The following is a 112,835-nucleotide window of genomic DNA, read 5'->3' as shown; positions in this document are numbered from 1 at the left end:
ATTTTCCACATAGTCCATGCGCGACTGGCCCATCGCCTCGGCGCGGATGACCCGGCAGAAGCGCGTCCAGTCGATGACCGCAATGGCGATGATGACGGAACTCAAGCCCGTGCCGAGCACTGCGACCAGCAATATCGCGAACAGCACCGGCGGGAATGCCATCCAGATATCGACGATGCGCGAGATGATCCGGTCGGCCCAGCCGCCGAAATAGCCGGCGATCAGCCCAAGCGTCGAGCCGACCAGGCACGCGGCGATCGCGGCGGCGAAGGCGACGATGAAGGCGATGCGGCCACCAAAAATCAGGCGGGAGAGCAGGTCGCGCCCGAGGCTGTCTGTGCCTAGCCAATAGCCTGGCTCGGCGCCGTTCATCCAGAACGGCGGCAGCCGCTCCAGCATCAGGTCCTGCGCCAGCGGGTCCTGCGGCGCGACCAGCGGCGCGAAGATCGCGGCCAGCAGCGCCAGCAGCAGCCAGCCGCCGGCGAGCCACAGCTTTGTACTGGAGCCATGTCTTGAGATGCGGCCGTCATCCATGGCGCAGCCTCGGATTGAGCAGCGCGTACATCATGTCGACGGCAAGGTTGATCAGCACGAACAGCAGCGCGAAGACCAGCACGATGCCCTGGATCAGCGGCAGGTCGCGGTTGATGACGGCGTCGATCGCCATGTTGCCGAGGCCTTCATAGGAAAACAGCCGTTCGACGATGACCGTGCCGCCGATGAGGAAGGTGAACTGCACGCCGACCAGGGTCAGCGTCGGCAGCGCGGCGTTCTTCAGTGCCTCACGCAGGATGACCTGCGTTTCCGAAAACCCTTTAACCCGCGCCAGCACGACATAGTCGAGGTCGAGCACTTCCTTCAGCGACTGTTTCAACAACTGCGAGATGATCGCGGCCAGCGGCAGGGCCAGGGCGACCGCCGGCATCAGCATGTGTTTCAGGAGGTCCCAGGTCAGGTCGAAGCGCAGCCGAAGCAAGCTCTCGAACAGATAGAACTGCGTGGCGAAGGGCAGGTCGAGTTGCGGCGAGACCCGGCCGGAAATGTCGAAGATAGGCACCAGCACGCCGAACAGAAGGATCAGCACAAGGCCCCACAGGAAATCGGGAATGGACAGCGCCGTTCCGCTGGCGATGTCGATGCCGGCCTCGATCGCCGTGCCGCGCTCGCGCGCACCGATGATCGCCGTCGTGCCACCGATCGCCACCGCCATCACAAGGGCGACGATGGCAAGTTCCAGCGTCGCCGGTAGCCGGTTAAAGACCAATCCAAGCACATCCTGCCGCAACGAGATCGAGGTGCCGAAATCGCCCCGGACGACGCCGGAAAGCCAGATGAAGAATTGCTGCACGATGGTCTTGTCGAGCCCGTAGAGCGCGCGCAGCCGGGCAATGTCGGCATCGGTCGCGCCGGGCGGCAGCATCATCGCGATGGGATCACCGGGCGCGACGCGGATCACGACGAAGACAACGACGGCCACGCCGAACAGCGTGATCAGCATCGTCAGAAGACGGATCAGAAATCTCTGCAGGAGCATGCCGGCGTAAGCCTAATGCGTTTCAATAACTGATGGAACGAACAGCCCCCTCATCCGGCCGCTTCGCGGCCACCTTCTCCCCGAGGGGAGAAGAGGTCGCGGACGGTTGAGCCCGTCTCTTCTCCCCATCTGGGGAGAAGGTGGCCCGAAGGGCCGGATGAGGGGGCCTGCGTAAGTTGAACAAGACACGCCGTCTCTTGCGACTGCGTGTCTTTCGTCAGTCTCAGGCCGGGGTCATCAGTGCCGGCAGCAGCGCGCCGGAAATATGCTGGACAACCTTGACGCCCTTGGCATGTACGATCGGCTGCGCGAACTGCATCAGCGGCAGCACATAGGCCTGCTCGGCAATGTATTTGTCGACTGCTTTCCAGCCGGCGATACGCTTGGCCTCGTCCTTCTCGCCCCAGAGCGGGCCGATCTTGGCGTCGAGATCGTCGGTCTTCCATGACGAATGCGGCGACGGCCCGAACATGGCGAAGCCGGTCGACGTGGTCGGATCACCGATGGCGTTGCCCCAGTTGTAGAAGGCCGCCGGGGCCAGCTTGTGCGCCGCGCGCAGTTCATAGTGCTTGGCGATCTCGTAGACCTCGATCGTCGCCTCGATGCCGACCTTGCGCCACATGCCGACGATCGCCTGCACCATCTCGTAGTCCTTGGGCTTGAAGCCCTTGGTGGTCTGGATGGTGATCTTGGCCGGCTTCTCCGGCGAGTAGCCGGACGCAGCCAGCAATTCCTTGGCCTTCTCGGGATTGTGCTCGACCTTGATCGACGGATCATAGGCCGCGTATTCCGGCGTTTCCAGCGTATCGATGGGCTGCCCATAGCCGCGCAGCAGTCTCTTGACCAGGAGCTGCTTGTCCACCGCCATGACGGCCGCCTGGCGGACATTCTTGTCCAGCATGGCGTCCTTGTTGTTGAAGAAGATCATGCCGATGTCCGACACGTTCTTGCATGTGCCGGCGAGCCCGTCCTTGGCGATCAGCCGGTCATATTCCTCGTAGGGGATTTCGAGCGTTACCTGCGAGGAACCGGACTCGATCTCCGCGACGCGGCTCGCCGCATCGGTGACGAACTTGATCGTCACATTCTCGAAGGCCGGCTTGCCGCCCCAATAGTGCGGATTGGCCTTCAGCCGCAGGAAGGCGTTGCGCTCGAACTTTTCGACCATATACGGCCCAGTGCCGATCGGCGCTTTCTCGAAACCTTCGGGCCCGACCTTCTCGTAATAGGCCTTCGGCATGACATAGCCGGTCAGGAAGGACATCCACTTGAAATAGACCGGGTCGAACTGCACGACATCGCCGGTGATCTTGTTGCCGTCGATCTTGAAGTTGTTGACGTTTTTCCAGACGAACTGGATCGGGTTGCCGGTCTTTTCGTCGCCCGCCCGCTGCAGCGACCAGACCACGTCCTCGGGCGTGAACGGCGAACCGTCATGCCAGGTCACGCCTTCGCGCACCGTCATCGTGATCTTGGTGCGGTCTTCGTTCCAGCCCCATTCGGTTAGCAGGCCCGGCGCGAAGGACAGGTCCGGCTTTTGCGGGATGAACTGGTCGAATACCGACTGGTAGAGACCCTGGATCGTCGGGTTGACAGCCGACGGCCCGGTGGTCGGGTCCCAGGACGGCAGGTTGACGTTGTAGGCGATGGTCAGTTCGCCTGCCGCCGCCTTGGCGATCCGCGGCAGGCCGATGGCTGTGGCACCAAGTGCCGCGGCACTGTATCCGAGCAATTCGCGTCTGTTGATTGTCATGGTCGTTCCCCTTTTTGGTTTCTGTTTTCTGCGCGCGGCGTCGTTGTCTGATCAGTGGGTTCAGGCTGCTTGGGCAACCGCACCTTGCCCTGCCTTCACCCCAAATGCGTCTTCAGCTCCTACTTCCCGCCAAGCTGTTGCGCGAGCATGAAGCCAGAGGCGGCACCGGTGCCGGCGCCCGGCCATGTCGCGGCTCCCGTGAGATGCAGATTGCCGACCGGCGTGTTCCAGCCGGCAAAGCCGCGCGCCGGGCGAAACAGGAAATTCTGCGCCAGGTGATGGCTGCCGCAAACCTGGTCGCCGCCGACGAGGTTCGGGTTCTCGCGCTCCAGGTCGACGGGAGAGAATACCGATCGGCCCAGGATCTTCTGCCGAAGACCGGGTGCATAGGTCTCGATGATGTCGAGCACTCTTTCGGCGTAGCGCTCCTTGACCTGATCCCAATGGCCCTGCGCGATCTTGCCTGCGGCATCGCCGATGATCTCCGCCGGCAGCATGCGCACCTGCACCCACAGCACATGCTTGCCCTGAGGCGCGCGCGACGGGTCGACCGCCGTCGGCTGGCCGACGACCAGCACCGGTTCGTCCGGCAGCATGCCGGCCATGGCCTGCTGATAGGTGCGCGACATGGCGTCGAGTGAGGGCGCCAGATGCACGTAGGCGAACTGCCGAAGCTCTGCCCCGGCGCTCCAGTCCGGCAGATCGTCCAGTGCCAGATGGATCATCATCGTGCCCGGCGCATGGCGGAATTTCTGCATCGCCGTGTCGAAGCCGGCGTCGCCGGAACCATTGGGCAGGAGCTTTCCCGGCAGCGCCCCGGGCGCGACGCCCGCGATCACCGCCTTGGTTGCGGTATGCGTCTCACCGGAGGCAAGCCGCACGCCGGTCGCCTTGCCGCCGGAAACCGTGATCTCCGCCACTTCCGCTCCGGTGACGATCCTGCCGCCGGCAGCCGTGACCATGCCAGACAGGGCGCGAATGATGGTGTCCGCCCCGCCCTTGCCAAGCACCATGCCAAAGCTCTGGTTGGCCATCGATTCCAGATAGGGGAACACGGCGCCGCCGGCGATGTCGGGCGCGAAGTCGAGATGCATGCCCCATGTGGCAAGCGTCGCCCGCACATGCGGCGACTCGAAGTTTTCTTCCAGCCACGCGCGGGGTGAGGACAGCAGCAAGCGGCCGGTGTCGAGCGCGCCGGACATGCCTTTCTTGCGCCACAGGTTCCACGCCGTGCCGGCAAGCGCGCGGGCGCTCATCGGCGAGCCCAGCAGCCGGAACAGATGCTCGGCCTCCGCCTGGAAGGCGGCAACCAGCTTACGCCATGTCGCGGCATCGGCAGCGGAGAAAGCGGCCATGCGGCTCGCGGTCTTTTCCAGATCGTTGCTGACGCCGAACCAGCGCCCGTCCGGAAAGGCGCTGGCGAAACAATCGGCCACCGGCGCGAACTCCAAGCCCTGCGCTTTCAATTCATTTGCATATTTCCGGTGGAAGGCCGAGCCGGCAAACAGGCTCAGATTCATCGCGCCAAAATCGTGGCGGAAGCCGGGAAGGGTGAATTCTCGGGTCTGGACGGCACCGCCGATTGTTGCACTGCGCTCGAAAATCCCGGTTTTCCAGCCTTTGAGCGCCAGATGCGCGGCGCACGCCAGAGTATTATGGCCGGCCCCGACAAAGATGGCGTCGAACTCGCTCACGCCTTGTTCCCATTTCCTTTATGCTTAAAGATAATTGCAGATGCATATGTTTTCGTCTAGTAGGATATTAAGGGCCGCAACGAGCCATCAGCATCAGCAAGAAAGAGGGAACAGAGACCATGGACACGCAAAAACTCCTCGGCGAGGTCGCCGGCCAGCTTCTTTCAGGCGCCATCAAGGTGGTCGACCTGACGGCATCGCTCGGTCCCGATACGCCGCTGATCAAGCTGCCGCCGGAACTCGCTGTCGACACGCCGAAGGTCGAAATCCACACCATCTCCGCCTATGACAAGAACGGCCCGTGGTGGGCATGGAACTGGCTGAAGCTCGGCGAGCATTCCGGCACGCATTTCGACGCGCCCAAGCACTGGATCACCGGCAAGGATTATCCGGACGGCGCCACCGACACCATTCCGGCGCAGAATTTCGTCGGCCCGGTCAATGTCATCGACTGCTCGAAGGAAGCAGCCGCCGACCACGATTTCCTGCTTACCGTCGATCACATCAAGGCATGGGAAGCCAAGCATGGCGCGATCAATGCCGGCGAATGGGTGGTGATGCGCACCGACTGGTACAAGCGCAACGGCTCGGAAGCCGAGTTCCTCAACGCCAACGAGACCGGCCCGCATACGCCCGGCCCGACGGCTGAAGCCATCCAGTACCTGATCAGCAAGGACATCAAGGGCTGGGGCAGCGAGACGATCGGCACGGATGCCGGCAAGGCAGGAGGCATGGAGCCGCCATTCCCGGCGCACAGCCTGATGCACAAGGCCAACCGCTACGGTCTCGCCAGCCTCTGCAACCTCGACCAGCTGCCGCCAAAGGGCGCGATCCTGATCGCGGCACCGCTCAAGATCGAACACGGAACCGGCAGCCCGATCCGCGCGCTGGCGCTGGTGTCCGGAAAATAAAGCGAAGTGGGTCTTCGGGAGAAGATCATGCGCGCAAGCAATGTCGTGATGATGGGTGAGGGATGGCAGCCTAATAGCGCCAGCGCTCTACGGCGCCCTCCTCTGTCCTGCCGGACATCTACCCCCCCAGGGGGGAGATCGGCAGCTTTGGCGCCCCACTCATTCCTGCAACGTCGTAGATTGGCGAAAGCGGTTATAACGGCCAATCTCCCCCGTCGTGGGGGAGGTGTCCGGCAGGGCAGAGGGGGGCGCCGTAGAGGGCTGACCTCGCAAGCCTACCCGCTGCCCGCAGGAAACCGCCAATGACCGCCCCCGATCACATCATCGTCGGCAGCGGCATCAATGCGCTGGTCTGCGCGGCGATGCTCGGCGGCAAGGGGGCGAAGGTGCTCGTGCTGGAGCGCAACGACCGCATCGGCGGCTGCATGCGCACCGAGGAGATCACCGCGCCCGGCTTTGTCCACGACGTGATGGCGACGACCTTCGTGCTGTTCATCACCTCGCCGGCCTTTGCCGCACTGGGCGCCGACCTCGCCCGGCATGGGTTGGAGTTCTGCCATACCGGCACGCCGACCGGCGTGCTGCGCCCAGACGGCAGCCATGCCGTACTGCGCACCGACCGTGCAGCCAACATTGCCGCGCTCAATGCTATCGCCGCAGGCGACGGCGATAGCCACGCAAGCGATGTCGGCAGCATCGAGCGCAATGCCGGCCTGCTGTTCGGTCTGCTCGGCGGCAGCCTGTGGTCCTATCCGACGGCAAAGCTGCTGGCCGGCGATGCCTGGCGGCGCGGCCCGCGTGGCCTTGCCGCCTTTCTCGGCGAAGCGCTGGTGCCGGCGCGCGGCTGGCTGGAAAGCACCTACCAGTCCGAAACCGTCCGCGCGCTCTGGGCGCCCTGGGTACTGCATGCCGGGCTTGGTTCGGAAGATGCGTTCTCCGGCCAGATCGCCAAGGTGATCGCTTACGCGCTGGAGGCGGCTGGGGCGCCAATCGTCAAGGGCGGGGCGAAGAACCTGCTGGCAGCCTTCGAGGCGTTGATCATCGAGCGCGGCGGCGTCATCTCCACCGAAGCCGATGTTGCTTCCATCATCCAGACAGGAGGCCGTGCCACCGGTGTGCGGCTGGCCTCGGGCGAAACGGTCCATGCGAAGAAGAGCGTCATCTGCTCGGTCACGCCGACACAGCTTTATGGCCGGCTGCTGGGCAGCGATGCTCCCAAGGACGATGTCGAGGCGACGCGGAAATACCGCTACGGCAAGGGCAATTTCCAGATCCACTATGCCCTGGACAAGCCACCGGCATGGCGCGGCGAAGGCCTCGACAAGGTTGCGCTGCTGCATCTGACGCCGGGCCTTGATGGCGTCTCGAAAGCCTGCAACGAGGCGGTGCGTGGCATGCTGCCGGAGGTGCCGACCATCTGTGTCGGCCAGCCGCACGCGCTTGACCCGTCGCGCTGCCCGGAGGGCAAGGCCATCCTGTGGCTGCAACTGCCCGAGGCGCCCCGCCACATCAAGGGCGATGCCGCCGGCAAGCTGCAGGCGCCGGCTGACGGGCAATGGACGGACGCGCTGCGCGAAGCCTATGCCGATCGTGCCGAGGCCATCCTCGCCAGCCATATCGACGGTTTCAAGGGCAGCGTGATCGCGCGCCGCGCCTATTCGCCGGCTGATCTCGAAGCGATGAACATCAATCTGGTCGGCGGCGACCCTTATGGCGGCTCCTCGACCATCGACCAGTCGTTCCTGTGGCGCCCGTTCAAGACCAGCCGCAACCACCAGACCGGGATCAAGGGCCTCTACCATATCGGCGCCTCGACCCATCCGGGTGCGGGTCTCGGCGGCGGCTCCGGCTTTCTTCTGGCGGGGAGGCTGTGATGGAACAGAAGGTTCCGGAAAAGCGCCAGCGCATCTCGACCTTGGGGCAGATCGGCCTGCAGCAATTCGCGCCCTACCTGATGAACCGCATCATGGGCCGCTACAACGCCACCTTGCGCGACGATTTCCGCAAGCAGGGCCTGACCATTCCGCAGGTGCGCACGCTTGCCGTGCTGTCGGTCACCGATGGCGTCACCGTCAACGATCTCTCGGTCTATACGGTGATCGAGCAGTCGACCTTGAGCCGCACGCTCGACACGCTGGAGGGCCAGGGCCTTGTGCGGCGCGAACAGGGCGTCACCGACAGCCGCATCCGCCACGTGTTCCTGACCGACGATGGCCGCGCCGAGTTCACCCGCGCCTGGCCCGCCATGCATGATGCGTTCGAGGCCATGTTCGACGATGTCGACGATGCCGAATATGCGGCGTTGATCGCCACGCTTTTGAAGATGCTGAAGAACATTCGCAAGCACGACATCTAGATGTACGCGCCGCCGGCTGTCCGGCGGCAACGGAAGGAGGCCGCCATGGCCGAACGGTCTTTTGCCAAGGAAGTCGAAAAGCTGAGGCTCGGCGCCGGCGAGGAATTTGCCGGCGAGGGCATCCTCGCCATCACCAAGGCGCTGCTGCAATGCGGCGTCGGCTATGTCGGCGGCTATCAGGGCGCGCCGATCAGCCATCTGATGGACGTGCTGGCCGATGCACAGGACATCCTGGGCGAACTCGGCGTGCATTTCGAGGCCAGCGCCTCGGAAGCCACTGCCACCGCCATGCTGGCCGCGTCAGTGCACTACCCGATCCGTGGCGCGGCAACCTTCAAGTCGACGGTCGGCACCAACGTTGCCTCCGATGCGCTCGCCAATCTCGCTTCCGGCGGCGTCACCGGCGGCGCGCTGATCATCGTCGGCGAGGACTATGGCGAGGGCTCCTCGATCATGCAGGAGCGCAGTCACGCCTTCGCGATGAAGAGCCAGGTCTGGCTGCTCGACCCGCGCCCCAATCTGCCGTCGATCGTCAAGGCGGTGGAGGACGGCTTCGAGCTGTCCGAGATTTCCAACACGCCGGTGATGCTGCAGGTGCGCATCCGCTGCTGCCATGTCCATGGCCATTTCATCGCCAAGGACAACAAGCGGCCGCCGATGACCGTGGCCGATGCTCTCGACGCGCCGCGCCGCGACACCGGCCGCATCGTGCTGCCGCCCGCTTCCTTCCTGCATGAGAAGGAAAAGGTGCAGAAGCGCTGGCCGGCGGCGGTCGATTTCATCCGCCAGAACAAGATCAACGAATTCTTCGGGTCGGACCATGGCTCGGTCGGCATCGTCATGCAGGGCGGCATGTACAATTCGGTCATCCGCGCGCTGCAGCGCCTCGGCCTTGCCGACACCTATGGCGACACCGATGTGCCGCTCTACGTGCTCAACGCCGTCTATCCGCTGATCGACGACGAATTCCTGTCCTTCTGCGAGGGCAAGCAGTCCGTGCTCGTCGTCGAGGAAGGCCAGCCCAATTACATCGAACAGGCCTTTGCCTCGATGCTGCACAAGGCGGGGCGCGGAACCAGGCTGGTCGGCAAGGAGCATCTGCCGATGGCCGGCGAATACACTGGCCAGGTCATGCTTGACGGCATCGGCGCCTTCCTGCGTGCCGAGGCGCCGCATCTGCTGCCGGGCGAGGTGCGCGCGCCCAACAAGGTCGGCGACGGCGTCGACACCGCCGACTTGATCAATGTCGTGCCGGGCCGCCCGCCGGGTTTCTGCATCGGCTGCCCGGAACGGCCGATCTTTGCCGCCACAAAACTGATCGAGCAGGAACTCGGCAAGCACCAGATCGCCTCCGACATCGGCTGCCATCTGTTCTCGATCATGCCGCCCTTCGAACTCGGCGCCACCACCATGGGCTACGGTCTGGGGCCGGCCTCGGCCTCGGCGTTCAATTCGCCCGATGCCAAGCGCCGCTCGATCTCCTTCGTCGGCGATGGTGGCTTCTGGCACAACGGCCTGACCTCCTCGATCGGCAATGCGGTGTTCAACAAGAATGACGGCGTCATCGTCATCGTCGACAATTTCTACTCGGCCGCCACTGGTGGGCAGGACATCCTGTCATCGCGCGCGGGCAACAAGACCAAGTCGACGAAACATCCGATCACCGAAGCGGTGAAGGGCATGGGCGTCAAATGGCTGCGCCATGTCGACCGCACCTATGACGTCACCAAGATGCAGGACACGCTGCGCGAGGCGCTGACGACCGAGGAGAAAGGGCCGAAGGTCATCGTCGCCTCGTCCGAATGCATGCTCAACCGGCAGCGCCGCGAAAAGCCGCTCGTCGACAAGGCGATCAAGGGCGGCGAGCGGGTGGTAAAACCGAAATTCGGCGTCGACGAGGACATCTGCACCGGCGACCATGCCTGCATGCGGCTGTCCGGCTGCCCGTCGCTGTCGGTGAAGTCGCTCGACGATCCCTTGCGCGACGATCCGGTGGCCCACATCGACCAGAGCTGCGTCGGCTGCGGCAATTGCGGCGAGGTCGCCGATGCGGCGGTGCTGTGCCCGTCCTTCTACCGCGCCGATGTCGTGCACAATCCAAGTGGCTGGGACCGCTTCCTGGAATCCGCGCGCCGCGCCACCATCAGCCTGTTGCAGCGCCGCCGCGAAAGCCGGCGCCTGACCTTCGCCAATGCTTGACGCTGTCCCCCCATTTCGCCCCCGTGCCGGGGCTCAGGACGACGAGCGCGTCATCAAGCTTGCCGTGCTGGCGGTCGGCGGCCAGGGCGGCGGCGTGCTGGCCGACTGGATCACCGACGTCGCCGAGCGCAATGGCTATGTCGCGCAATCGACTTCGGTAGCCGGCGTCGCCCAGCGCACCGGCGCCACCATCTATTATGTCGAGATGGCCCGAGACACGGGCCGCTTGCCGGTGTTCGCGCTGTCGCCATCGCAGGGCGACGTCGACATATTGATCGCTGCCGAGTTGATGGAAGCCGGCCGCGCCATCATCCGTGGCTTCGTCACGCCCGAGCGCACCACGCTGATCGCCTCGTCGCACCGCATCGCCGCCGTGTCGGAAAAGATCGAGCCGGGCGACGGACGGGCCTCGTCGTCCAAGGTGCATGCGACGGCGCAAGCCGCATCGAAGCGCTTCATTGCCTTCGACATGGAGAAGATCGCCGCCGACAATGGCTCGATGATCTCGGCCAGCCTGCTTGGCGCGCTGGCGGGTTCCGACGCCTTGCCATTCACCCGCGAAAGCTACGAGCAGGCGGTCAGCGCCGGCGGCCGGGGCGTCAAGGCAAGCCTTGCCGCCTTCGGTGCCGCCTATGATCGCGCACGAGGTACGACGGTGCCGGCGCCAAGGGTGGCAGAGCCAACGATTGGCGATTCCGCCCCGGGGTCGAACGTCAGTGGACCGCAAAACCTGATGCAGCGCTGGCAGGCCCTGGCCGCCCACATCGACGTCATGCCTGTGGCCGTGCGCGACATGGCGCTCAGGGGCCTGAGGAAGGTCGTCGACTATCAGGACATCGCCTACGGGCGCGAATATCTCGACCGTCTGGACAAGGCCGTCGCGCTGGACCACGCCGACCACGCCTATGCGTTGTCCATCGCCGCCGCGAAGCATCTGGCCAACGCCATGTGCTATGACGACATGATCCGCGTCGCAGATCTGAAGACGCGCTCGACGCGTGACAAGCGGGTGCGCCGCGAGGTCGGCGTCAAGGACGGCTCGATCCTGCAGGTGACCGAGTATTTCCATCCGCGCATCGAGGAATTCTGCGGCACGCTGCCGGCGGGGCTCGGCAGCTACATCGAGAGCCGGCCGAAGCTCGCCGCTTTCCTCGACCGCCGCATCAACCATGGCCGCCGCATCCGCACCGACAGTTTCGCCGGCTTCGCAGCACTTTGGTTCATCGGCGGTTTGCGCCGCTGGCGCCGCGGCCTGCTGCGCCACAAGGTCGAGGTCGCACATCTGGAGCGTTGGTATGCGCTGGCGCTTGGCTATGTTGGGCAAGACTATGCGCTCGCCGTCGAAATCCTCAACTGCCGCCGGCTGATCAAGGGCTACAGCGACACCCACGTCCGGGCACAGTCGAAATTCGACCGGGTGCTGTCCGCGCTCGATCTGCTCAAGGGCCGCCCCGACGCCGCCGACTGGATCCGACGCCTGCGCGAGGCGGCGCTGAAGGACGAGAAGGGCGACATGCTCGACGGCGCCTTGAAGACCGTGGCCACGCTCGGCGAGAGCGCTGCCCGCTGACGAATATGTGATCGTACCATTCACCCGGCATCCAGCCGGCTGGGTGGTATATTGTTCTCCGGGATGTGAACCATGGAGGACACGATCATGCTCACCAGATACATTCTACCCATTGCTACCGCCGCTGGCACATTGATGCTGTCGAGCGTCGGCTCGCAGGCGCTGCCCATGGCAAAGCCCAGCGCCGCCCCGTTGCCGATCGAAAGCGTCGGCTGGAGATGCGGCCCTGGCTGGCACGTGAACCGGTGGGGGAATTGTGTGCCCAACCACCGCGTGATAGTCCGGCCGTATCGTTACTACCATCCCGGATACCGGCACTACCACTACCACCGCTGGCACCACCGCTACTAGAGCTCGGCATCCGCTCCGAAGCTATCTCAGCGCTTCCGCCAAAGACGGCGTCCCCGTGACGCCGCCAGCCTTCTTCACGTGATGAGATCGCGCATCGGATTGACCGATCCGGACTCCGGAAACACCTTGTCGCCAAGCACGGCGGCGGAAAGACCGAACTGGTCGGCGAGCAGGCCTTTCAGCACCGCCCGGACATCGCTTGTCGGCGCGAGGTCGCGTTGCTCGTAGAGCTGGGCCGGCTTCAGGCCCGGCCAGTCGGCGATGACGCGGCCGCCCTTGATCGCGCCGCCCGCCAGCAACGCCACGGTGCCGGTTCCATGATCCGTACCGACCGTGCCGTTGATGCGGGCCGTGCGGCCGAACTCGGTGATGGCGACGATCGCCGTATCCTTCCAGCGCTCGCCCAGGCCTTTTTCGAACTCCTCGAAAGCGCCGTCGAGGCCGCCGAGCAGGCTGGCGAGCCGCCCCGTGGCACCGCCTTCGTTGACATGCGTGTCCCAGCCATCGAAGGCGAGCGCGGCAACCCGTGGTCCATCATCGGCCGCGATCAGCTTGGCCGCGCCCTGTGCGGCCTGTCGCATGCCGGCGGCGCTGTCGAGGCCGCCCTTGGGCTTCATGGAATCCATCTTGTCGCCCAGCGCCATCTTGTCGGCATCGAGTCCCCTTTTGAGGGCCACGGCGAGCACCGGGTCGCGATGGCTGTAGAGATCAAGCACGCGCGCCGCCAGAGTGTCGGAGGGCGCCGGCAGGTATTGCGGCGCCCAGCCGAGCACGGGTGCGGAACCGCGTATCACCAGCGGCGTCGATGGCCCGACGGCGAGGCCGCCGAGCGTTGCGACGCGGTCGCCTGAGGGCAGGCTTTCGAGCGCCCGGTTGAGCCAGCCGGTGGCGACATGGCCGGGACCGGCAAAGCCGCTTTCCAGCACGTCCTGTCCGTCGAAATGCGAGCGTTCGCGGTAGCCGGTCGCCGCCGCGTGCACGACAGCGGCCTGCTTGGCCTTGAACAGGCGCGCGAATACCGGCATCGCCGGATTGACAGCGAAGAACCCGTCCAGCGGCAACGCCGCATGCGGGCCGCTCAGCGACAGGGCGATGTCGCCGTGCAGGCCGGCATAGTCGGGATCGCCGACAGGGCCAACCGTCGAGAGGCCATCGAGCGCGCCGCGCAGCACGATGACGATCAGGCGTGGATCGCGATTGTTGGCGGCGCGGGCAAAGCGCGGCATGTAGGCCCAGGCAAACAGCGCGCCACCTGTCATCAGCACAGCGCGGCGGGAGGGATTGGGGATTTCGCACAACAGGCTCATCGCATCATCTCCGCTGGGACCATCTTCCTTGGAATTCATCTTCTCTGGAATTCGGGCGCCATCAGCAGCATCGCCAGCCCTTGCTGCTTGGATTCGGCCTGCGCGATCGCCAGCCTCGTCTCGGGTGAGGCCGAGGGGCCGATGACGGCGTTGAGCGTATCGTCGGGATTGCCGATGTTCTTGACCTGGCGGGCCGCCTGCCAGGCAATGTCGAGACGGATCTTCATGCCTTCCGCCGAGGCCCAGGCGTCCGCCTCGTCGGCAAAGCCGTTCGGTCCCGGTGGCTGCCAGAGCGGCTCGCCGAGCGCGTTGAGCCAGCCGAGCGACTGGTTGGGGTTGTTCGCCGGGTCGGGGCCGGCCGCCCTTCGGATGGCGACAATGAAGTCGAATGGCGAGCGCATCTTGGCCAGTGGCGTCGACCAGGCCTCCGGCATGTCGATCAGCGTGGCCGCCATCGCCCGCAAATCGCCATCACTTTTGACAAAGACCTTGGCAAGGCGGGTGACCGCCGCCGGCGGGGGATTGTCGGCGATGAAATGGCGGGCAATCTGGGTGGCGATATGCTGCGCCGTCGCCGGGTGGCGGGCGATGTCGTTGAGTGCTGCCTCGGCCTGCCCCTGGCCGCCGGCGGGATAGGTCTTGCCCAGCAGGACTTCATCGCTCGGCTCGTGCGCGTTGGCGTTGAAAGCGAAATTGCCGGGTTCGCCCAGGTGCCCGTCGCGCCCGCCGATCATCCAGCCGGTCAGGATGCGGGCAAAGCTGGTGACATCGGCCTGGCTGTAGCCGCCGCCAACGCCCAGCGTGTGCAATTCGAGGATTTCGCGGGCGAGGTTTTCGTTGAGGCCGCGCTTGCCATTGTTCCCCGCGCGCGACTTCGGACCCACCGATTGCTGGTTGTCGAGATAGAACAGCATGGCCGGGTGATGCTCCACCGCCAAGAGCATGTCGGCGAAGCGGCCGAGCACGAAGGGGCGGATCGCCTCGCGCTCAAAGGCGCCGGCGCTGGCCCGGATGATATTGTCCTTTGCCACCGAAACACAAAAATGGTTCGACCAGAAGTAGACGAGGCGCTCGACGAACCCGACATCGGCCTTCAGCGCCTTGTCGAAGCGCGCCTGGGCTTCCGCCTGGAACAATCGTGCCTCGATCGGGGGAGGGGCCGGGGGCGCGGCAGGCGGCTGGGCAACTGGCTTGGTGGCCCCGGCCGCGAGTGTGGTCGGCTTGGCCAGCATTTCCGCGACCGCAGCGGGTTTGGCCGACGCTACGGCCGGCATGGTAGGCGCTACAGGGGGCGGCACCGCCGCGACATTCGTCATGGTTGCTTGCCGCGTTCCGGCTTGCATGTCGAGCTTGCGCTGGAAGCTCGCCGCCATGCTGGCCTGGATGGCAGCCGTGCTCCCCAGCAAGCCGGCATAGGCCGGATCGTCGTAGGGGATCATGGCAATGTCGGGCTGCCGGAGTTCCGCCTTCAGATAAGCGCGCGGATCGCCTCTGAGATCGCCCTTGAGTTTGTCCAGGTCGCCGGGCCGTGCTCCGAGCCCGAAACGGTTGAACACCACAAGAGCCGAATCCGGCCGGGTGGGTGAAGCAGGGGCAGCCAAATCCGGTCTCCATCGTCTGGATCCTCAGGCTTGAGGTCCAACAGGCCGTTCTGGTTCAGCAGACAGGAGGTCCGGGTGCCGGCACTCGACCGGCACCCATTATCCTTTCGATCCTACCAACGGTGCCAGCGATGCCACCGGTGGACGGGGTGCCAGTAGTAAGGGCCATGGTAGTAGCGGGGATAGACCACCACCCTGCGATAGGGCACGCAGCGCCCCCAGGGGTTGGGGTGCCATCCCGGGCCGCAGCCATAGGCCACGTGCTCCACCAGGCCCGCGGTTGGGCCAACCTGCACCATCGGCATCGCCGAAGAAGCCGCGACGGCTGTAAACGTCCCCCCCAGGACAAGGGCGGCGGCTGTGGCGTATTTTGTCAAGCTATTCATGGGGATACTCCGAAATGGTTGCCGAGTTAAAATAACAACCTGTCCGGACCATTTGGCCGGGCATGTCTGTCCCTTCTTCCCATTAAACGGTGGCGCCGGATCTTTCCGTCGCCCGCTGCGATGATTTTATCAAATTGCCGGAAGATGGCGGTTCACAACCGCGTTAAGGCCTGATGGCAGGGGCAGGCTGCTCCGAAGCGAGTGCAGCTATAAGCGTTGGTGGACATGGGGAAATGGTGCCGCTTGCGTGACTCGAACACGCGACCCCCGCATTACGAATGCGGTGCTAGCCAATTCCATGGATTTTCATGCTCAACCGCTAATCGCATGTTGATCCCAACAAAACCCTTTGACTGCGGGCCTTTTTGCTTCAATGATCGTTCAACTGCGTTCAAGCCCTGCCGGATCATTTTGTGGCCTAGAACGTGTCCTGATGGAAATTGAGCCACATGGCAGAAGCCCTGACGCAAAAGAAGATCGACGCGCTCATAAAGAAGCGGCCGTCGGAGAAACTGGAAATCCCCGACGGAGGCCAGTCCGGGCTATATCTGGTCGTCGGCCCCCGGACGATGAAGTGGGTCGTCCGCTACAGAACGTCCGGGCAGAGTGTGAAGCTAGCGATCGGTCTCTACGGGCAACAGAGGCCGGCGCTCGGGCTCCACGATGCGCGTAAGGCCGCTCAGGCCAAGCTGCAGGACGTGGCCGAAGGGCGTGATCCGAGAGCGGCAGACGATGGAAGCCGACGGCGAAACCTCTCGGTCGAGGAAGCCTTCGCAGATTTTATAGCGCGCTATTCTAAAGCGCGAAATAAGCCGAGGACGATTCTCGACAACGAGGCAATTATCAAAAGAGAGATCCTGCCCAAATGGGGCGCTCGACGACTGCAAAGCATTACGCGCCAGGACATCATTAGCCTAACCGACGGTATAGCAGACGGTAAGCGGGACTCCGAAGGTAAGATAGTTTTAAAGGGCCGTCCGCAATCGGCAGTGCGTGTACGCGCACTAATTTCTAAGGCCTTTTCTTGGTTTGCCGCGAAGTCGATTATCGGGGAGAACCCCTTTCGTGACATTGAAGTGCCCGCCTCTCCAGTCGCGCGCGAGCGTGTGCTTTCAGATGATGAAGTCCGCTATTTCTGGGCGGCCGCCGGCGATGTTGGGTGGCCATTCGGCGATCTGGCGCGCCTCTTACTTTTGACAGGTCAGCGGCGTGCCGAAGTGTCGGCCGCTACATGGTCAGAGTTCGTTCTCGATACAGACGATCCGCTCTGGTCCATCCCGCCGGATCGCACAAAGAATGGGCGTCGCCAAAGTCTACCTCTCACTCCGCAAGTGGTTCGGATCCTAGGTTCATTGCCACGTGTGCTTGACAAAGATGGGAAAGAGACCGCGTTCATTCTCTCAACCAATGGGGAGACCGCGATCAGCGGCTACAGCAGAGCGAAGCGCAAAATCGATAAAGCAATGCTGGCGGTCGCGCGCAAGGCGACGGGCGATCCTGCATGGTCGATGCGACCTTGGACTCTACATGATCTCCGTCGAACCGCAGCTTCTGGCATGGCAGGACTTGGAGTGGCAGTGCATGTCGTTGAGGCGGTACTCAATCACAAATCCGGAAAAATCTCGGGGGTAGCGGCGATTTACAATCGTCACGATTATGCGCGCGAGAAGCGCGATGCTCTCACTGCCTGGGCGAACCTCGTCGACACAATCGCCGGCTGTGAAAGGGCCGAAAACGTCATATCACTGAGGCGATCGCAATGAATGGCGGCAAAGGTCTCCCGAGACGAATCAAAGCTGTAGTAGGGATCGTAAGATTAGAGATGTCCGCAGGGATGTAACCGACTCGGTTACAGGTTGCACCGGAGCGGTGACGGTAGGATGAGGATGGCAGTTTAATCTGTCAGTATCTGTCGTTGTTTGTCGCTGATCGTCGTCCCGTGGTGCCAAATTGGTTGCATTTATTAGTTGGACGGTGATGACTGCCCTTGGAATTGACAACCAAGGAGCTGGCCGTGGAAGCGAGAAATCGATGGCTCAGGGCCAAACGGGTCCGTGAGCGATATGACGACATCGGAGAGGTGACCCTATGGCGATGGGTCAATGACCCGAAGTCCGACTTTCCCAAACCGGTCAAACGGAATGGCGTTCGGTATTGGGATGAGCGAGAGCTCGACCTCTACGATCAGCGCCTGCTGGCTGGCGCAGCATGACTGGCCTCGACCACGAGAGCAGCGCTGTCATCGATGAGGCAGCACACTGGTACGCTGCCAACCATGGTTCGCGCGAGCGACCGGCTATCCTTGCTCTGCGCAGTCGTTTCGGGGTCAATGGTCTCGATGCGTGCCGCGTCCTGGCGCAAGCTAATCGATTGCTCCGGGCGCGCAGCATGGAGGCCTTGCCACGGCGATGAGCGCAGCTCCTTACCTGCCGTTGTTCATCGACGCCTACGTCGCCGATACCACTCATCTGTCGACGCAGGAGCATGGAGCGTACCTGCTTCTACTGATGTCAATGTGGCGCCACAACGGCTCGGTGCCCAACGACGACCGAGATCTGGCCAGGATCACCCGTCTTTCGACGCAGCGATGGCGAAAGGTCAAAGCGCGTCTGATGCCTCTGCTGCTCATCGACGGTCAGTCCCTCTCGCAGAAACGTCTCAAAAAAGAATGGGACTATGTCTCGAGTATTCGCGAGAAAAATGCAGCGAACGGTGCCAAAGGTGGTCGACCAAAAAGACAGGAAATCAATGGGTTAGAGAAAGCAACCGGTTCCTTTTCGGTTATCCCAAACGAAAGCCCCCATACCCAAACCCAAACCCAGTCGGGTTTTCAAATAGAAAACCCTCCTCCTGAGGAGGTGGCGGTTTTTTCGATCCTGTGGAAAGAATGGCCAGACGCCGAACGTCCTGACGCCGGTCCCTATGCCGAGAAGCTCTTCTACAAGCTGCCGGACAATGAGCAGCGGCAGGCCGTTAAAGCCGCTCCGGCGTTCGTTCGATGTATGCAGGCTCGTAAGAAGCCTCTGCTGCTGATCCCGTTCCTAAAGCAGCGCCTTTTCGTCGAGTTTTACGGCGCGCCAGATGTGGATGAGAAGGGCCGTTTCGTCATCACGCCAACGCGGCCCGAATGGGACGCATGGCTTAACGATACGCGCCGTCAGCTTGGCGACGACATCGCCCAATCAATGTTGAACCAGCGAGTACTGCGCACCGAGCAGCGGTGGCCAGAAGGATGGGCCAAGATCACGGATGAAGCCGCGGAAAGAGCAGCATGATGAGGAACGATTTGACTGGATTGCCCCTGTTCGATTGGCGCCCAACCGGGACGGTCCTGCCGTTCCCTGCTGCCCGCCAGGTGACGCGGGTGCGCGAGACTGCAGCCCGCCTCCTCGTGCTGTCTCGAGAGCCTGCACTCATCCCCACACGCGAAGATCTTGGTATCGCTACGCTTGAGTTCGAGCTGACCGTTGTCGGGATCGATCGAGCTGCTATCGGCCGCGAGCTGCTGGCTTTCCACTGCGCGGTGAATATCGAGCTTGCTCGGCTTGCAGGATGGGATCCATTGAGGGGGCAACGCCGGTGAACAAGGCCGAATAGATGCTCCGGGGCACAGAGCCTCGCGCACGCGCGCGAGTGTCCGAAATGTCCGACATGGCCCGTCGAAATAGACGGCCGAGGCAAATCGAAATAGACGCCCCGTAGGAGCGTTTTTGAGCCCCAGCCCTTCTCTGCTCCTGTCAGGCGTACCTGCTTCTGCTCATGTCAATGTGGCGGCCGCATGCAGCGTTGGAATAGCCTCTATCTCGGCGCTCAGCGCCTTCTGCGCCCGTTCCAGGTCATAGTTGCGCTGGAGGTTGAGCCAGAGCACCGGGCCGTTGCCGACCAGCTTGCCGAGGCGCAGCGCCATGGCAACGGTGACGGGCTGCTTCTCGTCAAGGATATCGTAGAGCGAGCGCCGCGAAATGCCGAGCAGTTTGGCGATCTCCGTCTTCGACTTGTCGAGCGCCGGGATGATGTCTTCGCGGAGAAGTTCTCCGGGGTGCATTGCGGGCAAACCGCGCTTGATAGGTGCCGTGTTCATCCGTGGTAATCCTCTAGTTCGAGAGCATCTTCGCCGTCCCATCCAAAAGTCATGCGCCAATTGCCGGTCACTCGGATAGAATAGCGGCCCTTGTCCTGACCGACGAGGCCATGGAAATGATAGCTGGGCAGGTCCATGTCAGCGGGCCTCGCCGCCGCTTCCAGAGCCCGAAGGACACGAGCGACTCGCTTGTCTCATGACAGCGCGGACGCGGTCTATCGCACCACGCTCACCTCGCTCGGCGTCGACATCGAGGGCGTTGAAACCGTTCCCAAAGTAGAACGGTTTTTAGAATCACCAGAAATCACCAAATTGGTTACAGTTTTGACATGTCAAAATTTCGAAATACTGAGTATTTGTAACCGGATCGGTGCGCGTCCCACGTGAAATTTTAGCCGATTTGATGCATTTCCATTTCCAACCCGAAATGGCTGTGCATTTCTAAACGAACATACTTGTGTTTTATCACACGAAATGTTCCCACATGTCGGTGCCGACTGAGGTCGCCGATTGGCAGGCGAACCGGATTTCAGCGTCTCGCAGCGAGACGTCGAAAGCAGCTTGACCCCGATGCGATCATCAATGGGCACCAGCCATCCTCCTAGACCGCGCGCGAGTGTTCGGAATGTAGTGATGTCCAAAGAGAAGAGACTCGAAAAACTTGATGGCCGCACCGATTTCGATCCCGATGCTCGCGGATCGCCTTCGACGGTCTACCTTTTTGTAGACCAGGTGCCCGCAAAGAAATCGGATTGTTTCTCATGGTGACGTTCACCTATGGCGAGGTCCTGACGCCCGGCCAGTGGCAAAATCTGTTCGACGGAAAGCAGGATGCGCTCGGGTACATTCCCGTCAACCGAGCCGGCGACTCGATGCAGGGCGAGCTGATCACCACCCCTTCGACGTCGGTCAGCGCCGGCTTTAGCATTCCGCCTGGAGTCCCCCCGGCAAGTCCCGTCGATGGCTGGCTCTGGTCGACGATCAGTGGCCTATTTTTCCGTATAGGTGGAACGACGATTGGCCCCCTCGGGGGCGGTAATGTGGTGGGGCCACTCGCTTCCGTAGTGGGCCACATAGCTACTTTTTCGACGACGGGCGGCACGGCCCTGGCGGACAGCGGAATCTCGCTGGGTTCGCAAGCAGCCAATCTCGTCCTCGCGACCCCTGCCTCTGGAGCCGGAACGCCTGCATTCCGAGGGCTGGTGGGAGCTGATCTTCCCGCGCCGCAAGCCTCTACTTTGGGTGGGGTGATGTCAGGGAGCGCGGCTATCCACCAGTTCGCCATTGGCATCAACACGAGCGGCGCCATGACATTCGGGCAACCGGCGATTGGGGACATCTCCGGATTTGCCACGAACATGGCGGCGTTCCTCGTCGGTGGCACAAGCGCGCAATTAGCAGCGGCGATGACCGATGCGACGGGGACCGGGCCGCTGGTCTTCGCGAACGGCCCGGCTATTGCGCTCGGTGCCACTTCGACTGCCGTCACTCAGTCGCCCGGCGACAATACGACCAAACCGGCGACGACAGCCTATGTGGTGGCCGCAGTCAGCGCTGCCGCGGCTGTGACAGTTTTCGTCGGAGGCACTTCCACCGGCACCGCGAACGCCCAGGTCCTTGCGACGACGACACCGAACACCTTCGCGCTGGCGGTCGGCAATCGTGTTGTATTTCCCCCAGGCTTCACGAACACCGGCCCGCTGACGTTGGCCGTCAATGGCCTGGGGGCAAAGAACGTATACACGCCGTCCGCATCCGGTCCCGTATCGCTAGTCGGAGGCGAGGTCCGCGCCGGCCAGATAACCGAGGCAATCTATGACGGCACGCAATTCGTGCTGCTCTCCGCCAATCCGAATGCTTCGTTCGGAACCCTGACAAATCTCGCCTCTACTTCGACGACGGATCTCGGCACGGTCCCTTCGCACAACGTCAACATTACCGGCACGACTGCCATCACGTCCTTTGGGTCGAGCGCGAGCGTCGTCTTGCCGGTCTACATGCTGACCTTTGCGGCAGCGCTGACGCTGACATACAACGCAACTTCGATGATCCTGCCCGGCGGTGGCAACATCATCACCGCTGCCGGCGATACCGCCATGGCGCTCTATCTCGGGTCTGGAAACTGGCAGATCATCGACTACCAGGCGAGTCTCTACGCGCCCGGCGTTGCTCCGGCATGGGGAAGCTACAAGAACCTCAAAGTTCAAGTCGCTTCGGACACGACCGTCAACGTCACCGCTGATGAATTGATCCTCGAGGACACCTCCGGCCGCACATACCGCGCGCGGACGGTCAGCCTCACGGACACGATTTCAACTTCCGGTGCGAACGGCCTCGATACCGGGTCGGCGGCGGCGTCGAACTGGTATTCCGTCTGGGTCATCTACAACCAGCTTACCAACACAGTTGCGGCCCTTGTCTCACTGTCTGCCACGGCACCGACGATGCCAGCTGGCTATACTTTCAAGATGCGCGTCGGTTGGATTCGGTACGACGCCCAGCCCAAGCTTTGGCGCACGCTGCAATATGGGCGTTCGGTGCAAATCGTCCTGGGTATAAACCCACTAGTCACACCGATCATCACCAGCGGAGCCCAGGGGGCTTACGGCGCTGGCTCGTCACCGACGCTGGTGAGCGTCTCATTGGCGAATTTTGTCCCGTCAACCGCTGCCAAAGCCTATCTGGGGGTTACCGATAATTGGAAGGGGCAGGCACAAGCGAATATTCTGTTGGCGCCCAGTACCGCTTACGGCGGCACCAATAATGGCCCGCAGGGATCAAATGGGCAGATGTACCCCGTCTGGTGTGGGGCTGCCTTCTCGCAGCGTGCTGAACTGGTTCTGGAAGCGCTGTCCTTTGGATTTGCGAGTGACGCGGCCGGTGGCGCCGTTGGGGACGGCGGATGGGAGGACAATCTCTGATGTTTTGCTATTCGAACAATGGCGCTTCGATGCGCGCGGTCGATCCCGATTACGTCGCACAGCCGGGCGAAGTGCTGTTCGCGAACTATGCCACAGAGGCAGATCTGGTGGAGGCGTTCTCTGGCTATGCGCCCGCCGCGCCGCCGCCGGTCACGGTCCTGAAATCAACCGTCATGGCGCGGCTTACAGATGCGCAGATGGCTTCTGCCTATGCGATCCTGACGGGGGAACCGAAGTTATTCGGGAAGTGGTTCGCGCCGGACAGGCCCGTCGTCAACTGCAACGATCCTGACGCGATTTCGTTCGTCAATGCGCTTGGGCTCGATCCTGCAGTGATCCTGGCACCATGAGGCTTGAGGATATAGCCGTGTCCGGTCTGTTCGCGCGGCCGCCACAGGCCGAGGCAACTCCAAGAAGAAGGCAAACCGCCGAGAAGGGAGCACATGATGCCAACGGTCATTGACAGCCTGATCGTTACGCTCGGTCTCGATCCCAGCAATTTCGAAAAGAGCCAGAAGAAGCAGACCGAGGCCTGGCTCAAGTCGCGCGATGAATTCCGCAAGGGCGGCAAGGACATTGAGGACAGCTCGAAAAGGGCTGCCGAGACGGTCAACCTGATCACCCGGCGCGTGCTGGAGCTATTCGCGGTCGTCACCGGCTCGCAGGCACTCAGCGAGTTCGTGCGCAAGCTGACCAATGCCGACGCCTCGCTTGGCCGCTTCGCCTCGAGCCTCGGTGAGTCGCCGCAGCGCCTGGCGGCTTGGGAGAACGCCGCAGAGCGCTTCGGCGGGTCCGCCGACCAGACGGCGTCGACCCTGGAGCGCGTCAACAAGCAGCTATACAACCTCAACAAGAACGGCGAGGCGCTGCCCCGCGAGTTCTCGCAACTGCAAGCCTGGACCGGCATGCGGATCGATCCCAACCATGGGCTCGATCGCTACCTTTCCGATGTCGCCGCGGCACTGCAGCGGTTGCATCAGATCGATGCTGGCGCGGCCCACAACGTCGCCCAGACGCTTGGCATCGACCCGGCGACCGAACAGCTCATGTACAAGATGGGCAGCGGCATCGACGTATATCTGGGCAAGCTGGAAAAAAGCCTGTCGCCCAGCAATGCCGCAATCGACGCGGCGCAAAAGCTGCAGACCAGCTGGGCTGAACTGCTCCAGCAGATCATCGAGCTCGCCAATGCCGTCTATGACAGGCTGGCTCCGGTCCTGATCGATGCAGCCGCCAGGATGACGGCTTGGATTGAGAAGAACCAGGACTGGATCAGGACCGGCATCGTCGATGCGGTGAAGCAGTTCATCGACTTTCTCAGCAAGATCGATTGGAATGCCGTCGGCACCGGCATGCAGAATTTCGCATCGGGCGCGAAGGACGTCGTCGACGAACTCGGCGGCATCATCAAAACCACCGAGATCCTGTTCGGCCTATGGGCCGGGGCAAAGTTCCTCCGCGTTCTCGGCAACATGCGCATGCTGGCCGGTGGTGGCGCGGCGGCCGGTGCGGCTGAAGGTGCGGGCGCTGGCTTGATGGGCTTCTTCGGCAAACTGTCGCCCTGGCTTGCCATGCTGACGCTGTCGGGCGACACCCCGAAAAGGGGAGGCGGTTACAATCCACCCGATTTCGAGCTCGACCAGATCACGGCACTCAAGAAATGGGACCGTAGTGGCCCGCAGGCGCGAAATCACGCGCGCCCGGCCGGCGAGACGACTGTGGACGGCCATCCTGTTTCCAAGAGCAACCCGTTGCCCGTCACCATCACCGACCAGAAAAGCGATGGTGGAGGTTTCTGGAGCAGCCTGGTCAACAGTGTGAGCGGCCTATTCGCGGCCGGCGAGCGGAACGCATTTGGCACCGGTGCCGCCGGCGACCTACCGAGTGGGCCGCAGAACTCGCGCGGCAAGCATGGCTGGTGGACGCCGGAACGACAGGCGCATGCCTATCAGCGTCTGCGTGATGAAGCAGGCTTCACCGATGCAGGCGCACGAGCCGCGGTGTCGCGGTGGGCCAATGTCGAAGCATCTGGCGGCCCCAGTTCCTCGAACAACCAGGGCGGTGGCCACTACGGTATCGCTCAATGGAGTCGGTCACGCGGCAGAGGCGTTTGGGGGAACCCTGATTTCGACGCCCAGCTATCGCTCGCGATCAAAGAATTCAACACGAATGAGAAGGCAGCGGGAGACGTTCTTCGCAAGGCGGCAACCGATTCCCAGGCCGCAGTTGGCATGTCGAGATATGAGCGTGGCGAAGGCTACAACGCCTGGAACGGCATGGACAGTTGGACCGGCAAGACCTACCGGGGCATGAAGGGGATCAGCACCGGAGCCAAATCGGCCGCGCTGTCGAACATCTCGAGCACGCACACCGCCTCGACGTCGAACAGCTCGGTCGAGGCTCATATCGGCAAGGTCGAGGTAAACACCCAGGCGACCGACGCCAACGGCATCGCGGCCGACATCAATAGTGCGCTCAGCCGGCGGCTTTTCACGGCTCAGGCTAATTCTGGATTGGCGTGATGGCTGCGCCGATCGTTCCACTTGACCCGGGTTCGGCAGTTCTCACCATTCGAGAGGCTGCAGAAAAATTCGGCAGCCAGGATCTCTGGCGATGGGCGAACGTCATCGAGACGGATCTTGCCGATTTCTTTCGCGAGCCGCCGCTAATTTCGGCAACTGAACTCATCATTGACTGCACCGACGCTGCGCGGTGCTGGGCCCGCGTTACGGGTGAGCCGATCGGCATTCAGATAACCGTCGAGGAAGCTGAGCGCATGCGCAGAATCGTGCTGGATATGCATCGCCCCGTTGACACCACTTGGTCGAATTGATTGACGCGGCGAGCTCGCAAACGAGCAAGACGAGATCGCCGCCGACTTTGCCGAGGGGATCCGTAATGCGCTCAGATGAGGCCATCGCTCGATCGGGAGCTGGAAATCGTCCAGCATCGGGAACATTTGCTGTCCAGCATACCATGCCGCGCAACCTGGTGGAGCGCCGCAAGAGCGCAGGCTATGCCGCGGTCTGCGCTGTGGGCTTTGAAGCCGATCCGAGCGTGTTTCGGCTTGCGACGGCCGAGAATGTCGCGGCGCACCTTCCGCTACTCCAGCCGGGCACTTGGCAGCAGCTCCATTTCGTGAGGTTGACCTGGACGCCAGGCCTGACCGTGGCCCGCACCATCGTCGTCGGGCCGAGCGTTTCCTGACCGATACAGGCCATGCGCTCGGTCAGCACTGGTTCCGCACCGGCCTCGATGTGCTGGATGACCTGATCGTCGCCGAGGCCACTCGCCTCAAATCCCCGACCTGGTCGCATGCCGAGCTGATCGCACGCCTCAAAGGTCAGGCGAACCGGGAAGCCGATCGCTTTGCCGAGGGAGTGTTCTGATTTGGACATGACCAAATTCTTCACGTGGCACATCGCCGGCTCCGGGCCGAAAGCGTTCCCTGCGAGGAACGCTTTCGGCCATTCTAGCGGCGAATTGCAATAGAGCCCTGTGGGAGCGAACGCGAGACAATGCAGCCAAATTAGTCTATCAAGAGCTCATGAGAAATGCTGCCATACTTCCACCTCTGATCACCCGAGCGCGCCGGGATGGCGCACTCCGAGATCGGAGATACAAATGGAAGCGAAACGAGATCGTCGCAGGCGTGACAAGTGGAGAATGAAGCAGAAGGCGTTGCGATTCTATCCGCATGATCAACGCGCCATCACTGCTGATTATCTGGCAGTCTGTTCCTGCTTCACGTGCGGCAACCCACGCCGAAACCTATGGGAGAGCAAAGAAAACCGGTTAACGATGCAGGAGCGTCGTTTCCTCGCCGATCCCAGTTGAACTACCACTTGTCGAAATAGAGCACCCATACAAGCGTTTTGTGCACCCCGGCCTTCCTCGTTACCCGCGACGACCTCCGCACGCGTCCTGGGCTAGTCCACGCCACGAACTGAAGTGGTTTCGAGGATTGTCGACCCATCCCGGGAATAACGCCAGTGAGCTTGAGTTTTACGCTGGCTGGAAGAGACGCAGAGATGGCGAGGGCCATCGGCGAGACGATCACACGCCAAGTGATCCGTTATGGCGCGACCCAAGCTGAACGCTGGCTACCGTATTTCGACGCCTTCTATCGGGATGTACCATCCGCACGCGTTCAGCAACGCTTTCTCTTGGGCACCGGTAAACTTGTCGGCTCGGGGTGCGGCGCCCCAAACTTCGCAGTGGTAGGGATTACCTTCGATAGGATCATAGCCGACCCTCAGAGATGCAGCCCGGGCCGCCTGCGCTTGGAATTGGACAGCCGCGACATAGACCGGCGTTCGAACGAATGCGACAGGATCCTTACCTTCTTCTAAGATCGTCCGTTCATGGTCGACAGACATGCCGCCGCCCTGTGGTTTCATAAGCTTTGATGACAAACGCCTGCAATTCCTGTTGTCATCCGGAACTACGTGGTGAATCGGATTGATCCGGCGAATGAGAGTGTCGCCGGGCAAGATCTCGGCATGATCATGCGGGATCGCGTTGCCGTCGTCATCACGCGGCGGCGGGGACAGCATCAGCAGCTCGCTTTGCCATTTCGTCGATCCATATCCTCACGATCTTGAAATCGACAGTGAGCTTCGCTTCTTCCTCGCCGCCCTTATCAAGGTCGGTCATGACGCAATCGACCTTGTTGACGCCCAAGATATCCAGTTCGATATCAAGGCCGCAGCTGTGCCATTCAATCTGCAAGGTGCCGTCCGAACCAGGCACCAAGCTGGGGCAAGGGGCACCGGGCACATAGATCGCCTGCAACAAATTTGCTGCGAAATATGCGATGCTGAAGTCGACGGATTTGCCTGAGTAGCCATCCCAGCCCTTCGGCAGTTGCATCAATTCGTCGAGCTTGCCCATCACCGTCTCAGACCAAGCGTAGTCGGGGTTCTGAACGATAAGGCGATGGACAGCCCAGTCGCTCTCCCTGCCGCGCCGTTGAGGCTGGATCGAGTAAACTGAGGCCGACGAATTTGTCATTGCTTTCGTTGCCATGCCTTTTGCGCCTGCTCGGTGGTTAGATCGCAGAACCGATTGATGATTTTCATCCGACCCGCCGCAAAGAAATCTTTGACCCCAGAGACATCCTGCTGACTGGGTGCTCCTCGGTAAGTGATCCCAAGACGAATCGCCCGTTTCACCTCACGCGTACTATGAAGGCTGACCTCATAGTGCATCCTAGCGATTGGATCCTTTCCATCAGGTGAAAAGACCACTTCCGAGAAATTGGCGTTGAGCTGTTCGATATTCAAGCCTGTAGGTCGGACGATGCTAAGCCAGTCGGACAGTAGGGTACCGTCGATCATAGGTATGGCGTTTATATACGATATCTCTGCCTGATTGATCACGAACGGCGACCGATCACTGTCGAACTTGGCCTCAAGCCGGGCGAGGAAGCCGTCGAACATGGCTGAAATAGCTTCAAAGCGGGGATAAGCCCGGCTGGCGCGCCTCCTCCAATTGAGGAGGAAACGGTCGTCCTGGAACTGCAAAAGATGGCTGTCGTCCTCGGCGATAAACCAATATCGTTTGCTCGGTTCGGTGGTCTGGAACGATATCTGGAAGTTCGCCATGGTTTCCGCGCCGCCGAAGACCTCAAAGCGTGGATCGAGCCGCGGCACCTCGGCGTAGTTTGGAAACTCCGACTTGAATTCTTCGCGGACGCGCCATGCGAACAGGTCAGTGTAGCCCGGATGCCGAGCAAACTGGACGCCCAACACCACTTCGTCCAGTGGCGGATTGCCGAAATCAGGAAGGCCCTCAGGCCTAGTCATGGCTGCACGCCGAATGTAAATGCAAGCGAAGCACCCTCCCTATTTGGCCGGACACTGCCTTAGAGTAACCCTGAATACAAGCGGTATAGTACGCCTAGGCTGTGCAGTATTTATGGCGTCGAAGGTGCAGCGTCGGTATCGCCTCGATCTCGGCGCTGAGTGCCTTTCCTGCCCGTTCGAGATCATAGGTGCGTTGAAGGTTGAGCCAGAACACCGGGCCGTTGCAGATCAGCTTACCAAGGCGCAGCGCCATGGCGACGCTGACAGGCTGCTTCTCATCCAGGATGTTGTAGAGCGTGCGCCGGGAAATGCCGAGCAGCTTGGCAATTTCGGTCTTGGGTTTTTCGAGCGCCGGGATGAGATCTTCGCGGAGAAGTTCTCCGGGGTGCATCGCGGGCAAGCCGCGCTTGATGGGTGCCATGTTCATCGGTGGTAGTCCTCCGAGCCAGGTTCGACTCCTGGTGTTCGCTCCACTCAGCCCAGCTTGATCATCTTCAACGCGCCGAGCAGCGCTGCGATAGGCCAGCTGAATCGCCAGGCGACGAGCCTGACGACCTGAAAATACCAGATCGCTTTGGCGCGCCAGGGAGACGATGAAATCGTTCACCTCGACAGTTCGGGCACGTTGGATTGTAAGCCCCTGTCCGTCGCTGCTAGAGTGGGTCAGCTCGGATAGGAGGGCATTGGGGATGCGTCGCAGCTTCCAAGCACAGGCTATCGCTTTGGCGTTGGCCATTGCTGCCTGGTTCCAGTCACCAGCGACTGCCGCTGAGACCGTGCAAGATCTCCTAAAATACTGCAGCGCAAAAGACGGTTCGGTGCAAGCGATCTACTGTGTTGGTCGTATAACTGGGATCGCTGACGCGTTATTTGTTTTTGCTCAGGGAAGTTTTTGCCCGAAGACATCGACGACCGGCGGGGCAGAGGTTCAGTTGTTCAAAAACTATGCCACTACACATCCTGAAGTCTGGACCCAGTCGGATTATAATGGGGTCCTTTACGCGCTCAACCAGAAGTGGCCGTGCATATAGGGAGGAGGAGATGCAACTGGTCTTCAAGACACAAGCTGTCGCTCTGGCTTCAATGGCACTCGCCCTTTGGTTCTCGGCCTTCGCTCACTGCCCGCGAAGGCCTGGCGCGTCCTGGCCCCGTCTACGCCTCGAACTGATAGCGTTGCGAGGTTTCTCTACTGTCACTGGCGACGTCGCCAGTGACAACCGGTGACCGTGCGTGATCTAGACAGAGCCATCGCCGAAGAGCTTGAGAGCGCCGCCGAGCGCATCGCCGACATGTCGCGCGCGGATCTGCAAATTATCCTTCGGCGCGCGGCGCTGATGCTTCGGAACGTCGCCGACGTGCCGCTGGAACCGGCGACAGAAGTGCGCTGAACTCGATCGCCGCCGAGATGAAAATCGGCCGGTCGGACCTCATTCAGATCGTATTGCGCGAGTGGCTGGAGACCAACGCCTACCTGCCAGTTCGGATGGTCGACGAGGACAGCGAAACGGACGGCAGCGCCTGAATTCGGTTTCCAAGGAGCTCGACTAGATCCTGGTGCGTCGCGGTGAGCCTCCCCATGGCAGGCCTCATCTTCGCCAAGGTCGTAAAATAACCGGATGTCGGGCGCTGGTTGGAGTATCGGATGAACGTACGAATTCTCATTGCTGCAGGTGCCCTTGCGCTGGCTGGCTCACTCGGGGCTCCGGCAAGCGCGCAAGAAACGTTCCATGGCTACGATTGTACTGATGACTGCTCGGGGCACGAAGCTGGATACGATTGGGCGCAAAGGAACGACATCGCTGACGAATCCGATTGCGATGGGAATAGCCAGTCTTTCAACGAAGGCTGCCAAGCGTATGTCGAGGAGCAATCGTCTGAACCAGTTCGGCGCTATCAGCCCAATGGTGGAGGCGACGACGAAGATGGCAGCGAATGAACCGGGTAGAACAAGGAATTTCTCATGGCTTCGACGACCGCAGCGCTAGTCTGGTATTTGGTAATTGCCGGTCCAGGCAACGGCTTGATCGTGCTGCCCAGCACCTTCGATAAGCGGGAACAGTGCACCGCTGCCATTGCCGAATATCAGAGGCAACCAACGCCGCCCGGCTGGTCGTTGCAGTGCGTGCCGAGCGCCTCGCCATTCGCCGATAGTAGCTCGGCCGATTAGCCATCGCTTAGGAGAGGGTCAAATGGAGGAAATACCGACGATACCAACAGTTCCGATCACGAGAGCGCGCCTGGGTGGCGCACTCCTAGATCGGAGCATATCATGGAAGAAAAACGCGCAAGACGGAGGCGAGACCTCCAGCGCATGAAGGCAAAAGCCAGACGCGTCTATTCAAGGTTTGCGCTGCCTGGCGATGACGGTAGGCGGCACGAAAAACTGGCAAATCATATGGCAAGCTGTTCCTCGTATTGCTGCGGAAATCCGCGTCGATGGTTCGCCGAACTGACGATTCAGGAACGTAGGTTTTTTGCTGAAGGACTTGAGCCATGAGCGGATCACAGGCGGCGACGACGAGTATTCCGCTCTCGAAGCGGCCAGATGACCAGCATTCTGCCCCCGATCGATCACGCGGGCTGCGATGTCAGAAAATAGTCACCACCACGATGAGGACGTAAAGAAGAGCTGCGGCACAGACCGCAACGTTGAAAGGGTCCGACCCGCCTGTCAGTCTGCTGACGCTGGCGGTTCCAGCGACCCGGTTCGGTTTACCAAAAGCAAATACTTCTTCCAAACTCACGACACCCTCCCGCAACGACTCTGCTGGCAATAGCTGAGGTAGGCAACTCAAATGCCAAGCTAGGTGTTCCAGAATGGTACATCCTTCTGGGGCGCGCTTCCCGAATATCGCGGGCCGGGCCCAAGAGCCGTCCAATAATCTGCGAGCGCTGATTGAGGCGCACAGGACCGTATATGCTGCATTTGGCAAAGCCCTGCACGATTTTCGCGGTAGCAGCAGCGAGTCCGACAGAGCCAGCCGTGATGAGGAGAGGGCGCTGCTCGCCATCTGCAGCTATGCTGCGGTTGCGGAAGGGGATCGGCTGGCCAAGGCCCGATATCTCTTAGAGATCGAGGCGCGCGGCGAACTCGACCTCGCAGAGCATATGCAGGCTGTTCTCCGATCGACGATGTGGAACGGATGAGACGACCGGCGTGCTTGCGGTCAGCTGCTGAATGTCTGGTATGCGCCTGATCTCGGCCGTACAGGTTACATTTGCCATTCCCCGAAAGCCGACAGTCCGCTTGCGACCTCCTGCCGACGTCCGATCACGGCAGAAGTTCTTGATGTCAAGCGTACGTAGACGGCGGCTCTCGTGCTAAGCCAGCCCTCTCATCCCCAATCTATCGGACTCCGGCAACGATTGCTCGCGCCAGCGCTTCGGCCGCGCGTGAAGGGCGCTCGCGCGGATAGGCAATGTGAAAGGGGTCCTCGAAGGTCATGCGCTCTGGCGCAAGCACGCGCAGATGACCCTTGCGCACCGACTCTTCCGCATAATGGTCCGGCAGGAAGCCGATATAGACGCCCGACAGCAGGAGGAGCAGCGTACCCTCCATGTGCGGCGTGGCGGCCGACCAGGGAAAGGTGACGCCGCAGATCGTCTGGTCGGTCATGTATGTTCGTCCGGCGAAGGGTTGTGCTTTGAGGCGCGCATCCGTGATCCGCTCGTCGGGTATGTCGAACAGCGGATGACCTTTGGCACAATAGAGCTTCTGCACCTCGGAAAAGATCGTCTGCGCCCGGAAATGGGAGGGGAGGCTGCTCATCCATGGCATGAGAACGATCTGATAGGCGCCGTCGAGCAATCCCTGATACAGCACCTGTGGCGCGGCGACGTCGATTTCCAAGCGGACGCGCGGCGCCAGCCTATGGAATTCGCCAATCGCGCCCTGAAGGTTGAGGGCGCGATTGGTCATCATCGCATCTACTGTGCCGAATTTGAGGCTGCCCGACAATTCGCCCTGAGCCTCGCCCAGGCGGCCCAGGAACTGCTCGATAGATCCAAGCAGATCGAGCGTCGCGGCATGGACCTGCCGTCCTTCCTCCGTCAGCAGGAAGCCGCTGCGCCCCCTTTCGCAAAGCCGCAATCCCAGCCGTTCCTCGAGATGGCGCATATGGGTCGAAATCGTCTGCTGCGTCATGCCGAGGGCAGCCTGCGCGGCGGAAAACCCGTTGTGGTGGACGATCGCCGCGAACACGCGCAGCAGCCGCAACTCGACATCGCCGAGCGACAGATTGAGCACGCGTTGGCGGGGGCGGTTGCGCATACATCGAATAATGCACAACTAAACATCCGATCATAGGAATTTATCGAAGTAGCATTGTCGGACCTACTCCTTCGTCACGAAAGAGGGGTACGCATGTCGAGCAATTCCTACGATTCCGGCCGACTGAACTTGCCGTTCGTCGGCATCTGCACGTTCGGCAAGTATCCGTACCAGCCCGATTGGGAGGCGATCGACGCCGACGTGGCTGTCGTCGGAGCGCCGTTCGACTGCGGCACGCAATGGCGCGCCGGCACCCGTTTCGGACCGCGGGCGATCCGCGAAGCCTCCACGCTGTTTTCCTTCGGCCATGGCGGCGCCTACGACCATGAGGATGACGCGACGTATCTGCCGGCCGACGAGGTCAGGATCGTCGACATCGGCGATGCCGACATCGTCCACACCGACACGATGAAGAGCCACGCGAACATCGAGTTCGCGGTGCGCAAGATACTCGCGGCCGGCGCGCTGCCGGTGGTCCTGGGCGGCGACCACTCCATCAATATACCTTGCATCAACGCCTTCTCGGACGATTGCGCCAAGAACGGACCGATCCACATCGTCCAAATCGATGCGCATCTCGACTACGTCGACGAGCGGCATGGTGTGCGTTACGGGCACGGCAATCCGATGCGGCGCGCGGCGGAAAAGCCCTATGTCAGCGGCCTTTCGCAACTCGGCATCCGCAACGTCTCCTCAACGGCGAAGGAAGGCTACGAGGATGCCCGCGAGATGGGCTCCGACATCTTGTCGGTGCGCCAGATCCGAGCGTTGGGGATCGACGCGGTTGTCGAGCGCGTGCCCGCCGGCGCGCGCTACTACGTCACCATCGACATCGACGGGTTCGATCCCTCCATCGCGCCCGGAACCGGCACGCCGTCCCATGGCGGCTTCATCTACTACGAGGTGTTGGAAATTCTCGCCGCACTCGTGAAGCGCGGCACCGTCGTCGGCATAGATCTGGTCGAAGTCGCTCCCGACTACGACCATTCCGGCTCGACCTCGATCCTTGCCGCGCAAGTGCTGATGAACCTTATCGGCCGCGTCATGCACGCGAGGAAGGGCTGATCGGTGGGCCACGTCCGCTACGATTTTTCCGGAGAGAGCGTGCTGGTGACCGGTGCAAGCCGCGGCATCGGCCGCGCCGTGGCGGAAGCGTTCGCGCTGGCTGGCGCCGATGTGACTGTGCTGTCCTCGGGCAAGGGCATCCATGACGCCGCGCGCGAGATCGCTGCCAAAGCCGGGCGTCCGGTGCGGGCGATCGAATGCGACATTACCGACGCGGCGGCGGTCAAATCCGCGCTGGCCGGTCTCGGACGCATCGACGTACTGGTGAACAATGCCGGCCTGGAGCGGATCACGCCGCTGCTCGATCCGGACGAGTGCGTCGAGGAGACGTTCCGGCGCATCACGGACATCAACACCAACGGCACGTTTTACGTGACCCGCAATGCCGTGCCGCACATGCGCGAAGGCGGCCGCATCGTCGTCACCGCCTCGATCTGGAGCCGCGTCGCTGTGCCGGAGTTCTCGGCATACATCACCTCCAAGCACGCCAATCTCGGCTTCACCCGCGTGATGGCCAAGGAACTTGGGACCAAGGGCATCCGCGTCAATGCGGTATGCCCCGGCTGGGTACGGACCGAGGCGGCGATGCTGTCCTTGAAGAACATGTCGCTGCGCACAGGCCGCGGCGAGGACGACCTGTTGGCCGAGATCGTCGGCGCGCAGGTGCTGCCCGGGCTGCTCGAACCGGAGGATCTGGCTGCGCCCTATCTCTTCCTCGCCTCCGACGGCGCCAAGGACATGACCGGACAGGCGCTGATGCTGGACCGTGGGGAGGTGATGGCATGACGCGGCGCGTCCTCGTCACCGGAGCCTATCGCGGCATCGGCGCTGCCTGCGCCCTGGCCTTCGCCAAAACGGGTGCACACGTTGCCATGGCAGACATCCGCTCGCCCGAGGGGGCCGGACATGCGGCTCGCGAGGCGGGCGCGGCCGAGGTTCTGGCGCTCGCCTGCGACGTCTCCGACGAGGCCGCCGTCTTCGCGCTGGGGCAATCTGTCAGGGGCGCCTTTGGCGGTCTTGACGTCCTGGTCCATTGTGCCGGCATTATCCACGAAGCGCCGCTTCTCGAAACGCCCGTGGCCGATTTCGACCGGGTGATCGCCGTCAACCTGCGCGGCTCTTTCCTTGTCGGCAAGATGGCGATCGGCCTGATGGACGGTAGCGAGCAGGTGCCGGCGCGCGCCGTCATGATCGCTTCCGACATGGCCTACTACGGGCGCGAGACCTTCTCGCCCTATGTCGCCTCCAAGCATGGGGTGTTGGGGCTGGTGCGCTCCTGGGCCAAAGAGTTCGCGCCGCGCATCCTGGTCAATGCGATCTGCCCCGGCCCGATCGACACCGAAATGCTGGGCGCGGACAATATGAGCGCCGAATGGCGCGCGCGGGAACTCTCCATACCGCTTGCCCGATTCGGCAAGCCGGAGGAAGTGGCCGAGCTTACCATCTTCCTCGCCGGCGACGGCGGCCGCTACTTCACCGGACAGGGCATCAGCGTCAATGGCGGGAGCATCATGCCATGATCCGCAATCGGATTCCGTGGCCGAGCGGCGCGAAATGCGCTGCATGCATCACCTTCGACATGGATGCCGACAGCCTCGTGCATATCGCGCATCCGCAGGACGGACATTCGCGCGTATCGGCGATCTCCATGCTGCAATACGGGCCGAAGGTGGCCGTCCCGCGCATTGTGGAAAGCTACCGGCAACTTGACTTGAAGCAGACCTTTTTCGTGCCGGCGTGGTGCATCGAGCAATATCCGCAGGCGATCGAAGCCATCCTCGAAGGCGGCCACGAGCTTGCCCATCACGGCTTCCTGCACGAGCATCCGCGCGAACTGTCGGATGAAGAAGAGGCCCACTGGCTCGATCGCGGCATCGAGGTCATCGAGAGGGTCAGCGGCAAGCGGCCGCGCGGCTGGCGTGCGCCGCTCTACAATTTTTCGCACCGGTCCGCCGATCTGCTGGCCGCTCGCGGCTTTGCCTATGACGCCTCGCTGATGGGCGACGACATTCCCTATCTGCTCGAATGCGACGCCGGCAGGCTGGTGGAACTGCCGTCGCACTGGGGCCTCGACGACTGGCCGCAATATGTGCAGTCGATGGACCTCGACTACATGATGCCGATCCGTGCTCCGGAGCAGGGCTTCCTCACTTTCGCGCAGGAGTTCGAAGCAGCCTATCGGCATGGCGGACTATGGTTTCCGGTCGTGCATCCCTTCGCAACCGGACGGCTCGCGCGCTGGGAGGTCGTTCACCGTTTCCTCGAAAACGTGCTGGCTCGCGGCGACGTGTGGTTCGCACCGATGGAGGAAATTGCCGCGCACGTCCTGAAGGTGGTGGCCGACGGCACATGGGCACCGCGCGTCGACCGGCTGCCCTACTACGCCGAGCCGGTGAGAGTTCGATAGCGGGCACTGTCTCGGTTTCGAGGCGATACCCGACCGTGGAAGATGAGGAAGCGTCACGCCTTATCCGGAGCTCCGGCGTGATGTTTGGGACAAGAAGGCTCTGAATGGGAGACTAACATGCTGAACAAAGTGATTGGTTTTGCGGCCATTGGATTGGCGTTGGGCATGGCTTTGCCTGCCGAGGCGGGAACGCTCAAGCTCGCGCATTCGACATGGGTCGGCTACGGGCCGTTCTACATCGCGCGCGACAAGGGCTTCTTCAAGGACGAGGGCGTCGATGTCGATCTGACCGTCATGGAAGATACGCCCGCGAAGATGGGCGCCCTGCAAGCCGGGCAGGTCGATCTCGTCGCCTCGACGGTGGACGAATTTCCAATCTACATGCCGCCCGGCAAGACGCTGCGTTACATCATGGCCGTCGACAATTCCAAGGGCGGAGACGGCATCGTCGCCCGTAAGGACATCAAGTCCATAACGGATCTCAAGGGCAAAAAAGTTGCCTTCGAGACGGGCTCGGTTTCGCAGTTCTTCTTCAATGCGATCCTGAAGCAGGCCGGCATGTCGGAAAATGACGTCGAGGTCGTCAACATGACAGCCACCGATGCCGGCGTCGCGTTCGTGGCCGGGCAGGTCGACGCGGCCGTGACGTGGGAGCCCGCGCTCAGCCAAGGCGCCAACTCGGCAAATGGTCATCTGTTGCTGTCGAGCGCCGACAAGCCGGGACTGATCACGGACGTGGTTGCGGTCACGCCTGAAACGGCAGCCACACACCAGGCGGATCTCAAGGCTTTTGTCCGGGCTTGGTATCGGGCGCTCGAATTCATCAAGACCAATCCGGACGAAGCAAACCAGATCATGGCAAGCGGTGTCGGCGGCTGGCTTGCCGATCCGGTGGTATTCAAGCAGACATTGGCGGGAATCGAGTATCTCGACAAGAGCGCAAATCAGACGTTCTTCGGGTCTTCCGCCGCGCCCGGACAAATCTCCAAGACCCTCGGCTATGCGCTGGATATCTGGTCGGAGAAAGGGCGGATCCAGGCCAAGATCAAGCCGGACGACCTGATCGACTACGGTTTCGTTGGAGGCTGATCCGATGACCGGCGCGGCACTGCTCGTGAACCGAATACTGACGCCGCGCCGGTCCATTTCGCGCGGCATCACCCTGGGCGCCGGCGCGATGGTGAGCGGCGGCATCCTGCTTGGTTGGTGCATCGCGACCTATGGCGGGCTGACGGATCCGCTGTTCCTGCCGGCTCCGCACCGAGTGGTCATGGCGTTCTGGCATTCGCTGCTTGACGGGTCCCTGCTCAGGAACACCTGGGCCAGCCTGCTCGTCATCAATGTCGGCTTCCTCCTGTCCTCGATCGTGGCGGTTCCGCTCGGGATATTGATGGGCAGCTTCCGCGTCGTGTCCGCGGCGCTGGAGCCAATCGTGAACTTCATGCGCTATCTGCCGGTGACGTCCATGATCCCATTGCTGATCCTGTGGATCGGCATTGGCTTCGAAGAAAAAGTCGCCGTCATTTTTATCGGCACGTTCTTCCAGCAGATTGTCATGATTTCCGATGTTTCCGCCCGGGTTCCCGCCGAATTGTTCAACGCCTCCTACACGTTGGGCGCGACCAGATGGCAAGTCGTTACCAGAATGTTGCTGCCGGCGACCATGCCTGGGGTCATGGACACGCTGCGCGTCACCATGGGATGGGCTTGGACTTATCTTGTGATCGCGGAACTCGTCGCTTCGAGCTCCGGCCTTGGCTACATGAGCATGCAGGCGATGCGCGGCCTGCACGCCGAGTACATCTTCGTCGGCATCCTGGTCATCGGCATGCTTGGGTTGGCGACCGACCAGATTTTCAAATGGATCAAGATCGTATGCCTGCCTTGGGCAGAGCAACGCTGAGGAGGCGGTGCAATGGGTGCTCTCGACATTGAAAATGTAAGTCTGCGATTTGGGACGCGGCATTCCAGCCAAGTCGTCGCTCTCAGCAATCTCCATATGCGCATCCCGGACAAACAGTTCGCCGTCATCGTCGGACCATCGGGCTGCGGCAAGTCGAGCCTGCTCGATCTGGTGGCTGGATTGAAAGAGGCATCGAGCGGGGAATGCAAGGTCAATAGCAAGACAGTATTCGGTCCTGGCCGGGATCGGGGAATGGTCTTCCAGAACTACTCGTTGTTTCCTTGGCTATCGGTTCAGAAGAATGTCGAATTCGGCCTTGCGCTGCGCAACGTCGCCATGCGCGAGCGGGCCGAGCGGGCACGCCATTTCGTGCATGCGGTCGGCTTGAGGGGATTCGAGAATGCCTATCCCAGCCATCTTTCGGGCGGCATGAAGCAGAGGGTCGCGATCGCCCGCGCGTTGGCGAATGATCCGGAAGTGCTGTTGATGGACGAGCCATTCGGGGCATTGGATAGCCAGACCAGAGCGGTGATGCAGGAACTATTGATCGACATCTGGGAACGGCATCAGAAGACCGTCCTTTTCGTGACGCACGACATCGACGAAGCGATTTTTCTTGGCGACGTCGTCTATGTGATGTCGGCCAGACCCGGCCGCATCATCGATACGGTTCAGGTCGATCTGCCTCGGCCACGTCAATACGATTTGGTAACGACACAGGATTTCATCGACCTCAAGCGGCGAATCCAGAAGAACCTGCATCACGAAGTTCACAAGGCTCTCGCGGCCGCCGGCGCGGACTAAAAGCCGAAGGCCGAGCCGCTGCGCCTTCAGGTTCCGACCCGTACCGCTCCTGATATGCCGCAGGGGCCGACTTACGTCCGGAGATGTGTTTAAAAAATACATAAAAACAATGAGCTAGAGCCCTTCCGCGCGAACATGGCGGAATGCTCCAAGCCCGAGAAGCTAGGGAAATCGCCATGGATGCCACTTTCGACTACATCATCATCGGCGCTGGCTCCGCTGGCTGCGTGCTGGCGAACCGCTTGTCCGAGGACCCCTCTGTGAGCGTTCTGGTGCTGGAGTTCGGCGGCAGCGACAAGTCGATCTTCATCCAGATGCCGACGGCGTTGTCGATCCCGATGAACGGCACGAAATACAACTGGAAATACATGACCCTACCGGAGCCCGGCTTGGACGGCCGGCGCGTGCATTGCCCGCGCGGGAAGGTGCTCGGCGGCTCCTCTTCGATCAACGGTCTGGTCTATATGCGCGGCCATGCCCGCGATTTCGACGAATGGGCCGAACGCGGCGCGCGCGGCTGGGGCTACGCCAACTGCCTGCCTTATTTCCAGCGGGCCGAGAGCTGGCAGGATGGCGGCAATTCCTATCGCGGAGAAGCTGGCCCGCTCGCCACCAACGCCGGTAACAGGATGAAGAACCCGCTCTACCGGGCCTTCGTCGGTGCCGGCCGCGAGGCGGGCTATATCGCCACCGACGATCCGAACGGCCACATGCAGGAAGGCTTCGGCGCGATGCACATGACCGTCAAGGACGGCGTGCGCTGGTCGACCGCCAACGCCTACCTCAAGCCGGCCATGGGGCGACCGAACCTGACCGTCATCACCCATGCGATGACCCGCCGCGTCCTCCTCGACGGCAAGCGTGCCGTCGGCGTCGAATACGAGCGGGGCGGTGCGAGGCATGTCGTCAACGCGACCCGCGAGGTGCTGATATCGTCGGGACCGATCGGTTCGCCGCACCTCCTGCAGCGATCCGGCATCGGCCCGGCGGCGGTGCTGCGAGAAGCGGGCGTGCCGGTCCTTCATGATCTTTCGGGTGTCGGTGAGAATCTTCAGGACCATTCGGAAGTCTATATCCAGTACGCCTGCAAGGAGCCAATCACGCTGAACGGCAAGATGGGTCCGTGGAGCCGTTTCCTGATCGGCGCCGAATGGATCCTGTTCAAGAAGGGCCTGTCGGTGTCGAACCATTTCGAAAGCGGTGGCTTCATCCGCTCCGACGCATCGCTCGAATGGCCCGATATCCAGTTCCATTTCCTGCCCGCCGCGATGCGCTACGACGGCAAGAAGCCGCTTAAGGGTCATGGCTTCATGGTGCTGACGGGTCCGAACAAGCCCAAGAGCCGCGGCCATGTGCGGCTGCGCTCGCCGGAGGCCCATGAGCAGCCGGACATCCTGTTCAACTACCTCTCCCGCGAGGAAGACCGCGAAGGTTTCCGTCGCTGCCTCAGGCTGACCCGCGAGATCATCGCTCAGCCTGCATTCGACCGCTTCCGCGGCGACGAGATGGCGCCGGGCGCCGATGTCAGGACGAATGACGAGATCGACGCCTGGGTGCGCGAGACGATGGAGAGCACTTACCACCCCTGCGGCTCCTGCCGTATGGGCGAGGACGCCATGGCCGTGGTGGACAGCAACCTCAAGGTGCGTGGCATTGAGGCTCTGCGCGTGATCGACAGTTCAGTCTTCCCGTCCGAGCCGAATGCCAATCTCAACGCGCCCACCATCATGCTGGCCGAGCGCGCCTCCGACATCGTGCGCGGCAAGCCGCTGCTGGCCGCCTCCAATGCAGCCGTCGGCGTGGCGCCGGGCGTCGGGGTCACGCAGCGCAGCGGTGAACCGGTGCGCCGGATCCGGCGATAGCTTTTGCGGCGGAGGAAAAGATGATCATTCGAGGCATCGGCCATGTGGTGGCTGGGCAGGCTTGCGGCGACGACCCCAGCGAGCACGACGAGGGATCGCCGGCCGAAGCCGGCAGCAGTTTCGTTCTCCTGCAATACATCTGGAGCACATATGCACGGTTGAAAGGCGAATCGTCGATCGGGCGGAAACGGCGCCATTCGCACTCTCCGGACAGCGTCCCGCAGGGATAGAAGTGGTATTGTGAAAACGTTATAAGTGGCCATCGGAAGCATTCCATTTTCTTGGCAGAATCCAGGCTGACCAAAATTTCGGAATGTTCACATGCCCTACAAGCCGACTCGCTGCGCGCCGTGTTGCCGCATTCCGCCGCCGCTTCTTGCCAAGGCATATTTCGCTGAGGAGGCTCGGCGATTGCGCGTGGTCGCGAATGACCGGTCGAGCGCGGAGCAGCCGTCGTGAACGGAACGCCCGCCATCCCGGTGATCGGCGACGATTGGCGCCGCAGGATCGAGAATCTGCCGGCGGACGTCCGCCGGCGCCTTGCCGGGCGGGCGGAAGCAGCGCCGCTGTTCGCCCACGCCTATGCCTTTCATCTCAACTTGCGCTTCGGCGGCATAAAGCCATTCGAACTGGCGGAATTCGCGCACCGTCATGGGCTTGCCGGCCTCAAGATTCATGTCGGCGACGGCGAGGAAGCCAGCCTGAACGCCATGTCTCGGGATGACCTTTGCACTTTCGGTGAACAGGTGCGGAAACTTGGCCTCGAAATCCATGTCGAAACGAGCACGACATCTCCCGACGGCTTGTCGGATGCTGTTGCGAGGGCGCTGGCCGTCGGCGCCAGTTCGCTTCGCTGCTATCCTCTCTACGAGGGGCGCATCTCGCAGATAATTTCGTGGACGATCGACGACCTGCGCCGGTTGCGGCGGTACGATCCCGACGGCAAGCTGCGCGTCACGCTCGAGCAGCACGAAGACCTCAGATCCGATGAGCTTGTACGGATTGTGAACGAGGTTGCGAATCCGAACCTCGGCCTGCTGTTCGACTTCGCCAATATGGTCAACGCCTATGAGCGGCCGCTGACGGCGCTTGCGTGCCAGGCGCCACATATCATGGAAGTCCATGTGAAGGACTGCCTGATCCAGGCGGATGGGGACGGCTGGGCGCATCTGGCCTGCGCTTCGGGGCATGGACATCTGCCGATGCACGCCATGCTGGTCGAGTTGCTCCTGCTGGGCCAGGACGAAGCACAGGTTCTCGCGTTCGGGCTGGAGGAGGAGGAGGGTTATTTCGCCCCGGCCTTGCGCTGGCCAGGGCAAGGGCCGGATCCGTTCATAGCGGCCCGGACTCCGAGCTTCACCGAAATCGGCTCGTCGAACCTCCACGAGAGGCTGAAGCAGGAGGCGGCGGCAGCGGCGGCCCAGGTGCGCACGATCAAATCGATGCTCCATGAAATCGCGGCGGAAGCGCGTCGCCGCAACCAATCGGATGGACACAATGGCTGAACTGGATTGTCCTCGGGATTTCCTCGAACTGGCGAACGGCATGGCGGACGCCGTGCGCGACATCGTCCGTCCGTATTTTCGTCAACGGCTGGCGGTCGATTCCAAGGCGGATTCCAGTCCGGTGACGATAGCCGACCGGGAGGCCGAAGCCGCGATGCGGCGGATGATCGCTGGGGCCTTTCCCGACCACGGCATTCGCGGCGAGGAGTTCGGCGCGCATCAGGCGCAGGCAGAATGGGTTTGGGTGCTCGATCCGATCGACGGCACGAAGTCCTTCATTTCAGGCTCGCTGGCTTTCGTCACCCAGATCGCGCTGCTGCACCGCGGCGTGCCTGTGCTCGGCATCATCGACCAGCCGATCACCTGCGAACGGTGGCTAGGGCAAAGAGGGGCAGCGACGGTGCTGAACGGCAAGCCAGTCCGCACCAGCGAAACCCGCGGTATCGAGCAGGCCATCGTCTACACGTCCGCGCTGGAGCAGTTCGACGAGGATCGCCGCAAGCGCTTTGCGGCGCTGGCTTCCAAAGTGCGTTTCACGCGCATGTCGCATGACGGCTATGCCGCCGGCCTGTTGGCCCTTGGCGGAGTGGACCTGCTGTTGGAAAGCAATGTGTTCGACTATGACATCATGCCCCAGATGCCGATCGTGCTGGGGGCGGGTGGTGTCGTTACCGACTGGAACGGACGGCCGCTCGGCGACAGGCAGAGCTTCGAAACCGTGCTGATGGCGGCCAACCGGGATTTACACCGCGCCGCGCTGGAATTGCTGCGGGGCTGAACGTCCCGCATCCGGCGCGGAACCTCCCGCTCTATGCGGCCAGCACCAGCAGATCGCGCTCGGACACGCTGATCTCGACAGGCGAGCCCACCTCGGGCGGCGGCGCGTCCGGGCGGTTGAACGTGTCTAGCGACACGACATGCTCGCCCACCGACACCCGCACGCGAATGACGGAGCCCAGGAAATGGACTCCGGCGATGCGGCCCGCGAGGACGACGCCGTGTCCGTCCCGCCGGCCGAGCGCCACCGTCTCCGGCCGCAGGGCAAGACTTACCTTGCCGCTGCCACCACCCGGCAGCGCCCGGTTGAGCGCGACAGGTACTTCGCCTACCCTGATCCTGCCGGTGGCGGCATCGAGCACCGAGGCGTCGATCAGGTTCAGCGTGCCGACGAATTGCGCCACGAAGCGCGTGGCGGGGCGGTTATAGATCTCGAAGGGCGTGCCGATCTGGTCGGCGATACCGAGCGCGTTGCGCAGCATGTTGAGATTGGAACCCGAGCCGGCGCCGAGCTCGACACCCAGACGCTGCATCGCCTCGACCCTTTGCGACAGCGGGATACGAGGCGACAGCGAACGCAGACGCAACGCCAGCGCTTCCGGCAAATCGCCGGCATATCCTTCGCACCAACTGACACGGGTGTTGCGACCCTCGGCATATTCGATGAACAGATTGCGCTCATTGCGGAAGAAACCGCAGCTGCGTGGTCCCATCACCGTTTCGTCGTCGTCGCAGAAAACTCGTGCCTTGCCTTCGTGGATGATCAGCAAGGTGACATAGCGTTCCTTGAGAGGGCCATAGACGCCTCCCGCCGGATATATCGCCTCGCCGAATATGAATCCGCGACCGCTGTCAATGAATGCGTGCATGGCCAGATCCTGCTCGCCACCTAGCATCTTTGTAACACGGCTAACCAGCGCTTCAAGGCTCGACGAGAGCGATCTTAATTACAGATATATTTTCGGCCACGGCAGGCATTCCGGGAAAATGGCGGTTGCGGGATACTTTCGCAGTTCGATCGAGGTCGTGGCGCTTCTACTCGGACAAGCCAGCGAGACTCGTCCCAAGGAGGAAGCGTGTGTTTCTGCCAGCCGACCATTCCAAGACCAAGGACGACCTGCCGCGCGGCTGCACATTTACGGCAAGCGACTGGCATATCCTTGCTTCGTTCTGGCATCCCGTCGCTTTTGTCCACGACATTGCCGACAAACCTATCCGGGCGAGGCTGCTCGATGTCGATCTGGTGATCTACAAGACGTCGGCCGGCATCACCGTTGCCCGTGACCTGTGCCCGCATCGCGGCACCCGCATCAGTGCCGGCTGGATGACAGACGATCAGATCGTTTGCCCGATGCACGGCCTGCATTTCAACCATGCCGGCGCCTGCTCGAAGATACCGTCGATAGCCAATTCGGAAGGGCGAATCCCGCCGAAGCTGAAACTCGAGACCTACGCCTCTGTCGAGCGCTACGGCATCGTCTGGGCTTGTCTCAAGAACGATCCGATATGGCAGCTGCCGGATTGGGAGGGCATCTCAAATCCTGATTTCAGAAAGGTTTATGTGCCGAGCGGCACCTGGTACGCTGCGGCCAGCCGGCATGTCGAAAACTTCAACGACGTGGCTCATTTCCCTTGGGTGCACACAAAGAGTTTCGGCGGCAGCACGGCCGACCCGATCCCGCCATACGAGGTCGAGCAGACCGACTATGGCTTGCGCTTCGAGCTGCCCTATCACGAGGGCTTCAACCGTTTCGACGACGGTGTCGAGGGCGACGAACGCGATGTGGTCTACACCTACGAGCTCACCTATCCGTTCTCGACCATCATCAAGATCGCGCCGCAGGGCGCGGGCTATGTCGTCTATTTCGCCGATACGGTGTGCCCTGTCTCGGCGCGCGAGACACGCATCTTCCAACTGATGACCGACACGACCGGCAATCCCGACGAGGATTATTGGATCAATGATGCGCTTCTCATCAACGACGAGGACAAGCCGATGGTCGAAGAGCAGCACCCGGAAGAGCTGCCGCTCGACCTCAGCCAGGAAATCCATGTGCCGTCGGATCGCATGTCACTCGAATACCGCCGTGGACTGGTCAAGCGATTTGGCCTCGGCGCGCCGATCGCGAGTTGATTGCGATGAGCACCGCAATTGGAGATATCGGATTGAAGTCATGACCGTCCGATCTGCATCAGCACCCGTTTCAACAGGAGGCATGACCTTGGGCCTGCTGGAAAACCGCAGGACGATGCCGCCGCTTGAGGCCGATGCGCGTCTGCGCCTTCGTGTCGTTGGCAGGCAGGACTGCGCGGAAGGCATCGTGGCCTTCGAACTGGCCGCCGCGGACAGCAGTGAGCTACCCGCCTTCACGGCTGGATCGCATATCGATCTCTACCTACCGGGCGGCATGACGCGGCAATACTCGCTGCGCAACGATCCGATCGAGCGCCACCGCTACTGCATCGGCGTGCTCCGCGAGGCCGCCGGACGTGGCGGCTCGGCCTACATGCACGACAGGCTGAAAGTTGGCGTCACGCTCGAAACCAGCCAGCCGCGCAATGCCTTTGAACTGGAGGAACAAGCGCCGTTCTCGGTACTGCTCGCCGGCGGCATCGGCATCACGCCGATCCTGTCGATGGCGCATCGGCTATCGGCGCTAGGGCGCGACTTTGCCTTTCACTATTGCGCACGCGGCATGTCCCGCATGGCTTTTCGCGATGAGATGCTGGCTTCGGCCTTTACCGGGAAGGTGCACTTCCATCTCGATGACGGGCCGGCGGAGCAGAAGCTGGATCTGCCGGCACTGCTCTCGCGCCGCCGACCGGGCGCACATCTCTATGCCTGCGGGCCGGCCGGCTTTCTCGATGCCGTGATTGCCGCCGCAAGCAATGCTTGGCCACCGGAAGCGGTCCATCGTGAGTATTTCGCAAATGCCGGGCGGATTCTGGCGAGCAAAGACAGATCGTTCCTCGTGACTCTTTCCAGCGACGGTCGCAGTTTTGAGGTCGCGCCGGGGCGTAGCATTGTCGACGTGCTCGGCGAAAACGGCGTCGAGATCCAGGTGTCCTGCGAGCAAGGTATCTGCGGCACCTGCGTGACACGCGTGATCTCAGGTGTGCCGGATCATCGCGATCTCGTGCTCACAGACAAGCAGCACGCCGACCGGATGACACCCTGTTGCTCGCGCGCATTGACCGATGAGCTGGTGTTGGATTTGTAGGAGGGAACGCCAATGACGCTGGAAGTATTCACACGGGCGCTGCCAAAGGCCGAGTTGCACCTGCATCTGGCTGGCGCCGTGAAGGCCGAAACATTTCTCAAGCTGGCGAAGAAGAACGGGATCGCTTTGCCGCAATTCGGCGAGGCCGAAGAGCTCTACCGTTACGACAATCTCGTCGACTTCCTGCAGATTTACGATCTCGTGGCGCGTTCCGTCGTCAGTTCAGACGATTTCCATCTGATCACCTATGAAGCGCTCGCCCATGTAGCCAATGCCGGTGGGCGCTATGTCGAGTTCTTCTTCAGCCCGCAGGTGCACCAGGACGTGGGCATCGGCTACCAGACCATGTTTTCAGGCATCCTGAAGGCCATGGACGATGCCGAAAGCGATTTTGGGCTGGTGTCGCGGCTCATCCCGGCCATCAACCGCGAACTCGCAATCGACCGCGCCTTCGAATTCCTCGATCTGGTGCTGCCGTTCCGCTCCGACAAGGTGATCGGCATCGGGCTCGACTATGACGAGGAACCATTTCCGCCAGCGCCCTTCAAACCCATTTACGATCGGGCAAAAAAGGCAGGCATGCGATTGACCGCGCATGCAGGCGAGGGCGGTCCCGCCGCTAACGTGGAAGACGCACTCGACCTGCTCTCGGTTGAACGCATCGACCACGGCTATCGGGTGATGGAGGACGCCGCTCTGGTCAAGCGATGCATCGACGAAGGCGTCGCCTTCACCGTCTGCCCGAGTTCGACGGTGATCCTGACCCATTGGCGGGATCTGACGGCCGCCGATCATCCTATCCGGGCCATGCTGGACGCAGGGCTCAAGCTGGTGGTCGACACTGACGACCCGCCGATGCTGCAGACGGACCTTGCCAGGGAATACCGGCTGCTTGCCGAGACCATGTCGCTCGATCGCAGGACACTTGCGGAGCTCGCGCTCAATTCTCTCGATGCGGCATGGCTTGATGATTCAACCAAGCGCGACTGGCGCGCCGCATGGTCGGCGGAGATAGACAGGCTGCTGGCCAGATCGGAGGATGCTTCGACGAATAGCTGAGATCAAATGCCGCCTGGGAGAGGCGGACCGGAAGACAAAACAAAAAAGAATGGGATGCAACCCAAAATAACCCCAGAGGAAAGGTAGAAACCTATGTTTATGATCTTCGTCAGAAGAGTGGCGGCACTGTCCGCGCTCGTCGTCGCTCTCATCGCTATCGGTCCAGGACTGGCAAGGGCCACCGAACCCGACAAACTCCGTGTCGCGGTGATCCTGTCCGCCGGAATTGAAAGCGGCTGGGACGGCACGCTTATCCAGGCGCTGGAACGAGTGAAAGCCAAGAAGCCGCATGGTCTCGACATCACCTGGAAGTACACTGACCCGTTATGGGGAGACGATGCCGGAGACGCAATGCGGCTGTTCGCCGAGAGCGGTCAGTATGACATCATCTGGGCTCACAGCACCTATTCGGACCAGGTGAAGAAGCTCAAGGACGAGTTTCCCAACATCTTGTTCGTCGTCGTCGGCTCCGGCAATGAAGGCCTCGGCGGCAACCAGTACTGGGTCTACAAGCGTGTGAATGAGCCAGCCTATCTGCTTGGTACCATCGCTGGCAAGATGACGAAGTCGAACAAGCTTGGCGTCGTCGGCACGTACCCGGCGGATGACGTGAATGATGAGATCAACGCCTTTTTCGCCGGCGCCAAGGCGGCAAATCCCAAGGTCGAGCGAACCGTCGCCTTCATCGAATCCTGGTATGATCCGGCCAAGGCCGCCGAATACACCTCTGCCCAGATCGCCACCGGCGCCGATTTGATCTTCCAGCTGACCGGCAACTTCAAGCCGTGTGAGGAAGCCAAGATCCTTTGCTTCGGCAACTTCCAGGATCAGCAGTCGTTTTCGCCCTCGACGGTACTGTCAAGCACGGTCGCCCTGTGGGATCCCGACGTGGAACACGTCATCGATGCATGGTGGGCCCACAAGGCCGAGGGCAAGCCCTATGCCGGCAACACCGACAAGCAATGGTTCTCGATGAAGGATGGTGGCTCGGCCATGGCGCCCTATGGCGAACTCGAGGCCAAGCTGCCGGACAACGTCCGCGCTGATGTCGAAGCACTGAAGGCCAAGATCATGGCGGGTACTTTCGAGGTTCCGGTCGACGTGTCGGATCCAAAGGCGCATTGATCCTTCAAGAGACCATTCGGCCGCGACGTGCCGCTGAGGCCGTCGTGGCCGCTGCTTCCGCCTCCAGCCCTTCGGAACTTGCCATGTCCACTGCCTTGCGTGTCGAAGGCTTGACCAAGCGTTTCGCTGGCGTTGCCGCCAACGACGATGTCGACTTCGATCTCCGTCCCGGGGAGATCCACTGCCTTTTTGGCGAAAATGGAGCTGGGAAGTCAACTCTCTCATCGTGCATCTTCGGCTTCTATCGCCCAGACAAGGGGCAGATATTTGTCCGTGACCAGCCTGTTCAGATCGCCTCGCCGATCGACGCGATCCGCCACGGCATCGGCATGGTGCACCAGCATTTCGTGCTGGTGCCGGAATTCACCGTGCTCGAGAACATCATTGTCGGCACCCAGCGCTCGGGCTGGCGGCTCAACGCAGCCGAGGCAAGGCAAAAGCTCAAGGCCATCTGCGATGGTTACGGCATCGACATCGATTTCGATGCCTATGTGTGGGAATTGCCGGTTGGCCGCCAGCAATGGGTGGAGATATTGAAGGCGCTCTACCTTGGCGCCGAGATCCTCATTCTCGATGAGCCGACGGCGGTGTTGACGCCGGCGGAGTCGCGCATCCTGTTCGATATCATGGGCAAGATGTGCGCACGGGGCCTGTCGATAATCCTCATCACCCACAAGCTGATCGAGGTCATGCAGTCCAACCGGGTCACGGTGCTGCGCAAGGGCAAGGTCGTGGCGACACTCAACACTGTCGAAACGTCTCCGGACGAGCTCGCCCGGCTGATGGTCGGCCGCGATGTCTCGTTCACGATCATGAAGCCGGAGCTGCAACCGGGCGAGACGGTGGTCGCCGTCAAGGGACTGATCGCGCTTGGACACTGGGGCGAGGCAGTATTGAAGGATGTTTCCTTTTCGGTGGCACGCCACGAGATTCTTGGTATCGCAGGCGTTGCCGGCAACGGGCAAAAGGAGCTGTTCGAGGTCCTGTGCGGGGTGCGTAAACCGCAGAGTGGCTCGATCCGGCTGATGGACGAGGAGATCGCCGGGCTCACTCCCCGCTGTCTAATGGACCGTGGTGTCGGACATATCCCGGATGATCGTTTCCGGGAGGGGCTGGTCCCGGAATTCAACGTTGCGGAAAACCTGGTGCTGGGCTGGCAGCGCAGCCCGAAATACCGCAGAGGCCCGCTGATAAACAGCAAGGCCATCACCAAGCTGTCACGAGAAATGATCGTCGAGTACCAGATCGCCACGCGTGACGAGAAGGTCGCGGCCGGAAAGCTGTCCGGAGGTAACGCGCAGAAGATTATCATCGCGCGTGAATTCCTGCATGCATCCGGTCTGATGCTCGCCAACCAGCCGACACGCGGTCTCGATGTCGGCGTCATCGAATATGTGCACGCGCAGCTGCTCAGGAAGCGCGCGGACGGGTTCGCCATCATCCTTGCCTCGGAGGAATTGAGTGACCTGTTCGGCCTCGCCGACCGCATCGCGGTCATGTTCAAGGGCGAGATCATGGGCATCGTCGATCCCAGGAACACGACCGTCGCAGAGGTGGGGGCCATGATGGCGGGACGCCGGGAGGAGATAATCCAATGATCCGTTTCGAACCGAGAACCGAGCGCGACAGCCTATGGACCGCCACGTCCTTCGCTATCGCCGTTGCCGCTGGACTTGCTGTGTCCGCCCTGCTGCTCGCCTCGACCGGCGCCGATGTCGGGCAGGTCTTTGCGGCACTCGTGCAAGGCGCGGTCGGGTCGCCAAAAGCAATGGCCACCACGCTGGTGAAGGCGACGCCGATCATCCTGACCGGGCTTGCCACCGTTATTGCCTTCAGGGCGCAGCTCTGGAGCATCGGTCAGGAAGGCCAGGTGTTTGCCGGCGCCATGGGCGGTTACCTCGGCGGGCAACTGCTGGCCGGCATGCCGCCGCTGCTATTTTTCCCGGGTGTGCTGGCGTCCGGCATGGCGGCCGGCATGGGGCTCGGCTGGCTTGCCGCCCAGTTGAGGAATCGCTTCGGCGTCAGCGAGATCATCTCGACGGTGATGCTGAATTACCTCGTCATCTATCTGCTGTCCTGGCTGCTGCAAGGCGGCCCGTGGGGCGAGCACGGTACCACCATCTCCTACCAGCAGTCGCCGATGCTTCCGGACGAGACTTTTCTGCCGGCTCTGTTCGGTAGCAACAGATTGCATGCAGGCGTGCTGTTGCCGTTTCTCGCTGCGGCTCTTTGCGCAGTGGTGATGTCGCGGACACCGCTTGGTTATGAGATCCGCGGCCTCGGCTACAATCCCGAGGCGCTGCGGCACAAGGGCGTCAACATTGCCCGCACCGTCACCATCATCCTGTTGACGAGCGGTGGTCTCGCTGCCCTTGCCGGTGCGACAGAGTTGTTTGGGGTGGCGCATCGGCTGCGGGCCGACAACCTTGTCGGCCTTGGATATACCGGCATCATCGTCGGTATGATCGGCGGCCTCAGGCCGCTCGGCACGGTCATGGCAGGACTGTTCTTCGGTGGGCTAGCGAGCGGCGCAGTCTACATGCGGGTGCTTGGCGATGTGCCGGCGTCACTCGTGCCGGCCATCCAGGGCATAACCCTGTTTTTCTTCCTTTGCGCCGGGGTGCTGGCGCGTTACCGCGTGGTGAGGGTTGCCGTCCAATGAGCCAGCTATTCCAGGAAGCAATCATCGTCAGCATCCTTGCCGCCACCATCCGCACCATGACGCCCCTGTTGTTTTCGGCGATGGGCGAGCTCATCACGCAGCGTGCCGGCATCTGGAACATGGGTGTGGAAGGCACGATGCTGACAGGCGCCTTTGCCGCCTACATCGCCGCAACGACGACAGGTTCGCTGTGGTTTGCGGTTCTCGCGGCGATCCTTGCCGGTGCCTTGATGGGCGCCATCATCGCCTTCATGACTGCGACCTTGCGCGTCGACCATTTCATCGCCGGCCTCGGGCTCAACCTGCTCGCCGGTGGGCTGACGCTCTATTGGTTCCAAAGCTACATCCAGGGCCGGGCGCAGCCGACATTTTCCGGTTTCCAGGACGTCGCCATCCCGATGCTTTCCGACATTCCGGTGATCGGGCCGATCCTGTTCTCGCAACGCGCGCTGACCTACGTCGCACTGTTTGTCGTGCCGCTGGTGTGGTTCCTGCTCTATCGCAGCCGCTACGGGCTCGAGTTGCGTTGCCTGGGCGAAAACCCCAAGGCGCTAGACGTCAAAGGCCTGAGCGTGACCGCCCGCCAGTTCGCTGCTGTGATGACCGGCAGCGCGCTCACGGGTCTCGGCGGCGGCTTCCTGATGCTCGGCTTTTCAGACCGCTTTCTCGCCGACTTCACGGCCGGGCGCGGCTGGATCGTCATCGTGGCCCTGATCGCGGGGAACTGGAAACCCAAGGGGGTGCTGATCGCGGTGATAGCCTTCGCCTTTCTCGAATCGCTCGCCACCCATCTACAGGTGCTCGGCGCACAAGTGCCGCACCAGTTGCTGCTGGCACTGCCTTACCTGGCGTCGATCGTGCTTCTCATGGGCGTTCGCTTCCGGACCGGCCAGCCGACGCGCCTCGGCATACCGTACAAGCGGGAGTGACCGTGTTGTGGACAATGGGCGAGCATGGGCAGTTGCTGAAGGCCACGTCGATGTCTCGCAAGGATACGGGAAGATTCCTGATCTTGACCCGCGAAAAAGATAATGAAGTCAATGATTTCGGTACATCTTCCGGTGCCGCCACAACATTGGGTTAGTTGCTAAAAAGCGCCATCGGCCCAAATCGTTTTAGGCCCGTTGTGGGCCCAGCGAAAAAGGCCTCGCGCGCGCCGCCCTTCATCTCTGTTCCGGCTCAATCGCTATTTGACTACGACTAGGGTTGTTCGCCGGCGTGTGGCATCGCCCGTTAGACTAGCCGCACGGGCTGGCCTGTTCAGGCGGCGAGCGAGGCTACTCTTCTAGGACTACTTAGTGTCATATCCAGCCGGCAACGCTCGGCACTCAACGGTCCTGATGGCGAGGGCTGAATGGCTGCTTTTGCCAGTAGGATGCGTGAAACCAGACTGACCGCTACCGGCCCCGAGGCTGCCGGACCGCAATGCGCCTCACGTCGGTCATTGCGGACTGTTATGCAGGTTCCCAAAAGCAGACGTCACAATTTCTTCGAATTGGCCGATAGTGTGAAATGGGACATTCACACTGAGGTCATCCCGATGCGACGCACCCCTCATGTTGATGAACCACAGAGGCGTGCGACCTTGCAGTGAGACTGCGCATAGCCCACTACGCCGACCAGCCTGGCCAGGCCGTGTCGATCATCGGCATGCCGTTGCAATAGAAGTCGTCCACGAACCGTCCCGTGGCCCTGTCTCGGCACCGCCAGATGAGCCTATAGTTCTGGCCGTAGAATTGGTCCCAGGCGACCCCGTATGCAGGGGGAGGCGGTGGGCGATAATATCCGCCACCGCCATACCCATTGTTGGCGGCGGCGCCGGCCGCAGCAGCTACGCCCGCGACCGCTATTCCAGTCGCCACCGCATTGTCGGTCTGTATGAGCCTCATGCATTTCTCGGCCGTTGCTCCTCGTCGTACGAGAAGGGCCGCAACTCGGGCTCGATATTGTTCGTCTGCACTGTTCGCCAGTGCATGGCATAGGCTGCTCGTGTTCGATGCTGTTAGATCAGCATCCGAAACAGTAGGATTTGTAGTGCAGCCGCTGATAAACAGGGCTGCACTGACAATGAGTGCTTTCGTTTTCATCGATTAGTCCCCCCACGAGAACAGTGAGGTAAATCGACTTCAGGTGTCCAGGGATTTATTCGTCACGCGCGAGATTTCCGTAGCCGGGCTCCTCGCTCCAACCGGACCTTTCCCAAGACTAAGGGCGTAGCGCGAGGAGTTACACTATTCCCCAACGCTGCCATAGCGTTTGCGGGACCTCTCGCGAGGCTGAACGCAGAGCCAGCTCAAGGATCACCGTGAGATTTTCTGCCGCTCGGATTCAGAATCCCCGTTTGACCGACGATTGTTCGACCACCAGACAAAGTACAAAGAGCCAATTTTCATGACGGGCACGCGCCGTTCACGTTCACGGTCTCGTAACTCCCTGTATATTTTCACCTTCAGTGTGCCGCCTGGCAGCCTGATGCGTACAGCCATTCGTAAATCCATATTATGTAATGGTTAACTAATATACTTTAACAACAAAATAGTCAATATATGGCCGATGACCATTTCTGTGTTGGTCTTAATGCAGAGCAGATCCGCGTGGTTCTGTGTTTCGAGGGGCCATTTTCAAGTCATGAGTCTGTAGGCAATTGCCGCGAGGATTGCCGCCTCAGGATGGCGATTGTCAAAACGGTGTTTGGGATCGGACGCGTATCACGTTGAATTCTTGGTCTTCCGGTCATGTGATCTCGCTGGTTGGTTCGTTGTAGCCGGAGCCAGGGACGGCTTCTGTGTCGCAGGAAGGACATCAAATTTCCCCAAGGCTTGAAAATCATTCGCCGGGGAGGGCGGCAGGTGCTGTCAATCCTGATGCTGCCGCCTATGCAGCCATGAGCGCAGGCGATGGAAGCAAGGGGCGCTGTTCAGATCCCGCATCGCGGTGATCACGAACAGGATGATGAACAGCACGACGAGCATCGCCACTCCTCCATCCACGAAGCCCATCTGAACTCCTCTTACACCGTGCCACGGCAACGCGCTGACAGGGACAAGGTTTCAGGAACAGCAGGGAATGTCGCAGAGGCGGCCGAAGCGAGCCTTGTTCTGGTGGCCAGGAACCCTTGGACTTGCTGTGCCGGCACGACCAGAAGATCGGCCTCATCAGGGCAGCGATCGGCGATCGAGTTCCATGTTCACCGGGCTTTGGCCGCAGGGGACTGGGCACGATGTGGCCGGCGTTCGCCTGGCGTGGAGAAACGGCCTGAGCGCCACCTCTGGATTTTCACGATCCGGAACAGTACAGACAGGGCCATGGCAGAATTTCCAACCGATAAAGTCTTTGTCCGCATATGCCACGTCAAGCGCGGCTACGAGGACCGAGAGCGTCACATCACGGCAGGCTTCGCGCCGCATGGCATTCCCGTAAATTGGTTCCTGGACTGGGACATCTCCGACATTTCCGCTGAGGAAAAAGCGCGGCGTGTCGATTCCGAGAAGCTGCTGCCTGCCGAAGTTTCATGCGCGATGAAACATATCGGCGTCTGGCAGGAGTTCCTGGCGAGCGGCTATCCCTACTGCCTTGTTTTCGAAGACGATGTCATTTTGTCCAACCGCTTCTGCCGGAAATTCAACGAAGGCCTGGCCGAATTCGCGGATCCAGATCGGAATGCCGTCGTCTATCTCGGCAATGGCGGAAATTATTACACAGCGCTGTGGCAATTGAAAAAAGGCAGGCATCTATATCCCGCGCCACACTGCCGCAACACGGATTCCTACCTGATCACGCGGCGTGTCGCGGAAGCGCGATGCGCCTGGTTTGCGGCCAACAAGATCACCTTGCCGATCGACCATCAGATCGATCGGATCGACGCCCAGAACGGCGTTGAGGTCCTTTGGTTCGAGCGCCCTATCGTCGAACAGGGCACGCAGAATGGAACGTTTTCCACCTCGATAGTCGGCCGAAAATCCCGCGCGCGCTTTTATCAGCGTCTGGAATGGAACTGGAAGAAATATCGGCGCCAGTTGTTTGGCTACACTTCCAGGCCCCAAAGGTAACCGGCAGCCAAACCGGAGCATCACGCCAGTGGTCTGAACCGGCGCCAAGCTCTTTTCAGCCCGCTTTTCGGAATGTTGCGGTGCATATAGTTTTCGAACCGGTGGGTTGGGCGTTTGGCACCATGATTGCGCATGTGCGCATCGACGCGTTTCTCAGCAGGCCGTCGACGCTCAATCGCAGTCATCGGAGAAGCGGATTATTAGGCGCGATGAGTGATCCGTGTAGTGTTGGCGCCTCAAAAGGAAATCCGGCAGTGCGCCGAACGGTCTTATCATCCGAAACGGCCCACGTTGGGATCGATCCCACCTATTTGAGGAAGGACACCGACAAATTGTGAAACTCTTCAAAATGGCCAGGAAAATTGCGCGCCAGATATCGCACCACCCTGGAATTATCCATCAGCCGGTCAAAATAGCGGCTGGCTGCGACAAGCTCCAGACCCACCTGGCCACGCTGTTCCACGGCGCCTAGAACCGCACGGCTCAGCCTGCCCAGATCGAGCACCATCGCGCCTCGCTTGCGTTCAGCCAGGTTGGCGATCGCTCTGGGATGGAAGTTCTTGGCCAGCTGAGCTTGTGGTGTAAGGGCGACGAGCATCCTTGCGTAGGTGGGCCTGACCCGGTCCATGGCCACCATCAGACGGACAATCTCCAATTGCCTGGCTGGAAGCGCCTTCTGGAGCAACCCGAAGATTTTCGGATGCACTGGGCTGTCCCGAAGCACGTCGAGGACGTCGGGGCAAATTCCGCTAACAGGTTCCCGGTTTTCGCCGGCGTCGGAAGGGGGTTTTCCAGGAGGGGAAAACATGTGCGGCTCGCCAGTCGCGCCTGATAACTTGTGTGCCAATGATATTGGCATTGTCACGAGCTCCTCGGACGCCAGAAGTACGCAAAATTTCTTGTCGCCTATCATCATTTCAAGTGCCCCGACGATGCTATCCAGGCGCCGTTCAGACTTTTCTGCTTTCGTTATGAAATCGCGCATGCGTTTGCATTCGGCCTCGTAGGTCGCCAAAAATTCGGGCGCAAAGAGCTTTGCCTTGGACCCTAGTTGGCCAGCAGCAATATTCCTTGCGTGCCTGTCGCCGCTGTTCTCCAGGGCGCGGTGAGCGGCATCTTTGGTCAAACTTTTCAAATCGGCACCATGCTCCCCACGGTCGCTCGCTCCGCCAGCCTCACAAGCGGGCCGAGAGTGGGAAAAATATAGGTGTCCAGCTGTGCCCCATTGATGACATGCAGTTTCGATCTGCCTGCGATCTCATGCGCAGGAGCAATCAGATAGTCCCGAATGATGAGATCCCCGGGATTCATTCGGATCAGGACGAGAATGTCCGGCAGTGGCTCCCGATCAGCCTTCGAAAACCAGTGTGGATAGCCGAAGGTGGAGCCCCTGCAGCGTCCTATTGTGATCGCTACCGTGATCTCCTCGTTGATCCGCAGGAGGTCCGCCTCCGTGTCATAGGTGACAACCCCGCCTTGCTTTTCAATCGCGGCCAGGAGATCCTGGATAACCTGGAGCCTGATCGTTTCTATGCGTCGGTTCACGAAGATGAAGCGGCAGCTCTTGAGCGGCTGGTATCCGATCAGCTCATAGGCTTTGACGATTGTTCCAAACCGCCAACTGTAGCGTGACGACGGTGGACAGTCGGGCGCGTCGTCGATGATCAAAGAGGACAAGGCGCCGCGACGGGCCAGAAGCGCCTTGAGCGCGGCGAGCATCTCGTCATTCGTCGTGTGACGATGGATAGTTTTAAGGACAGTCTGCGCTCGGTTGAACAGCTTGCGGTCGACGATCGGCTCCACAACGTTTTCCACCCGCACCCACTGTTCCGGGGGATTGCGGGTTGCATGGCTCTTGAGTCTTGTCGAACGTTTGTTCCAGACACTGTTGCCGATGTAGTTTTCGTTGGTCAGCAACGAGTGCACAGCCTCCCGCGTCCATGGGCGCCCCAGGTCGGATAGAACGCCGCGCGTGTTGAGCAGTCTTGCCATCTGCAGCTGTGTCTTCCGTGTTTTGACAAAGTGCGCAAAAATCCATCTCACCGTTGCGATCTCGTCAGGTGGTCCTAGGACCAGAACGATGCGGTCCGCCTGCAGGTTCTTGTACTCGAAGGATGGAAGGATGCCTTTCGGACGTCCATGTTGATCGACCAGTTGGCGGCGCAGGCCGAATCCTGCCTTTGCCCCCTGTCGGAACCCCATCCGGATCAGCCTCGCGTGGCCAATGAATGTTTTTTGCGAGAGCATGCGACTGTGCTCGGCCGCCATGCTGCGTTTGATGGCTTTGAGGACATCGGACCCGATGCTGCCGTCGTTTACGAACTGCTCGGCGCAAAATTCGATCCGGACGCCGGCCATCAGGCACCGGTACTCATACACGGCGCTTTCATCGATGTTCTGGAATCGTCCCCAGCGGCTGACATCGTATACCACGACTGTTTCGAAATCGGCTTTCCGGCTTTCCACGTCGGCCAGCAGCCGCTGAAGGCCGGGGCGGCCCCCGAGGTTGAGCCCGCTGCGACCGGCGTCCTCGTAAGTGGCGACAATGTCGTAGCCCATTATCTCGGCATAGTCGCGGATGGCATCCCTCTGGTTGTCGATCGAATAGGTCTGGTGCTCTGTCGACATTCGCAGATACTGCGCGGCGCGGATTCTAGGCTTGGATGCGGTCGCATTCGGCACCCCTGGATGTCTCTCCATCGCCTTTTCCCTGCCTGCACCGAGTTTCGGTCGACAGCCTACCGAGCTTCCGCCTGCGGTTTGGTTACGTGCTAATGGACAGTTTATGTCGAATGGGCTGCTTCAGGGGCCGCCGGCTATTTAGGTTTGGAGAACCATACTGTTCAACCAGCAGGAAACCGTGTTTCATATAGTGAGAGCGCCTGCCGCCGTTCCGCCGCAATGCGCCCGCACTGGACCCTAGGACTTCAAAAGGAGGACTCCAAGATGATTATGAAAAGAACCATTGCGGCCGTGCTCATGACCGTCGCGACCGTCGCGCTGGCAGGGTGTGAGACGCAGTCCGAATCGCAGCAGCGCGCCACCACCGGCGCATTGATCGGCGGCGCCGGCGGCGCTCTCGTCGGCCAGGCGCTCGGCGGCAACACGGCGAGCACGGTAGTCGGTGCGGCTGGCGGCGCTCTGCTCGGCGCCGTCATCGGCCAGTCGACCACGCCGCAACCGCGCGGCCAGCAGCTCTGCCGCTACCGAGACCGCAACAACGGCAACATCTACACCGCCCCTTGCGACGACCGCTACTACAGAAGGCAGTACTGATCGCGGCAACCACGGCGCGGTAACTAAAGATAAACGCGCGCCTCCACAGCGCCTTTGGATGTGACCTCGGCAGATTTGCCGGGGTCCCGTATTTGAAACCATCACCAGTCGCGGCGGAAGCACCCGCGGCGATATTTCTTGGTGGCTGCATCCAGGCAGATTCGCTGCCCGTGGATCTCGATCGTGTCGCCGTCGATGACGGAGGGAAAGCCTACCAGCGGTTTGGCTCTGGCCGGCGATGAAAGGGCAATGGCCGCGAATACGAGCAAGCAGAACAGAGCACTCGGCGTGCATCGAAAGCGATGTTGGCCGATCATCTCCGTCCCCTCCTTGTGCGGCCGCGCCTCAGCTTTGCCGTGGCCAGTTCGGCGGCGATGTAGGCGGCCGACTTTTCAGTCGCCCGTCGCGTCCTCTCCCTCTGTTGCTCAACCTCGTCGGGCGGAAGCTCGGACCGCGAGCGAACTGGGAGTAAGCTAGTTGCCGGTGTGGTGGCCGGCCGCGCCCATATGGCCACAGCGGGTTTGATATTCACGATCTCGCTACAGGTCGGATAGCGGCCGCATCCCCAGAACTCCTGGCCGGCATATCTACCGCGGTAGGCCATTCGCAGCTTCATTCCGGCCGCACATCTAGGGCATGCCAGCCAGGCACCTTGCTTCCGGACGGACTGCATTCCTTCTTGACTTGGAATCTCGTCATTCGAGGGAGTCGGACGCTCCACCGGTGATGGCTGGGGGATATCGAGTGGCCTCCACTCCTCAACAGGATCCGCTCTTTCCAGCCATTTCGATCGAAGGCTACTCCAAGCAAAGCCGGCCGCAACACCTAGCAAAATGGTAGCAGGCATGACCCAATTGCCATGGTCCAGCCCACCAACGCCGCTATGCCAGGAGCAGCCGCCGCGGCGGCCGATCGACATCGAGTGCCAGCCGTCGTTGCAAACTTGGACGCCTACGAAGGGAGACAACCCAATCCTCGAAACGATAAACGTCAGAAAGCCCACCGCAATGGGATGGCCTGCAATCGCCTTCATTTCCTACCCATCACACGCGCACCCGGCCGCCTTGTGGCATTTCTTCTCCCGCGAGATGCAGCTATCTCCGCATGCTTGGCCGCTCGAACAAGGTTTGCACCATCCCTCAACGGGTATTGTCGACCAGAGGACCGGCATGACCGGCCGCCTGATGATCGACGCAGGATCGACCGGCATGAAAATGCCGGCGATCGCCAACGCGGCGATGATCCGAAACATGAGCGCTCCCCTCCCAGGAGAAGAAAAACAGAGCACCGTTCGGGCTGACTGTCGAGTCCGATGCCGGGAAACCCCAATAGTCCGGGATTACGCCAGTTCCGTTTGCATGCAGGGACACCAATGAGCGAAGCGCTCGTCCAGGTTGCCCGGATCCGCAAGATGCCAAGCCGGGCAATTGGGACCGCCGCGGCCGGCGATCGCTCGCTGGCTTCCTTGGCCAATGCCATGCACTCATTCGCTCGGCCGCGGCTTAATCCATCCTGCTTCTCCAGCCAGGATCCGAAATGCCCGTGAGGCAGCGCCGCCTTTTCCCGAATGAGCCAGTGACCGATCCTCAGCTTTTGATCCACATCGGCAAGCAAGCAGGCGCGTCCCGAGGCGCGCTGCCGGGGATGCCTTAGGCCCGCGCGGTCACCAAGCGTTCCTGACCCGGACCTGACAGCGTTATGGCCATGCACTAAGGAATTTGCTGGCTTGGTTGACGCTAGGTTGACAAAAGGCGATGGACCGGTTCGCGGCCGGCAAATGTGCGGTTACCGCAACTGTGGCATCTGTTTCAACTAGGATCGATCTGAATTGCGGCCACACCCATTGCAGCCGCTGCACGACAGAACGGTGACCGCGCTAGTAACCAATTAATTTTGACAGGGTTTTGACGGATATGGTCAGGACAAGGCTCGCCGTCAAGGTAATATCCTTCATCATTCAAAGGGTTAGCTTCTTTTGATCCTCGCGGTCGTGATGGCGGCCGTCAAGAAAGATTCCGGAGCCATCCCAGCGGCTGAAAGCATTCTCAGGTAGAACACTTTTCAGTCGGCATTCCGGGCGGCCTGGCAGGGCGGCGGTCAGCATAGCCGGTGTTCTTCCGGCGGCGGCGCTGAAGGAGGTCCGTTTGGCCATGTATTAGGGAGTAAAGGAGGCGACGCGGTCAAAAATGGATAGGAACGCCGGGTCCGTCATACTGCCGTTGTCGGTCAAGCTAGTCTCGATCTGACACTTCACCCCATCGCGGATGAAACGACCGGAGAATTTCACGACATCGCCTTCAGCCAGCCCGGAGGAACGAGCCCACTATTCAAGCTCAAACCGCCCCTCCTGCGCGCCGCGTAGCCCCAAACAAGTTACTGGTCTCTTTTCACCAGAAGCGCGCTACGTGTCGCAAAGATAACCCGCGATCGCACTGGCGCCAGACGAGGCGGTAGAGCGTCGCATGGCTGACCGGTTTCGACGGAATCCTTTGCTGAAGGGAAGCCCCCCCGAATTCGTTGGCTTGATGGACTCGATACGCGCGCTGCGATCGACGGCGGATGAAGTCGTAGTCGCCAACCATCTGCCGCAGGAAGAACTGGAGCCTGACCGTCACCGGTTCAGCTAACAATAATCGTACGACGCCGGTTCACGCCTGCCGGAGCGCTGCGACGCGCAATCCGATCAACAGCATGATGTAGATGAAAATCGATCCCGCGTTCATCACGAAATACTGCGTGATCGCACCCTTCGTGGCCTCATCGAACCCGGGGGCAATGCCAAAAATCAATCCGTCGACCAAGGCAGCAAACATGCCCGCGAAAGAAACCGCCACAAGCCAGGAACCACTGCGCGTCTGAAATATCCAGGGGAAAGAGGCGACTGAGAGAGCCGCAGCAGCGGGAAGGATCATCAACTGCAGGGTGCCGCCGTAATTGCCCGGACGCGTCGCGAGCGCCTTTACCAGTTCACCAGGATATATCTGTTCCAATCCACCTGCGGGAAGCAAAAGAAGGCTGCTGAGCAGGATCATCACGAATGGAAACGCCGACGCAAAAGCGAGGATGACGAGTATTGCCGACGAGAACTGCCTGTTCTGCTGCGAATACCGGTCACGCTGTTCAGCCTCCGTGCTATGCGCTCGCGGCGGAATCGGCGGTTTCGTCCGTGCGACCTCACCCCTTTGCTGAGCCGCCTCCGTCTGGTGCTCGTTTCGGCTCGAGGCAAGAGATTTAAGGCTCTCACTGACTTCCCTCAGCAAGGCAATGCGCGATACCCCCTCGTCCCTGTTGAGGGACAGGGCGGTCACCACCTTCTCGCTCAGCGGGCCGATTTCTGGTTCTGACTGCTCGGGGCTATTGGCGGCCGCCTCCCCCAGCAGCAGATAGAGCGTTCGAAGCGCCACCTTTTCCTCGGGGTCGAGATTTACCTGCGCCAGTTTCGGTTCGATTGCGGACAAAGCTCGCCCGGCGGCCTCCTGTACAGTCATGTCACACCTCCATGGCGTCTCGGACTGGATGGGCCTCTCGAGAAAAGCTTCCGCCGCTATTTTCCGGAGCTGACGCTCTGTTCCGGACCCGGAAGTAGAATATGATCAAACAGGGATGCTTGTCGATATATTCTGCAGTTTCCGATTGCGGTGAATTGCCCTCTACCATTAGTATCCGAGCGATTGCTTACATACGCGGGATCTTGTCTGGCAAAGGACCTCGGTGCATGTTCGTTCTTGCCATCATGTTTGTCTATATCGCCCTAGATCCCAGTTGGGGCTTTTCCCTAGACTCCGCGCGCGCATTTGACCAGCCGTTCTACGCCACAGCAGCAATCCTCATTTGTGCCGTCTTGTCTCATCGAAGAGAAGTCCGTGATCGGCATCAATGGCTCTCGTTTTTGTTTTTCATTTTCGTTCCAGTATTTTCTTTAACAGTATACAATTCATTCTTCGGGATCTTTTCTATATTTATGTTCGGCGGCATCTCGGATATTATCAATTTTCTTCCAATTCTTTGGTCGTCTCTCCCGTCTACGGAGCTCGCAGCAAAGTTGGGACTCGCGTTACTCGCCATACACTGGGGGTTCAGGCTGTTCGTGCCCGTCTTCGAGGGGGATCGGCGAAACGCAGCCGATCCGGGGACAGACAGACCTTTAACGCGACGGGCGTTGATGATGCTCACATGCGCGGTCGTGATCACGCTCTGGTTCTACTGGCTGCCGGATCGCCTGGTTTCGATCCTCAGCTCCGACGAGCAGACGAATTACGAGCTGGCCATCAATGTGGCCTGCGTCCTCTACATCATGCTGGTCGCCCTGGTGGCGAATGCCCTGCTCGCCACGAAGAATTTCGGGCTGGCGCGCCACTATGTGTTCATGGCTGCCTTCACGATTGCCTATCCCCAGGTGGAGAGATTGGTGCGCGGCGTCGCAGCCTCTGCAGTGGCTGTTCCGGTGCCCGCTGCTCCGGATTTGCCGGCTCTGCCGCAGTCATCCGACGCCGTTGCTCCGCAACCCATTCCTTTGCCGGAGGAGAATTGGAATGAATACTGGTATGAGTTGCTAAGGCACCGGCATCCATGGACATTCGATATGACATGGCCGGAGAATCTTTTTCTGTGTCTTATTATCATCACCTCTGTTCTCATCACCCTTGCATTGCTTCGCCTCTGGATTCCGCCCGTCGTGGATGGGCAATTCGACGATATGCGCAACACGGATGCAGTCGGCGAATGGCCGATCGGCGTATCCTTCACCGGGACGAGTGACATGGACGACAGCGCTAAACTCGACATGGCGTCAGCGACCGCGGAAAGCAAACAAACGTTCAATCGTCTGACGATCGTTTTGGTCACGACCAGCGTCGTCGTCCTATGTCTCACGGCCCTGCTGCTGCTGGGGCAGGGCTTCACGCCGCTGCCGGTAGTACTGGGCACACTCCTGAGCATATTGCTCGCCTGGCTACCCGTCCTCATCAGCCACAGCCAGAGCAGCACGCGCCAGCAGCAATTCCAGCGCCTCAGCAGCCTGACGGGTCATCCTCTTGCGCAAACGGCCCACTTTCGGGCCGCCACGGCGATTCTCAAGGCACAGCAGCCAGTTTCGCTCAACACCGTCTATTCGCTGCCCATCGCGACGCTGGCGACCATATTGACGATAGGCTTTCTTGTCATATTCCTCGCGACGAGTGTGCCAGACGTATTCAAGATGCGGAGCTTCCTACTGGGTGGCTTCGGAGCCCTGAACATGGCAGACGAGGCAGCGCGCATTCGGTATCAGCAGGAGACCTTCGTCTGCTTCGCCGTCGCGTTTCTCGGCAGCTATACATCTATGCTCTTCAGCATCCTGTTCCGGACGCAGAATATCGATATACAGCCCGCCACGTTCTATTACTATTCCGTGCGTCTGATTTCATCGGCCATCGTCGCCATCGTTCTGCGGCACGTCTTCAGCGCCCTGTCGCCAGATAGCCCCAATATTCTCATCCTGGCTGCGTTCATCGTCGGATTCGCGCCCGACCTGTTTATCTCCACCATGGCCCGCCGCGCATTTCTGTTCCTTAAGATGCTCGGCAACCAGCCCGACCCCCCGGAGGAGGCCATTCCGACCAATCTCAATATGCTGATGATCGAAGGTATGAGCCGGGATAAGATCGATAGGCTCAGCGAACTCGGCATCGATTCTGCTCAGTATCTGGCGTGCCAAAACCCGTTCCTGATCTGGCCCAGACTGCCTTATGAACTGATGCTGATCGTCGACTGGATCGCACAAGCGCAGCTTTATCGATGGGCCAAGGAGGAGCGGCTAGTTGTCATGCGACGCGCAGGGATCAACAACATTATCGAATTTCATGCCTTTCTCAATGCGCCCGACCTGCCCGACGGACTGCTCCAGACCCTCAGTCTGGAACGCGCAGCACTGGCCACCTATCGGGAGAGTCTTGAGACGGATCCGTCCTTCGCGAGGCTGAAGGCCGTCCAGATCGTGTTGAAATTTTCCGGCATTGATTAGAACCGTTGAATCCTGTCAGGGGTGATGACTCGAAATCGTCGGACCCGCCGAACGCATTAGGCGGACGCTGTCCGCACGGGATGTGGGTACTTCCAATTTTGCCTTTAAATAATAGAGACCGGTAACTTCTCTGGGGTTACCCGAGAACAGCCTGATCGGCCTCAACGTCCCGGTCGACCCCATCTGACTCGGTTCTCTCAGTACCCGCACCACCCACCCTTACCACATGGCGCGCTACAAGCCGTTGAGGAGATGGGTTGACCGGAAAAGATGGAAGCGATCTGTCGGCCGCGCCGGCGCGCGTCGCGGATTCGGGTTCTACGATGAGACGGTGGCGACAGCGGCCAAGGCTGGAGCTGCGGTGCCGGCCGGTTGCCTGCCTGCAATGCAGCGGCCTATCGGCCCAGCTTGTAGCCTTTGTCGCTCAGCCAGTCTCGCAGGATGGCATTGACGGCATCGTCGACATCGCTCTGGCCGGTAGCTTCAATCGCCGCCCGTCGGATTTCGGTCGAAAGAAAGACCATCGCGGGTGGTTCGCGGAGTCGATGGTGCGACGCGATAAAGCCTGCGGACTCTGCCCATTGCGAAAACACAATCCTCATGGCCTCGGGCCTGGTCTCAGCGATCTCGCGGGCAAAGTCATCGAGAACCTGGAGCAAGTCAGGTTGGAGCCGGACCATCACCGGCGTTCCCTTTCCCGTTGCCGGTCGGCCGCGGCCCCGTCGTTTATTTATGGTATCACTTATTGCGTCTGACATAATTTAATGCTATCACATAATACAGGCCGATCAAGGTGGTTGCACACCCGGATCGGCCCTAACCAAACCGAAGAAGGAACTTCGATCATGGCTTCGACGAAAATAGCACTTTCACAAATCGCTCGCGACCCCGCTGTTGCAGCCTTCCTCGCCCGCGGCGAGCGCGACCGTGGCGCCAACCCCGAGCCGGCCGTTGTCCCGGTCAGGTTTCCCCGCCTGCCCTTCGGTGCTGCTGCCGTGGGGCCGCGCGAGTTGGAGGACGCATGATGGCCGCTCTTCTGGCAACCCGCGCCATGCCGGCGCCCGATCGCATTGATCCGCTCATGGCCGCAATCAACCACTTCATTTTCAGCGGCGACGCCTACGACGCGCTCCCGGAAGACCTGAGCGAGGAAGAGGACGCCGAGGCCTTCGAAAGGCTATGCAACGAACCCGATCGGGTTCTTAAGCAATGGGGCACGCCGGCGACCTCGTATGAGGGGGCCATCGCCGCCCTTCGGCTTGCGCTCGACGACGAGGATCTGGCTCCGAGCCTCATCAAGGCCGCACTGGCATATTTTGACCGGAGCGCGGCTCAATGAACGCCGGTGTCGACGAGGACCTTGCCCGGTCGATCAACAGCGACTTCGACCGGCTGATCGAGCGACAGAGGACGGCCGGCCGTCTGAAGGCCATCCAAGCGGCGCGCGCAACAGCGTTTGCCGCTGTGGCATTTCTCGACCAGGTTGCCGGCCGCCTCGAGACGCTTGAACTCATCGGAGAGTTGGTCGAAGCTTAGAAGCTTGTTCCCTACCACGGACAGAGAGCGGCCGCCTTATTTTGGCGGCCGGTCTGTTTGCCGTTCACAAGGTAGGAGATCAGCGAATGCCTCTGACAACCGGCCGATTCTGGTGGCTTGCCGGCTACCACAAAGCAACATTTACTTTCAGCCAGGCCGTTAAGGCCTATCTCGATGCCGGCAAGGATGACCGGTTCATTCTGCCGCTGCTCGACCATTTCAACACCACCAGGATCTCGGACCTGACAGGCAGTAAGGTCCGCGAAGCCGCGAAGACGATCTATCCCGGCAACGCCTACACGACATGGAACCGCCAGGTCGTCACGCCTGTGAAGGCGGTGATCAACCACAGCGCCGACGCCGGCGATTGCCACCCCGTGAAAATCAGGGGTTTCACGAAGAGGGACCGAGACGTCAGACCGCCAGCTACGTCGCCGAAGCGCGCCGTCGATCGGTCCTATATCGATGCCTTCCGGGAGCACAGCGACGATCCCAGGCTGAGCGCCCTGATGTTGTTCCTGTTCCAGACCGGCGCCCGGATCTCGGATGCAATCAAGCTCGAAGACGATTCCCCCGACATCGACCTCGTCAATCGCAAGGTCACCTTCCGCGACATGAAGAACGGCGAGGATGGCGACGCCGACCTCACCATCGAGATGGTCTATGAAATCCAGCAATTGCGTGAGTGGAAGCGGGAGAGATTGGCGGCGTGGGAGGCGCGCACCCCATGGAAGGGACGACGCTCAGGCGAGCGCCACAGCGGGCGCGGCGCGAAGAAGCCCAACAAGCGCCTATTCGGATTCATGACCAGGCGATCGGTCTACAAGGACATCAAGCGCATCTGCGAAAAGGCGGAGTTGCCCTATCTCGGAACGCACCAGCCAGGGCGCCACAGCTTTGCCACCGAGATGATTGTCCGGAACGGCATCGATGTGGCCACCACGGCCTGGAAGGGCCGATGGAAATCCAAGGCGCTCCTCATGGCGAACTATGCTCATGCCGAGGTAGGGCCTCGCGTGATCGACAAGGTCTTCGGCAACGTCATTTGAACAGCGTGCCTCGCGCGCTCGCGAGTGTCGAAAGTGTCCAAGGTGGTGGGCGCTTTCCTGCACCCTCTCGGTACCGACCTAGTTCCCTGGGGCTTGGGTCCACGAAGGCGTCTGGTAGCAGTCGACGGATCTTGTCCAGTCGCCGTTTTGATTATGCCATCGAACACTGAGTTGCGGCATCTTTCGCCGAAGGTCGGCTACTGCTGCGTTGCAGTCGTCTCCATTGTTGATGGGACGCTGCAACAGCGACATCATCGGGTAGCACACATCTCCTTGCGGAAACCCGGCCAAGCGTGTGCAAACGAGAATCGCGTAAATCATTCGGCCCGGCCTCCATCGATCGACAGTTGCGCAACTGAAACACGAACGCAAGATGGACTTATTTTGGGTACGAAGTAACCAAATTGGTTACACTGCGGGCACGCAAATCGTTATTGATTGGGGTCGCTTCCTTTCCCGCGGAGCCTTATATTTCTACCTGACTCAGCCTGACGGAATTGCAAAAAGCTATGGCTACAGCGAAGCTCTCCGAAGCCGCAAAAATCTTTGTCGTCCAACGGCTTGCATGCTTCGACACGCCGTCGGAGCTCGTCGGAGCGGTCAGGAAAGAATTCGGCGATACGATCACTCGTCAAACGGTCGAAGCATACGACCCGACAAAGAAGGCCGGCCGGAATATCTCGACGAAGTGGAAGACGCTGTTCGATGAAACCCGGAAAGCCTTCCTGGAGGACACCGCGGCGATCGCGATCTCGCATCGCACCGTCCGGCTGCGAACGCTTCAGCGCATGGCCGAGAAGGCGGAGACGCAAGGCAATATCGCAATGGTCATGCAGTTGCTCGAGCAGGCTGCAAAGGAGATGGGCAACGCCTTTACTAACCGCCGGGAGATCACTGGGCGGAATGGTGGCGCCCTAGAGACACAGGTCACGCAGAAACTGGACGCGACCCTCCTCACTGATGAAGAACTCGAAATCATGATCAGAGCGGCCGAGCGGCGGGAGGGCGCCGCGACCCAAGGGTAAAAGCGGAGAGCTGTCACCGTTCAGCCGCCCGACATTGCCAGGGCTATTTGTGTCCCGGAATGTGTCTTGGTCGGTAGTCTCTGCAAGGGAGTCCGGGTGGCTCTGCGCCTGAAACCCTTGGAAAACTTGGTGCCGCTTGCGTGACTCGAACACGCGACCCCCGCATTACGAATGCGGTGCTCTACCAACTGAGCTAAAGCGGCCCGGGAGGCCGAAACCTCCAAGATGGGCTGGGTGATAGACTCAACCAGCCGCGAATTCAAGATGGGAGTTGGCAATTCGTATCGGCTTCGCATTCTCGGTTAAAGTGGGTGCGTTGCGATCCGCCTTCCCGCGTTGCCGTGCCTCGGGAAGGCGCAATTGCAATGTCGAATGCCGTAGCCGGTCCGTCAGATGTCTCAGAACGGGTAGTGCTGGCCGGGATCCTCGATCGTCACCCAGCGCAAATCGGTGAACTCCGCGATCGCCGCCTTGCCGCCGAAGCGCCCGTAACCGGAACCCTTGACGCCGCCGAACGGCATTTGCGCCTCGTCGCCGACGGTCGGGCCGTTGATGTGGCAAATGCCGGATTCGATTCGCGCCGCCACCGCGAGCGCCCGTCTGATGTCCCTGCTGAACACTGCGGAGGACAGGCCGTATTCGGTGTCGTTGGCGACACGAACGGCCTCGTCCTCGCCCTTCACCCGGACCACCGGCTTGACCGGCCCGAAGGATTCTTCCGTGTAGACACGCATCGCCGGCGTGACATGGTCGAGCAGGGTCGCTTCCACAACCGTACCGCTGCGCTTGCCGCCGGCGACCAACTTGGCGCCCTTGGCGACGGCATCGGCGATGAGCTCCTCCATCTTGTCGGCGGCCTGGCTGCTGATCAGCGAGCCCAGCACGACGTGGCCGCGCGGGTCGCCGGCCGGCAGTTTCGCTGCGCGGGCAGCCAGCTTGGCCACGAACTCGTCGGCGATCTTTTCATCGACGATCAGGCGTTCGGTCGACATGCAGATCTGGCCCTGGTGCATGAAGGCGCCGAAGGTTGCGGCGTTCACCGCCGCGTCGATGTCGGCATCGTCCAGCACCAGAAGCGGCGCCTTGCCGCCGAGTTCGAGCAGCGCCGGCTTCAGGTGCCGGCCGGCGAGTTCGGCGATGATCCTGCCGACCTTGGTCGAGCCGGTGAAGTTGATGCGCCGCACGGCCGGGTGCGCCACCAGCGCCTCGACGATGCTCGCCGCGTCCTTCGGATCGTTGGTGACGACATTGATGACGCCTTTGGGCAGGCCGGCCTCGACCAGCACCTGGCCGATCAACCGATGCGTGCCCGGGCACATTTCCGAGGCCTTCAGCACCAGCGTGTTGCCGCAGGCGATCGGCATCGCCACGGCGCGGGTGCCGAGAATGACCGGCGCGTTCCATGGCGCGATGCCCACGCATACGCCGGCCGGCTGGCGGATGCCCATGGCCAGCGTGCCCGGCTTGTCGGAGGGGATGATCTCGCCGGAGATCTGTGTCGTCATCGCCGCCGCCTCGCGCAGCATGTTGGCCGCCAGCATGACATTGAAGCCGGCCCAGGGGCCGGTGGCACCCGTCTCCTCCATCATCAGCGTGGTGAATTCACCGACCTTCGAGGCCATGATATCAGCAGCCTTCGACAGCAAGGCGCGGCGCTCGCCCGGTCCCGTCTTTGACCATGCCGGGAAAGCTGCCGCTGCGGCGTCAGCGGCGGCTTTGGCATCGGCGACAGTAGCGGCTGCGGCACGCGTGGCCAGCTTCCCCGTGAAGGGGTCCATGCGATCGTAGGAGGCCGCGCCTGAAGCGCCACGTTCGCCGCCGTCGATCAGAAGTCCGATATCCATGATTATCTTCCTGAGTTTTAGAAGCCGAGCACTTCGGCATTGATCGAGGCTTCGAGCCCACCGTCAACGGGCACATTGGCGCCGTTGACCCAGCGCGCGCCGTCCGAGCACAAGAACAGCACCACCGGCGCGATGTCGCCCGATGTGCCAGCGCGACCGACGCGGGCGATGTCGCTGTCGACGCGTGCATCGCCGAGCACGGTGCGGAACTGCTTGAGGATCGGCGTCTCGACCGGTCCGGGGCTCACCGCGTTGACGCGGATGCCGCGGTTCTTGAAGAGATCCTGATGCGCCGCACGGAAGGTCCACAGCAGAAGCAGTTCCTTGGAAACGGGGTAGCCTTCCTCGTTCTTGACCGCATGGTCTTCGACCACCTTGGCGACGTCCGGAAAGCCCTCGATGCCGACCATGGAGGCGGCGCGGTTGAGGTTGGCGCGCCAGCCGTAGCCGGCGATTGAGGCGACATTGACGATGGCGCCGCCTTCGCGAAGTTTTGGTGCGAGACCTTCCGAAAGCGCCCGCAGGCCGAAGAAGTTGACGGCCAGCGTCGGCACCGCGCCGGTGTTGCCGGAGAGGCCGGCGACATTGCACAGCGCGTCGATGCGCTGGGGCAGGTGCGCGATGAGATCGTCGACGCCCGGCTTCGACGAGATGTCGGCCTTGACGAAGCTGCCGGCCGGTGCTGCCGGCTCGCGCACATCGACGCCGATCACGTCGGCGCCGAGCTGTCCCGCGAGTTCCGCCGTACGCGCGCCGATGCCGGAGGCGACGCCGGTGATGAGGATCGTCTTGCCGAAAAGCATGGTCATGCTTTCTCCTGATGCCTTGTGGTTTGCGGGGAGGGCGCTGCGCCGTCGTCTCCCTGACTTTCCGGGTTCGCCGGAAGCCTGACGCGGTAGCCAACAGGCAGCAGGCGCAGGCCGAAGCGCTCATCGACCGTCCCCCACAGGCCGCGCGGCAGGAAGAGCGAGAACAGCACGGCGGTGGCGCCAAGCCCGACCAGATACCAGACGCCGGTGCCGCCAAACCAGGTCTCGATCAGGAAGAACACCAGCGCGCCGAGAATGGCGCCCTCGAAGGTGCCGATGCCGCCGACCAGAACCATGAAGATCATGTAGGCGGTCCACTGGACGTTGAAGTAGGTTTTTGGCTGGAAGGTGATGGACGTCGCCAGCCACAGCGCGCCGGCAATGCCGATGCCGAAGGCGGCAAGCACGAACAGCAGCCGCTTGGTGCCGGTGACGCGCACGCCGACCGAGGCGGCGGCATCCTCATTGTCCCGGATCGCGCGGATCGCGGCACCCGTGCTGCCGCGCAGCAGGCCAAACAGGATGGCGAGCAGGGCGGTCATCGAGGCCAGCGCCAGCCAGTAGATCGTTGCCCGTCTTGTTCCTGCGTCATAGACGTTGAGCGAGATCAGCGATGTGCCGGTTTCGCCTTGCACCAGCCGGTCGAGATTGACCAGCAGATGGGTCAGCGCCGCGATCACCCACATGCCGATGGCGAATTCGCCGTTCTTCAGCCTGAGCATGAACAGCGAGAGCGGCCAGGAGACGGCGCCAACAACGATCCCCGAAACGAAAAGCGAGGCGAAAGGGTTGAGCCCGGCATCGGCCAGCCGGATGGCGAAATAGGCGCCGAGGCCGAAGAACACCTGCTGGCCGACCGAAACCAGTCCGCCGAAGCCGGCCAGTGCGTTCCACATCGCCGCCAGGATCACATAGATAAACAGCGCGGTCATCCGGTCGACCGCGCCAGCCGACAGGAATTGCGGCGCAATCGCCAGCAGTGCGATGATCAAGGCTACTGCAATTGCCGCGATGCGCGACGTCGCGGTGCCGCGTTCGATGACAGGCATGGCGGAAGGCACGCTCATGACGCTTTCCCGAAGCGCAGGCTGAGCAGGCCGCGCAGGCCGAGGCCCGAAGTGGAGAGCCGCACGAACAGCACGATCAGGAAGACGGCGTGGCCGCCGATCAGAAAACCTTGCGGATGCACTTGCGCGCCAAGCGTCTGGGCGAGCGCCAGCACGATGCCGCCGATCAGAGTGCCCCACAGCGAGCCGGCGCCGCCGATGACCGCCGCCTCGAACGCAAACAGCAATTGCGGCGTACCGGCATAGGGATCGAAAGTGGCGCGCATGCCGAGGAACGCGCCGGCAATGCCGACCGTGACCATGGCGATGGACGCGGCAATGGCGTTGGCGCGGCGCGCGTCGACGCCGACCAGCCCGGCGGTGTCGGGGTCTTCCGATGTCGCGCGGATCGAGCGGCCGAGCCTGGTTCGGGTCAGGAACAGTTGCAGCCCACCAAGCAGCACCATGGCGGTCATGAACATCATCACTGCGAGCTTGCCGACATAGATGCTGCCCGGCCATTCCCAGGAATCATAGGACAGGCTGCCGATGAAGGGCGCCAGCGAACGGGTGTCGGCGCCGAACTGCTCGAACAGCATGTTGTCGATGACAACAGCCAGCCCGAAGGTGGTGAGGATCGGCAACAGCGCCCCGCCGCGCGCGCTGCGTTCCAAAAGGAACCGTTGCAGCGCCCAGCCGATCGCCGCCATCAGCGGCAATACGATAAGCAGGCCGAGGAATGGCGGGACATGGAACCGCGAGGCGAGCCACCACAGCATATAGGCCGAAAACACGGCGAGGCTGCCATGCGCCAGATTGATGATGCGCATCACCGAAAACATGAAGGACAAGCCGCAGGCGATGATTGCGTAATAGCCGCCGAGAAGGATGCCCTGGACGATCTGGTTGCTCACGCCGACACGCTCCCGGCACCTGCCTTGTGAAGGCCGAAATAGGCCTTCGTCACATCGTCGCGCGACATGCTTTTGCTCGGCCCTTCCAGCGAAACGCGTCCTTCCAGCATGCAGATGACCCTGTCCGACACGGACAGGGCGCGATTGAGATCCTGTTCGACCAGGATGATCGTCGTGCCCGAGGTGATCAGCGTCTGCAGCGAGGCATAGACGCGATCGACGATCAGCGGCGACAGGCCGAGCGAAACCTCGTCGAGCAGCAGCAGGTCGGGATTGCTCATCAGCGCCCGGCCGATCGCCGTTGCCTGTTGCTCGCCGCCCGACAGATGACCCGTCTTGGCGCGGCGGCGCGCCTTGAGGTTGGGGAACATCTCCAGCACTCTGTCGACGCTCCAGTCGCCGGGCCGGCCGGCGGTCCGGCCGAGCAGAAGGTTTTCCTCGACCGTCATCTGCACGAACAGTTTTCGTCCCTCCGGCACCAGGGCGATCCCCATGCCAACCCGCTTGTGAGACGGCACATCGGTGAGATCCGCGCCGTCGAACCGCACCTGGCCGGCCGCCGGCTGGTGGGCGCCAGCAATCGCTCTGAGCAGCGTCGTCTTGCCGGCGCCGTTGGCGCCGACCAGCGCCAGCGTCTCGCCGCGTTCGGCGCTGAAGCTCACGCCGCGCACCGCCTGCAGCAGGCCGTGCCGAACAACCAGGTTCTCGACCGAAAGCAGGCTCATTTCGGGCCTCCGCCGAGGTAGGCGCGGATCACCTCAGGATCGGCCATGACAGCTTGCGGCTCGCCATCGGCGATGATCTTGCCGGCATCCATGCAGATCAGACGTTCGGCCACCTGCAGCAGGATGTGGACGATATGCTCGATCCAGACGATGCCGATCTTGCGCCGGCGCAATTCCCGAATGGTGTCGACCAATTCGCCGGCTTCGCCGTCGGTCAGTCCGCCGCCGATCTCGTCGAGCAAAAGCAGGGTCGGCCGAGCCGCCAGCGCCCGCGCCAGTTCCAGCCGCTTGCGGTCGAGCAGGCCAAGCGTTTCGGCGCGCCGATTGGCAACGCCCAGCATGCCGCACAGCTTCAGCGACCCGAGCGCTTCCTCATACGCCTCGTCGCGGCCAAGGCCGGCGCCGTGCGAGGCCGCGACGAAGACGTTCTCGAAGGTGGTCATGCCGCCGAACGGTTTTGGCACCTGGTGCGTGCGCACTAGTCCGAGCCGGCAGCGCCGTGTTGCCGGAAGCGACGTCACGTCGCCGCCCTTGAAACTGACCTTGCCCGCGCTTGGCGGAAAGGCGCCAGAGAGCACACTGAGCAACGTGGTCTTGCCGGCGCCGTTCGGGCCGACAATGCCGACCGCCTCGTCGGCTTCCATGGCGAAGTCGATGTCATCCAGCACCACCAGCGCGCCGAAGCGCTTGTGGACGCCGGTGGCGGTGAGGATCGCCTGTTGTTGCGGATGGGTCACGAAGCGATCCTCGTCAGCGGTCCATCAGCCGTTGTAAGGCAGAAGCTTGGCTTCGACAGGCACTTTCGGGTCGGTGGCGTTCTCGGTCACCACATAGTCGAGCGGGAACTTGGCTCCTTCCTTCGCGGCCACCCACTGCGTGCCGATGATCGGACCGGGCGACACATTGGCCACCGGCCCGCTGGTGAAATCGACCTTGCCGATCATGGTCTCGGTCTTGAGCGTGCTCAGCGCCTTGGCCACCGCCGCCTTGTCCTTGGCATTGGTGCTCGCCTTCAGCGCTTCGAAGCCGGCGTCGAGCAGCGACATCGAGGCGCCCAGCTGCTGCGTCCACTGCTTGCCGCTCGCCGCCTCGTAGCCGTCGGCCAGTTCCGTGCCCGAGACGCCGGTCAGCGGCGACTTGTAGGGGAAGGCCTTGTGCCAGTAGGCGGCGCTCGAAATCTTCATGCCGAGATCGCCGAGCGCCTCGATATCCGACGGGAACAGCCCGGTCTTGGCGACCTGGCAGATCTTGATCTGCCTGCTCAGGCCCTGCTGGGCCGCCTGGCGCCAGAACGCCGCGAAATCCGGCGGGATCGGGAAGGAATTGAAGATCTCGACGCCTTCCTGCTTGAACAGCGCGATCTGCGAGGAATAGTCGGTGGTGCCGGTCTCATAGGCGCCGGGATCGATGATGGTGAAACCCTGTTTGGCCAGCAGCGGCGCCAGATTGGCGCGGATGGCGTTGCCGTCTGCATCGTTGGGATACATGACGCCGACCTTCTTGTTGGTCTCGATCAGGTTCCATTGCGAGATGTAGGCCTTGAAGAACTCGCCGACGCCAAAGCCGAAATGGTAGGTCCACTTGAACGGCGAGGGCGCACCGGGCTTGGCGCCGCGGCCGAAATACCAGGCTTCCCAAGGCATGACGGTGGAAAGGCAAGGCACGCCGGCGGCCTCGCAGGCGTCCGCCACCGGATTGATCACTTCGGGCGTGGAAACCGCCAGCATCAGGTCTACAGCCTGGTTGTTGATGAGGTCCTTGGCGAGCTGCCCGGCGCGCGACGGGTCGGACTGCGTGTCCTGGTCGAGGATTTCGACGCTGTATTTCTTGCCGCCGATGTCGAGACCGCCGGCCAGCGCCTTGCGGGCCAGGTCGAGCACATAACCATCGGTCTGGCCGAAGCCGGCGAGCGGCCCGGTGCGCGGGCTGACGAAGCCGATTTTGAGCGTGTCGCCTGCCTGCGCGAAGGCCTTGCGGCCGCCAAGCGCGAGCGCCGCGCCGCCGGCGACGGACGTGGCGATGAACTGGCGCCGCGAGACGCTGCGAATGCTGGATTTGCTCTCGATACCGTCGGTCATGTGAGTCCTCCCTTGTTGGCGACGCCCGAGGCGAACGCCGGTTCGTTCAACACCTGCGCCCGTCCATAAAGTCGGGCATCGCAGGGCCTGAAGCTGGTCCACCGTGCCATTGAATTCGTCACACGCGGCATTGCTGCCCGCCTGTCCTTGGCGATGGTGCAGCGCAATGCCGTCATTGCTGACGAATGGCATGGTTTCTGATCCTCCATCATCACATTGCACCACGGTTTTGGTTCGGTAAAATGATATTTTACGGGGTTTCATTAACCTGAGGGTTATGGAAATGGACTCGGATACGACATCCTCTTCCATCGCTTCCGCACGACCGTTGTCGAAGTGGAATGACCGCTTTCAACTGCCGTGGCTTGCCGCCTCGCGAATGGTCTGGAGAAGGATGGAGAAGGCGGGCGAGGGGGCGATGTCCGTTCGCATCGTCAACCCAACCGGCCCCTTGGTTTCATCCGTGTTGACGTTGAGGGCGACGAAGGCGCCGCTGCCGATCTCATTGGCAACGACACCTGCGGAGATGATCCAGACCGCATTGCTCTGCCGCAGGAAGGCGCGGCCGAAGGAGTCCGAGACCGTTTCGATCTCCGTTGCCGGAGCCGTCATGCCGTTGGTGATGAACAGGCGGTCGACAAAGGGGCGGATCACCGATTCCCGTGTCGGCATCAGCACCGGAAATTCGTCGAGCTGCGCGAATACATCCTGATCCGGCTGGAGCAGGGGATGTCCCGACCGCACCACGAACAGCACCTGTTCGGAATAGAGATGCTCGAAGAAGAAGCCGGTCATGTTTTCCGGCGCCGCCAGCCGCCCGACGACAAGGTCCAAAGCCCCGACGCGCAGCTGTTCGAGCAGCACCGCATTCTCGCCGGTGACGATCTTGATCGCGGCCCCGGTGTTCTCCTTGAGGAACAGGCTCATCGCCAGAGGCATCACCCGCGCCGACACCGTCGGCAGCGCGCCGATGCGGATGGGGTGGCGGTTGATGGCCCCGTCCTGCCTTACGGAATCGACCCCGCGCTTCAGCGCGCAGATTGCCGTGCCGGCATGGCCAAGGAAGATCTCGCCCATGCGCGTCACGCGAATTCCCCGCCCGTCGCGTTCGACGACAGCGACGCCCAGCGCCTCTTCCAGTTCGCGCAAGGTCTTGGTCACCGCCGGCGGGCTGACATGCAGGAAGTCGGCTGCCCGCGCCACGCTCCCCTGGCGCGCCACCTCCAGGAAGGCCTGGAGGTGGCGGAAGCGGATGCGGCTTTCAGACATGAATTCCCTAACCCCTAAGTTAACGAAACGGCGCAAAATATCATTTTACCGAACCAAAAGCCTAGTGCAATGTGGCGTTGGAGGATTGAAGTCGTGCCCTTTCTCAACATTGGCGGCGTCACGCTGCACCATCGCCATATCAAGGCGAACGGCAAAGCGCGCCCGGTCGTGTTCATCAATTCGCTTGGCACCGACTTCCGGATCTGGGACGAGGTTGCGTCCGCCTTGAGTGGCGAAATACCCTTGCTTGCCTACGACAAGCGCGGCCATGGGCTCTCCGATATCGGCGCCGGCATCCGCTCCATCGACGACCATGTCGACGATCTCTCCGGCCTCATCGATCATTTTGGCCTCGACAAGATCGTGCTGTGCGGCCTGTCGGTCGGCGGCCTGATCGCGCAAGGTCTGTATGCCCGGCGCCCCGACATCATCGACGCCCTGATCCTGTGCGACACCGCTCACAAGATCGGCACGGCCGACAGCTGGAACACACGCATCGCAACGGTCGAGCGCGACGGCATCCAGGCCGTTGCCGAAGGCGTGCTCAAAGTGTGGTTCACGCCAGCCTTTCATTCCCAGCGTTCGGCAGAGCTTGCCGGCTGTCGCAACATGCTGACCCGGCAAGCGCTCGCCGGTTACATCGGAACGTGTGCCGCTGTTCGCGACGCCGATTTTACCGAGATGGCCAGGCGAATTGCTGTCCCCACGCTCTGCATCGTCGGTGCCCACGACGGTTCGACACCGCCCGAGCTGGTCCGCTCGCTGGCGGACCTTATTCCCGGTGCGCGCTTCGAGGTCATTCGCAACGCCGGCCATATTCCCTGCATCGAGCAGCCCGACCTAATGGTTGACCTGATCCGAGATTTCCTCGCCTCGCTTCCCTCTGGAACAAGAACTCATGGATGAAGCTCCCCACAACGCAAGCCGATACCAGGCCGGGCTGGCGGTCCGGCGGTCCGTGCTCGGCGACCCGCATGTCGACCGCGCCGAAGCGGTGGCCACGGATTTCGACCAGCCCTTCCAGCAATTGATCACCGAGGCGGCATGGGGCACGGTGTGGGCGCGGCCGGGCTTCACCAGGCGCGAGCGTTCGATCGTGACCCTGGCGCTGCTGGCCGCGCTTGGCCACGACGATGAGGTCGCCATGCATGTGCGTGCCACCGTCAACACCGGCGCCTCTCGCGACGATATCTGCGAGGCCTTCCTGCATGTCGCTGTCTATGCCGGCGTGCCGGCCGCCAACCGCGCCTTCAAGATCGCCAAGGAGGTGTTTTCGGAAATGGATGGGGGCAAGGCTGATCATGTCGGCTGATTCCGGCTCGAATCGAAGGCCGGAAACCGGCGCCTTCTTCCAGCGCGATCGTACGTGGCATCCGCCCGCACTGACGCCGGGCTACAAGAGTTCGGTGCTGCGCTCGCCGCAGAAGGCGCTGCTGTCGTTCGACAACACCCTGTCGGAGATCACCGGCCCGGTCTTCGGCCACGCCATGCTCGGCGAGCTCGACGACGACCTGATCCACAATTTTGCAAAGCCGGGCGAGAGTGCCATCGGCGAGCGCCTCATCGTCTATGGGCGGTTGCTTGACGAGCGCGGCATGGGTGTTCCCGGCGTGCTGCTCGAGTTCTGGCAGGCCAATGCCGGTGGCCGCTATCGCCACAAGAGGGACGGCTATCTGGCGGCGCTCGATCCGAATTTTGGCGGCTGCGGCCGCACCATCACCGGCGAGGACGGCGGCTATGCTTTCCGGACGGTCAAGCCGGGTCCCTATCCCTGGCCGAACGGCCCCAATGACTGGCGCCCCGCTCATATCCACTTCTCGGTGTTCGGCCATGGCTTCGCGCAGCGGCTGATCACGCAGATGTATTTCGAGGGCGATCCGCTGATCTGGAAATGCCCGATCGTGCGCGGCATCGCCGACAAGGCGGCCATCGAAGCGCTGACCGCCACTCTCGACACGCAGGCGACGATCCCCATGGATGCGCTCGCCTACAAGTTCGACATCGTGCTGCGCGGGCGCCGCTCGGCGCTATTCGAAAACCGGCTGGAGGGCAATTGATGGCGCAATCCATTAGCCGGCTTAAGGAAAGCCCTTCGCAGACAGCGGGACCCTACGTTCATATCGGGCTGACGCCCAATTTCTGCGGCATCGGTGGCGTCTATGCGAGCGACCTTGGCGCGGCCATGGTCAACGACAAGACCAGGGGTGAGCGCATCAACCTGCACATCCGCGTACTCGACGGCTCCGGTACGCCGCTCAAGGACGCTTTGATCGAGATCTGGCAGGCGGACAGCGAGGGCCTCTACAATTCGCCGGCCGAACTGCGTGGCGCTCCCGATCCCAATTTCCTCGGCTGGGGCCGCTGCCCGACCGACATGGACACCGGCCTTTGCGTGTTCGAGACGATCAAGCCCGGTCGCGTGCCATTTCGTGATGGTCGCCCGATGGCGCCGCATGTCAGTCTCTGGATCGTGGCGCGCGGCATCAATATCGGCTTGCAGACGCGGCTGTATTTTTCCGACGAGGAAACGGCCAATGCCGAGGATCCGATCCTGGCGCGCATCGAACACTGCATCCGCGTGCCGACGCTGATCGCCGAGCGCGAGGGCGATACCTACGTCTTCGACGTCCATCTCCAGGGTGAAAAGGAGACGGTCTTCTTCGACAGCTGACCGTGCTCACGACATGACCGTATCGCCCTTCGACCATCCGCTGCTTTCCGGCCTTCTCGGCGACGAGGAGACGGCCAGGCATTTCTCCGTCGAGGCCGAGATTGCAGCGATGCTGGCTTTCGAGCATGCTTTAGCTCAGGCAGAGGCCGAAAACGGTATCATCGCCAGCGATGCGGCGGACGCGATCACGTCGGCGCTGTCCTCGTTCCGGCCGGACACAGCCTTGCTTCGCGCCGGTGTCGCCAAGGACGGCGTCATGGTTCCCGAACTGGTGCGCCAGATCCGCGCGGCGATCGGCGAACGGCATGGCGCTTCCGCGCATTTCGGGGCGACCAGCCAGGATGTCATCGATACCGCCCTGATGCTTCGGTTGAAGTCCGTGGTCGAGCATCTCGGCCTGCTTCTGACCGAAAATATCCTGCGACTTACGACGCTTGAAGACCGCTTCGGGAGCAGGGGGCTGACCGGGATGACGCGGATGCAGCCGGCGATCCCCATTCGGGTTTCGGACCGCGTCAATGCCTGGCGAGCGCCGTTGCAGCGGCATCGGGAAAGATTGGTCGAACAGGCCGTGCGGCTGCTCGTGGTGCAGTTCGGCGGTGCCGCCGGCACGCTGGAAAAGCTGGGCGACAAGGGGCCGACGGTGCGCGCAGCGCTTGCCGCAAAACTGGGTCTTGGCGATGCGCCGCAATGGCAAAGCCAGCGCGACGCGCTCGCCGATTTTGCCGGCTGGCTGTCGCTGGTGACCGGCAGCCTCGGCAAGTTCGGCCAGGACATTGCGCTGATGGCGCTCAGTGTCGTCGATATCAAGCTTTCGGGCGGTGGCGGCTCTTCAGCCATGCCGCACAAGCAGAATCCGGTGAAGGCCGAGGCCCTGGTGGCGCTTGCCCGCTTCAATGCCACGCAAGTGTCCGGCATGCATCAGGCGCTGGTCCATGAGCAGGAGCGGTCGGGCGCGGCGTGGACGCTCGAATGGCTGCTGCTGCCGCAAATGGTCGTGGCGACGGCGGCCTCGCTGCGGCTTGCCGCCGAACTGGCCGGGCAGATCGAAAGCCTTGGGCGTTGATGCATGTCGCCCAAAAATGCCCTGCGGTTTTGGGATAACGACATGCATGAGAACAAAAAATTGCCCCGTACTCAGGTTGTCATTGTGGGTTCGGGACCATCCGGCCTGCTGCTCGGGCAGCTTCTGGCCGGCATTGGCGTCGAAACCGTCATTCTCGAGCGTTCGAGCCGCGAGCATGTGCTTGGCCGGGTGCGCGCCGGCGTGCTCGAGCAAGGCACCGTCGAATTGCTGGAAGAGGCGGGTGCCGCGACAAGGCTGCACGCCGAAGGACTGCCGCATGGCGGCATCTCGCTCGCCTTCGATGGTCGCCTGCACCGTATCGATCTGGCGGCACTGACCGGCGGCAGACATGTCACCGTCTATGGCCAGACCGAAGTGACGCATGACCTGATGGACAAGCGCGATGCGGCAGGTCTGACCACGATCTACGAGGCGGCAAATGTCGCGCTCCACGATTTCGACGGCGCGGCCCCTTTCGCCACCTACGAGAAGGACGGCGTCACCCACCGCATCGATTGCGACTTCATCGCCGGCTGCGACGGCTATCATGGGGTCAGCCGCAAATCCGTGCCTGAAGGTGCGCTGAAAACCTTCGAGCGGCAGTATCCGTTCGGCTGGCTGGGAGTGCTGGCCGAAGTGCCGCCCGCTGACCACGAGCTGGTCTACGCCAACCACAGCAGGGGCTTTGCGCTGTGCTCGATGCGCTCCACGCACCGCAGCCGTTACTATGTGCAATGCCCTCTCGATGACCGCGTCGAGGCGTGGTCCGACGACCGCTTCTGGGATGAATTGCGCCGCCGCTTGCCAGAACGGACGGCGGCCAGCGTGGTCACGGGGCCTTCGTTCGAGAAATCGATCGCGCCACTGCGCTCCTTCGTTGCCGAGCCGCTGCGTTTCGGCCGGCTTTTCCTGGTCGGCGACGCCGCCCATATCGTGCCGCCGACAGGAGCCAAGGGCCTCAACCTCGCTGCCAGCGATGTGCGCTATCTGTTTGCCGGCTTACGAGACTTCTACGCCGACAAGTCCATGGCCGGTATCGCCGCCTATTCGAGCAAGGCGCTGGCGCGGGTCTGGAAGGCCGTACGTTTTTCCTGGTGGATGACGACGATGCTGCACCGCTTTCCCGACACCGGCGAATTCGGCCAGCGTATCCAGGAAGCGGAGCTCGACTATCTCGTGCATTCGCAGGCCGCATCGACCGCGCTAGCCGAGAACTATGTCGGTCTGCCCTACTGACACTCCGGCAAGCGCGCCAGTCGGGTTCTAACGACCCAAAAGATTGTGTTCGACCGTCCGCAGGTGGGTGAGCATCGCCTTCTTGGCGCCCTCTGGGTCACGGTGAAACAGGCAGTCCAGGATTGCCTGATGCTCGTTGCAATAGATCTGGCGGCGCTCCTCCGAGAACGACCGCTTCTTCATTTCGAACCAGGGCGACTGGTTGCGAATGGCGCGCATGAGATTGTGGATCTCTTTCAGGAAGTCATTGCGGCAGCAGGCGAACACCCGGTGATGGAATTCGGCGTCCCAATGCTCGAACTCCGGCATGTCCCTGGCGTCGGATGCGGTCTGGTGGGCTTCGCGAACCGCGTTCAGTTCCCCCGCGCTTGCGTTTGTCGCGGCAAAGGCTGCCGCTGCCGGTTCCAGCAACTGCCTGATCTCCATCATGTCGGCGGGGCTGGTGCCTTCCATTCGCATGACCATCGATGTGATCGAAGTCGGATTGGGCGCGGTCAGGAAAGTGCCGCGCCCGACATGCCGGACAACAGTGCCGTCGTCCTCCAGGAAGCCGACGGCACGGCGTACGGTGTTGCGCGCGACGCCGAATTCGACCGCAAGGTCACGCTCCGGCGGCATGCGTCCCAGTTCAAGCCATTCGCCGGATGAAATACGCTTCCTGAGCATGGTGGCGATGTCGTTGGCGACGAGTTTCGGCATTCGTGGCTGACTTAATCTGATCCAATATTGAACCAAAAAATAGCAAAAGATCTCGGCCTGGTCCAGCGTTCAGATCAGTTATGCCGGATGTATGCCAGTTTTGATGAACCAGAAAACGAAATCCCTCTTGAAGTCTGAACCAATGGGCTATAGCGTGTAGTAAAAGAGCCAGTTTTGGTTCAAAAAAGGTTCAGGGAGGAAACTGGATGCGGGTCGCGACATTTTCGATCGCGGGCGAGCGCCGTGTGGGCATGGTCGACCTCGACGCCCAGACTGTCGCGCCTTTCGATGTTCCGGTCGAGCGTGCCGAGGCGGGTATCCTTGCGTTGATCGAGCGCAACGGCGCGGGCAGTCCTCGCACCCTTTCGCCAATCCCGCTGTCCCAGGTCGAGATCGAGGCGCCAATCCCGCGGCCGCGCCGCAACATCTTCTGCGTCGGCAAGAATTACCACGAGCACGCGCACGAATTCGCCCGCAGCGGCTTCGATTCCAGCGCCGGCGCAGGCGCCGTGCCAAAGCACCCGATCATCTTTTCCAAGGTTCCTGAATCCGTCGTCGCCAACCACGCGAGCGTGCTGATCGATTCTTCCGTTTCAACGGCCATCGATTATGAGGCCGAGCTGGCTGTCATCATCGGCAAGGCCGGGCGCGGCATCTCGAAGGAAGATGCGCTCGATCATGTCTGGGGCTACACGATCGTCAATGACGTCACCGCGCGAGACCTTCAGGGCAAATACAGCCAGTGGCTGATTGGCAAATCGCAGGATACGTTCTGTCCGATGGGGCCATGGGCGGTGACCAAGGACGAGTTCGACCTCAAAACTGCCGGCATCCGGTGTTTCGTCAACGAGGACCTTCGCCAGGACTCGCGGATATCGCTGCTCATCTTCGATATCCCGACCATCATCGCGACGCTGTCGCAGGGCATTACGCTGAAGCCCGGCGACATCATCGCCACCGGCACGCCGGCCGGTGTCGGCATCGGATTCGACCCGCCTAGATATTTGAAGCCCGGCGACGTCGTCCGCGTCGAGATCGACGGCATCGGTACGCTGGAAAACAGGTTTGCGGAGCGCGTCCAATGACAAGCGTCACTGTCGGTCCCATCGTCGCGGAAGTCACCGGCGAAGGCATGCCGGTGGTGATGATCCATGGCCTTGGCGGAACGTCGAACATGTTCCAGCCGCAGATGCCGGCACTCGCAAGCTATCGTGTCGTGCGCATCGACCTGCCGGGCTCAGGGCGCTCGGCAAGGCCGATCGAGCCACTGACCGTCGAGATGATGAGCGAGGCCGTCATCCGGGCCATGGACGGCATGGGCGTGACCAAGGCGCATCTCGTCGGCCATTCGATGGGCACCATCGTCTGCCAGCAGATAGCGGCCACACAGCCCTCGCTGGTCGCCTCGCTGGCGCTGTTTGGCGCCTTGGCGGAGCCGGCGGAGGCGACGCGGCAAGGCCTCGCCAACCGGGCCCGGCTGGCGCGGTCGGGCGGCATCGCTGATATCGCCGACCAGATCGTCGCCAACGCGATTTCGGCGCATAGCAGGGAAACCTCGCCTGCCACTGTTGCCTTCGTGCGGGAATCGATCACGCGCCAGGACCCGGAATCCTATGCCCGCACCTGCGAGGCCCTGGCCAAGGCGACCGCCGTCGACGCCAGACGGATTTCGGCGCCGACGCTGCTGGTTACCGGCGATGCCGACACGGTCAATCCGCCGGGCGTCGCCCAGGCGCTTGCCGACAAGATCAAGGGCGCCGTATTCTCGTCGCTGGATCGGTGCGGACATTGGGCTACGGTGGAGAGCCCGCGCGAAAGCAGCCAGAAGCTCGCCGATTTTTTGAGACGGGTTGATAGGTGAGGATTTTTGATCGAGCGTAGAACTACGCGCTCGGCAAGTTGGGAGGCTTGTTATGGCAGACGACAGCTGGAACGGAAACGGTTCGAGCAGCACGCTGTTCACCAATGTGCGCGTACTCGACGCCACCGGTGAATACCCCTACACCGGCGAGGTGCTGGTGCAGGGCAACCGCATCAAGCAGATCACCAAGGGCTCGTCGCGCTTCGGCTCGTCTTCGTCCTCCTCCTACAGCGGCAGCGCCCCAGGGGGCACAACGACGATCGACGGCATGGGCGCGACGCTGATGCCGGGCATGATCGACGCGCATCTGCATCTGTCGTGGAACAACGCGCCGGGCATCGACCCCATCCAGATGATGGAGGTCGAGGAGCACATGCTGGTCACCATGGAGATGGCCAAGCTGGTGCTCGACGCAGGCTTCACCGCTGGCCGGGGTGCCGCGGCCGCCAAGCCGCGGCTCGATGTTGTCGCCAAGAAGTTCATCAATCAGGGTCGGTTCCCCGGCCCGCGCTATCTCGCGGCCGGTCCGGAGATCACCACTGTCGGCGGTCTCGGCGATTCCTCACCCTCACACATTCCCCACGAAGGCCTCAATCTCGGCATTGTCGTCTCCGGCCCCGAGGAGATCCGGCGCACCGTGCGCCAGCTGATCAAATACGGCGTCGATTCCATCAAGCTCAACCTGTCCGGCGAAAGCATCACCGGCATGGGCGCCGAGGAGACGCCGATGTCGGAGGAGGAAGTCGCCATGGCAGCCTCCGAGGCACGCTGCCGCAACAAGGTGCTGTCGGCGCATGCGCGCTCGTCCGGCTCGGTCAAGCAGTGCATTCGTCACGGCATCCAGAACATCTACCATGCCTCCTTCGCCGACGAGGAAGCGCTCGACATGCTGGAGGCGGTCAAGGACAAGCACTTCGTCGCGCCGGGCATCGCATGGCTCATCAACACCGCGCGCCATGCCGAGCAATGGGGCATCAAGCCCGGTTCGCCGCTGTCGCTCGAATATGAGCGCGAGCTGGAAATGTGCGTGGACACGATGAAGAAGATGCACCGGCGCGGCATTCGCGTCTGCATCGGCGGCGACTATGGCTTTGCCTGGACACCCCAGGGCACCAACGCCAAGGACATCCAGACCTTCGTCGAGATGCTCGGCTTCTCGCCGATGGAAGCGATCCAGGCCGGCACCAAATTTGGCGGGCAGATCATGAACATGGGCGACGAGCTCGGCATGATCAAGGAAGGCTATCTCGCCGACATGCTGCTGATCGACGGCGACCCGATCGCCGACGTGCGTATCCTGCAGGACAAGAACCGTATCCTCGCCATCATGAAGGACGGCAAGTTCCACAAGGCGCCGCGCATCAACGAACAGCGCCGCCGGCTGACCGCATGAGCATTCTCGACCGGCCATCTTCGTCCGGCATTTCGGGCGGCGGCATGACGGGCCGGCAGGCATGGGGCCTTTTCTGGCTTCTTGTCGCCGCTGTCATTGCATGGCTGGTCTTTGCCGTCTGGCCGGATTGGCTGAACGCCATCCTGATCTCCAAGAAGGCTTTCGTCAGTGCGATCCTCAACGGCATCACGCTGGCCGGTCTCTATTTCCTGGTCGCCAGCGGCTTCACGCTCATCTTCGGCCTGATGCGCAACGTCAATCTCGCGCACGGCTCGCTCTATCTGCTCGGCGCCTATATCGGCTACGAGGTTACCAGCCGTACCGGCTATTGGCTGCTGGGCGTCTTCGCCGGCTTCGTCGTGCTCGCCCTTGTCGGCGTCGTCATGCAGGTCTTCGTCTTCCGCCGCCTGGAGGGTGACGACCTTCGCCAGACGCTTGTCAGCATCGGCATCTCCATCGTCGCGGCCGACCTGATGCTGGCGGTGTGGGCCGGCGGTACCTATCAGATCACCACGCCGGAATGGCTCGACGGCGCACTGACCTTGCCGGTCATCACTGCGGTGCGCTCGAACGGCGCTTCGGTCTTCCTCACCTATCCGCTCTATCGCGTCGTCGTGCTCGCGGCCGCGATCGTCATCGGCGTCGGCCTGTGGCTGATGCTCAACAAGACGCGCGTCGGCATGATGATCCGCGCTGGCGTCGACGACCGCGCCATGCTTTCGGCCTCGGGCGTCAACGTGCATGCGGTGTTCGCCATTGTCTTTGCGGTCGGTGCCGGGCTCGCCGGCTTTGCCGGCGTCGTCGGCGGCTCCGCGCTGTCGGTCGCGCCGGGCGAGGACGTCCGCTATCTGCTGGCGTCGCTCGTCGTCGTCATCGTCGGCGGCATGGGCTCGATCACCGGTGCCGCCATCGGCGCCTTGCTCATCGGCCTCGCCGAGCAGATCGGCCTCGTCTACTTCCCGACCTACGGCATCGTGCTCACCTTCGTCATCATGGTGGTGACGCTGGCGGTCAGGCCGCAAGGCATCATGGGGAAGGCCCGATGAGCCTGACAATTCCCGCGGATAGCGCAGCGCCTCAAAAGAACTGGCTGGAGAAGCTTGGCGCGGGCCACATCATTCTCGCCGTCGTGCTGGTGCTCTATCCGCTGGTGGCGTCGGATTTCTTTCTGACCCAGATCGGCGGTTATTCGCTGATCTTCGGCATGCTGGGTCTGTCGCTGATGCTGCTCGCCGGCTATGGCGGCATGGTCAGCCTGGCGCAGATCACCGTTGCCGGCATCGCCGCCTACGCCATCGCCATCCTCGGCAACAACAATTCGAACATTTTGGGTTTCGGCTGGCCGTGGTGGCTGGCCGTGCCCTTCGCGGTTCTCACGGCGGCACTGGCGTCGGCGCTCATCGGTTGGATCTCGGTGCGCACCGAAGGCATCTACACCATCATGATCACACTGGCGATCGCCACCGCGACCTACTATTTCGCGCAGCAGAACTACGCCATCTTCAACGGCCATTCCGGTTATGCCGGTATCCGCGCGCCGGCGTTCTGGGGCGTGAACTGGCGTGATCCCCGGCCATTCTACTATCTCTGCCTCGGTCTGGCTGTGCTGTCCTACGCGGCGGTGCTCTACGGCTCCCGCTCGACCTTCGGCATGACCCTGCAGGCGATCCGCGACAACCCGCGCCGGATGCGCGCGCTGGGCTACCACGTCACTGCCCACAAGGTCTTCGCCTGGCTGCTGGCGGGCGTCATTGCCGGCCTGGCGGGCGTGCTGCTGGTCTGGTTCAATGGCCGCGTCTCGCCCGGCACCATCGGCGTCGATGCCGCGATCGACGTGCTGATCATCGCCGTCATCGGCGGCTTGCGCCATCCGATCGGGCCGTTTCTCGGCGCGGTCGTCGTTGTCCTGATGCAGACTTTCGCCATCGACATTGTCGGTGCCGAGCGTTTCAACACGCTGATCGGCATGGTGTTCCTGGTGATCGTCTTTGTCTCACCGGATGGAATTCTTGGGTTGTGGGGGAGGATCAAGCCACAATTTGCCCAGGAGTCCTTACGTTCCGGCTCTTAGCGGCCGGAACGGAATGAACCACTGCAAATGAAATCAACGGGAGGAAAATCATGAGGATGCATAGACGTACATTGCTGGCCCTGGCGGTGTTCACCGGGCTGACCGCTCCTTCGATGGCGCTGGCCGCCGACGACACGATCAAGATCGGCCTGCTTGCCACTTTCGAGGGGCCGTTCACGGTGCTCGGCGAGGACGGCGAGCGCGGCGCCATGACGGCGGTCGCCGAGATGAACGGCACCGTCGCCGGCAAGAAGATCGAGATCGTCAAGGGCTCGTCCGACGCTTCGCCCGACAGCGCGGTACGCGCGGCGCGCAAGTTGGTCGAGCAGGATGGCGTCAAGGTGCTGGTCGGTCCGCTTTCGGGCGACGAAGGCATCGCGGTCAAGGACTATGCCAAGACCCAGCCGAACGTCACCTTCATCAACGGCACCTCGGCCGCGCAGGACACGACGCTGCGCAATCCGGCGGATAATTTCTTCCGCTTCTCGACCGACGGCGCGCAGTGGATGGCCGGTCTCGGCACCTATGCCTTCAAGGACAAGGGCTACAAGAAGGTCGCCACCGTCGCCGAGGACTATTCCTTCCCCTACACGCAGGTGTTCGGCTTCATGGCCGAGTTCTGCAAGGCCGGTGGCCATGTGCCGTCGAAGTCCTGGGTGCCGATCGGCAACAAGGATTTCTCCTCGGTCATCGCCGCCATTCCTGAAGGCGTCGATGCGATCTATGTCGCGCTCGGCGGCGCCGATGCCGTCAACTTCCTGACCCAGTACCAGCAAAGCGGCGGTACCGCGCCGCTCATCGGCGGCTCGATCACCGTCGACCAGACGGTGCTGACCTCGAAAGGCAAGCTGCGCGATGTGCTGAAGGGCACGCCGTCGGCCGGACCGACCGCCGACACCAACGACTCGCCGGCATGGAAGACGTTTGTCGAGGCCTACAAGAAGCAGCCGGGCGCCTTTCCCTCGCCCTCGCTCTTCGCCCACGGCTACTATGTCGACATGAAGGCGACGCTGCTCGGCCTCGACAAGGTTGGCGGCGATGTCTCCGACGGCGGCGTGAAACTGCGCGATGCACTGTCGAAGCTCTCCTTCGACACGCCGACCGGCAAGGTGTCGCTGGACAAGAACCGCAACGCCGTCGCCGACATCTTCCTGACCGAGGTCACCGAAGGCTCGGACGGCAATCTCATGAACAAGCTGGTCAAGGTCGTGCCGCAGGTCAACCAGACGCTCGGCATTCCCGAAGACGAGTTCATGAAGCTCGGCGCGGTCAACCGCGACAATCCGAGCTGCCCGTGACAACCGACCTTGGAGCGTAGCCGCCAGTGACCGAAAGCCTCGCAACCAATCGTCTTCAAAGCACCGGCGCTTATGCGCTGGAGCTCGATGGTGTTGCGCGGCATTTCGGGGCGCTGGTGGCGCTCTCCGGCATCAATATGAGGATCGCGGCCGGCGAGCGGCGCGCGGTCCTCGGCTCCAACGGCGCCGGCAAGACCACGCTGTTCAACGCCGTGACCGGCGACTTCCTGCCGACGGCCGGGCGCATCCGCTTCTTCGGCGAGGACATCACCGACCTGCCGCCGCATGAGCGCATCCGGCGCGGCCTGCGGCGCACCTACCAGATCTCGCAACTGTTCAAGGGCTTGTCCGTCCTTGATTCCATCTTCCTCGCCTGTCGCGGCGTGTCGCGCCGGCGGTTTTCGCTGCTGCGCCCAAGGACCACCGACGTGAACATGGTGCAGGCGGAATCGATCCTGAACGCGGTGCATCTCGAAGCCTATCGCGACACGCTGGTGGCGACGCTCAGCCACGGCCAGCAGCGGCAGCTCGAGATCGCGCTGGCGCTGGCCGGCGCGCCGCGTTTCATCCTGTTCGACGAACCCGCTGCCGGCCTGTCGCCGACCGAGCGGCGCGACCTGGTGGCGATCCTCAACGGCCTGCCCAAGCATATCGGCTATGTTATCATCGAGCACGACCTCGACGTGGCGCTGCGCGTGTCGGAATATGTCTCGATGATGCACAATGGCCGCCTGTTCAAGGAAGGCACGCCGCAGGAGATCGAGGCCGATCCCGAGGTCCAGGAAATCTACCTTGGAGGCAAGCATGGCTGAACGCCCAGCACCTTCAGGCAAGGCAGTCCTCAAGATAGAGGACCTGCAGGTCTACTATGGCGAGAGCCATGCGCTGCAGGGTGTGTCGCTGACACTGGAAAGCGGTGTGCTGTCGGTCGTTGGCCGCAACGGCATGGGCAAGACGACGCTGTGCAACACCATCACCGGGCTGAAGCGGGCGCAATCGGGATCGATCCGGGTCAACGGCCGCGAAATCTCATCGCTCGAACCGCACGAGATACATCGCCTCGGCGTCGGCTATGTGCCGCAGGGCCGTCGCGTCTGGCCGAGCCTGACCGTTGACGAGCATCTGCGTCTGGCCGCCGGCAACCGGCGCGACGCAAGCTGGACGGTCGAGCGCATCTACCAGACCTTTCCGCGCCTCGCCGAACGCCGCAGCAATGGCGGCTCGCAGCTGTCGGGCGGCGAGCAGCAGATGCTGGCGATTTCCCGCGCGCTGCTGAGCGATCCGAAACTGCTGGTGATGGACGAGCCGACGGAGGGGCTGGCTCCCATCATCGTCGAGCAGGTCGAGCGCATGCTGGTGACGCTGGCCGAGGAAGGCGAGATGGCGATCCTCGTCATCGAACAGAACATCGGCGTCGCGACAGCCGTGTCCGATCGCGTCGCGATCATGGTCAACGGACGCATCAACCGCATCATGGAAGCCTCGGCGCTTGCCGCCGACCGGGAATTGCAGCAGCGCCTGCTCGGTGTCGGCCGCCATTCCGACGAGCCGGCCGTGACCCCCGCGGCGGCGGCCCAGGCGCAGGAGCAACTGGCCGAGGTCTATCGCATCGACCGAGGGGCGCGGGACAGCAGCCCGCAAGACGGCATCTACCGTCCGGTGACCGACCTGCCGAACCGCTGGAATGTGCCGGTCACGGCCATGCGCCAGGCGGCGGTCGACAAGACAGCGCCTCGGGACGACCTGAAAAAGATCTTCGCCATTCCGTTTGCCGAACGCATCGGCAGGACCGTACTCGTCGCAGGCACCTTCGACACCAAGGGCAAGGAATTGCGCTTTATCGCCGATCGGCTGAAATCCTTGGGCATTCCGGTCCGCACGGTTGACCTGTCGACTTCCGGCAAACCGTCGAGCGCCGACGTACCCGCCATGCAGGTGGCCAGCATGCACGCGCGCGGCGCCTCCGCCGTCATGTCCGGCGATCGCGGCGGCTCGGTGGCGGCGATGGCCGAGGCCTTCGCGCGCTGGATCGAACGCGAGCCGCGCATCGGCGGCGTCATCTCGGCCGGCGGCTCCGGCGGCACCACGCTGGCGACGGCCGGCATGCGCGTCCTGCCTGTCGGCATCCCCAAGCTGATGGTCTCGACGGTGGCAGCCGGCGATGTCGCCAAATATGTCGGCGGCGCCGACATCATGATGTTCCATTCGGTCGCCGATGTTCAGGGCCTGAACTCGATCACCGAAGCCGTGCTCGGCAATGCCGCCCATGCGATGGCCGGCATGATCGCGCAATTGCCGACCGGCGAGGCCTGGGAGGCAAAGCGCAAGCTGGCGCGCCCGGCCGTCGGCATCACCATGTTCGGCGTCACCACGCCGGCGGTGCAGGCGGTCACGAAGCGGCTTGAAGCGGACTACGACTGCCTCGTCTTTCACGCCACCGGCATTGGCGGTCGGGCCATGGAAAATCTTGGCGACTCACGGCTGCTCTCCGCCTTCCTTGACCTCACCACCACCGAGGTGGCCGACATGATCGTTGGCGGCGTCTTCCCTGCTACCGACGACCGCTTTGGCGCGGCGATCCGTACGGGCCTGCCCTATGTCGGCTCGACCGGCGCGCTGGACATGGTCAATTTCGGCCCGCGCGACAGCGTGCCGGAGAAGTTCCGCAGCCGTAAATTCGTTGTCCACAATCCGAACGTCACGCTGATGCGTACCACCCGCGACGAGAACCGGGCGTTCGGCGAATGGATCGGTGCACGCCTCAACGCGATGAACGGCCCGGTCCGCTTTCTTTTGCCGGAAGGCGGTGTGTCTATGCTCGACGCGCCCGGCCAGCCGTTCCACGATCCGGAAGCCGACAATGCGCTGTTCGAAGCGATCGAGAAGACCGTGCGCCCGACATCGCAGCGTGTCGTCCAGCGCGTCCGCGCGAATATCAACGACATGCCTTTCGTCGATGCGGTGATCAACGCGTTCCACGCCATCACGCCGAAGCTGCAGAGGCGCGCATGATGGCGTTGAGCGAACGGATTTATGAATTTGATGCGGGTCGCCTCTGGCTGACCGCATCCTGTCTGGGAGGGTAGAAAAATGGACGCGCAGATCTTTGGCGCTTTCCTGTTGTGGCTGATCATCGCCGCGGTCGTCGTGGTCATCGCGGTCTACATCCTGCGATGGCTCTACCGCCGCTCGACCAAGGAGACGGCGTTCGTGCGCACCGGCTTCATGGGCGAGAAGGTGGTGGTGAATGGCGGCGCCTTCGTCATTCCGGTGCTGCATGAGATCACGCCGGTCAACATGAACGTGCTGCGCATCGAGGTGCGCCGCGAAGATGGTTTTGCGCTGATCACACGGAACCGCATGCGCGTCGATCTGATCGCCGAGTTCTTCGTCCGCGTCGGCGCCAGCCGCGAACTGGTCGCCGCCGCCGCCCAGACGCTCGGCCGCCGCACGCTGCAGCCCGACAGCCTGCGTGAACTGCTCGAAGGCAAGTTTGCCGGCGCCTTGCGCACCGTCGCCGCGCAGATGACGCTTGAGGAGATGCATGAACTACGCGGCGACTATGCCGCCAAGGTGCGCAGGCTGGCCGAGGAATCGCTGGCCGCCAACGGGCTTGAACTGGAAAGCGTCGCCATCGTCGATCTCGACCAGACCAGCCTTGAGTACTTCGACCCGTCCAACGCCTTCGACGCCGAAGGCCTCACGCAGCTGACGGAATCCATCGAGACCCGGCGCCGCATGCGCAACGAGATCGAGCAGCGCACGCTGGTCGACATCCGCAACCAGAACCTTGATACGCAGCGCAAGGTGCTGGAGATCGATCGCGACAGCGAATATGCGCGCCTTGAACAGGAGCGCGAAGTCGAGATCCGCCGCGCCGCGCAGCGTTCTGAACTCGCCATCGATCGTGCGCTGCGCGACCAGGAGTCCGAACAGGCACAGCTTTCGTCACGCGAAGCCGTCGAGAAATCGCGCCTCAACCAGGAGCGCAACATCACCGAGGAGCGCATCAGGAGCGAGGAAGACACCCAGCGCCGCGAGATCACGCGCCGCCGTTCGCTCGACGAGACCGAGATGAAGATGCGCGAGCTGACCGAGCGCGAGCAGATCGCGCTGGAATTGTCGCTGGAGAAGGCCCGTATCGAGCGCGAAGGCGCGCAGAGCCAGCTCGAGATCGAGCGCAGGAAGTTGCTCGAGGTGGCGGAACTGGAACGGCAGATCGCGCTGGCCGAAAAAGCGCTGGAGGTGACAAAAGCCGAGGCGGAGAAACGCCGCGCCGAGATCGTCGAGAACCAGGCGACGGAGACGGCGCGGATCGCACAGGATCGCGCCATCGACGAGGTCAGGATTGCACGCGAGCGTCACCTCGAGGCACTGCAGATCGCCAAGCGCCAGGCCTTCGAGGAGGCCGAGATTTCGGCCGGCGAGGAGGTCGAGCGCGCCCGCATCACCACCGAGCGCGGCATCGAGGAAGCCCGCCTGATCAAGGACCGCGACATCAGGCAGCTTGGCGTCGATCGCGACCAGAGGATCGAGATCGCCGAGATCCAGAAGGCCATCGACATCGCCAAGAAGACGCAGGAGCGTTCCTCCGCGATCGCGGCTTCGGAAGCCGTTCGCGCCAAGGCCGTCCAGGCCGAGGAACAGGCCTTCACCGCTCGCGAACGCGAGATCGCCGAGCGCCGCAAGCTGACCGACCTGATTGGTGCTGCCCGCGAAGCCGAGCGTGAAGCCTTGCGCATCACATCCGCCGCCGATGCCGAGATGAAGGCGGCGAAAAGCCTTGCCGAAGCGCAGAAGATCGCCGCCGTGGCCTCCGCCGAGTCGGAGAAGATACATGCCCTGGCCGCGGCCCAGCGCTACGAGGTCGACGCCGCCGGTCATCGCCAGCTCAACGAGGCCGAGAACCTGCTCTCCGACGAGGCGCGCGCCGGTCGCTTGCGTGGCAAACTGCTCGACCACATGGAGGGCATCATCCGCGAAAGCGTCAAGCCGATGGAGAAGATCGAGGGCATCAAGATCCTGCATGTCGACGGCATCAACGGCGGCCAGGGCGGCAACCGCAACGTCACCGACGAGGTGATCGATTCCGCGCTGCGCTACCGCGTGCAGGCGCCGATGATCGACAATCTGATGAAGGAGATCGGCATCGAGGGCGGCTCGCTCGGCCGCATGACCGATGTGCTGCGCGACGCCAAGGACATTTCCAGCCTGACCCGCGACAAGAAGGGCAAGGGCAAGACCGCCAAGGACGACGATGACGATCGCGATCACTGAGACGGTCGTGTTCCTGCGCGCGCCCCTCTGTCCTGCCGGACATCTCCCCCTCAAGGGGGGAGATCGGCCGTCATCGACGGGTTCAATAGTCTCCAAATTCGGAATGTCGGAGCTGATGGAAGTCTTGGCAATCTCCCCCCTTGAGGGGGAGATGTCCGGCAGGACAGAGGGGGGTATGCTTGGAAGCAACCTCTGCCATTCCGCCATCGGCATGCGATCATGACCAAAGTCTATGTCTCCACGATGATCGGTGCGCCTGCCGCCGAAGTGTGGAAGGTCGTGCGCAATTTCAACGGCCTGCCGAACTGGGCGCCGTTCGTTGCCGAGAGCCGGATCGAGCAGAATGCGCCGGCCGACCAGATCGGCTGCATCCGCAGTTTCACGCTCCAGGGCGGCGGACGCATCCGTGAAAAACTGCTGGCGCTGTCTGACTATGACCTGTCCTGCAGCTACGCGATCCTCGAAAGCCCGATGGGCGTGGAGAATTACGTCTCCACTCTGTCGCTGACGCCGGTGACTGACGGCAATACGACATTCGCCGAATGGCAGGCCGAGTTCGACTGCGCCCCCGAGCGCGAAGCCGCTTTGATGCAGCAGATCGGGACCGGCGTGTTCCAGGCATCGTTCACCGCGCTCAAGCAGCGTTTCAGGGGCTGATGGTCAAGGTCCGCCAGAGCACCATCATCGATGCGCCGATCGATGACGTCTGGGCCATCCTGCGCGATTTCAACAGCCATGAACGCTGGCACCCGGCAATCGCTTTCAGCGAGATCGAGGGCGGCGACCCCGTTGATGCGGTCGGAGCGGTCCGGCATTTCAGGCTGTCCGATGGCGGCGAATTGCGCGAGCAGTTGCTGGCGCTGTCCGACAAGGACCGGCGGCTGAGCTATTGCCTGCTCGAGGCACCCTTGCCGCTGATGGGCTATGTCGCATCGGTCCGGCTGAAGCCGGTGACCGACGGCGACGCCACGTTCTGGGAATGGTCTTGCGAATTCCAGCCGCCCGCGCACCGGCGCGACGAACTGGTCAAGCTGGTCACCGAAGGCATCTACCAGGCCGGTTTTGCGGCTGTTCGTGGACTATTGCGGCGCCAGACCGTGGCCGCACCCGTTGAAGTCAGACCACCAAGGACGATCGTCGCCCCGATGCCATCCGCAAGCACGCCGCGCGTGGTGCCACCGATCGCGTCCAGCCACGCTGAACGGACCAAAGCGATGCTTGTCGAGCGCCATGGCGGGCCGGAAGTCCTTCAATTCACGGACATCGGATTGCCGCCCCCCGGACCCAACGAAGTGCGGATTCGCCATACCTTGATCGGCGTCAACTTCATCGACGTGTACTGCCGCACCGGCCACTTCGATCTCCTGCAGCCGCCGGGCGTGCTTGGCATGGAAGCGGCCGGTGTCATCGAAGCCATCGGTCCTGAGGTTTTGGGCTTTTCGGTCGGTGACCGCGTCGCTTATGCCTGTCCACCGGTCGGCGCCTATGCCGAGCGGCGCAACATGGCGCCCCAACTGCTGGTTCATCTCTCCGACGATGTTTCGGATGAAATTGCCGCCGCCGGCCTGCTCAAGGGCGTTACCGCGAGTTTCCTGCTGCATGACGTCCATGCGGTGCGCCCCGGTTCCGTCGTTCTCATCCACGCCGCCGCGGGCGGCGTCGGCCAGTTGCTAGTGCAGTGGGCCCGCCATCTCGGCGCGACGGTCATCGCCACCGTATCGAGCGACGACAAGGCGCGCATTGTCGAGAGGTTGGGGGCGCATCACGTCATCGTCTATTCGCGCGAGAATTTCGCCGAGGCGGTCATGCGTCTGACCAACGGCGCGGGTGCCGATGTCGCCTATGACGCGGTCGGCAATGACACATTCGGCGGTTCGCTGGCGGCACTCGGCATTCGCGGTCACCTCGTCAGCTTCGGTCAGGCTTCCGGCCCGGTCGGCAATTGGGACATCGGCCGGTTCTCGTCGAAATCGATCACTATCTCGCGCCCGAACTATGCCCACTACACCGACACGCCGGAAAAGCTCGCGCCGCACGTCGACCGCTTCTTCGCGGCGTTGCGGCAGGGGGTGGTCAGGGTCGAGCGGCCGACACGATATCCTCTCTCGCAGGCAGCCGACGCTCACCGCGATCTCGAGTCACGGCGCACGACCGGGGCCTTGGTGCTGACGGTTTGAGGCGTAGCCGGAGCTCGCGGCTCACGAGGTGGGCTTGGTTGAAACAGGTCAATCGTGGAAAGCCTGCGCTTCGGTCTGTGCGCGGGCACGAGATGGGCTATTGTACACCTTCTCGCTCCCATCCAGTCAGGACACCCCATGGTCAATCCGCCGCGTCGCCCCACCAATCCGATGGCTGCCGCCGAGGCCGCCTTCAAGCCGATCAAGAAGCCGGCGCCGACACCGGTTCGTCAGGCATCGGCTACTCCGAATGTCAGGGAGTTGGTCTCGATCAGGATCGACCGGGCTGTGCTGGATTATTTCCAGGAGGATGGGCCGGGCTGGCAGGATCGCATCAACGATGCGTTGCGGCAGCTGGTTGCCGGGAAGCCGGCCGTGCCCGGCGATGGCTCGAATGACGATTGAGGTATGAGCACGCCGCGGACCGCACCACGGGAAAATCGGCGGGATAAGTCCGTTTCTTCGCCGGAAAATCCCGGAAATTGCCTTTGATTTCATCGGCAAGGCAGAATGCGGCCGCTCGCCCGTTGATTGATTGGTCGCCTGCGGCTAACGATCATGTGATGTAAGCGAACGTGCAGAGGGAATTCGCTTGGACGCGATCGAAAAAGCGATCCGCAACGCCCTGGAAAAGGGCAATGCCGACGACCGGGCGTTTCGCGAAAAGGTCTATCGCTCGGCCTTCGCCGCGCTTGACCGCGCGCTGCAGGCCAATCCGAACGTCACGGTGGAAGTCGCCATCAAGCGCCGCAAGGCGGTGCAGGCCAAGATCGCCGAAATCGAATCCGAATATCTTCCGGCTGTTCCCGGCGGCACAGAGCAAGCGCAAGGCGGTGCGCCAGCGATAGAGCTATCGGGCAACGGCGGAGCAGCTCCCGTGCCATCGATTGCCGTTGGCCCCGATGCGCCGCATTCACGCGTGCTGCCGGTCGTTCCCGACATCATGCCCGACGCCGTCCTTCCCGGCTCGCCCGCCGATATGTCCGCTTCGGCAGGAGTCGCGGCCGAGGTGGCCCCTGACCGTGACGAGCGGCGGATAAGAGGGCGCCGCTTGCCGCTGACCGCCATCTTCCTCGGCGTGACGCTGCTCGCCGCTGTCGGCATCGGCCTGTTCTTCGCCATGCAGACCGGCGTCTTCAAGACCCAGGCGCAGCTTGACACGGCTCCGCCCGAAGCACCCCCGACAGTGAGCGGCGACGATTTCACGCCGCCGGCCAACAGTGGTTCGCCGCAAAAGCCGGGCGCCCCGGATCAGTCGCGGGACTGGATCAATGTGTTTTCACCGGCCGATGCATCGCATGTCAGCGCGCCTTCGGATGCCAAGGCCGATGTGATGAAGGACGACACGGGGTCGTTCCTGCGCATACGTTCGGGCACATCCGGCTCGGCCATAAGCTTCGACGTCGGGCAAGGCATATTGGAGAAGCTCGCCGGCAAGCACGCCGTGTTCGACATCATCGCCCGCTCCGAGGAAGGCAAGGAGACGCAGATCTCCGTCGACTGCAATTTTGGGGAACTCGGTGATTGCGGCCGCAAGCGCTATGCGGTCGGCCAGCAGCGCAACGAATATCTGTTCGACGTGCCGTTTGCCGACAAGCATCCCGGTGCCGCCGGCACCATTGCCATCAATTCCGACTTCGACAAGCAGGGCAAGGCGGTCGACATCTACGAAATCCGCGTCTCGATCGCCCAGTAAGAGTATCGGACCCAAAAGTGGAGGCCGGTTTTGGGACAATCCGATACTCAAACAAGAAGGTCTAGCGATCGAGCAGTGCCTGCAAGGTCTCGATGCGGTCTGCCTCATTCGACGGCTTGTCCCAGCGCAGCCGTGAAATGCGTGGAAAGCGCATGGCAACGCCGGATTTGTGCCGTGTCGATCGGTTGAGGCCTTCGAATGCCACTTCCAGCACAAGACCGTTCTTGCGGTCGGCCCGCACCGAGCGGACCGGGCCAAAGCGCTCGATCGTATTGTCGCGGACATACTTGTCGATCTGCTTCAGTTCCTCGTCGGTGAAGCCGAAATAAGCCTTGCCGACCGGCACCAGTTCCTCCGCGCCTTCCGGACCGGACCAGACGCCGAACGTATAGTCCGAATAGAAGCTCGAACGCTTGCCGTGGCCGCGCTGGGCATACATCAGCACCGCGTCGACCGTATGCGGATCGCGCTTCCACTTGAACCAGGGGCCCTTGGGACGGCCAGCGAGATAGGGCGAGTCCCAGCGCTTCAGCATCACGCCCTCGATGATCGGGTGCGGTGGCGCCCGGCGCAGTTCCTCCAGCATATGCCAGTCGTCGAAGGCAACGAAGGGCGACAGGTCGAAGCGGCTTGGTTCCAGCGTTTTCACGAAGCTCTCCAGGCGGTAGCGCCGCTCGCGGAAGGGCAGGCCGCGCAAATCCTCGCCGCCGAGCTGCAACAGGTCGTAGCAGCGCATGAAGGCCGGGTATTGCTGCTGCATCTTCGGCGTCACCGTCTTGCGGTTCAGCCGCTGCTGCAGGTCAGAGAAGGTTCCCGCCGCCTCTCGGGGGTCACCGACCAGCAGCTCGCCATCGAGCGTGGCGTCGAAAGTCATGGCCTCGGCAAGATCGGGAAAAGCGCCCGAAACGTCGTCGCCGGTGCGCGAGTAGAGCCGTCGGACACCGCCTTCGGAAACCGCCTGCACGCGGATGCCATCCCATTTCCACTCGGCGGCATAGTCGGCGGGATCGAGTTTTTCGAGGTCGCCATCGCCAACTGGGTTGGACAGCATCACCGGGCTGAACAGGGCGAGTGCCGTCTTCCGTGGCTTCTCCGCCTTGCCTTCCAGCCAGGCAAAAAGCTCGGCATAGGGCGGCGTCAGCCCGTGCCAGAGCTCCTCGATCTCGGCGACATCGACCTTGCCGAAATCCGCCAGCGCCTGTTTCGCCAGCCGCGCCGAAACGCCGATGCGCAGGCCGCCTGTGACCAGTTTGATGATGGCGAAGCGGGCCGAGATGCCGGCGCTGTCGAGCAACCGGGCCAGCACCTTCGGCCCATCGGAGCGGCTGGCCGCCTGCAGCTTGCCGACGACCTCGCCAAGCGTCGGCACGCGGTTGGGGATGGCCTCCGGCGCCTGCGGCCAGACCAGCGAGACGGTCTCGGCGAGGTCACCGACATAGTCGTAGGAATAGCCGAACAGCACCGGGTCCATCCGCTCGGCGACGAGGGCCCTGAGCATGGCAGGCTTGACCGCCGCGATGTTGAGGTCGCCGGTGATCGCGGCCAGCGCCAGCCCGCGATCCGGATCCTCGACACTGCGGAAATAGTCGGTCAGCAGCGTCAGCTTGCCGTTGCGCGACGGCGTCAGCACGAGGCGGTCGAGGAGCTCGGCGAAGCGGTTCATAAGGATATGGGCCGCGATAGTGGACGAGGTTTGCGTTCTGTGGCGCGCCCCTCTGTCCTACCGGACATCTCTCCCACAAGGGGGGAGATCGGATGTCGCGCCGGCTTTCGCCAATCACCAGCGTTGAAGGATGGGCGGCAAGCAAGAAACTGCCAATCTCCCTCCAAGTGGGGGAGATGTCCGGCAGGACAGAGGGGCGCGCCGTAGAACGCTGCTCCGGCGATTGTTGGATCAAAGATCGCCATCAATCGCCCTCGTCCTCATACCCCACCAGGTGCAGCGGCCGGGCGGCGATGCCCTCAAGCTCGCACCAGCGCACCAGCGCTTCCTCGCGGCCATGCGTCACCCATATCTCGTCCGCGCCTGTCTCCTTGATCGTCGTCGTCAGCTCACCCCAGTCGGAATGGTCGGATATGATCAGCGGCAGCTCGACGCCGCCTTGCTTGGCGCGCTGGCGGATGCGCATCCAGCCGGATGCAAAGCACGAGATCGGATCGGGAAAGCGCCGCGCCCAGCGGTCGGCGAAGGCCGATGGCGGGCCGACGACGATGGCGCCGGCAAAGTCCTCCTTGCCGCCGGTCTCGATGGTTGCCGGTTCCAGTGTGCCGAGGTCGATGCCCTGGCTCTGGTAGTAGTCGCTGAGCTTCGCCAGCGCGCCGTGGATATAGATCGGCCGGTCGTAGCCGGCATCGCGCAGCAGCCGCATGACGCGCTGCGCCTTGCCCAGCGCATAGGCGCCGACCAGATGCGCGCGTTCAGGAAATTGCGCTGTGGATTTCAGCAGGCGGGCGATTTCCTCCGTGTCGGGCGGATGACGGAACACCGGCAGGCCGAAGGTCGCCTCGGTGATGAACACGTCGCATTTGACCGGCTCGAACGGCAGGCACGTGGCGTCCTTCTGGCGCTTGTAGTCGCCGGACGCCACGATGCGCATGCCCTGGTTTTCCACCGCGATCTGCGCCGAGCCCAGCACATGACCGGCCGGATGGAAGGTCACGGTGACATCGTTCAGCGCGATCGTCTCGCCGAGACTGGCCGCTTGCGTCGCGCCGGCAAAACCCTCGCCGTAGCGCAGGGCCATGATGTCCAGCGTTTGTCGCGTCGCCAGCACCGAACGATGGCCCGAGCGGGCATGATCGGAATGGCCGTGCGTGATCAGCGCGCGGTTGACCGGTCGCACCGGGTCGATGAAGAAATCGCCGGGCGGGCAATAAAGGCCTTCGGGCCGGGGGTGAAGCAGGTCGCTGGCGCGCATGTTTGCAAGATAGGCATGAATTGCGGCGCGGGAAGCCTGTTGTAAGTCTCTGCTGACTCCAGCATACACACCATCCCGGCTGAATCCGCCGGCGGAACCACTGCCATGAAGCCGCTTCAGGCCTCGTCCGGCGACTTGAACGCCGATCGTCGCGCCGACTATGCCGAGATGCTCCATGCATCGGGCGACCATGCGGCGGCGGCTGAGCTGCTGCTTGGCGCCATGGAAATGGTGCCGCAATGGGCGATGGGCTGGTATCGCCTTGGCGAGATGCAGGAGACGGCGGGCGCGCTCGATCTCGCGGCGCAGGCCTGGGCAATATCGCTGAAGCTCGATCCGACGGATCGCCAGGGCGCCGCGCTCAAGCTGCAATTGATCGGCAGGGAGCCGGCAACAGGAGCGCCGCCCAGCGCCTTTGTCGAAACGCTGTTCGACCACTATGCCGAAAGCTTCGATGACGCTCTGGTCGAGAAGCTTGGCTACCGGGTGCCCGAATTTCTCGAAGAGGCCATTCGGGCCGCCAGGCCGGGCCGCTTCGGCCTGGTGCTCGATCTCGGCTGCGGTACGGGGCTGATGGGTGAAAGGCTGCGGCCTATTGCCGACCGGCTTGAGGGTGTCGACATCTCCGCCAGAATGCTCGGGAAGGCTCGGGCAAAGAACATCTACGATGTCCTCGCCAAGGCCAATTTGCAGGACTTTGCCCATGCGGGCAACAAGGCCGACCTGGTGACCGCGGCCGATGTCTTCATCTATGTCGGCGCGCTCGACGGTGTGGTGAAGAATGTCGCGGCGATATTTGCTGACGACGGGTTGTTTGCGTTCTCGGTCGAGAAGCTCAGCGATGCGGGAGTGGACGGTGATTTCGCATTGCAACCGTCGCGTCGCTATGCGCATTCGCAGGCCTATGTGTGCCGGGTACTCGCCGACAAAGGTTTTTCGATCCTGTCACTGGAAACGAAGATCATCCGGCAGGATCGACGCCAGGCGGTCGAGGGGCTGGTCGTGGTCGCGGCACTGTCTTCGTCGTTGGTGGAAACGGATGCATGAACAGGTTTTTTCGCTTCGCGTCGAACGACCATTGCGGTGACTGCGAAAAAGCCCGATTCTTGAACCCCGACTGACACCAACGAACGCGCGTTGATATGGAGCACCCCATGCGTTGGAACATGATGGTCTTGGCATCCTGCCTGGCAGTGGCCGGCTGCATGGAGAATTCGTTGGCGGAAAGGCAGGATGCGAACGTCCAATCGTCGCTGCAATACGATACGGTCCCTTGCGATCAGCTGCTGGCTCAGCGTAATGGCCTGGCGCAGCAATATCACCTGTCACCGCAGACCGCGAAGCCGACCTTCTCCAACCCTGCGATGGGCTTTGGCCCGTTCATGATGGACACACGTTCGAAGAACCAACGCGACGCCGAAGCGGCCAGCGGCAAGATCGACGCCATGAACCGTTCGATCACCCGCCGTGAATGCGACAAGCCGGCCAAGCAGACCAAGCTGACGCTGCCTGGCTAAGTCAAGCTGCCTGGCTAAGTCTTGCGGCGCTAATAACCCGCGTTGCGGTCCACCAGGTTTTCCAGCTTCTCGCCACGCTCGAAGGCGTCCATCTGGCGCAGCATGCTCGGTACGAGATGCGCGGGGTCGGAGGTCGCCGCCGCGTGCGGCGTGACGAAAATCTTCGGATGGCCCCATAGCGGGCTGGTCTTGGGCAGCGGCTCGACCTCGAACACGTCGAGGCTCGCCTCCTTCAAGGTGCCATCGTCCAGTGCGCGCGCAATGTCGGCATCCTTCTGCAGGCGGCCACGCCCGGCATTGATCAGCACCGAACCGCCAAGGCCGTTGCGTTTTCTGAGCTCCTTCAGCAGCCCGTAGTTGATCAGACCCTGCGTATTGGGAGTCAGGGGCAGCAGCACAACCAGAATGTCGGTGGCATTGAGGAAGGGCTTCAATCCGGCCTCGCCGGCAAAGGTCGAAACGCCAGCCATCGGCTTATCGCCGCGCGCCCAGCCATTGACCTTGAAGCCAAGGGACAACAAGACAGAAGCTGCGGCGCGCCCGAGCGTGCCGAAGCCCATGATGCCGACCGATATGTCGCCGGCGGGCGGCTGTGGCGGATCATGCCATGCCTTCTTCTTCTGCTGTAAACGGTAGAGCAGGCCCTGGCGGTGATGATCGAGCACCCGCCAGACGACATATTCAGTCATGTACTGGGTGAGATTGTCGGCAACGACCTTCACGATCGGCACCTTTGGCAGGCCTGGATCGGCGAAGATATGATCGACGCCGGCGCCGATCGAGAAGATGGCGCGCAGATTGGGCAGCGACGACAAGAGGTTCGGCCGCTGCTTCCACACCACCGCGTAGGTGATCGACGGGTCCTTGGCGCCGTCCGGCTCCAGCACCACGTCGCGCTCCGCCGACAGCAATTCGTGCCAGCGTTGCGGGTGAAAGCCTGTCACGGCGAGCAGGATGCGGCCTTTTTCCATTGCGGTCTTCTGTTCCATTACATGCAAATCACTGGCTGACGATGCCGACCGGAGCCGTTTCGATCTTGAAGGCGGCGGAGATCAGCGCCCGAGTATAGTCGGTTTGCGGCCGTTCGAAAATTTGTTCGGATGGGCCAGCTTCCACCACCACCCCGTTGCGCATGACGATGACCTCGTTGGCAAGCGCCCGGATGACCTTCAGATCATGGCTGATGAACAGGTAGGCGAGGTCGTGCTTTGCCTGCAGGTTGCGCAAGAGGTCGACCACCTGCGCCTGCACGCTCATGTCGAGCGCGGAGGTCGGCTCGTCCAGCATGACGAAGCGCGGATTGAGCACCATGGCGCGCGCTATGGCGACTCGCTGGCGCTGGCCGCCGGAGAATTCGTGCGGATAGCGGTTGCGCGTCTCCGGATCGAGCCCGACTTCCTTCAGCACGGCGACCACTTTGTCGTCGCGCCCATCGGGCGACAGCTTCGGCTCGTGGATCTTCAGCCCCTCCTCGATGATCTCGGCGATCGACATGCGCGGGCTGAGCGAGCCGAACGGATCCTGGAAGACGATCTGCAACTCGCGCCTAAGCGGTCGCATGGCGTTGAAGGAGAGCTGGTTGATGTCGCGCCCGTTGAACTGGATTACGCCGGTCGACGAGATCATCCTGGCCAACGCCAGGCCAAGCGTTGTCTTGCCGGACCCGGATTCGCCGACGACGCCCAGCGTCTGCCCGGCACGCACGGTGATGTCGATGCCGTCCACCGCCTTCACATTGTCGACGGTGCGCCGGAAAAAACCCTTCTTGATCGGAAACCAGACTTTTATGTCATGGCCGGTCATCACCGCCTTGGCGGCACTGTTGGCGGCCGGCGGCTTGCCCTTGGGCTCGGCGGCCAGCAAATGGCGCGTATAGGGATGCTGGGGATTGGCGAAGATGTCCTTCGTCGGACCGGTCTCGACGATCTTGCCCTTGGTCATCACGCAGACGCGGTCGGCGATCTTGCGCACGATGCCGAGATCATGGGTGATGAACAGCATCGACATGTTCTTGCGGCTTTTCAGCCCCGCCAGCAGTTCGAGGATCTGCGCCTGCACCGTGACGTCCAGCGCCGTCGTCGGTTCGTCGGCGATGAGCAGCTCAGGCTCGTTCGCCAGCGCCATGGCGATCATGACACGTTGGCGCTGGCCGCCGGACAATTGGTGCGGATAGGCGTCGAGCCGCTTCTGCGGATCGCGGATGCCGACTTCGTTGAGCAATGCCAGCGTACGTGCCTTGGCCGGACGGTCAGCCATGCCCTGGTGCAGTTTCAGGATCTCGACGATCTGCTGCTCGATCGTGTGCAGCGGGTTGAGCGAGGTCATCGGCTCCTGGAAGATCATGGTGATCTTGTTGCCGCGCACCTGGCGCAATTGCTTTTCGTTCAGCGCCAGCAGGTCGTTGCCCTGGAACAGGATCTTGCCTGATGGATGGCTGGCGGTCGGATAGGGCAGCAGCTTCAGCACCGAAAGCGCCGAGACCGATTTGCCGGAACCGGATTCGCCCACCAGCGCCACCGTCTCACCCTTGGCGATGTCGAAGGACACATGGTCGACGGCGATCGACTGTTTGCCGCCTTGCGAGAAGGCGACGCTGAGGTCGCGAACGGAGAGGAGAGGGGTTTCGTTCATTTGAATGTCTTGCGCGGATCGAACGCATCGCGGGTCGCTTCGCCGACGAAAACCAGCAGCGACAGCATCAGCGAAATGACCACGAAGCCGGAAATGCCGAGCCACGGCGCATTGAGGTTGCGCTGGGCCTGCTTCAGCAGTTCACCCAGCGAGGCGGAGCCGGGCGGCAGGCCGAAGCCAAGATAATCGAGCGAGGTTAGCGTCGAGATCGAGCCCGAGAGCAGGAAGGGCAGGAAGGTCAGCGCTGCCACCATGGCGTTGGGCAGAAGATGCCGGAACATGATGGTGCGGTTGGATACGCCGAGCGCTCGTGCCGCGTTGACATATTCGAAATTGCGGGCACGCAGGAATTCGGCGCGCACGACGCCGACCAGCGCCACCCAGGAGAACAGCAGCATCAGTCCCAGCAGGATGAAGAAGCCGGGCGGCAGGATGGCGGCCACGATCAGCAGCAAATAGAGGACTGGAATGGCCGACCAGATCTCGATGAATCGCTGGAACAGCAGGTCCGTCCAGCCGCCGAAATAACCTTGCATTGCGCCCGCCGCCACGCCGATCAGCGCGGAGCCCGTGGTCAGGATCAGCCCGAACAGCACCGAGACCCGAAAGCCGTAGATGACGCGCGCCAGCACGTCGCGCGCCTGGTCGTCGGTGCCCAGCCAGTTCCAGTTGCCGACGATGCAATTGGGATCGGCGGCACCTTGCGGATACTGCTTGCAGCGTGTCGCGGCATCGTAGCGCCAGGAAGGCTTGGCGGGCGCGGCCTCGGGAATGGCGTTGTTGACGGTCTGGTAGGAGTAGCGAACCGGCGGCCAGAGCGTCCAGCCATGGGCATCGATCTCGTCCTGGATGACCGGATCGCGATAGTCTGTGACGGCGTAGAAGCCGCCGAATTTCTCCTCGGGATAGGCGACCAGCACCGGGAACAGTATCTCGCCCTTGTAGGAAGCGATGAGCGGCCTGTCGTTGGCGATCAATTCGGCAAACAGCGACAGCACGAACAGGACGAGGAAAATCCACAGCGACCAGTAACCACGCCGGTTGGACTTGAAATTCTGCCAGCGGCGCTGATTGAGCGGCGAGAACCTGGGTCTGGCTGTCCGACCCGGCGTCGTCCCGGCGGCGATCTCCACCCCGGACATCAGACGTCTCTCCGCTCGAAATCGATGCGCGGGTCGACCCAGGTATACATCAGGTCCGACAGCAACCCGACAAACAGCCCGAGCAGCGAAAAGATGTAAAGGTTGGCGAACACCACGGGATAATCGCGCTCGACCACCGACTTGAAGCCGAGCAGGCCGAGGCCGTCGAGCGAAAAGATGTTCTCGATCAACAGCGAGCCCGTGAAGAAGGCCGAAATGAAGGCGCCGGGAAAGCCGGCGATGACGATCAGCATGGCATTGCGGAACACATGGCCGTAGAGCACCTGCCGTTCAGACAAGCCCTTGGCGCGCGCGGTGACCACATACTGCTTGCGGATTTCCTCGAGGAAGGAGTTCTTGGTCAAAAGCGTCGTCGTGGCGAAGGCTGACAGGACCAGGGCTGTCAGCGGCAAGGTCATATGCCAGAAATAGTCGAGGATCTTCGCCGGCCAGGACAGCTGGTCCCAATTGTCCGAGACGATGCCGCGCAACGGAAACCAGTCCCAGAACGAGCCGCCGGCAAACAGGATCATCAAAAGGATGGCGAACAGGAAGCCGGGAATGGCATAGCCGACGATGACGACGCCGCTGGTCCACACATCGAACGCCGAACCATCCTTGACCGCCTTGCGGATGCCGAGCGGGATCGAAATCAGATAGGAGAGCAGCGTGATCCACAGCCCTATCGAAATCGAAACCGGCATCTTCTCGAGGATCAGGTCGAGCACCGAGATATCGCGAAAATAGCTGTTGCCGAAATCGAAACGGGAATAGTTCCACAGCATCATGCCGAAGCGTTCGAGCGGCGGCTTGTCGAAGCCGAACTGCTTCTCGAGTTTCTTGATGAATTCCGGGTCGAGGCCCTGTGCGCCCCGGTATTTCGAACCGACGTCGCCGGCGACGTCGAAATTGCTGCCGCCCGTATCGCCACCGCCACCGCCCAGACGATCGCTGCCGCCCTGGTTGGTCAGCTTGGCGATGATCTGCTCGACCGGGCCGCCTGGCGCGAACTGGATGACGGCGAAGGATATCGCCATGATGCCGAACAGGGTCGGGATCATCAGCAGGATGCGGCGCAGGATGTAGGCGCCCATCAGTTCGTCTGCCCTGCGTGCGCGAGAATGTCAGGCTTTGCCAATTTTTGCCGCCTTGCCCTTGTCGAACCACCACAGCGTCTCGACCGGAAAGCCGAAATCGGGCTTCTGTTCAGGAAAACCGAACATGTCCCAATAGGCGCTTCGGTGATTCGCCAGGAACCAACTTGGAATCCAATCGAGCCGCGCGCGCAAGACCCGGTCTAGCGCGCGCATCGCGACGGTCAGGTTGTCGCGATCCTTGGCGGCGCCGACAGCATCGACTAGCGAATCGACCGCCGGGTCCGACGTGCCCGGCAGGTTGCGCGAATAGGAAGCATTGGCGGTGCTGGAATGGAAAATGATTTCGAGATCGTCGAGGGTCGGCGTCGCACTGAAATTGAAGGCAGCCGAGATCAGGTCGAAATCGAACGTCGCCTGCCGCAGCTGATATTGTGCCGAATCGACCAAACGGATCGTGGCATCGATGCCAACGGCCTTCATATTGGCGACCCAGGGCGAATAGATTTGAACGAAGATGTCGTCGTCGACCAGGAATTCGGCCGACAGCTTCTCGCCCTTGTCGTTGACGACGAAGTCCCCGGACCGCTTCCAGCCAGCCGCGGCGAGAAGCTTTGCTGCCTGGCCAAGCAGCTTGCGGTCGCGGCCGGAGCCATCGGATGCGGGCTGAATCACAGCCTCGCCAAAGACTTCGGCCGGAAGCTGGCTGCGCAATGGCTCCAGCAGCGCCAGTTCTTGCGGCGAGGGCGGTCCTTCGGCGCGAAAATCCGATTTCTCGAAGCAGGATTGCGAACGCTCATACGACCCGTAGAAGAAGTTACGGCGTGTCCACTCGAAATCGAAGCAGAGCGCGATCGCTTGCCGCACCCGTGCGTCGCGAAAGTGCTCGCGACGCTGGTTGACGGCGGTTGCCTGCATCGTGGGGAATTTTTCGCTCGGGAACTCGTTCTTGACCACCTTGCCGGAGGTGAAAGCCGGAAAATCGTAACCCGTCGCCCAGACGCGTGAGACGGATTCTTCGCGATAGAGAATCTCGCCTTTCTTGAAGGCTTCGAAGCCGGCCGTTCGGTTCTGATAGAACTCGATGCGGATGATTTCGAAATTGTTCTGGCCGCGATTGACCGGAAGGTCACGGCCCCAATAGTCCGCGACGCGCTCATATTCGATCCACGTTCCCGCTGACAGTCGTCCGACCTTGTAGGCGCCGGACCCCAGTGGCGCATTCAATTGCGAGGAGTCGAAGGGGTTCGCCGTATAGAAAGTCTTCGACAAGATCGGAAACTGGACGACATTGAGTACGGTACGGGCGGACTGCCCGCCGGAAAAGGTGAGCCGCAGCGTGTGCGCATCGACCGCCACGGCATCGGTCAGAAACTTCAATGCCTGCGTGATTTTCGGATGGCCATTGTCCTTGTAGAGCTTGTAGGTGAAGGCGGCATCCTCGGCCGTCAGCGGCGTGCTATCATGGAAGCGTGCCTCGGGCCTCAGCGAAAACTCGTAACTCTTGCGGTCGGCTGAAAGGATCACACCGTTGGCAAGCTGGCCGTACACGGCGTCGGGTTCGTCCTGCGCCCTCACCATCAGCGTGTCGAAACACATCTCCATGCGCGGCGGCGCATCGCCCTTCGAGGTGAAGGAGTTCAGCGTGTTGAACGTTTCCGTATTCTGATTGTAGTCCCAGTTCGGTGGCGAGAAGTTGAAGAGACCGCCGCTCGGCGCATCGACGTTGACATAGTCGAAATGGGCGAAGTCAGGCTTGTATTTGAGATCGCCGAAGGCGGACAGTCCATGCAGTTTCACGCCGGTCGCAACGTCCGCGAAAGCCCGTCCCGGTAGTAGCGCTGCCGCGGCAGCCGCCGCGCTCAAGGCCAGGAAATCGCGGCGGGGAAGAACCGCCATCAATTGACGCCCTTGTATTTGGCCGCCAGCGCCTTTTCCTTGTCAGGGTCGATCCACCAGGAATCGAGGTCGACGCCGAGATAGCTTGGCTGCTTGTCGGGGAAGCTGAACTTGTTCCAATAGGCCAGCCACACCGCCGATCGGTGATATTGCGGCACGACGTAGAAATTCCACAACAGCACCCGGTCAAGCGCGTGGGTCGTGGCGACAAGGTCATCACGATCGGTGGCGAAGATGATGCGGTCGACCAGCGCATCGACGATCGGGTCCTTGATGCCCATCAGATTGCGCGAGCCCGGTGTATCGGCGGCCTTCGAACTCCAGAAATCGCGCTGCTCGTTACCGGGCGATTCCGACTGGCCAAAAAGGCCCGTGACCACATCGAAATCGAAATTGGTGACGCGGTTGACATACTGCGTCTGGTCGATGATGCGCAAAGTGGCGTCGACACCGATCTTGCGCAGATTAGCGATGTAGGGGCTGGCGATCACCTGGTCGGTATCGTTCCAGCCGAGGATTTCGAACTTGAACGGCTCGCCGGTCTTGGCGTTGACCATCTTGCCGCCCTTGATCACCCAACCAGCCTTGGCGAAGAGATCGACCGCCTGTTTCAGGTATTTCCGCTCCGCCTGTGGTGAATCATAGACCGGCAGCTTGAATTCCTGGGTGAACAGCTCGGGCGGCAGCTTGTCGCGATATTTCTCCAGGATTTCCAGTTCCTTGCCCTGCGGCAGCCCGCTGGATGCCAGTTCCGTGCCTTGGAAGTAGCTTGATGTGCGGGTGTTGTAGCCGAAGAACAGCGTGCGGTTCATCGTCTCGAAGTCGAACGGATAAGTCAGGGCTTCACGCACCAGACGGTCCTGGAACAGTGGCCGCCTCTGGTTGAGGACGAAACCCTGCATCGGCTGTGGCGACTGTGTCTGGAAATCCTTCTTGATCACATCCCCGGCCTTGACCGGCGGGAAGTCATAGGCCGTTGCCCATTTGCGCGAACTGTATTCCCGGTTGACGTCTTCGAGCCCACCCTTGGTGAAGGCGAGCCACGCGGCATTGTCGTCGAGGATGTAGGTGTAGCGCCGTGTATCGAAGTTCTCGCGGCCGATCTTTACCGGCAGCTTTGCACCCCAATAATCGGGGACACGCTGCCAGACGATTTCCGATCCCGGCTTGAAGCTGGCGATCTTGTAGGCAGCGGACCCTAGCGGCGGCTCCAGGGTCGACTTGGTGATGTCGCGCTTCTTGCCGTTGGCGTCGGTGCCCTCCCACCAGTGCTTGGGCAGCACGGCGAGGTCGCCCAGGATCTTCGGCAGTTCCCGGTTGCCCTTCTGGTTGAAGTGGAATTCGACCTCGCGATCGGACACAGCCACGGCATCGGTGACGTTCTCGAAATAGCGACTGTACAACGGGCTGTTGGCCTTCAGCACTTGGAACGACCAGATCACATCGTCGACGGTGATCGGCTGGCCATCATGCCATTTCGCACGCGGATCGAGCCGGTATGTCGCCGAAGAATAATCGGCTGGATATTTGTAGGCATCGGCGATCAGCGGGTGGCTGGTGCTGCCTTCATCGGTCGCCTGCTCCATCAGCGTATCGTAGAGCAGCCCCCCGCCAAAGCCGGACAAGCCGGCGGCAGGCGACCCTTGGACGATATAAGGATTGAAACTGTCATAGGTGCCAAGCAGCACCGAATTCAGCGTGCCGCCCTTGGGCGCGTCCGGGTTGACGTAGTCATAGTGCTGGAAATTGTCGCCATATTTGGACTCGCCAATCAGCGACGAGGTGGTGCGCCATTCATCGGAGAACGCCGTCTGCAGACCGGCGGCTAAAGTGGCCGCGACAAGCACTGATCTGAGAAGCGTCCGGCCAACCGTCATGCGTTTTCCTCTTTGCGATGTCCTGTCAGCGGACAATCTAGATGATTTGACGCCCGTGAAAACCGGCGCGACCCGGCTTTGTCGCTGCACATCCATTTTTCCCAACAAAAAAGCCGGGCTGAACCCGGCTTTTTCAAGGATATGTCCATTACAATTTGGTCATTGGGCGGCTGGCGCTGGAGCCGCCGGCGCAGCAGGGGCTGGTGCCGGGGCTGCCGGAGCGGCGCCTGCCGCGGGCTTGGCCGGCGCGGCGGCCTCCGCGGGCTTGGCGGGTGCGCTTGCATCGGCCGAGGTGCCTGGTGTCGGCAGCGGCTTCGGATTGTCCGACAGCGTGCGTAGATAGGCGATGACGTTGGCGCGATCCTCATCCTTCGGCAGGCCGGCGAAACCCATTGCCGTGCCCTTCACGAATTTCTTCGGCGAGGTGATGAAGTGGTTGATGTTGTCGTAGGTCCACTTCTCTGCGCCGCCCTTGGAGAATTCCTTCATGCCAGCCGAATAGGCGAAGCCTTCATGCTCGGCCACGGGACGGTCGACGAGGTCCCACAGGTCCGGGCCGACCTTGTTGGGGCCGCCCTTTTCGCCGGAATGGCAGGCCTGGCATTTCTTGAAGACGGCAGCGCCCGCTTCGACATTGGCGGTGGCTAGGAGATCGGCGATTGGCTTGGCCGCAGCCGCTGGGGCAGCAGCGCCACCCTCGGCAGGCTCGGTGACCTCGATCGCGAAGCCCGGCTTTTCCGGTGCGGGGGAGGCAAACAGCGCGTCGGACGCCAGGCCAACAGAGAAGATGACGAAACAAGTTCCGAGCAGTCCGCCGATCAGCTTGTTGATTTCGAAAGAGTCCATACGCCCCAGGCTCCCTTTTCCGGCGGACTGATCCGTCCACTCCGTCCGTCGGTATCGTGACCCACCCTGCCGGGGCGGTCAAATCGGGCGGAAACTAGGTCTTTTGCTCGGGCGTTGCAACACCTATAAGGGCGCTTCCAGTGAGACCTTTTGCCACTTTTCCCCTCCTCTTTTCAAACGCCTGCCATCCTCATGTCCACGCTCATCCTCATCCCGGCCCGCATGGCCTCGACCCGCCTTCCGGGCAAGCCGCTGGCCGACATCGCCGGCGCCCCGATGATCGTCCATGTTGCCCGCCGCGCCGCCGAGGCCGATCTTGGCCGGGTGGTGGTCGCAACCGATACCCAGAGCGTGGCGCAAGCGGTGCGCGCGCATGGCTTCGAGGCGGTGATGACGCGCATGGATCACGAATCGGGCTCGGACCGTATTTTCGAGGCTCTGACCGCGCTCGACCCCAACAGCAAGGTCGAGACCATCGTCAATGTGCAGGGCGACCTGCCGACCATCGACCCCCGGGACATCTGCGCCGCGCTGAAGCCTTTCGAGGATGCCGCCGTCGACATCGCCACGCTCTGCGTCGAGATTGTCCGCGATGCGGAAAAGACCAATCCCAATGTCGTCAAGCTCGTCGGTTCGCCGCGGTCGCCAACGCGGCTGCGGGCACTTTATTTTACTCGTGCCACCGCGCCGTGGGGGGAGGGGCCGCTCTATCAC

108 protein-coding genes, 1 tRNA gene and 2 pseudogenes (2 of these 111 only partly in view) are annotated in these 112,835 nt (G+C 62.0%); 68 read left to right on the top strand and 43 right to left on the bottom strand.

Annotated features, from left to right (window positions below; all coding sequences use genetic code 11):
- From ABVQ20_RS18435 to ABVQ20_RS18420, 4 genes are all read right to left on the bottom strand, one after another.
- Nucleotides 1-534, bottom strand: partial view of an ABC transporter permease gene (locus tag ABVQ20_RS18435; protein WP_354460931.1) — the 5' portion only. 315 nt of this gene lie to the left of the window's left edge; the window shows 534 of its 849 coding nt (coding positions 1-534); its start codon is at nt 532-534; its stop codon lies off the left edge, out of view.
- Nucleotides 527-1,534 carry an ABC transporter permease gene (locus tag ABVQ20_RS18430; protein WP_354460930.1) on the bottom strand — a complete coding sequence of 336 codons (1,008 nt, stop codon included), beginning with the start codon at nt 1,532-1,534 and terminating at the stop codon, nt 527-529. Before ABVQ20_RS18430 ends, ABVQ20_RS18435 begins: the two co-directional genes overlap by 8 nt.
- A 223-nt stretch (nt 1,535-1,757) precedes the next feature.
- Entirely contained in the window at nt 1,758-3,287 is a 1,530-nt protein-coding gene (locus ABVQ20_RS18425) for an ABC transporter substrate-binding protein (RefSeq protein ID WP_354460929.1), read from the bottom strand.
- 119 nt (nt 3,288-3,406) lie between these two features.
- Complete coding sequence (locus ABVQ20_RS18420) at nt 3,407-4,981, bottom strand: phytoene desaturase family protein (protein WP_354460928.1); 1,575 nt, start codon at nt 4,979-4,981, stop codon at nt 3,407-3,409.
- 119 nt (nt 4,982-5,100) lie between these two features.
- Here ABVQ20_RS18420 and ABVQ20_RS18415 point away from each other — a divergent pair, with 119 nt between their 5' ends.
- From ABVQ20_RS18415 to ABVQ20_RS40500, 6 genes are all read left to right on the top strand, one after another.
- The gene (locus ABVQ20_RS18415) at nt 5,101-5,892 is read left to right on the top strand and encodes a cyclase family protein (protein ID WP_354460927.1); all 792 of its coding nucleotides are present in this window, start codon (nt 5,101-5,103) and stop codon (nt 5,890-5,892) included.
- 302 nt (nt 5,893-6,194) lie between these two features.
- A complete protein-coding gene (locus ABVQ20_RS18410; protein ID WP_354460926.1) occupies nt 6,195-7,766 on the top strand; it encodes a phytoene desaturase family protein in 1,572 nt (523 codons plus the stop codon).
- The gene (locus ABVQ20_RS18405) at nt 7,766-8,248 is read left to right on the top strand and encodes a MarR family winged helix-turn-helix transcriptional regulator (protein ID WP_354460925.1); all 483 of its coding nucleotides are present in this window, start codon (nt 7,766-7,768) and stop codon (nt 8,246-8,248) included. The genes ABVQ20_RS18410 and ABVQ20_RS18405 overlap by 1 nt, the downstream gene beginning before the upstream one ends.
- 45 nt (nt 8,249-8,293) lie before the next feature.
- Nucleotides 8,294-10,447 carry a thiamine pyrophosphate-dependent enzyme gene (locus tag ABVQ20_RS18400; protein WP_354460924.1) on the top strand — a complete coding sequence of 718 codons (2,154 nt, stop codon included), beginning with the start codon at nt 8,294-8,296 and terminating at the stop codon, nt 10,445-10,447.
- Nucleotides 10,440-12,017 (top strand): indolepyruvate oxidoreductase subunit beta family protein, encoded by a 1,578-nt coding sequence (locus ABVQ20_RS18395; protein ID WP_354460923.1) that lies wholly within the window; start codon nt 10,440-10,442, stop codon nt 12,015-12,017. The genes ABVQ20_RS18400 and ABVQ20_RS18395 overlap by 8 nt, the downstream gene beginning before the upstream one ends.
- An 87-nt stretch (nt 12,018-12,104) precedes the next feature.
- Nucleotides 12,105-12,368, top strand: a complete 264-nt coding sequence (locus ABVQ20_RS40500; RefSeq protein ID WP_435528422.1) for a GCG_CRPN prefix-to-repeats domain-containing protein — start codon at nt 12,105-12,107, stop codon at nt 12,366-12,368.
- A gap of 74 nt (nt 12,369-12,442) precedes the next feature.
- Here ABVQ20_RS40500 and ABVQ20_RS18390 read toward each other — a convergent pair whose 3' ends face one another.
- The 3 genes from ABVQ20_RS18390 to ABVQ20_RS18380 form a co-directional block, all read right to left on the bottom strand.
- Nucleotides 12,443-13,675: a DUF1501 domain-containing protein gene (locus ABVQ20_RS18390; protein WP_354460922.1), complete on the bottom strand. Its 1,233-nt coding sequence runs from the start codon at nt 13,673-13,675 to the stop codon at nt 12,443-12,445.
- Between the two features lie 35 nt (nt 13,676-13,710).
- On the bottom strand, nt 13,711-15,276 hold the full coding sequence (locus ABVQ20_RS18385; protein WP_354460921.1) for a DUF1800 domain-containing protein: 1,566 nt from the start codon (nt 15,274-15,276) through the stop codon (nt 13,711-13,713).
- A gap of 113 nt (nt 15,277-15,389) precedes the next feature.
- On the bottom strand, nt 15,390-15,662 hold the full coding sequence (locus ABVQ20_RS18380) for a GCG_CRPN prefix-to-repeats domain-containing protein (RefSeq protein WP_354460920.1): 273 nt from the start codon (nt 15,660-15,662) through the stop codon (nt 15,390-15,392).
- A gap of 449 nt (nt 15,663-16,111) precedes the next feature.
- Here ABVQ20_RS18380 and ABVQ20_RS18375 point away from each other — a divergent pair, with 449 nt between their 5' ends.
- The 3 genes from ABVQ20_RS18375 (at nt 16,112) to ABVQ20_RS18365 (ending at nt 19,245) form a co-directional block, all read left to right on the top strand.
- Complete coding sequence (locus ABVQ20_RS18375) at nt 16,112-17,425, top strand: tyrosine-type recombinase/integrase (protein WP_354460919.1); 1,314 nt, start codon at nt 16,112-16,114, stop codon at nt 17,423-17,425.
- Nucleotides 17,426-18,070: 645 nt separating this feature from the next.
- The gene (locus ABVQ20_RS18370; RefSeq protein ID WP_354460918.1) at nt 18,071-18,937 is read left to right on the top strand and encodes a YdaU family protein; all 867 of its coding nucleotides are present in this window, start codon (nt 18,071-18,073) and stop codon (nt 18,935-18,937) included.
- Nucleotides 18,934-19,245, top strand: a complete 312-nt coding sequence (locus ABVQ20_RS18365; protein WP_354460917.1) for a DUF6074 family protein — start codon at nt 18,934-18,936, stop codon at nt 19,243-19,245. The genes ABVQ20_RS18370 and ABVQ20_RS18365 overlap by 4 nt, the downstream gene beginning before the upstream one ends.
- A gap of 174 nt (nt 19,246-19,419) precedes the next feature.
- On the opposite strand, the gene ABVQ20_RS18360 is transcribed toward ABVQ20_RS18365, so the two are convergent.
- Entirely contained in the window at nt 19,420-19,743 is a 324-nt protein-coding gene (locus ABVQ20_RS18360) for a HigA family addiction module antitoxin (RefSeq protein WP_354460916.1), read from the bottom strand.
- Nucleotides 19,740-19,922: pseudogene (locus ABVQ20_RS18355) on the bottom strand (type II toxin-antitoxin system RelE/ParE family toxin); the annotation flags it as partial. The pseudogene ABVQ20_RS18355 and the gene ABVQ20_RS18360, both read right to left, overlap by 4 nt.
- A gap of 582 nt (nt 19,923-20,504) precedes the next feature.
- Here ABVQ20_RS18355 and ABVQ20_RS18350 point away from each other — a divergent pair.
- The 4 genes from ABVQ20_RS18350 (at nt 20,505) to ABVQ20_RS18335 (ending at nt 25,497) form a co-directional block, all read left to right on the top strand.
- The gene (locus tag ABVQ20_RS18350; RefSeq protein ID WP_354460915.1) at nt 20,505-22,664 is read left to right on the top strand and encodes a hypothetical protein; all 2,160 of its coding nucleotides are present in this window, start codon (nt 20,505-20,507) and stop codon (nt 22,662-22,664) included.
- Complete coding sequence (locus tag ABVQ20_RS18345; RefSeq protein ID WP_354460914.1) at nt 22,664-23,014, top strand: hypothetical protein; 351 nt, start codon at nt 22,664-22,666, stop codon at nt 23,012-23,014. The genes ABVQ20_RS18350 and ABVQ20_RS18345 overlap by 1 nt, the downstream gene beginning before the upstream one ends.
- Nucleotides 23,015-23,110: 96 nt before the next feature.
- Nucleotides 23,111-25,186, top strand: coding sequence for a phage tail tip lysozyme (locus tag ABVQ20_RS18340; RefSeq protein WP_354460913.1), 2,076 nt, complete (start codon nt 23,111-23,113; stop codon nt 25,184-25,186).
- Complete coding sequence (locus ABVQ20_RS18335) at nt 25,186-25,497, top strand: hypothetical protein (RefSeq protein WP_354460912.1); 312 nt, start codon at nt 25,186-25,188, stop codon at nt 25,495-25,497. The genes ABVQ20_RS18340 and ABVQ20_RS18335 overlap by 1 nt, the downstream gene beginning before the upstream one ends.
- Before the next feature lie 181 nt (nt 25,498-25,678).
- Here ABVQ20_RS18335 and ABVQ20_RS18330 read toward each other — a convergent pair whose 3' ends face one another.
- Nucleotides 25,679-26,086: a hypothetical protein gene (locus tag ABVQ20_RS18330; protein WP_354460911.1), complete on the bottom strand. Its 408-nt coding sequence runs from the start codon at nt 26,084-26,086 to the stop codon at nt 25,679-25,681.
- A 202-nt stretch (nt 26,087-26,288) separates the two neighbouring features.
- Here ABVQ20_RS18330 and ABVQ20_RS18325 point away from each other — a divergent pair, with 202 nt between their 5' ends.
- On the top strand, nt 26,289-26,501 hold the full coding sequence (locus ABVQ20_RS18325; RefSeq protein WP_354460910.1) for a hypothetical protein: 213 nt from the start codon (nt 26,289-26,291) through the stop codon (nt 26,499-26,501).
- A 266-nt stretch (nt 26,502-26,767) separates the two neighbouring features.
- Here the strand turns inward: ABVQ20_RS18325 and ABVQ20_RS18320 are convergent, their stop codons facing one another.
- From ABVQ20_RS18320 to ABVQ20_RS18305, 4 genes are all read right to left on the bottom strand, one after another.
- Nucleotides 26,768-27,220 carry a hypothetical protein gene (locus tag ABVQ20_RS18320; protein WP_354460909.1) on the bottom strand — a complete coding sequence of 151 codons (453 nt, stop codon included), beginning with the start codon at nt 27,218-27,220 and terminating at the stop codon, nt 26,768-26,770.
- Nucleotides 27,198-27,692: a hypothetical protein gene (locus tag ABVQ20_RS18315; RefSeq protein ID WP_354460908.1), complete on the bottom strand. Its 495-nt coding sequence runs from the start codon at nt 27,690-27,692 to the stop codon at nt 27,198-27,200. Before ABVQ20_RS18315 ends, ABVQ20_RS18320 begins: the two co-directional genes overlap by 23 nt.
- Entirely contained in the window at nt 27,674-28,471 is a 798-nt protein-coding gene (locus ABVQ20_RS18310) for a TIGR04255 family protein (protein WP_354460907.1), read from the bottom strand. The genes ABVQ20_RS18315 and ABVQ20_RS18310 overlap by 19 nt, the downstream gene beginning before the upstream one ends.
- A gap of 94 nt (nt 28,472-28,565) precedes the next feature.
- The gene (locus ABVQ20_RS18305) at nt 28,566-29,078 is read right to left on the bottom strand and encodes a HigA family addiction module antitoxin (protein ID WP_354460906.1); all 513 of its coding nucleotides are present in this window, start codon (nt 29,076-29,078) and stop codon (nt 28,566-28,568) included.
- A gap of 82 nt (nt 29,079-29,160) precedes the next feature.
- Between ABVQ20_RS18305 and ABVQ20_RS18300 the strand changes: the two genes are divergently transcribed.
- The 4 genes and pseudogenes from ABVQ20_RS18300 to ABVQ20_RS18285 all read left to right on the top strand — a co-directional run bounded on the left by ABVQ20_RS18300 (nt 29,161) and on the right by ABVQ20_RS18285 (nt 30,638).
- The gene (locus ABVQ20_RS18300) at nt 29,161-29,502 is read left to right on the top strand and encodes a Rap1a/Tai family immunity protein (protein WP_354460905.1); all 342 of its coding nucleotides are present in this window, start codon (nt 29,161-29,163) and stop codon (nt 29,500-29,502) included.
- A gap of 258 nt (nt 29,503-29,760) precedes the next feature.
- Nucleotides 29,761-29,993: pseudogene (locus ABVQ20_RS18295) on the top strand (hypothetical protein).
- Between the two features lie 120 nt (nt 29,994-30,113).
- Complete coding sequence (locus tag ABVQ20_RS18290) at nt 30,114-30,407, top strand: hypothetical protein (protein ID WP_354460904.1); 294 nt, start codon at nt 30,114-30,116, stop codon at nt 30,405-30,407.
- 24 nt (nt 30,408-30,431) lie between these two features.
- Nucleotides 30,432-30,638: a hypothetical protein gene (locus tag ABVQ20_RS18285; RefSeq protein WP_354460903.1), complete on the top strand. Its 207-nt coding sequence runs from the start codon at nt 30,432-30,434 to the stop codon at nt 30,636-30,638.
- Nucleotides 30,639-31,059: 421 nt separating this feature from the next.
- Here the strand turns inward: ABVQ20_RS18285 and ABVQ20_RS18280 are convergent, their stop codons facing one another.
- On the bottom strand, nt 31,060-31,215 hold the full coding sequence (locus ABVQ20_RS18280; protein WP_354460902.1) for a hypothetical protein: 156 nt from the start codon (nt 31,213-31,215) through the stop codon (nt 31,060-31,062).
- Nucleotides 31,216-31,288: 73 nt separating this feature from the next.
- Between ABVQ20_RS18280 and ABVQ20_RS18275 the strand changes: the two genes are divergently transcribed.
- The gene (locus ABVQ20_RS18275; RefSeq protein ID WP_354460901.1) at nt 31,289-31,618 is read left to right on the top strand and encodes a hypothetical protein; all 330 of its coding nucleotides are present in this window, start codon (nt 31,289-31,291) and stop codon (nt 31,616-31,618) included.
- A 199-nt stretch (nt 31,619-31,817) separates the two neighbouring features.
- Here ABVQ20_RS18275 and ABVQ20_RS18270 read toward each other — a convergent pair whose 3' ends face one another.
- Nucleotides 31,818-32,741 (bottom strand): LysR family transcriptional regulator, encoded by a 924-nt coding sequence (locus ABVQ20_RS18270; RefSeq protein ID WP_354460900.1) that lies wholly within the window; start codon nt 32,739-32,741, stop codon nt 31,818-31,820.
- Between the two features lie 93 nt (nt 32,742-32,834).
- Between ABVQ20_RS18270 and speB the strand changes: the two genes are divergently transcribed.
- The 11 genes from speB (at nt 32,835) to ABVQ20_RS18215 (ending at nt 43,065) form a co-directional block, all read left to right on the top strand.
- Entirely contained in the window at nt 32,835-33,806 is a 972-nt protein-coding gene (gene speB, locus ABVQ20_RS18265; RefSeq protein ID WP_354460899.1) for an agmatinase, read from the top strand.
- A 3-nt stretch (nt 33,807-33,809) separates the two neighbouring features.
- Entirely contained in the window at nt 33,810-34,592 is a 783-nt protein-coding gene (locus ABVQ20_RS18260) for an SDR family NAD(P)-dependent oxidoreductase (RefSeq protein ID WP_354460898.1), read from the top strand.
- A complete protein-coding gene (locus ABVQ20_RS18255; RefSeq protein ID WP_354460897.1) occupies nt 34,589-35,326 on the top strand; it encodes an SDR family NAD(P)-dependent oxidoreductase in 738 nt (245 codons plus the stop codon). The genes ABVQ20_RS18260 and ABVQ20_RS18255 overlap by 4 nt, the downstream gene beginning before the upstream one ends.
- Entirely contained in the window at nt 35,323-36,213 is an 891-nt protein-coding gene (locus tag ABVQ20_RS18250) for a polysaccharide deacetylase family protein (RefSeq protein WP_354460896.1), read from the top strand. The genes ABVQ20_RS18255 and ABVQ20_RS18250 overlap by 4 nt, the downstream gene beginning before the upstream one ends.
- 117 nt (nt 36,214-36,330) lie before the next feature.
- The gene (locus ABVQ20_RS18245; protein WP_354460895.1) at nt 36,331-37,302 is read left to right on the top strand and encodes an ABC transporter substrate-binding protein; all 972 of its coding nucleotides are present in this window, start codon (nt 36,331-36,333) and stop codon (nt 37,300-37,302) included.
- Between the two features lie 4 nt (nt 37,303-37,306).
- Nucleotides 37,307-38,116: an ABC transporter permease gene (locus ABVQ20_RS18240; RefSeq protein ID WP_354460894.1), complete on the top strand. Its 810-nt coding sequence runs from the start codon at nt 37,307-37,309 to the stop codon at nt 38,114-38,116.
- A gap of 12 nt (nt 38,117-38,128) precedes the next feature.
- Nucleotides 38,129-38,920 carry an ABC transporter ATP-binding protein gene (locus ABVQ20_RS18235; RefSeq protein WP_354460893.1) on the top strand — a complete coding sequence of 264 codons (792 nt, stop codon included), beginning with the start codon at nt 38,129-38,131 and terminating at the stop codon, nt 38,918-38,920.
- Between the two features lie 176 nt (nt 38,921-39,096).
- Nucleotides 39,097-40,782: a choline dehydrogenase gene (gene betA, locus ABVQ20_RS18230; protein WP_354460892.1), complete on the top strand. Its 1,686-nt coding sequence runs from the start codon at nt 39,097-39,099 to the stop codon at nt 40,780-40,782.
- Nucleotides 40,783-40,802: 20 nt separating this feature from the next.
- Nucleotides 40,803-41,012 carry a hypothetical protein gene (locus ABVQ20_RS18225; protein WP_354460891.1) on the top strand — a complete coding sequence of 70 codons (210 nt, stop codon included), beginning with the start codon at nt 40,803-40,805 and terminating at the stop codon, nt 41,010-41,012.
- A gap of 225 nt (nt 41,013-41,237) precedes the next feature.
- Entirely contained in the window at nt 41,238-42,287 is a 1,050-nt protein-coding gene (locus ABVQ20_RS18220) for a sugar phosphate isomerase/epimerase family protein (protein ID WP_354460890.1), read from the top strand.
- Complete coding sequence (locus tag ABVQ20_RS18215; RefSeq protein WP_354460889.1) at nt 42,280-43,065, top strand: inositol monophosphatase family protein; 786 nt, start codon at nt 42,280-42,282, stop codon at nt 43,063-43,065. Before ABVQ20_RS18220 ends, ABVQ20_RS18215 begins: the two co-directional genes overlap by 8 nt.
- Nucleotides 43,066-43,096: 31 nt before the next feature.
- Here ABVQ20_RS18215 and ABVQ20_RS18210 read toward each other — a convergent pair whose 3' ends face one another.
- Nucleotides 43,097-43,933, bottom strand: a complete 837-nt coding sequence (locus ABVQ20_RS18210) for a TOBE domain-containing protein (protein ID WP_354460888.1) — start codon at nt 43,931-43,933, stop codon at nt 43,097-43,099.
- Between the two features lie 209 nt (nt 43,934-44,142).
- On the opposite strand from ABVQ20_RS18210, the gene ABVQ20_RS18205 reads away from it, so the two are divergent.
- The 7 genes from ABVQ20_RS18205 to ABVQ20_RS18175 all read left to right on the top strand — a co-directional run bounded on the left by ABVQ20_RS18205 (nt 44,143) and on the right by ABVQ20_RS18175 (nt 52,060).
- Nucleotides 44,143-45,198: an aromatic ring-hydroxylating oxygenase subunit alpha gene (locus ABVQ20_RS18205; RefSeq protein WP_354460887.1), complete on the top strand. Its 1,056-nt coding sequence runs from the start codon at nt 44,143-44,145 to the stop codon at nt 45,196-45,198.
- Between the two features lie 187 nt (nt 45,199-45,385).
- Complete coding sequence (locus ABVQ20_RS18200) at nt 45,386-46,285, top strand: PDR/VanB family oxidoreductase (RefSeq protein WP_354460886.1); 900 nt, start codon at nt 45,386-45,388, stop codon at nt 46,283-46,285.
- A 12-nt stretch (nt 46,286-46,297) separates the two neighbouring features.
- A complete protein-coding gene (gene add / locus ABVQ20_RS18195; RefSeq protein WP_354460885.1) occupies nt 46,298-47,344 on the top strand; it encodes an adenosine deaminase in 1,047 nt (348 codons plus the stop codon).
- A 93-nt stretch (nt 47,345-47,437) separates the two neighbouring features.
- Nucleotides 47,438-48,469: a BMP family lipoprotein gene (locus tag ABVQ20_RS18190; protein WP_354460884.1), complete on the top strand. Its 1,032-nt coding sequence runs from the start codon at nt 47,438-47,440 to the stop codon at nt 48,467-48,469.
- A gap of 83 nt (nt 48,470-48,552) precedes the next feature.
- A complete protein-coding gene (locus ABVQ20_RS18185; protein ID WP_354460883.1) occupies nt 48,553-50,067 on the top strand; it encodes an ABC transporter ATP-binding protein in 1,515 nt (504 codons plus the stop codon).
- The gene (locus ABVQ20_RS18180) at nt 50,064-51,131 is read left to right on the top strand and encodes an ABC transporter permease (RefSeq protein ID WP_354460882.1); all 1,068 of its coding nucleotides are present in this window, start codon (nt 50,064-50,066) and stop codon (nt 51,129-51,131) included. Before ABVQ20_RS18185 ends, ABVQ20_RS18180 begins: the two co-directional genes overlap by 4 nt.
- Nucleotides 51,128-52,060, top strand: coding sequence for an ABC transporter permease (locus ABVQ20_RS18175; RefSeq protein WP_354460881.1), 933 nt, complete (start codon nt 51,128-51,130; stop codon nt 52,058-52,060). Before ABVQ20_RS18180 ends, ABVQ20_RS18175 begins: the two co-directional genes overlap by 4 nt.
- A 681-nt stretch (nt 52,061-52,741) precedes the next feature.
- On the opposite strand, the gene ABVQ20_RS18170 is transcribed toward ABVQ20_RS18175, so the two are convergent.
- Entirely contained in the window at nt 52,742-53,020 is a 279-nt protein-coding gene (locus tag ABVQ20_RS18170) for a hypothetical protein (RefSeq protein WP_354460880.1), read from the bottom strand.
- Between the two features lie 1,008 nt (nt 53,021-54,028).
- Between ABVQ20_RS18170 and ABVQ20_RS18165 the strand changes: the two genes are divergently transcribed.
- Nucleotides 54,029-55,180 (top strand): glycosyltransferase family 25 protein, encoded by a 1,152-nt coding sequence (locus ABVQ20_RS18165; protein ID WP_354460879.1) that lies wholly within the window; start codon nt 54,029-54,031, stop codon nt 55,178-55,180.
- Nucleotides 55,181-55,487: 307 nt separating this feature from the next.
- On the opposite strand, the gene ABVQ20_RS18160 is transcribed toward ABVQ20_RS18165, so the two are convergent.
- Both ABVQ20_RS18160 and ABVQ20_RS18155 read right to left on the bottom strand, forming a co-directional pair.
- A complete protein-coding gene (locus tag ABVQ20_RS18160; RefSeq protein WP_354460878.1) occupies nt 55,488-56,315 on the bottom strand; it encodes a plasmid partitioning protein RepB C-terminal domain-containing protein in 828 nt (275 codons plus the stop codon).
- Nucleotides 56,312-57,880, bottom strand: coding sequence for a recombinase family protein (locus ABVQ20_RS18155; RefSeq protein ID WP_354460877.1), 1,569 nt, complete (start codon nt 57,878-57,880; stop codon nt 56,312-56,314). The genes ABVQ20_RS18160 and ABVQ20_RS18155 overlap by 4 nt, the downstream gene beginning before the upstream one ends.
- Before the next feature lie 246 nt (nt 57,881-58,126).
- On the opposite strand from ABVQ20_RS18155, the gene ABVQ20_RS18150 reads away from it, so the two are divergent.
- Nucleotides 58,127-58,456: a YMGG-like glycine zipper-containing protein gene (locus ABVQ20_RS18150; protein ID WP_354460876.1), complete on the top strand. Its 330-nt coding sequence runs from the start codon at nt 58,127-58,129 to the stop codon at nt 58,454-58,456.
- 101 nt (nt 58,457-58,557) lie between these two features.
- On the opposite strand, the gene ABVQ20_RS18145 is transcribed toward ABVQ20_RS18150, so the two are convergent.
- On the bottom strand, nt 58,558-58,773 hold the full coding sequence (locus ABVQ20_RS18145) for a hypothetical protein (RefSeq protein WP_354460875.1): 216 nt from the start codon (nt 58,771-58,773) through the stop codon (nt 58,558-58,560).
- Nucleotides 58,770-59,375 (bottom strand): hypothetical protein, encoded by a 606-nt coding sequence (locus tag ABVQ20_RS40690; protein WP_494337956.1) that lies wholly within the window; start codon nt 59,373-59,375, stop codon nt 58,770-58,772. The genes ABVQ20_RS18145 and ABVQ20_RS40690 overlap by 4 nt, the downstream gene beginning before the upstream one ends.
- Between ABVQ20_RS40690 and ABVQ20_RS18140 the strand changes: the two genes are divergently transcribed.
- Nucleotides 59,302-59,832 carry a hypothetical protein gene (locus tag ABVQ20_RS18140; RefSeq protein WP_354462271.1) on the top strand — a complete coding sequence of 177 codons (531 nt, stop codon included), beginning with the start codon at nt 59,302-59,304 and terminating at the stop codon, nt 59,830-59,832. The two genes, ABVQ20_RS40690 and ABVQ20_RS18140, sit on opposite strands and share 74 nt — an antisense overlap.
- Nucleotides 59,833-61,104: 1,272 nt before the next feature.
- On the opposite strand, the gene ABVQ20_RS18130 is transcribed toward ABVQ20_RS18140, so the two are convergent.
- Nucleotides 61,105-61,944: a hypothetical protein gene (locus tag ABVQ20_RS18130; RefSeq protein ID WP_354460874.1), complete on the bottom strand. Its 840-nt coding sequence runs from the start codon at nt 61,942-61,944 to the stop codon at nt 61,105-61,107.
- Between the two features lie 227 nt (nt 61,945-62,171).
- On the opposite strand from ABVQ20_RS18130, the gene ABVQ20_RS18125 reads away from it, so the two are divergent.
- Nucleotides 62,172-64,457: a hypothetical protein gene (locus ABVQ20_RS18125; protein ID WP_354460873.1), complete on the top strand. Its 2,286-nt coding sequence runs from the start codon at nt 62,172-62,174 to the stop codon at nt 64,455-64,457.
- Between the two features lie 395 nt (nt 64,458-64,852).
- On the opposite strand, the gene ABVQ20_RS18120 is transcribed toward ABVQ20_RS18125, so the two are convergent.
- Complete coding sequence (locus ABVQ20_RS18120; protein ID WP_354460872.1) at nt 64,853-65,137, bottom strand: hypothetical protein; 285 nt, start codon at nt 65,135-65,137, stop codon at nt 64,853-64,855.
- Nucleotides 65,138-65,302: 165 nt separating this feature from the next.
- Here ABVQ20_RS18120 and ABVQ20_RS18115 point away from each other — a divergent pair, with 165 nt between their 5' ends.
- The 5 genes from ABVQ20_RS18115 to ABVQ20_RS18095 all read left to right on the top strand — a co-directional run bounded on the left by ABVQ20_RS18115 (nt 65,303) and on the right by ABVQ20_RS18095 (nt 68,067).
- Nucleotides 65,303-65,482 (top strand): hypothetical protein, encoded by a 180-nt coding sequence (locus tag ABVQ20_RS18115; RefSeq protein ID WP_354460871.1) that lies wholly within the window; start codon nt 65,303-65,305, stop codon nt 65,480-65,482.
- A complete protein-coding gene (locus tag ABVQ20_RS18110; protein ID WP_354460870.1) occupies nt 65,482-65,796 on the top strand; it encodes a hypothetical protein in 315 nt (104 codons plus the stop codon). Before ABVQ20_RS18115 ends, ABVQ20_RS18110 begins: the two co-directional genes overlap by 1 nt.
- Nucleotides 65,793-65,993 (top strand): hypothetical protein, encoded by a 201-nt coding sequence (locus tag ABVQ20_RS18105; protein ID WP_354460869.1) that lies wholly within the window; start codon nt 65,793-65,795, stop codon nt 65,991-65,993. The genes ABVQ20_RS18110 and ABVQ20_RS18105 overlap by 4 nt, the downstream gene beginning before the upstream one ends.
- A gap of 86 nt (nt 65,994-66,079) precedes the next feature.
- Entirely contained in the window at nt 66,080-67,042 is a 963-nt protein-coding gene (locus ABVQ20_RS18100) for a tyrosine-type recombinase/integrase (RefSeq protein WP_354460868.1), read from the top strand.
- A 509-nt stretch (nt 67,043-67,551) separates the two neighbouring features.
- Nucleotides 67,552-68,067, top strand: coding sequence for a DUF2280 domain-containing protein (locus ABVQ20_RS18095; protein WP_354460867.1), 516 nt, complete (start codon nt 67,552-67,554; stop codon nt 68,065-68,067).
- A 127-nt stretch (nt 68,068-68,194) separates the two neighbouring features.
- Here the strand turns inward: ABVQ20_RS18095 and ABVQ20_RS18090 are convergent.
- The 9 genes from ABVQ20_RS18090 to pcaQ all read right to left on the bottom strand — a co-directional run bounded on the left by ABVQ20_RS18090 (nt 68,195) and on the right by pcaQ (nt 76,752).
- Nucleotides 68,195-68,270, bottom strand: a tRNA-Thr gene (locus ABVQ20_RS18090).
- A 195-nt stretch (nt 68,271-68,465) separates the two neighbouring features.
- Nucleotides 68,466-69,911: an aldehyde dehydrogenase gene (locus ABVQ20_RS18085; RefSeq protein WP_354460866.1), complete on the bottom strand. Its 1,446-nt coding sequence runs from the start codon at nt 69,909-69,911 to the stop codon at nt 68,466-68,468.
- A gap of 17 nt (nt 69,912-69,928) precedes the next feature.
- Nucleotides 69,929-70,714, bottom strand: a complete 786-nt coding sequence (locus ABVQ20_RS18080) for a coniferyl-alcohol dehydrogenase (protein ID WP_354462207.1) — start codon at nt 70,712-70,714, stop codon at nt 69,929-69,931.
- Between the two features lie 2 nt (nt 70,715-70,716).
- Nucleotides 70,717-71,787, bottom strand: a complete 1,071-nt coding sequence (locus ABVQ20_RS18075) for a branched-chain amino acid ABC transporter permease (protein ID WP_354460865.1) — start codon at nt 71,785-71,787, stop codon at nt 70,717-70,719.
- The gene (locus ABVQ20_RS18070; RefSeq protein ID WP_354460864.1) at nt 71,784-72,680 is read right to left on the bottom strand and encodes a branched-chain amino acid ABC transporter permease; all 897 of its coding nucleotides are present in this window, start codon (nt 72,678-72,680) and stop codon (nt 71,784-71,786) included. The genes ABVQ20_RS18075 and ABVQ20_RS18070 overlap by 4 nt, the downstream gene beginning before the upstream one ends.
- Entirely contained in the window at nt 72,677-73,405 is a 729-nt protein-coding gene (locus tag ABVQ20_RS18065; protein ID WP_354460863.1) for an ABC transporter ATP-binding protein, read from the bottom strand. The genes ABVQ20_RS18070 and ABVQ20_RS18065 overlap by 4 nt, the downstream gene beginning before the upstream one ends.
- Nucleotides 73,402-74,142, bottom strand: coding sequence for an ABC transporter ATP-binding protein (locus ABVQ20_RS18060; RefSeq protein WP_354460862.1), 741 nt, complete (start codon nt 74,140-74,142; stop codon nt 73,402-73,404). Before ABVQ20_RS18060 ends, ABVQ20_RS18065 begins: the two co-directional genes overlap by 4 nt.
- Nucleotides 74,143-74,166: 24 nt before the next feature.
- Nucleotides 74,167-75,483 carry an ABC transporter substrate-binding protein gene (locus tag ABVQ20_RS18055; protein WP_354460861.1) on the bottom strand — a complete coding sequence of 439 codons (1,317 nt, stop codon included), beginning with the start codon at nt 75,481-75,483 and terminating at the stop codon, nt 74,167-74,169.
- 351 nt (nt 75,484-75,834) lie between these two features.
- Entirely contained in the window at nt 75,835-76,752 is a 918-nt protein-coding gene (gene pcaQ, locus ABVQ20_RS18050) for a pca operon transcription factor PcaQ (RefSeq protein WP_354460860.1), read from the bottom strand.
- 93 nt (nt 76,753-76,845) lie between these two features.
- On the opposite strand from pcaQ, the gene pcaD reads away from it, so the two are divergent.
- Genes pcaD through pobA form a run of 6 tightly spaced genes read left to right on the top strand, consistent with a single transcriptional unit; the run spans nt 76,846 to nt 81,725 of the window.
- The gene (pcaD, locus tag ABVQ20_RS18045; RefSeq protein WP_354460859.1) at nt 76,846-77,658 is read left to right on the top strand and encodes a 3-oxoadipate enol-lactonase; all 813 of its coding nucleotides are present in this window, start codon (nt 76,846-76,848) and stop codon (nt 77,656-77,658) included.
- Entirely contained in the window at nt 77,651-78,064 is a 414-nt protein-coding gene (pcaC, locus tag ABVQ20_RS18040; protein ID WP_354460858.1) for a 4-carboxymuconolactone decarboxylase, read from the top strand. The genes pcaD and pcaC overlap by 8 nt, the downstream gene beginning before the upstream one ends.
- Complete coding sequence (gene pcaH / locus ABVQ20_RS18035) at nt 78,054-78,809, top strand: protocatechuate 3,4-dioxygenase subunit beta (RefSeq protein WP_354460857.1); 756 nt, start codon at nt 78,054-78,056, stop codon at nt 78,807-78,809. The genes pcaC and pcaH overlap by 11 nt, the downstream gene beginning before the upstream one ends.
- A complete protein-coding gene (pcaG, locus tag ABVQ20_RS18030) occupies nt 78,809-79,423 on the top strand; it encodes a protocatechuate 3,4-dioxygenase subunit alpha (protein ID WP_354460856.1) in 615 nt (204 codons plus the stop codon). Before pcaH ends, pcaG begins: the two co-directional genes overlap by 1 nt.
- 13 nt (nt 79,424-79,436) lie before the next feature.
- Nucleotides 79,437-80,489: a 3-carboxy-cis,cis-muconate cycloisomerase gene (locus ABVQ20_RS18025; RefSeq protein ID WP_354460855.1), complete on the top strand. Its 1,053-nt coding sequence runs from the start codon at nt 79,437-79,439 to the stop codon at nt 80,487-80,489.
- 42 nt (nt 80,490-80,531) lie between these two features.
- Nucleotides 80,532-81,725 (top strand): 4-hydroxybenzoate 3-monooxygenase, encoded by a 1,194-nt coding sequence (pobA, locus tag ABVQ20_RS18020; RefSeq protein WP_354460854.1) that lies wholly within the window; start codon nt 80,532-80,534, stop codon nt 81,723-81,725.
- Nucleotides 81,726-81,752: 27 nt separating this feature from the next.
- Here pobA and ABVQ20_RS18015 read toward each other — a convergent pair whose 3' ends face one another.
- Nucleotides 81,753-82,424: a FadR/GntR family transcriptional regulator gene (locus ABVQ20_RS18015; RefSeq protein ID WP_354460853.1), complete on the bottom strand. Its 672-nt coding sequence runs from the start codon at nt 82,422-82,424 to the stop codon at nt 81,753-81,755.
- A gap of 206 nt (nt 82,425-82,630) precedes the next feature.
- Between ABVQ20_RS18015 and ABVQ20_RS18010 the strand changes: the two genes are divergently transcribed.
- The 13 genes from ABVQ20_RS18010 to ABVQ20_RS17950 all read left to right on the top strand — a co-directional run bounded on the left by ABVQ20_RS18010 (nt 82,631) and on the right by ABVQ20_RS17950 (nt 98,197).
- Nucleotides 82,631-83,509 (top strand): fumarylacetoacetate hydrolase family protein, encoded by an 879-nt coding sequence (locus ABVQ20_RS18010; protein WP_354460852.1) that lies wholly within the window; start codon nt 82,631-82,633, stop codon nt 83,507-83,509.
- Nucleotides 83,506-84,285, top strand: coding sequence for an alpha/beta fold hydrolase (locus ABVQ20_RS18005; RefSeq protein WP_354460851.1), 780 nt, complete (start codon nt 83,506-83,508; stop codon nt 84,283-84,285). Before ABVQ20_RS18010 ends, ABVQ20_RS18005 begins: the two co-directional genes overlap by 4 nt.
- Nucleotides 84,286-84,337: 52 nt before the next feature.
- Nucleotides 84,338-85,678, top strand: a complete 1,341-nt coding sequence (locus ABVQ20_RS18000) for a metal-dependent hydrolase family protein (RefSeq protein ID WP_354460850.1) — start codon at nt 84,338-84,340, stop codon at nt 85,676-85,678.
- A gap of 44 nt (nt 85,679-85,722) precedes the next feature.
- On the top strand, nt 85,723-86,724 hold the full coding sequence (locus ABVQ20_RS17995; protein WP_354462206.1) for a branched-chain amino acid ABC transporter permease: 1,002 nt from the start codon (nt 85,723-85,725) through the stop codon (nt 86,722-86,724).
- Nucleotides 86,721-87,749, top strand: a complete 1,029-nt coding sequence (locus tag ABVQ20_RS17990; RefSeq protein ID WP_354460849.1) for a branched-chain amino acid ABC transporter permease — start codon at nt 86,721-86,723, stop codon at nt 87,747-87,749. Before ABVQ20_RS17995 ends, ABVQ20_RS17990 begins: the two co-directional genes overlap by 4 nt.
- Before the next feature lie 50 nt (nt 87,750-87,799).
- Entirely contained in the window at nt 87,800-89,047 is a 1,248-nt protein-coding gene (locus tag ABVQ20_RS17985; RefSeq protein ID WP_354460848.1) for an ABC transporter substrate-binding protein, read from the top strand.
- 26 nt (nt 89,048-89,073) lie between these two features.
- The gene (locus ABVQ20_RS17980; RefSeq protein ID WP_354460847.1) at nt 89,074-89,859 is read left to right on the top strand and encodes an ABC transporter ATP-binding protein; all 786 of its coding nucleotides are present in this window, start codon (nt 89,074-89,076) and stop codon (nt 89,857-89,859) included.
- The gene (locus ABVQ20_RS17975; RefSeq protein WP_354460846.1) at nt 89,852-92,059 is read left to right on the top strand and encodes an ABC transporter permease; all 2,208 of its coding nucleotides are present in this window, start codon (nt 89,852-89,854) and stop codon (nt 92,057-92,059) included. Before ABVQ20_RS17980 ends, ABVQ20_RS17975 begins: the two co-directional genes overlap by 8 nt.
- A gap of 78 nt (nt 92,060-92,137) precedes the next feature.
- A complete protein-coding gene (locus tag ABVQ20_RS17970) occupies nt 92,138-94,324 on the top strand; it encodes a flotillin domain-containing protein (RefSeq protein WP_354460845.1) in 2,187 nt (728 codons plus the stop codon).
- A gap of 219 nt (nt 94,325-94,543) precedes the next feature.
- Nucleotides 94,544-94,981 carry an SRPBCC family protein gene (locus tag ABVQ20_RS17965; protein WP_354460844.1) on the top strand — a complete coding sequence of 146 codons (438 nt, stop codon included), beginning with the start codon at nt 94,544-94,546 and terminating at the stop codon, nt 94,979-94,981.
- The gene (locus ABVQ20_RS17960; protein WP_354460843.1) at nt 94,981-96,501 is read left to right on the top strand and encodes an SRPBCC family protein; all 1,521 of its coding nucleotides are present in this window, start codon (nt 94,981-94,983) and stop codon (nt 96,499-96,501) included. The genes ABVQ20_RS17965 and ABVQ20_RS17960 overlap by 1 nt, the downstream gene beginning before the upstream one ends.
- A gap of 138 nt (nt 96,502-96,639) precedes the next feature.
- The gene (locus ABVQ20_RS17955; protein ID WP_354460842.1) at nt 96,640-96,906 is read left to right on the top strand and encodes a BrnA antitoxin family protein; all 267 of its coding nucleotides are present in this window, start codon (nt 96,640-96,642) and stop codon (nt 96,904-96,906) included.
- A 187-nt stretch (nt 96,907-97,093) separates the two neighbouring features.
- Nucleotides 97,094-98,197 (top strand): hypothetical protein, encoded by a 1,104-nt coding sequence (locus ABVQ20_RS17950; RefSeq protein ID WP_354460841.1) that lies wholly within the window; start codon nt 97,094-97,096, stop codon nt 98,195-98,197.
- Nucleotides 98,198-98,258: 61 nt separating this feature from the next.
- Here the strand turns inward: ABVQ20_RS17950 and ABVQ20_RS17945 are convergent, their stop codons facing one another.
- Nucleotides 98,259-99,860: a cisplatin damage response ATP-dependent DNA ligase gene (locus tag ABVQ20_RS17945; protein ID WP_354460840.1), complete on the bottom strand. Its 1,602-nt coding sequence runs from the start codon at nt 99,858-99,860 to the stop codon at nt 98,259-98,261.
- Nucleotides 99,861-100,104: 244 nt separating this feature from the next.
- The gene (locus tag ABVQ20_RS17940; protein ID WP_354460839.1) at nt 100,105-101,115 is read right to left on the bottom strand and encodes a ligase-associated DNA damage response exonuclease; all 1,011 of its coding nucleotides are present in this window, start codon (nt 101,113-101,115) and stop codon (nt 100,105-100,107) included.
- Between the two features lie 105 nt (nt 101,116-101,220).
- Between ABVQ20_RS17940 and ABVQ20_RS17935 the strand changes: the two genes are divergently transcribed.
- Entirely contained in the window at nt 101,221-102,162 is a 942-nt protein-coding gene (locus ABVQ20_RS17935) for a methyltransferase domain-containing protein (RefSeq protein WP_354460838.1), read from the top strand.
- 107 nt (nt 102,163-102,269) lie between these two features.
- Nucleotides 102,270-102,632 carry a hypothetical protein gene (locus ABVQ20_RS17930; protein ID WP_354460837.1) on the top strand — a complete coding sequence of 121 codons (363 nt, stop codon included), beginning with the start codon at nt 102,270-102,272 and terminating at the stop codon, nt 102,630-102,632.
- Between the two features lie 29 nt (nt 102,633-102,661).
- Here ABVQ20_RS17930 and ABVQ20_RS17925 read toward each other — a convergent pair whose 3' ends face one another.
- The 7 genes from ABVQ20_RS17925 to ABVQ20_RS17895 all read right to left on the bottom strand — a co-directional run bounded on the left by ABVQ20_RS17925 (nt 102,662) and on the right by ABVQ20_RS17895 (nt 112,121).
- Nucleotides 102,662-103,603 (bottom strand): 2-hydroxyacid dehydrogenase, encoded by a 942-nt coding sequence (locus ABVQ20_RS17925; protein ID WP_354462205.1) that lies wholly within the window; start codon nt 103,601-103,603, stop codon nt 102,662-102,664.
- A gap of 28 nt (nt 103,604-103,631) precedes the next feature.
- Nucleotides 103,632-105,263 (bottom strand): ABC transporter ATP-binding protein, encoded by a 1,632-nt coding sequence (locus ABVQ20_RS17920; protein WP_354460836.1) that lies wholly within the window; start codon nt 105,261-105,263, stop codon nt 103,632-103,634.
- Nucleotides 105,260-106,405 (bottom strand): ABC transporter permease, encoded by a 1,146-nt coding sequence (locus ABVQ20_RS17915; protein ID WP_354460835.1) that lies wholly within the window; start codon nt 106,403-106,405, stop codon nt 105,260-105,262. Before ABVQ20_RS17915 ends, ABVQ20_RS17920 begins: the two co-directional genes overlap by 4 nt.
- Nucleotides 106,405-107,499: a microcin C ABC transporter permease YejB gene (locus tag ABVQ20_RS17910; RefSeq protein ID WP_354460834.1), complete on the bottom strand. Its 1,095-nt coding sequence runs from the start codon at nt 107,497-107,499 to the stop codon at nt 106,405-106,407. The genes ABVQ20_RS17915 and ABVQ20_RS17910 overlap by 1 nt, the downstream gene beginning before the upstream one ends.
- A 30-nt stretch (nt 107,500-107,529) precedes the next feature.
- Nucleotides 107,530-109,398, bottom strand: coding sequence for an extracellular solute-binding protein (locus tag ABVQ20_RS17905; RefSeq protein ID WP_354460833.1), 1,869 nt, complete (start codon nt 109,396-109,398; stop codon nt 107,530-107,532).
- The gene (locus ABVQ20_RS17900; RefSeq protein ID WP_354460832.1) at nt 109,398-111,275 is read right to left on the bottom strand and encodes an extracellular solute-binding protein; all 1,878 of its coding nucleotides are present in this window, start codon (nt 111,273-111,275) and stop codon (nt 109,398-109,400) included. Before ABVQ20_RS17900 ends, ABVQ20_RS17905 begins: the two co-directional genes overlap by 1 nt.
- A 159-nt stretch (nt 111,276-111,434) precedes the next feature.
- A complete protein-coding gene (locus ABVQ20_RS17895; protein ID WP_354460830.1) occupies nt 111,435-112,121 on the bottom strand; it encodes a c-type cytochrome in 687 nt (228 codons plus the stop codon).
- Between the two features lie 192 nt (nt 112,122-112,313).
- Here ABVQ20_RS17895 and ABVQ20_RS17890 point away from each other — a divergent pair, with 192 nt between their 5' ends.
- A protein-coding gene (locus ABVQ20_RS17890) for a 3-deoxy-manno-octulosonate cytidylyltransferase (protein ID WP_354460829.1) crosses the window boundary here: on the top strand, nt 112,314-112,835 show its 5' portion. 207 nt of this gene lie beyond the right edge of the window; only the first 522 of its 729 coding nucleotides appear in the window; the start codon lies at nt 112,314-112,316; the stop codon falls past the right edge of the window.

Source organism: Mesorhizobium shangrilense, from assembly GCF_040537815.1.
In the GTDB taxonomy this organism is placed as follows: domain Bacteria; phylum Pseudomonadota; class Alphaproteobacteria; order Rhizobiales; family Rhizobiaceae; genus Mesorhizobium; species Mesorhizobium shangrilense.
Note: the sequence above shows the minus strand (reverse complement) of the source record. Positions and strands in the feature narration are given on the sequence as shown.

Coding starts and splice junctions, on each gene's coding strand:
- ABVQ20_RS18430 (WP_354460930.1), bottom strand. CDS start 1,534: ATGCTCCTGCAGAGATTTCTGATCCGTCTTCTGACGATGCTGATCACG.
- ABVQ20_RS18425 (WP_354460929.1), bottom strand. CDS start 3,287: ATGACAATCAACAGACGCGAATTGCTCGGATACAGTGCCGCGGCACTT.
- ABVQ20_RS18415 (WP_354460927.1), top strand. CDS start 5,101: ATGGACACGCAAAAACTCCTCGGCGAGGTCGCCGGCCAGCTTCTTTCA.
- ABVQ20_RS18410 (WP_354460926.1), top strand. CDS start 6,195: ATGACCGCCCCCGATCACATCATCGTCGGCAGCGGCATCAATGCGCTG.
- ABVQ20_RS18405 (WP_354460925.1), top strand. CDS start 7,766: ATGGAACAGAAGGTTCCGGAAAAGCGCCAGCGCATCTCGACCTTGGGG.
- ABVQ20_RS18400 (WP_354460924.1), top strand. CDS start 8,294: ATGGCCGAACGGTCTTTTGCCAAGGAAGTCGAAAAGCTGAGGCTCGGC.
- ABVQ20_RS18395 (WP_354460923.1), top strand. CDS start 10,440: ATGCTTGACGCTGTCCCCCCATTTCGCCCCCGTGCCGGGGCTCAGGAC.
- ABVQ20_RS40500 (WP_435528422.1), top strand. CDS start 12,105: ATGCTCACCAGATACATTCTACCCATTGCTACCGCCGCTGGCACATTG.
- ABVQ20_RS18390 (WP_354460922.1), bottom strand. CDS start 13,675: ATGAGCCTGTTGTGCGAAATCCCCAATCCCTCCCGCCGCGCTGTGCTG.
- ABVQ20_RS18380 (WP_354460920.1), bottom strand. CDS start 15,662: ATGAATAGCTTGACAAAATACGCCACAGCCGCCGCCCTTGTCCTGGGG.
- ABVQ20_RS18375 (WP_354460919.1), top strand. CDS start 16,112: ATGGCAGAAGCCCTGACGCAAAAGAAGATCGACGCGCTCATAAAGAAG.
- ABVQ20_RS18370 (WP_354460918.1), top strand. CDS start 18,071: ATGAGCGCAGCTCCTTACCTGCCGTTGTTCATCGACGCCTACGTCGCC.
- ABVQ20_RS18365 (WP_354460917.1), top strand. CDS start 18,934: ATGATGAGGAACGATTTGACTGGATTGCCCCTGTTCGATTGGCGCCCA.
- ABVQ20_RS18360 (WP_354460916.1), bottom strand. CDS start 19,743: ATGAACACGGCACCTATCAAGCGCGGTTTGCCCGCAATGCACCCCGGA.
- ABVQ20_RS18350 (WP_354460915.1), top strand. CDS start 20,505: ATGGTGACGTTCACCTATGGCGAGGTCCTGACGCCCGGCCAGTGGCAA.
- ABVQ20_RS18345 (WP_354460914.1), top strand. CDS start 22,664: ATGTTTTGCTATTCGAACAATGGCGCTTCGATGCGCGCGGTCGATCCC.
- ABVQ20_RS18340 (WP_354460913.1), top strand. CDS start 23,111: ATGCCAACGGTCATTGACAGCCTGATCGTTACGCTCGGTCTCGATCCC.
- ABVQ20_RS18335 (WP_354460912.1), top strand. CDS start 25,186: ATGGCTGCGCCGATCGTTCCACTTGACCCGGGTTCGGCAGTTCTCACC.
- ABVQ20_RS18330 (WP_354460911.1), bottom strand. CDS start 26,086: ATGTGCCACGTGAAGAATTTGGTCATGTCCAAATCAGAACACTCCCTC.
- ABVQ20_RS18325 (WP_354460910.1), top strand. CDS start 26,289: ATGGAAGCGAAACGAGATCGTCGCAGGCGTGACAAGTGGAGAATGAAG.
- ABVQ20_RS18320 (WP_354460909.1), bottom strand. CDS start 27,220: ATGCTGTCCCCGCCGCCGCGTGATGACGACGGCAACGCGATCCCGCAT.
- ABVQ20_RS18315 (WP_354460908.1), bottom strand. CDS start 27,692: ATGGCAACGAAAGCAATGACAAATTCGTCGGCCTCAGTTTACTCGATC.
- ABVQ20_RS18310 (WP_354460907.1), bottom strand. CDS start 28,471: ATGACTAGGCCTGAGGGCCTTCCTGATTTCGGCAATCCGCCACTGGAC.
- ABVQ20_RS18300 (WP_354460905.1), top strand. CDS start 29,161: ATGCGTCGCAGCTTCCAAGCACAGGCTATCGCTTTGGCGTTGGCCATT.
- ABVQ20_RS18290 (WP_354460904.1), top strand. CDS start 30,114: ATGAACGTACGAATTCTCATTGCTGCAGGTGCCCTTGCGCTGGCTGGC.
- ABVQ20_RS18285 (WP_354460903.1), top strand. CDS start 30,432: ATGGCTTCGACGACCGCAGCGCTAGTCTGGTATTTGGTAATTGCCGGT.
- ABVQ20_RS18275 (WP_354460901.1), top strand. CDS start 31,289: ATGGTACATCCTTCTGGGGCGCGCTTCCCGAATATCGCGGGCCGGGCC.
- ABVQ20_RS18270 (WP_354460900.1), bottom strand. CDS start 32,741: ATGCGCAACCGCCCCCGCCAACGCGTGCTCAATCTGTCGCTCGGCGAT.
- speB (WP_354460899.1), top strand. CDS start 32,835: ATGTCGAGCAATTCCTACGATTCCGGCCGACTGAACTTGCCGTTCGTC.
- ABVQ20_RS18255 (WP_354460897.1), top strand. CDS start 34,589: ATGACGCGGCGCGTCCTCGTCACCGGAGCCTATCGCGGCATCGGCGCT.
- ABVQ20_RS18250 (WP_354460896.1), top strand. CDS start 35,323: ATGATCCGCAATCGGATTCCGTGGCCGAGCGGCGCGAAATGCGCTGCA.
- ABVQ20_RS18245 (WP_354460895.1), top strand. CDS start 36,331: ATGCTGAACAAAGTGATTGGTTTTGCGGCCATTGGATTGGCGTTGGGC.
- ABVQ20_RS18240 (WP_354460894.1), top strand. CDS start 37,307: ATGACCGGCGCGGCACTGCTCGTGAACCGAATACTGACGCCGCGCCGG.
- ABVQ20_RS18235 (WP_354460893.1), top strand. CDS start 38,129: ATGGGTGCTCTCGACATTGAAAATGTAAGTCTGCGATTTGGGACGCGG.
- betA (WP_354460892.1), top strand. CDS start 39,097: ATGGATGCCACTTTCGACTACATCATCATCGGCGCTGGCTCCGCTGGC.
- ABVQ20_RS18225 (WP_354460891.1), top strand. CDS start 40,803: ATGATCATTCGAGGCATCGGCCATGTGGTGGCTGGGCAGGCTTGCGGC.
- ABVQ20_RS18215 (WP_354460889.1), top strand. CDS start 42,280: ATGGCTGAACTGGATTGTCCTCGGGATTTCCTCGAACTGGCGAACGGC.
- ABVQ20_RS18210 (WP_354460888.1), bottom strand. CDS start 43,933: ATGCACGCATTCATTGACAGCGGTCGCGGATTCATATTCGGCGAGGCG.
- add (WP_354460885.1), top strand. CDS start 46,298: ATGACGCTGGAAGTATTCACACGGGCGCTGCCAAAGGCCGAGTTGCAC.
- ABVQ20_RS18190 (WP_354460884.1), top strand. CDS start 47,438: ATGTTTATGATCTTCGTCAGAAGAGTGGCGGCACTGTCCGCGCTCGTC.
- ABVQ20_RS18185 (WP_354460883.1), top strand. CDS start 48,553: ATGTCCACTGCCTTGCGTGTCGAAGGCTTGACCAAGCGTTTCGCTGGC.
- ABVQ20_RS18180 (WP_354460882.1), top strand. CDS start 50,064: ATGATCCGTTTCGAACCGAGAACCGAGCGCGACAGCCTATGGACCGCC.
- ABVQ20_RS18175 (WP_354460881.1), top strand. CDS start 51,128: ATGAGCCAGCTATTCCAGGAAGCAATCATCGTCAGCATCCTTGCCGCC.
- ABVQ20_RS18170 (WP_354460880.1), bottom strand. CDS start 53,020: ATGAGGCTCATACAGACCGACAATGCGGTGGCGACTGGAATAGCGGTC.
- ABVQ20_RS18165 (WP_354460879.1), top strand. CDS start 54,029: ATGGAAGCAAGGGGCGCTGTTCAGATCCCGCATCGCGGTGATCACGAA.
- ABVQ20_RS18155 (WP_354460877.1), bottom strand. CDS start 57,880: ATGGAGAGACATCCAGGGGTGCCGAATGCGACCGCATCCAAGCCTAGA.
- ABVQ20_RS18150 (WP_354460876.1), top strand. CDS start 58,127: ATGATTATGAAAAGAACCATTGCGGCCGTGCTCATGACCGTCGCGACC.
- ABVQ20_RS18145 (WP_354460875.1), bottom strand. CDS start 58,773: ATGATCGGCCAACATCGCTTTCGATGCACGCCGAGTGCTCTGTTCTGC.
- ABVQ20_RS18140 (WP_354462271.1), top strand. CDS start 59,302: ATGACCCAATTGCCATGGTCCAGCCCACCAACGCCGCTATGCCAGGAG.
- ABVQ20_RS40690 (WP_494337956.1), bottom strand. CDS start 59,375: ATGTCGATCGGCCGCCGCGGCGGCTGCTCCTGGCATAGCGGCGTTGGT.
- ABVQ20_RS18130 (WP_354460874.1), bottom strand. CDS start 61,944: ATGACTGTACAGGAGGCCGCCGGGCGAGCTTTGTCCGCAATCGAACCG.
- ABVQ20_RS18125 (WP_354460873.1), top strand. CDS start 62,172: ATGTTCGTTCTTGCCATCATGTTTGTCTATATCGCCCTAGATCCCAGT.
- ABVQ20_RS18120 (WP_354460872.1), bottom strand. CDS start 65,137: ATGGTCCGGCTCCAACCTGACTTGCTCCAGGTTCTCGATGACTTTGCC.
- ABVQ20_RS18115 (WP_354460871.1), top strand. CDS start 65,303: ATGGCTTCGACGAAAATAGCACTTTCACAAATCGCTCGCGACCCCGCT.
- ABVQ20_RS18110 (WP_354460870.1), top strand. CDS start 65,482: ATGGCCGCTCTTCTGGCAACCCGCGCCATGCCGGCGCCCGATCGCATT.
- ABVQ20_RS18105 (WP_354460869.1), top strand. CDS start 65,793: ATGAACGCCGGTGTCGACGAGGACCTTGCCCGGTCGATCAACAGCGAC.
- ABVQ20_RS18100 (WP_354460868.1), top strand. CDS start 66,080: ATGCCTCTGACAACCGGCCGATTCTGGTGGCTTGCCGGCTACCACAAA.
- ABVQ20_RS18095 (WP_354460867.1), top strand. CDS start 67,552: ATGGCTACAGCGAAGCTCTCCGAAGCCGCAAAAATCTTTGTCGTCCAA.
- ABVQ20_RS18085 (WP_354460866.1), bottom strand. CDS start 69,911: ATGGATATCGGACTTCTGATCGACGGCGGCGAACGTGGCGCTTCAGGC.
- ABVQ20_RS18080 (WP_354462207.1), bottom strand. CDS start 70,714: ATGCTTTTCGGCAAGACGATCCTCATCACCGGCGTCGCCTCCGGCATC.
- ABVQ20_RS18075 (WP_354460865.1), bottom strand. CDS start 71,787: ATGAGCGTGCCTTCCGCCATGCCTGTCATCGAACGCGGCACCGCGACG.
- ABVQ20_RS18065 (WP_354460863.1), bottom strand. CDS start 73,405: ATGAGCCTGCTTTCGGTCGAGAACCTGGTTGTTCGGCACGGCCTGCTG.
- ABVQ20_RS18055 (WP_354460861.1), bottom strand. CDS start 75,483: ATGACCGACGGTATCGAGAGCAAATCCAGCATTCGCAGCGTCTCGCGG.
- pcaQ (WP_354460860.1), bottom strand. CDS start 76,752: ATGTCTGAAAGCCGCATCCGCTTCCGCCACCTCCAGGCCTTCCTGGAG.
- pcaC (WP_354460858.1), top strand. CDS start 77,651: ATGGATGAAGCTCCCCACAACGCAAGCCGATACCAGGCCGGGCTGGCG.
- pcaH (WP_354460857.1), top strand. CDS start 78,054: ATGTCGGCTGATTCCGGCTCGAATCGAAGGCCGGAAACCGGCGCCTTC.
- pcaG (WP_354460856.1), top strand. CDS start 78,809: ATGGCGCAATCCATTAGCCGGCTTAAGGAAAGCCCTTCGCAGACAGCG.
- ABVQ20_RS18025 (WP_354460855.1), top strand. CDS start 79,437: ATGACCGTATCGCCCTTCGACCATCCGCTGCTTTCCGGCCTTCTCGGC.
- pobA (WP_354460854.1), top strand. CDS start 80,532: ATGCATGAGAACAAAAAATTGCCCCGTACTCAGGTTGTCATTGTGGGT.
- ABVQ20_RS18015 (WP_354460853.1), bottom strand. CDS start 82,424: ATGCCGAAACTCGTCGCCAACGACATCGCCACCATGCTCAGGAAGCGT.
- ABVQ20_RS18010 (WP_354460852.1), top strand. CDS start 82,631: ATGCGGGTCGCGACATTTTCGATCGCGGGCGAGCGCCGTGTGGGCATG.
- ABVQ20_RS18005 (WP_354460851.1), top strand. CDS start 83,506: ATGACAAGCGTCACTGTCGGTCCCATCGTCGCGGAAGTCACCGGCGAA.
- ABVQ20_RS18000 (WP_354460850.1), top strand. CDS start 84,338: ATGGCAGACGACAGCTGGAACGGAAACGGTTCGAGCAGCACGCTGTTC.
- ABVQ20_RS17995 (WP_354462206.1), top strand. CDS start 85,723: ATGACGGGCCGGCAGGCATGGGGCCTTTTCTGGCTTCTTGTCGCCGCT.
- ABVQ20_RS17990 (WP_354460849.1), top strand. CDS start 86,721: ATGAGCCTGACAATTCCCGCGGATAGCGCAGCGCCTCAAAAGAACTGG.
- ABVQ20_RS17985 (WP_354460848.1), top strand. CDS start 87,800: ATGAGGATGCATAGACGTACATTGCTGGCCCTGGCGGTGTTCACCGGG.
- ABVQ20_RS17975 (WP_354460846.1), top strand. CDS start 89,852: ATGGCTGAACGCCCAGCACCTTCAGGCAAGGCAGTCCTCAAGATAGAG.
- ABVQ20_RS17970 (WP_354460845.1), top strand. CDS start 92,138: ATGGACGCGCAGATCTTTGGCGCTTTCCTGTTGTGGCTGATCATCGCC.
- ABVQ20_RS17965 (WP_354460844.1), top strand. CDS start 94,544: ATGACCAAAGTCTATGTCTCCACGATGATCGGTGCGCCTGCCGCCGAA.
- ABVQ20_RS17960 (WP_354460843.1), top strand. CDS start 94,981: ATGGTCAAGGTCCGCCAGAGCACCATCATCGATGCGCCGATCGATGAC.
- ABVQ20_RS17955 (WP_354460842.1), top strand. CDS start 96,640: ATGGTCAATCCGCCGCGTCGCCCCACCAATCCGATGGCTGCCGCCGAG.
- ABVQ20_RS17945 (WP_354460840.1), bottom strand. CDS start 99,860: ATGAACCGCTTCGCCGAGCTCCTCGACCGCCTCGTGCTGACGCCGTCG.
- ABVQ20_RS17940 (WP_354460839.1), bottom strand. CDS start 101,115: ATGCGCGCCAGCGACCTGCTTCACCCCCGGCCCGAAGGCCTTTATTGC.
- ABVQ20_RS17935 (WP_354460838.1), top strand. CDS start 101,221: ATGAAGCCGCTTCAGGCCTCGTCCGGCGACTTGAACGCCGATCGTCGC.
- ABVQ20_RS17930 (WP_354460837.1), top strand. CDS start 102,270: ATGCGTTGGAACATGATGGTCTTGGCATCCTGCCTGGCAGTGGCCGGC.
- ABVQ20_RS17925 (WP_354462205.1), bottom strand. CDS start 103,603: ATGGAAAAAGGCCGCATCCTGCTCGCCGTGACAGGCTTTCACCCGCAA.
- ABVQ20_RS17920 (WP_354460836.1), bottom strand. CDS start 105,263: ATGAACGAAACCCCTCTCCTCTCCGTTCGCGACCTCAGCGTCGCCTTC.
- ABVQ20_RS17915 (WP_354460835.1), bottom strand. CDS start 106,405: ATGTCCGGGGTGGAGATCGCCGCCGGGACGACGCCGGGTCGGACAGCC.
- ABVQ20_RS17910 (WP_354460834.1), bottom strand. CDS start 107,499: ATGGGCGCCTACATCCTGCGCCGCATCCTGCTGATGATCCCGACCCTG.
- ABVQ20_RS17905 (WP_354460833.1), bottom strand. CDS start 109,398: ATGGCGGTTCTTCCCCGCCGCGATTTCCTGGCCTTGAGCGCGGCGGCT.
- ABVQ20_RS17900 (WP_354460832.1), bottom strand. CDS start 111,275: ATGACGGTTGGCCGGACGCTTCTCAGATCAGTGCTTGTCGCGGCCACT.
- ABVQ20_RS17895 (WP_354460830.1), bottom strand. CDS start 112,121: ATGGACTCTTTCGAAATCAACAAGCTGATCGGCGGACTGCTCGGAACT.